Consider the following 113001-nt stretch of genomic DNA (forward strand, 5'->3'; position numbering starts at 1 on the left):
ACAGGACCGAGGGTTCGACCGCAAGCGCCCGTGCGATCGCGACGCGCTGGCGCTGGCCGCCCGAAAGCTCCGTCGGCTTCTTCTCGCCCTGGCCGGTCAGGGCGACGAGGTCGAGCAGTTCCTCGGCGCGCTTGCGCCGCTTCGCCTTGGACTCGCCCCGGGCTTCGAGCCCGAAGGCGATGTTCTCCCAGACCGACATCAGGGGAAACAGCGCGAGGTTCTGGAAGATCAGAGCGGTCGGGCGCTTGTTCGGGCCGATGCCGTTCATGACCGTGTCGCCGATCGAGATGGTGCCGCTCGACGGCTCCAGAAAGCCGGAGATCATGCGCAGGATCGTGGTCTTGCCGCAGCCGGACGGTCCCAGGATCGAGAAGAATTCCCCGGCCTTGATGGTCAGGTCGGTCGGATGAACGGCGGTGAAGCCGTTCGGATAGACCATCGAAACATTCTGCAGAACGACGTCCTGGCCCGCCATGACACCCTCACTTCACGATTGCCGCTCCTGAAATGGCGATGGGAAGGCGACGCCGGGCGCCGCCTTCCCCACCTTCGCGATGTCGCGGATCAGGCGTTGGTGATCCGGTCGACATATTCCTGGCGCAGCGGCGCGAACCAGGGGGTATCGGCCTGCCACCACCACAGATTGGCGAGGTTCTCGTTGTTGTAGACTTCGGCGAACTGCTTCTTGTAGTCGTCGCCGGCATGATCGGCGGCGCCCGAAACGGCCGAGTTGTAGCCGGTGTTGGCCGACATCATGCCCGCCATCACCGGGTCCAGCATGGCATTGATGAAGGCGTAGCCCTGTTCCTTGTTCTCGGAACCGGCCGGGGTGCCGACCGAGTCCATCCAGGTGATGCCGCCTTCCTTGGGCATGCGGTACTTGTAGGCCGCGTTCTCGCGGTTCAGCAGCAGGCCGGTGGTGTCCCAGGTCTGGGCGATCTTGGCGCCGGCCTGCTTGAAGGCGTTGGTCGCCTCGGTCGCGTTGTTCCAGAAGGCCGCGATATTGTCCTTGTGGGCGATGATGAACTTGGCGCAGGCGTCCCACACGCGGCGGGCGTCGTCCTCGGTCTTGTAGACGTCGAGCATGCGGTTGGTCTGGATCTCGCCCTTGGCCTCGAGATAGAGGCCGACGCCCATGATCACCGATTTCTGGCGGAAGGCGGCCTTGCCCTTGGCTTCCGGCGTCCACAGCGAACCATAGGAGACGTCGGCGTCCGCGATCGGCAGGGCTTCGGTGTCGATGGTGATCGCCTCGGTGCCCCAGTTGAAGGGCAGCAGCATGCGCTTGCCGCGATAGGTGCCGCCGAGCGCCACCGAGTCCCGCAGCATCGAAGGGATGACGTTGTCGAGCTTCAGCTTGGCTTCGTCGAGCGGCGCCAGAAGATCGTCGGGGTAATAGTTGTTGCCGTTGGTGATCGACGGGAAGATGACGTCGAAGCCCTTGCCGCCGGCGGCCTTCAGCTTCTGTTCGGCCTCGTCGTTCGAGCCGTAGGTGGTCAGATTGACCTTGATGCCCGTCTCTTTCTCGAACTTGTCGATCATGTTCTGCTGAACATAGTCGCCCCAGGCGAAGACGTTGACGGTGCCCGAGGAAGCGAGCGCATCGCGGGCCCGCAGGATGGCGGGCGCGGCGGCGACGGCGCCGGTCGCGGCGGCGGTCCTCAAGAGCGTGCGGCGAGAAATCATGTCCATCTCCTGTTCACGGTCGAGAGGGGGCCTGCCCATGCAGCCGCGCCTTCTCAAGCCCGCCCTATAGCGACAGAGCCTGACACTTCCTTGTCATTGTCGTGAACAATGGATGACGGGCGGACCGTCGCGACCGGCCCGCCGATGCTCGCGGCCCGAACCCGCCGCAAGGCCGCAAACGGCGCCGGATCAGCGCCGGGTATTGTTTTCGACGGAACCCAGCTTGTCGCGCGCGTCGAGCGTGTTCTGCTCTATGGAACCGAGCTTGTCACGGATTTCTATCTGCGCGATGAAGATTTCGGCGACTGCACGGATGGCGACGAAACCGATGATCAGGATTCCGGCGTTGAGCAGCAGTACGGAAGGAAGAACGGCCGGATCGAGGCTCGCGGCCGTCCAAATATCCTCCACGACATAGGTCGCGAGAACGATGACGGCGATGCCATACGCGAAGCGTACGATGCCCGAACCCATCGGACGGCTGAGAAAAAAGAGAGAGCCCATCATTACGTCCCCCGACAAATGATGCGGTTCAAAAAAATGGCGCTCTACCCTGAACGGGTATTGCGAACTCACATTTTTTTGTGCAGCGCGAAAAGACTGACGTCGACCGGTGGGGGAGTCAACCAATCACGTCCATGAGACGCGACATTTTCATACTCTCGGAGCGTGCGAAAATCGCGGCATTTCCTCGGGAGAGTTCAGCGGCGCCACAACAGGCGCTCACCGTGCACGACGGTCCTTTCGGCAGCTTCGGGATGGCGGAAAGGTCGCCGATCATCGCGCGGGCGGCGACGGCCCGCGCAAGGGCCGGGAACGCCTGCCGCTCGCGGCGGGCGAATTCCAGATTCCGGACGGAAGACTGGCTGGTATCGGCGATTGCCTGTGTCGGACGGGCCGCCGTTCGGCCCGCGACATGGCGTCTCCTACGGGATTCGAACCCGTGTCGCCGCCGTGAAAGGGCGGTGTCCTAGGCCTCTAGACGAAGGAGACGAAGAGGCGTCGCGTTTGCGAGGCGCCTCAAGTACAAAACCGCGAAGCGCCGGTCAACCAAAAAAGAAGAAAGCATGCCTAGGGCTCGCGATGGGCGTCCCAGAGCTTGAATTCATGGGCGATGAAACGCTCCATCATGTCGCGATAGATGGCCTCGATCAGGTCGGCGTTGGCGCCTTGGGCCTGAGATTCTCTGCGGACCTTGGTCACCACGTCCTCGATCCGGTCCTCGTCACGGACGATGCTGCGGGTCGGCTTGATTCGGCCGGCATCGGCGATCCGCTGTTCGCGTTCCGCCAAGAGGCGCACGATCTCGCGGTCCAGGCGGTCGACCTCGGCGCGGACTTCTTCCATGGTGTTGCAGCGTGTCATGAGCCCATCCTAGCGGCTGACGGCGGGTGCCGCATCCTCGATGAAGAGGCGAAGGCGGCTGCGCCCCTGCCAGACCTCGGCCCGGACATGGCCGACCAGATGGAGCGGCGTGCCCGCGCTTGCCGCCGCCGACAGGCCTTCGATCACCGCGCCGTCGCCATGACGGAACGCGACCGCCTCGGCATTGCGCCCGCCGCCGTCGGCGAGGCGAAGCCGCAGATGGCCCCGTCCCATGGGGGCGGCATGGGCGATGCGGATCTCGGGCAGGACGAAGCGCGGTTCCGGATTGCCCTGGCCGAAGGGGGCAACCTGGCCAAGGCGCGACACTAGATCATGATTGAGACCGGCGAGACCGATGGCGGCGTCGATCTTCAGGCCGTCGGCGGCAAGGGCCTGCTCGACCTGATCGGCCATGCGCCCGGCCCAGAAGCGTTCCAGATCGTCGAGGCGCGCGGCCTGGACGGTGATCCCCGCCGCCATGGCATGACCGCCCCCCTCCTCCACGAGGCCGGAGGCGCGGGCGGCGGCGACGGCGGCGCCGAGGTCGATGCCGACGATGGAGCGGCCGGAGCCCTTGGCGCGCCCGTCCGGCTGAATCGAGAGCACGAAACAGGGCCGGCGATAGCGTTCCTTGAGGCGCGAGGCGACGATGCCGATGACGCCGGGGTGCCAGCCTTCGCCCGCCGCCATCACGAGCGGGCCGACGCCGTTGGAGCCGGCAAGCCGCGCCTCCACCGCTTCGATCGCCGCCGCCTCCACTTCCTTTTCTATGGCTTGGCGTTCGCGGTTCAGACCGTCGAGGCGCAGGGCGACGGCACCGGCGAATTCCGGATCGTCGGTCGAGAGCAATTGCGCGCCGAGATCCGCCTGCCCGACCCGCCCGCCGGCATTGACCCGGGGCCCCAGCAGATAGCCAAGGTGATAGGCGCTCGGCGCCGTATCGACGCGGGCGACGTCCATCAGGGCCGAGATGCCGACATTGCCCCGCGTCGCCATCACCTTCAGGCCCTGGGTGACGAAGGTGCGGTTCAGGCCCTTCAGGGGCACCACGTCCGCCACCGTGCCCAGCGCCACGAGATCCAGGAGCCCCATCAGATCGGGCACCGGCCGGTCGCCGAAGAATGCGCGCAGGCGCAATTGCCGGTTCAGGGCAACGATCAGGAGGAACGTCACCCCCACCGCCGCCAGATGGCCGAGGCCGGAGGCATCGTCCAGCCGGTTGGGATTGACCAGGGCGCGCACCGGCGGCAGTGCCGGCTCCGCCTGATGATGGTCGGAGACGATGACGTCGAGCCCCGCTTCCCGTGCCGCCTCGAACGGCTGGAAGGCGAGCGTGCCGCAATCGACGGCGACGACCAGATTGATCCCTTCCGCCGCCAGTTGGCGCAGGGCCGGCGCATTGGGGCCATAGCCCTCGCGCTGGCGGTCGGGGACATAGAGGCGCAGATCCCGGCCGATCGCGTTGAAGTAACGCATGAGGATGGCGGCGGAAGTCGCGCCATCCACGTCATAATCGCCGAAGACGGCGATCCGCTCCCCGGCTTCGACGGCATCCGCCAGACGGGCGGCGGCGGCTTCCATGTCGGCGAGGGTCGCCGGGTCGGGCATGTCGGTGCGAAGGCTGGGGCCGAGGAAACGGTCGACACCGTCGAGGTCGATGCCGCGCCCGATCAGGATGCGGGCGGTCACCGGGTCGAGCCCGGTCGCCTGAGCGAGCGCCAGCGCCGCCCGCTCGTCCTGGACGCGGAAACGCCAGGGGCGCCCGGCGAAGGAACGGTCGACGCCGAGGACGAGATCCGAAGACGGGGCGAGCGGCGAATCGAGCGGCATGGCCGCCATTCTAGGCGCGGGAAATCGCGCTGTCGTCGTCGCGGAAGAAATGCAGGTCGCCGGGGTCGGCGCCGAGGCGGACGGCCTGCCGGGACCGCACGTCGGCGGCGCCCTGACCGCGCAGGACGATGTCGCCGCCAGCCTCGAGCGCGATGTGGAGGAGATGGCTGTCGCCGAGACTCTCCACCCGCTTCACGGTGCCGGCCAGCGGACCTTCGGGATCGAGGATCAGGTGTTCGGGCCGGACGCCCAGGGTGACCGCCCCGCCGCCCTTCCGCCAGGCCGGGGGCAGCTTCGCGACCGGCAGGAAGTTCATGGCCGGCGCGCCGATGAAACCGGCGACGAAACGGTTGGCCGGACGACGATAGAGATCGAGGGGCGCCCCCACCTGCTCCACCCGGCCGCCGTTCAGGACGACGATGCGGTCGGCCAGGGTCATGGCTTCGACCTGGTCGTGGGTCACATAGATCATGGTGGTACCGAGGCGCTGATGGAGGGCGGCGATCTCGCCCCGCATCTGGGTGCGCAGCGCCGCGTCGAGATTGGACAGCGGTTCGTCGAACAGGAAGACGCGGGGTTCGCGCACGATGGCCCGGCCGATGGCGACGCGCTGGCGCTGGCCGCCCGACAATTGCTTGGGCAGGCGGTCGAGCAGGTCGGAGAGTTCGAGGGTGGCGGCGACCGCCCTCACCTTCTCCGCGACCGCGGCCTTGTCGTGACGCCCGAGGGTCAGGCCGAAGGCGATGTTCTCGAACACGCTCATATGGGGATAGAGGGCATAGGACTGGAACACCATGGCGACGCCGCGCTTTGCCGGCGCCACGTCGTTCACGCGGGTATCGGCGATGAAGAGATCGCCGGCCGTGATCTCCTCCAGCCCCGCGATCAGGCGCAGCAGGGTGGATTTCCCACAGCCGGACGGGCCGACGAAGACGATGAATTCCCCCTCCTCGATGTCGAGGTCGACATCCCGGATCACGGTGGCGCGGCCGAATGTCTTGCGGATGCCGGACAGGCGGAGGGCGGCGGTCATGGCGGTCACCCCTTCACGGCGCCGGCGGTCAGGCCGGCGACGATGCGACGCTGGAAGACGAGGACGAGAAGAATGAGGGGCGCGGTCACGATCACCGAGGCGGCCATGATGTTGCCCCAGGGCAATTCATATTGGGTGGCCCCCGTGATCAGGGCGATGGCGACGGGCACGGTGCGCATGTCGTTGGTGAGCGTGAAGGTCAGCGCGAAGAGGAATTCGTTCCAGGCGACGATGAAGGCGAGCAGACCGGTCGCCGCCATGGCCGGCCCCATCAGCGGCAGGAACACGAGGCGCACCACCTGGAACGGCGTCGCGCCGTCGACGAATGCCGCTTCCTCCAGTTCGCGCGGCAGGTCGGCCATGAAGGTCGTCAGCACCCAGACCGTGAACGGCAGGGTCAACACCATGTTGGCGACGATCAGCCCCGGCAGCGAATTATAAAGGCCGAAGGCGCGGATCATCTCGAACATGCCGGTCAGCACCGCGACCTGGGGAAACATGGAGACCGACAGAATGGTCGCCAGCAGCAGCCCCCGCCCCCGGAACGAGACCCGCGCCAGGGCATAGGCGGCCAGCAGCCCGAGCAGCAGGGAGAGCACCACGACGGCGAGCGCGACCACCACCGAATTCAGGATGTTCCGGCCGAAGGGCTGTTCGGTGAAGACGGCGCGGTAGTTCGCAAGGTCGAACATCGGCAGATAGGTGACCTCGAACAGGTCGGAGCCCGATTTGAAGCTGGAGACCACGGCGTAATAGAAGGGAAAGCCGGCGAAGAGGACGATCAGCCCCACGCCCAGGAAAAAGAGGATGCCGGGCCGCCCGCTCATCGCGCCGCCCCCATGCGCACCCGGCCGAGGGTCAACACCACGGCAGTCATCACCGCCACGAGCACGAACAGCAGCGCGGCGGCGGCGGAGCCGTAGCCGACGTCCTGGAAATCGACCAGTTGCTGGCGCGCGAAGACCGAGACCGTCATGGTGTCGGCATTGTTCGCGGCCATGACATACATGAGGTCGAAGGCGCGCAGCGCGTCGAGGCCCCGGAAGATCACGGCGACCATCAGGGCCGGCCGGATCAGCGGCAGGGTGATGCGGAAGAAGACACGCAGCCGCGAGACGCCGTCGATGCGCGCCGCCTCGTAGATGTCGCCCGGCAGGGTCTGGAGCGCGGCGAGCACCAGCAGCGCCATGAAGGGTGTGGTCTTCCAGACGTCGACCGCGATCACGGCGCCGAGAGCCGTCGCCGAATTGGCCATCCAGGCGATCGGCGCCTCGATCAGGCCGAGGCCCAGCAGCATGTCGTTGATGACGCCGAACTGGTCGTGGAGCATCCAGCCCCACATCTTGGCCGAGACGATGGTCGGGATCGCCCAGGGGATCAGCACGGCGGCGCGCACCAGCCCCCGGCCCCGGAACGGCCGGTTGAGGACCAGCGCGATCAGAATGCCGAACACCGTCTCCAGCCCGACCGAGGCGCCGGTGAAGACCAGCGTATTGCCGACCGCACGCCACCATTTGGCATCGCCGAACAGTCCGCCCCATTCCGGGTTCCAGAAATTGTCGAAGCCGACGAAGCCATGGTCGGCCATGTCGCTGAGGGTGGCGTCGGTGAAGGCGTAATAGAGAGTCCGCCCCAGCGGCCAGCCGGCCGCGAGTGCCAGGGCCAGCACCATGGGGGCCAGGAACCAGAGCGCGGCGCGGACCTTCTGGCTCGCCAGACCTGATTTGGCCAATCCAGACTTCGCGAGGCCGATACGCGCCTGCACCACCCTGCCCTTACCAGCCGCGGCGCTTGAGTCCGGCGAGCGTATCCGCGAGTTCGGCCAGCGCCGGTGCCGCTTCGGCCTTGCCGTTCAGCACTTCATGGACGGTTTCGGCGAAGGCGGCGGAGACGCGGTTATATTTGGCCCCGGTCGCCCGCGACGGCCGCGCGACGGCATTGGTGAACGTGTCGTAGAGATCGCCGAAGAAGGGCACGGCCGCCAGAACCTCGGCGTCCTCGTAGAGGGCGGCGACGGTCGGGTTGTAGGAACCTTCGATGGCCCGGCGCTTCTGTTCCTCGGCCGAGGTCAGGAACATGACGAGATCGGCCGCGATCTCGGGATGGGCCGAATATTTCGAGACGGCGAGATTCCAGCCGCCGAGGGTGCCGGTGTGATGGCCCGCTTCGCCCCCCATGGGCAGGGCGACGACGCCGACCTTGTCCTTCACCGGGCTGTCGTCCGACTGCGCCAAGGCCCAGGCATAGGGCCAGTTGCGCATGAACACCGCATTGCCCGACTGGAACACGCCCCGCGCCTCTTCCTCCGTATAATTGAGGACGCCCTGGGGCGAGATCGTGCCGATCCAGCCGGCGGCCTCGGTCAGGGCTGCAACGGCGGCGGGATTGTCCACCGTCACCTCGCCCTCGGCATCGACGATGGTGCCGGCGCCATAGGAATCGAGCCATTCGAGGCCGTTGCAGGTCAGGCCCTCGTAGACCCGTCCCTGGAAGACATAACCCCAGAGACCGTCGCCGCCGGCGGCGCGTTCGCCGTCCTGCACGATGCGCGCGGTCTCCGCCATCTCCGCCCAGGTGCTCGGCGCCGCGCGGCCGTATTTCGCCAGCAGGTCCTTCCTGTAGAAAAGTACGCCGGCATCGGTGAACCAGGGCATGGCCTTCAATTCGCCATCGACCGTGTTGTTGTCGACGATCGCCTGGAAATGGGCCTTCGGCGCATCACCGGCATAGGGCGAGAGGTCGATCAGATGCTCGCCCAGGATGCCCGGCCAGATGACGTCGACCTGCAGCACGTCGATGTCGCCGGCGCCGGCCGCCAGGATCTGCTGATAGAGCGCCAGGCGTTCCGTCGCCGAATTGGGGGTGGAGACCACCTTCACCGTATGGCCCGTCTTCTCGGACCAGCGTGTCACGCCGTCCTGGCAGAGCTGAAGCTCGATGCCCAGCGCCCCGCAGGAAATAGAAATTTCCTCGGCCCGCGCCTGTGAAGCGAGAGATCCGGCCATCAGCACCGCGCCACCGAATAATAATGCTTTCGTCCTGAACATGATTATCCCCCCGGTGCAGGCACCGTGCGTTCGCGGTTTGTGAGATGGGGATGGATGGTAGGACAATGAGCCGGGGTGTCAAATCTGTGCGAAGCCTGGCGTCCCGATTTCGCCGTCTTGGCCAATTCGCAGGCGATGGGGGTCGTTTGCACTTCGGGGCGTTGCGGGATTTTCGCGGTACGGGAAGACCGCTTCGCCTGCTGGATTTTGTGTGAATCGGCGCCTGCGCCGGTGGCAAGCACAAAATCTTGTGTCGAAGGCAGATTTTTTCGTTCCGACTCGCACGCGCCGGGCCTACAGTTTGTGTCCAACCACGGCGCGTCACCCAACCTATGGGGTTTCCGGCGCGCAGAACAGTGGGCGGGGTGGCGGGCCGTCGGCCTGTCGGCAGGGCGAGCACATCAAATCCGGGGACCAGAAACAATGCGGATCGAGCGGCGATTCACGACCGAAGGCAATTCTCCCTATGCGGGGATCGAATTCACCAGCGTTTCGAGCGAGATCCGTAATCCGGACGGTTCGGTCGTCTTCAAGCTCGCGGACATGCAGGTCCCGGCCGACTGGAGCCAGGTCGCGACCGACATCCTGGCCCAGAAGTACTTCCGCAAGGCCGGCGTTCCGGCGCGCCTGAAGAAGGTGAAGGAAAAGGGCGTGCCGTCCTGGCTGTGGCGTTCCGTGGCCGACGACGCCGCCCTTGCCGCCCTGCCCGAGGACGAGCGTTTCGGCGACGAGCGCAACGCGACCCAGGTCTTCGACCGTCTCGCCGGCACCTGGACCTATTGGGGCTGGAAGTCGGGTATGTTCGACGCGGAAGCCGATGCGCTGGCGTTCCGCGACGAGCTCGCCCACATGCTGGCGACCCAGCGCTGCGCCCCCAATTCGCCGCAGTGGTTCAACACCGGCCTGCATTGGGCCTATGGCATCGACGGTCCGGCCCAGGGCCATTATTACGTCGACGAGAAGACCGGCAAGGTCACCCGCTCCACCTCCGCCTACGAACGCCCGCAGCCCCATGCCTGCTTCATCCAGGGCATCGAGGACGATCTGGTGAACGACGGCGGCATCATGGACCTGTGGATCCGCGAAGCGCGCCTGTTCAAATACGGTTCCGGCACCGGCACCAATTTCTCCAAGCTGCGCGCGGCGAACGAGCGCCTCGGCGGCGGCGGCAAGTCGTCGGGCCTGATGTCCTTCCTGAAGATCGGCGACCGGGCGGCCGGCGCCATCAAGTCGGGCGGCACCACCCGCCGCGCCGCCAAGATGGTGGTGGTCGACATCGACCATCCGGACATCGAGGAATTCATCGACTGGAAGGTGATCGAGGAGCAGAAGGTCGCGGCCCTGGTCGCCGGCTCGAAGCACGCCGAGTTCCACATGAACGCGATCCTGGCGGCCTGCCATGTCGATACGGTCGGCGGCGAAGCCCGCTTCGATCCGAAGCGGAACGACGGTCTGAAGGCCGCGGTCAAGGCGGCCCGCAAGGCGATGATCCCCGACAATTACATCCAGCGTGCGATCCAGTTCGCGAAGCAGGGATACCGCGATCTCGAATTCCGCGTCTATGACACCGATTGGGATTCGGACGCCTATCTGACCGTCTCCGGCCAGAACTCCAACAATTCCGTCCGCGTCACCGACGAATTCCTGGACGCCGTGCTGGCGGATGCCGACTGGAACCTGACCTATCGCACCACCGGCAAGGTCTCGAAGACCGTGAAGGCCAAGGACCTGTGGGAGAAGATCGGCACCGCCGCCTGGCAGTGCGCCGACCCGGGCATCCAGTACCACAGCACCATCAACGACTGGCACACCTGCTCGAATTCGGGCCCGATCCGCGCCTCCAACCCGTGCTCGGAATATATGTTCCTGGACGATACGGCGTGCAATCTGGCGTCCCTGAACCTGCTGACCTTCCGCAACGAGGACGGCACCTTCAACGTCGCCGATTTCGAGCATGGCGTGCGTCTGTGGACCCTGGTCCTCGAAATCTCGGTGACCATGGCGCAGTTCCCCTCGCCCAAGATCGCCGAGCTGTCCTATCGCTACCGCACCCTCGGCCTCGGCTTCGCCAACATCGGCGGCTATCTGATGGCCTCGGGCCTCTCCTATGACTCGGACGAGGGCCGCGCCCTCGGCGGTGCCATCTCGGCCATCATGACCGGCGTCGCCTATGCGACGTCCGCCGAGATGGCGCGCGAGCTGGGCGCCTTCCCGGGCTTTGCCGACAACCGCGAACCGATGCTGCGCGTCGTGCGCAACCATCGCCGCGCCGCACACGGTCTTGCCGCCGGCTACGAGGGGCTGCGCACCCTGCCGGTCGCCCTCGACCATGCCAATCTGCGCGAGATGAGCCTGTCCACCGCCGCCAAGGCGGCCTGGGACCGCGCCCTCGAACTCGGCGAGCAGCACGGCTATCGCAACGCCCAGGCGACGGTGATCGCGCCGACCGGCACCATCGGCCTCGTCATGGATTGCGACACCACCGGTATCGAGCCCGACTTCGCCCTGGTGAAGTTCAAGAAGCTGGCCGGCGGCGGCTATTTCAAGATCATCAACCGCATCGTGCCGGTGGCGCTCGCGACCCTCGGCTATGGCGAGGCGGAGATCCGTGACATCGTCGATTACGCGGTCGGCCACGGCACGCTGGATGGCGCCCCCGCCCTCTCCCACGCCGCGCTGAAGGCCAAGGGCTTCGGCCCGGCCCAGATCGAGGCGGTCGAGAAGAACCTGAAGTCCGCCTTCGACCTGAAGTTCGCCTTCAACAAATGGACCTTCGGCGAGGAATTCTGCATCGACACGCTGAAGCTGCCGGCCGAGAAGCTGGATGACCCGAGCTTCGATTTCCTCGGCGCGCTGGGCTTTTCCAAGGCCGACGTCGAACTGGCGAATGTCTACGTCTGCGGCGCCATGACCCTCGAGGGCGCGCCGCACCTGAAGGACGAGCATCTGCCGGTGTTCGACTGCGCCAATCCCTGCGGCCGGATCGGCAAGCGCTTCCTCTCGGTCGACAGCCACATCCGCATGATGGCGGCGGCCCAACCCTTCATCTCGGGTGCGATTTCCAAGACCATCAACATGCCGTCCTCGGCCACGGTCGAGGATTGCAAGGAAGCCTATCTGCTGTCCTGGCGTCTGGCGCTGAAGGCCAATGCGCTCTATCGCGACGGCTCGAAACTGTCGCAGCCCCTCGCCGCGCAGATCCTCGAGGATGTCGAGGACGAGGTGGGCGAGGATGCGACCCCCATGGTCAAGGGCCAGGTCATCGCCGAACGCATCGTCGAGCGCGTGGTCGAGAAGATCGTGCCCGGCGTCGGCGTCCGCGAGCGCCTGCCCCACCGCCGCAAGGGTTATACCCAGAAGGCGAATGTCGGCGGCCACAAGGTCTATCTGCGCACCGGCGAATACAACGACGGCAAGATCGGCGAACTCTTCATCGACATGCACAAGGAAGGCGCCGCCTTCCGCAGCCTGATGAACAATTTCGCCATCGCGGTCTCGATCGGCCTGCAGTACGGCGTGCCGCTGGAGGAATTCGTGGACGCCTTCACCTTCACCCGCTTCGAGCCGGCGGGCATGGTCGAAGGTAACGAGGTCATCAAGATGGCGACCTCGATCCTCGACTACGTCTTCCGCGAACTGGCCGTTTCCTACCTCGGCCGCAACGACCTCGCTCATGTCGAGCCGGCGGACCTGCGCTTCGACGCCATGGGCGACGGCGCCGACGAAGCCGCCCTCGACGGCGCGCCGGAACGCCGCGAGGCGGTCGACGCCAAGGCCGCCGCCTATCAGGCCGCGGTGACCGCGCCGGTCTCCAACGGCTATGTCCGCTCCAACCTCTATGTCCTCAATGCGGCGGCGCAGGGCCTGCGCCAGGCGGCCCAGGCCGGCAGCCACGCGGTAGAGGCCGAGACGGCGGAAGCGGTCGCCCTGGTCGGCGACCACGACGTCGCGGTCGCGGCCCATGCGGCAACCGGCACCGACGCGGTCAGCGCCGCCGGCGTCGCCGTCTCCGCCGCCGAAACCCGCCTCGCCCGTATCCGCGAGGCGCGCGTGAAGGGTTACGTCGGCGATGCCTGCGGCGATTGCGGCAACTTCACCCTGGTGCGCAACGGGACCTGCCTGAAGTGCGAGACCTGCGGTTCGACCAGCGGCTGCTCGTAAGGTCGGGATCGCGAGGATTGCCGGGGCGCCGTCGCGAAAGCGGCGGCGCCCTTGCTTTACGCGACGTCGGTTGACAGTTTCCGCCGCCCCCCGCACTCATGGGGTGGGCTTACACACAGGGGACGCGCCATGATTCGGCATCTGTTCCTGATCATCTTCGTACTCGCCGGCGGCATCGGGGCCAGCCAGGTGCCGAATTTCGTCCGTGCCTACGAGCAGCGGCTGGGCGGCGCTCTGGGCGAAGTGCAGAAGCTGGTGGATGCCTTCACCGTGCAGGCCGAGGCCGAGGGCCTGAGCTTCGATCAGCTCGCCGCCCGCCACCGGGACTCGGGCGACAGCGCCGTGCGCGGCACGGCCGACCGCATGGTGGCCCTGGAAATGCGCCGCGACCAGCTCGCGGCGGAGATGGCGGCGCTCTCCGCCGCCCCCGGCGGTATCGACAAACTGTGGGTGATGACCCAGGGCGCGGACAGCGAATTGCTGCGCGACACCCTGTCGGCTTATGAGGTCACGGCGACCCTGGATCCGATTTTCGGCGGTGCCGGCGTTCTCGGCGGCTGGGCCCTGTTCGGTGCTTTCGCCGCCCTCTTCCGCCCGCGCCGCAGGAAGCTCCGGATGCCCCCGAACGGCAGCAGCGCACGGCGCTGACCGCCCCTTCCCCAAAAGCCGTCGTCCCGGCGAAGGCCGGGACCTCCCTCCGATGAGGGCGCTCTTCCGTCGGAAGATCCCGGCCTTCGCCGGGATGACGCGCGTGGGGGGAAGCGCATCGTTCGCCCGCTCAGGCCGCGCGTGGCAGGCGGGCGGCGGTCCAGATGCGGTCGAGGGCGGCGACCAGCTTGTCCATCATGGGATCGTCGTGGAACGGCGACGGCGTGAAGCGCAGCCGTTCGGTGCCGCGCGGCACGGTCGGGAAATTGATCGGCTGGACGTAGATGCCGTCCACCGCCAGCAGTTCGTCAGAGATCGCCTTGCAGCGCACCGGATCGCCCACCATGACCGGCACGATGTGGGACGGCGACTGCATCACCGGCAGGCCGGCATCGGCCAGCTTGCGCTTCAGGGTGGCGGCGCGCTCCTGATGGCGTTCGCGGAGATCGTTGTGGCGGCGCAGATACTGGATCGAGGCGCAGGCCCCCGCCGCGATCACCGGCGCCAGCGAGGTGGTGAAGATGAAGCCCGGCGCATAGGAGCGCACGCAGTCGACCATCACCGAGGAGCCGGCGATATAGCCGCCCATGGCGCCGAAGGCTTTGCCCAGGGTGCCCTCGATCACATCGATGTCGCCCATGGTGCCCGTCGCCTCGGCGACGCCCGCGCCCTGCTCGCCGTAGAGGCCGACGGCATGGACTTCATCGAGATAGGTGAGCGCGTTGTATTTCTTCGCGACTTCGACGAAATCCGCCAGCGGGGCGATGTCGCCGTCCATCGAATAGACGCTTTCGAAGGCGATGATCTTGGGCGCGTTCGGGTCGCTCTCCTTCAGAAGCTCGACCAGATGCTTCACGTCGTTGTGGCGGAAGATGCGCTTGGGGGCGCCGCCGTGGCGGATACCCTCGATCATGGAGGCATGGTTCAACTCGTCCGAGAAGACGGTGACGCCCTTCAGCACCCGCGACAGGGCCGACAGCGCCGCTTCGTTCGAAACGAAGCCCGACGAGAAGATCAGCGCCGCTTCCTTCCGGTGCAGGCTGGCGAGTTCATCCTCGAGCAGGACATGGGCGCGGCTGGTGCCCGAAATATTGCGCGTGCCGCCGGCGCCGGCGCCGTAGACGTCCAGCGCCTCGTGCATGGCGGCGAGGACTTCGGAATTCTGGCCCTGGCCCAGATAATCGTTGGAACACCAGACGGTGATTTCCTTCGGGCCGTTCGGCCCCTGCCAGGTGGCGCGGGGAAAGGCCCCGCAATGGCGCTTGAGATCGGCGAAGATACGATAACGGCCTTCCCGCTTGAGGTCGGCAATGGCGTTCGAAAATTTCTCGTCGTAGTTCATTCGCCCCGTCCCGGAAACCATTCGCGAACGAGCATCGGTTCCTTACCGCAACATTCCGAACCCCATGGCCCTCGCCACGACGGCCAGGCCCGGAATGGTTCGGCGGCAACGCCCGCATACCCGATGAGACACCTCACAGCAGGCATCATCGTCAGCATTGGTTCACAAATCCTATAACGACGACTTGATCCAAGGCAAAGCTGATCGACAAATGCGAGGGCGCATGTTGACGCAGGCGGGCGCCGCCTGACCTCCCCCCGGAACGGGCGGGCGCCCGGCGCCGGCCTGAAACAGGCCAGCCTGTAACGCGGTCCAGTCGGATCCGAAAAAGCGGACGGCGGAATGCCCCCCGACATCCCGCCGCCCTGGTCGCCCGTCCCCCGACCGGCGACCGCCGGCGGCAGAGCCGCGCGGCACGGGGGGACGATGGCGGATTCGCGGGGCGTGCGCTGTGACGGCGGCCACATTACGGTGCGGTGGCGATCCCGCCGGGCTCAGCGGCCCCGGCGACGGCGTTCCTCGGCCAGTTCGGCGGCGGTGAGCTGCATGCCGCCGATGATTTCATAGGCGAAAGGCGATTTGCCCTGCAGTGGCACTGTGATGGTGACGTGCTCCACCACGCCGCCGGTAATCCTGTTCGATGCGATCGGGATGCTCGTGACATAGCTGGCGCGGCTGACGACCCTGGTGTTCGTCTCGGTCAGGGCGACGAAGAAGGGCACGTCGACACTTCTCAGTTCGCCACCCGCCGGGCCGCGCCGCAGGAACAGAGACATGGCGACGGTCGCGGTGACCTGGTCGGGCCCCGTCGCCTCGCATACGCCCTTGGCGTCGATCATCTCGACCTCGAAGGTGACGTCGTCGGGCGTGCGGCCGGCCCCTTCGGCGAAACGCGTCAGGGTCGTCGCATCGGAAAGCACCGAGACCGTGGGGCAGGGATTCGCGGGATCGGCGGCGGCCGTCGGCGCCTCGCCGCCGCCGCAGGCGGAAAGACCGGCCGCCAGGAGGAGGCCGAACAAGCCCCCGGCCAGGCGCCGCGCCCGCGCGGCGGAACCATGGGTCTTCGCGCTCCGAGCCAAGTCGGCCATCCTTTGCTTTCCTTTCGCTGGCGGTAAGGATTATGGTCGGCGCACTCTAGACAAGGCCCCTTCCCGGCACAAGCCGAGCCGCCCGCGCCGCTTCGGCCGGACGGCGAAGGCCCGCGAGAGACAGTACGGACCGATGACGAAACCCGCCCTGACCATCCTGCTCGCCGCGCCGCGCGGCTTCTGCGCCGGTGTAGACCGGGCGATCCAGATCGTCGAACTGGCGCTGGAGCGCTTCGGGCCGCCGATCTACGTCCGGCACGAGATCGTCCACAACCGCACCGTCGTCGAATCGCTGGAGGCCAAGGGCGCCATCTTCGTCGAGGAGCTGGACGAGGTGCCGGCCGACGCCCATGTCGTCTTCTCCGCCCATGGCGTGCCGAAATCGGTGCCGGCCGACGCGCGCCAGCGCGGCCTTTCCTATCTCGACGCCACCTGCCCCCTCGTCTCCAAGGTCCATGTCGAGGCGGAACGCCTGCATGCCCAGGGCCTGCATCTGCTGATGATCGGCCATGCCGGACACCCGGAAGTCGTCGGCACCATGGGACAATTGCCCGAAGGCGCCATCACCCTGGTCGAGACCGTCGAGGATGTCGCCGGCCTCGTGGTGCCCGAGGCGACGGGCCTCGCCTTCATCACCCAGACCACCCTGTCGGTGGACGATACGGCCGGCATCGTCGCTGCCCTGCAGGCGCGTTTCCCCTCGATCCAGGCGCCCCACAAGGAAGACATCTGCTACGCGACCACCAACCGCCAGGCGGCGGTCAAGGCGATCGCGGCACGCTGCGACGCGCTGATCGTCATCGGCGCGCCCAATTCGTCCAATTCCGTCCGCCTGGTCGAGGTCGGCGCCAGGGCCGGCGCCCGAACGGCGCTGCGCATCCAGCATGCCGGCGAATTGGACTGGTCGCGTCTCGACGGCGCCGCCACGGTCGGCATCACCGCCGGCGCCTCCGCCCCCGAAAGCCTGGTCGAGGCATTGATCGAGGCCTTCCGCCAGCGCTACGAGGTGACGGTCGAACAGGTGACCGTCACCGAGGAACGCATCCAGTTCAAGGTTCCCCGCGCGCTGATCGCCTGAAGTTCCGGAAATGGCCGTCTATACCGAAGTCGACGACGTGGCGCTTGCCGCGTTCCTCGCCGAATACGACCTCGGCGACATGCTCAGCCTCAAGGGCATCGCCGAAGGTGTCGAGAACACCAACTACCTGCTGGAGACGACGCGGGATCGCTTCATCCTGACCCTGTTCGAGAAGCGGGTGGCGGAAGCCGACCTGCCCTTCTTCGTCGGCCTGATGGATCATCTGGCGCAGGCGGGCCTGTCGTGCCCGACGCCGATCCACGGCCGCGACGGCCGCGCGCTCCGCCGGCTGGCCGGGCGGCCGGCGGTGATCGTCTCCTTCCTGTCGGGCATGTCGCCGAAACGCCCCAACGTCCGCCAATGCGCCAGCGTCGGCGGCGCCCTGGCCGGGCTGCACGCGGCGGGCGCCGATTTCGCCTTGGTGCGGGAGAATGCGCTGTCGCTGGCCGGCTGGCGCAGGCTGGCGCAGGATTGCGCCGGCAGCGCCGACATGGTCCGGCCGGGCCTCGGCGACACCATCGCGCGGGAGCTGGACTTCCTGGAGGCGAACTGGCCGGCGGACCTGCCGCGCGGCGTGATCCATGCCGATCTCTTCACCGACAACGTCTTCTTCGTCGGCGACGAGGTGTCGGGCCTGATCGACTTTTATTTCGCCTGCGTCGACTTCTATGCCTATGACCTCGCCATCTGCCTGAACGCCTGGTGTTTCGAGGCGGACGGCGCCTTCAACGCGACCAAGGCGATGGCCTTGTCGCGCGGCTATGTCGGGCGCCGGCGGCTTTCCGCCGCCGAACGCGCCGCCCTGCCCCTGCTGTGCCGGGGATCGGCACTGCGCTTCCTGCTGACCCGGCTCTACGACTGGCTGAATCAGGTCCAGGGCGCGCTGGTCCGGCCGAAGGACCCGATCGAATATCTGAACAAGCTGCGCTTCCATCAGGAAGCATCCGGCCCCGAGACTTATGGCCTGACGAATGACTGACGAGATCCTGGTCGAAATCCACACCGATGGCGCCTGTTCCGGCAATCCGGGGCCCGGCGGCTGGGGCGCCTTGCTGCGCTGGCGCGGGATGGAGAAGGAATTGTCGGGCGGGGAGCCCGAGACGACCAACAACCGCATGGAACTGATGGCGGCCATCGCCGCCCTCGAAGCCCTGAAGCGGCCGACCGAGGTCCGCCTCTTCACCGACAGCCGCTATGTGATGGACGGCATCACCAAATGGCTAGCCGGCTGGAAGCGCAACGGCTGGAAGACCGCCGCCAAGAAGCCGGTGAAGAACGAGGACCTGTGGCGCCGCCTGGACGCCGCGACGGCGCCGCACCGGATCGACTGGAACTGGGTCAAGGGCCACGCCGGCGATCCCCTGAACGAGCGCGTCGACCAGATCGCGCGGGACGCCATCAGATCCGCCAGGACAGGCTGACGGAACCGAAGACGTCGCCGCGGGCCTGACCGACGTATTCCTTGGTGCGGAACACCTGGGTGAAGGTCAGGCGCATGTCGCCCAGGGTGACGGCGGCGCCGACCTGGAGATCGGCGACAAGGTTCTTCTTGTCGACGCTGTGGCTGTCCTGAAAGCTGTTGCCGTCGAGGAAGATGTTGCGGGCGACGGCGCGGCCCTCGACCCCGGCGAAGACGTACCATTCGAAATCATGCACCGGGCGGAAGTAACCGGTGCCGGACAGTGCCGTCCGGATGCGCGGCGCGCCCCAGTCGCTGGAGACGTCGCTGCCGATCTTCACCGTGGCGCTGGCCGAGGCATAGGTGTGGACGTTGCCGAGGGTGGCGCCGACGCTCGGCTCGAACGCGATGCCGAGGCCGCCCGGATGGAATTCCGAGATCAGACGCCACTTGCGCTCGTAGGACAGCATGACGCCCAGTTCGTCGGAGAGCTGCGAATCCCAGCCGTCGAAGGGGCTGACGCCGATGGCGTCGTGGAACCAGTCCTGAACCTCGGCCGCGCCGGCGCTGGGCCCGACCACGCCGACCTGCAGTTCGTAGGAGTCGAGCTGGTCGCCGGTGTCGTTGGTGAGCTGGACGCCGCCATAGAGCCAGCCGGCGAAGGGACGCCCCTCGTTCGCGCCGGCGCTCATGTCCTTGCGGCCCGGCGTGAAGATGCTCTGGCCGACCGACAGGCCCAGACGAACCACGCCTTCGTCGGGAATGAAGGGCATGGCGCGGGCGATCTCGCCCGCCGTCAGCGGCGTGTCGTCGGAGCTGAACAGATAGGAGGCGCGCATGCCGTTGGTGTAATGCTGATCGGTGCCGCCGCCGAACTTGTCGTTCTCGATCTGGATCGACAGGGTACCCTTGTCGTCACGCGGATCCTCGCCGGCCGTGGCGGTCGGTCGGGGTTCCGCGTCGCCGCCCGTGTCGCCCGAGGCGGCACCGGCGGCGGCGCCCGGTATGCCGCCCGGCAGGGCCCTGCCGCCCCGGCCGTCGAACTTCAGGGTGAGCGAGGCGAGCAGTGCCGGAACGTCGAAATTGGAACCGGTGATCGAGATCGGACCGAGGTCGACGATCGAGCTCGAGGCGGCGGCGCTGAGCGCGGCCCCGGCGACGCCCCCGAGGGCGGCGGACAGCAGGGCGGCGGACATGATGGTCCTGTTCAGGACCGCTGGCTTGGCGATCATGGCGATTGAACCCTTGAGATTTCATGTTGTCGGCGTCACGCCGTTGTGGGTTCAACTTGCGCCAGATGCGGTGCACTCGCACCCGATAGACCAACCAATACCGGGAGCAATCGCCCCCAATTCATCCGATCCGGTCGCGGTACGGATAAAAATCCGTTAACGCGGCCCGAAGGCGGATAAATGGCGGAAAATAAGGAGTTTCAGCCCAATTCGGGCCGGCATTGGGAAGAGTTCGCCGACGCTGTGGCCGGTCGGACCATAGCCGATCAGCGGTGGTCTCCGCCGCCCTTGATGACCCCACGATCCATCCGATCCTGGAGTTTCCGCATATTGGCGGCGAAGACGTCGCCCAGGTCGAGACCGGCGGCGGAGCAGAGTTCCGCCAGATACCAACAGACATCGCCCATCTCGGCGGCGAGCCTGGCGCGAAGCTCGTCCTCGGACGTGCCGTCGCGGATCCATTTCTTGACGACGCCCGCCACCTCCCCCGCCTCGGACGCGAGGCCGAGGCCGAGATATTCGAGCCGGCGCTCGGCGGGATAGACCGCCGTGGTGCGGGCGAAGGCCTGATAGTCGGCCAGTGTCGTATCGCGTTTCATGGCTCAGAGGTTCCCGATCAATGTGTCCGCAGACGAGACTTCGACCAGGGAGGGATTGTCCTCGACGCCGAGCCAAGCGACGCGCCCGTCGCGCACGATCATGGCATAGCGCCTGGAGCGAAGCCCCATGCCGAAACCCGAAAGATCCAGTTCGAGACCGAGCGCGCGGGTGAAATCGCCATTGCCGTCCGCCAGCATCAGGACCCGGTCCTCCACCTTCTGGTCGCGGGCCCAGGCCCCCATGACGAAGGCGTCGTTGACCGAAAGACAGGCGATGGTATCGACGCCCCTGGCCTTCAGGTCGCCGGCCAGTGCCAGAAAACCCGGCATGTGCTTCGCCGAACAGGTCGGCGTATAAGCCCCCGGCAGGGCGAAGAGCGCCACCGTCCTGCCGCCGAAGATCTCATTCGTCGACAGCGGTGCCGGCCCCTTCTCGGTCGGCGTCATCAGTTTCGCCTCGGGCAGCATGTCGCCGATCCGAATCGTCGCGTTCTGGATCGTCATTCGAGTCCTCCTCCTGGGCCGGTGCCCCGGCGCCGCATTTAGCCCCAAGCCCCGGCCCACGCCAAGACCGTCCCTTGACCATGCTGTGGCCCTTGATCATGCGATGGCCCTTGACCATGCGATGGAAAGACATGCGCGGGCCTGCTATTCCAGAGCCGACGAGGAGAAGTTCAGATGTGCGACACCATCGTGGTGCCGCCGACCGTGCCCGACGGCCTGATGCTGTTCGCCAAGAACAGCGACCGCGAGGGTGACGAGGCGCAGGCGATCGAGATTCTGCCCCGGCGCACCCATGCGCCCGGCGCCACCGTCCACGCCACCTATCTCGATCTGCCCCAGGTCTACGAGACCGCCGCCCTGCTGATCTGCCGGCCCTATTGGATGTGGGGGGCGGAGATGGGGGTGAACGAATATGGCGTCGCCATCGGCAACGAAGCCGTCTTCTCCCGCGTCGGGCCGGAGGACGGACCGACCCTGACCGGCATGGATCTGGTCCGCCTGGGGCTGGAGCGCGCGGCCTCCGCCTCCGCCGCCGTCTCGACCATCACGCAGCTGGCGGAACGCCATGGCCAGGGCGGCAACGGCGGCCACCGCCATGCCTTCCACTACGACAGCGCCTTCATCGTCGCCGATCCCTTCGAAGCCTATGTCCTCGAATGCGCCGGGCGCCATTGGGCGGTGGAACGGGTGACGGGGCCGCGCGCCCTGTCCAACCGCTATTCGATTCGAACCGGCCACGAGCGGCTTTCGTCCGGCGCGCGCGATGCGGCCCGGGATGCCGGCTGGTGGGACGAGACCAAGCCCTTCGATTTCGCCGCCGCCTTCGCCGCGCCGAGGCTGCAATGGGCGGCCCATGGCGGGCCCCGCGCCCGAAGGGCCGAGGCGCTGGCCACAGCCCTCCAGGCCGAGGGCACGATCGACCTCGGCGACATGATGCATGTCCTGCGCGATCACGGGGCGGCGGGGGAACGGCCCGGCTGGCGACCCGGCGGCCTCTGGCCCGACACGATCTGCGCCCATGGCGGGCCCGGCCCGGCCCGGCGCGCGGCCCAGACGACCATGAGCCTGGTCGCCGGTCTCGACCGAGGGCTGCCCTCGATCTGGGCGACCGGCGGCGCGGCGCCCTGCACCGCCCTGTTCCGCCCCTTCTTCATCGAGACCGGCATGCCGGTGGACGAGCCCCTGCCCACGGACCGCTACAACCCCGATTGCCTGTGGTGGCGTCAGGAAGTGCTGCACCGGGCCGTCATCGGCGACCACGAGGCCCGCCTCGGCGCCTATGCCCCGGCGCGCGACGCCCTGGAAGACGCCCTGATCGCCGAGGTGGAGCGCGCCCGCCTGCAGGCGCGGGACCGTTCGGCGGTGGACCGCCGGCATCTGCTCGACGATGTCGCCAAGGCGGCCTGGAACGTCGCCGAGGATGCGCTGGCGCGCTGGACCCGGATCGCGGAGGCGACGCCGATCCAACGCCCGCCCGGCGCGTTTTTTCGCTATCATCGGCGCCGCCTGGCGCGCCGAGCGCCCATCCCGGAACGCTGACCCGATCGAGAGTCCCGAACGAATCCGATGACCCTGCCCGTTCAAGCCCTGCTCATCCTCTCCTACGCCCTGGTCGCTGCCGCCGCCGGATATGCGGCCGCCGACCTCTGGCCGGGCACGAACGGCCTGATCGTCGGCGTTGCGCTGTTCTTCGCGGCGCTGCAGGGGCATCTGATGTTCCTTCGGGCGGGCGACCGCGCCGAACTCCTCGCCGAACTCGACCTCCTGCGCCGCAGCCACGGCGAGACCCTGAAGGAACTGGCCGAGCTGAAACTGTCCCTGGCGCGCCGCGCCGCCCGCGAAGACGAGGCGAAGCGCCCCGCCGAATGAGTCCGAGTACCGCCGAAATGTCCTCTCCCGTCATGCTGTCCCACGCCGCCCCGCTGTTCGAGGGCGCCGCAGGCGCGATCGTCGATCTCTGGGGTGTCGTCCACAATGGCGTCGCCGCCTTTCCGGCGGCGCTCGACGCCCTCGACCGCTTCAAGCGCGGCGGCGGCCGTGTCGTCCTGCTGTCCAACGCGCCGCGCCCGTCCGACGTGGTGGTCGCCCAGCTCGACCGTCTCGGCGTCGACCGCGCGCTCTATGACGACATCGTCACCTCGGGCGATTCCGCACGGGCCGCCATCGCCGCCCGGTCCGGGGCGCGGCTCTATCATATCGGCCCGCCGCGCGACCTGCCCCTGTTCGAAGGCCTGGACGTCGAGCGCGTGGCTTCGGTGGCGAAAGCGGAAGCGATCGTGTGCAGCGGCCTTCTCGACGACGAGACGGAGACGGCGGCGGACTATCGTGCCGTGCTGGCCGAAGGGCTGGAGGCCGGCCTCACCCTCGTCTGCGCCAATCCCGACCGGATCGTCGCGCGCGGCGACCGGGTGATTCCCTGTGCCGGCGCCGTCGCCCGGCTCTATGCCGAGATGGGGGGCGCGGTCGAATGGCACGGCAAGCCCCACGCGCGGGTCTACGACCTGACCCTCGCGCGACTCGGCACCGCACCGGACCGCACGCTCGCCGTCGGCGACGGCATCGAGACCGATATTCCGGGCGCCAACGCCCAGGGCATCCCCGCCCTTCTCGTCACCGGCGGCGTCCATGCCGATCTCTGGGGCGACCCGGCCGATCCGATCCGCCTGGCGGAACGGCTCGACGCCCACGGCCTCCACGTCTCGGGCGCCATCGACCGGCTACGCTGGTAGCGGACCGTCGGCGGTTCAGGCGGCCGCCGGCTTTCGCCCCAGGCGTAGGGCGACGACGCGATAGGCGCCGCGCACCAGCGGATTGAGACGCCACAGCCAGCCGAACGGACCGTAGAGCGCGTTCAGATGGCGGGCGATCGGCTCGTCCCGGAGCAGGCGGATGCCCCTGCCCCAGGTCTGGCAGCTCTTCGGGCGGTCGAGCCCCCAGGTGAAGCGGGCCCCCGTCACCGTGATCGACGGATAGAAGGCGGAGCCCATGGCGACCCAGGACGCCATGGCGTCGAAGATGAAATGCGCGCCCGGAAAGCGCCGCGCGAGACCGGTGACGAGGGTCCGCATCTGCGCCTCGCTCAGATACATCGACACGCCTTCCATGACGATGATGGGCGCCGCCCCTTCCGCCAGGGGCAGACGGTCCAGGCAGGAGAGATCGTTGATGGAGCCGCGCACGAAGTGACGCCGGTTGCCCGGATGCGGAAAGGCGGCGCGCCAGAACGGCTCCACCTCGGCGAGGTCGATGTCGAACCATTCGGCGCCACCGTCGTCGAGCCGGGCGAATCGGGTGCAGAGCCCACAGCCGAGATTGATCACCACGGCATGACCGCGGTGGCGGCTCAGATGGGTCTTCACCATGCCGTCGATGATCTTCTTGCGCAGGATGACGATGATTCGATCGACCGTGCTCGGTACGAACTTGTCGAACGGCGGATCGAGCCGGGCGACGATGTCGTCGACGGAAGGATCTTTGATGAGCGGCCTGGACCGCCGGTTTTCCCGCCATTGCGCATAGAGCGGAATGAGCAGGGTTTCGGGTACTCCCGTCAGATCGATCGACACGCAATCCTCCCTCGGCGCGGGGAGAATAGTGTCACTCGAACAAGGCGTCGATGTCGGCCTGACTGACCTTGTCGCCGGGGGTCGGCGCCGGCGCCGGCGCGGGCCGGGATTTCGCGGGCCCGGCCGGCGCCTCGCCGTCGCCCATCAGCTTGTCGACCTCGTCCTGGGCGATGCCCTCGCCCTCGAGCGCGGGGCCGTTCAGCAGCACCTCGTCGCCCTTGCGCCGGTCCTCGTCGGGCGGTCCATCCTGCAGTTCGCTGCCGAGCGCATCCTTGAGGCGCCCGACCCGCTCCTCGATATAGGTCAGGGTCTCGACCACCTTGGAGATGCGCTGGCCCGTGATGTCCTGGAACGAACAGGCCTCGAAGATCTCCATGCAGCGGTCCGAGACGAGGGTACGGAAATCGTCGGCGGCGGGATCGGCGGCCATGACCGCCTCCGCCGCGGCCATGATCTTGTTGGTCGCCTCTTCCGTCGAACGCACGATGGCTTCGAGTTCCTTGCCGGCGCGCGGCAGGCGGTCGCGCTGGAGGTCGCTCGGCCGGAGCGACGCGATCTCGCCCCGCGCCTTGGCGATATAATCCGAGAGCTCGCGGAATTCGCGGTAGATCGACGTGTCGATGGAGCGGAAATAGGCCTGCATGGTCGCGATCAGCACCTCGGTGACCGAGGCCACCTCGACGAGGTTGGGCCCGGGGGCACCGCGCTTGCGCAGATGATCGACGAGAACGGCGATCTGGTCGTTGATGTCATCGCCGAACATGGGCCATCTCCTCAGAAATCGCCGAGGACGGCGCGCATCTTGGTCTTGAGCGTCTCGGCGTTGAAAGGCTTCACGATATAGTTGTTCACGCCCGCCTGCTTTGCGGCGATCACGTTCTCGGTCTTCGATTCGGCCGTGATCATGATGAAGGGGGTGCCCTTCAGGCCATCATCGGCGCGGACCTGCTTCAGCAGTTCGTAGCCGGTCATGGGTTCCATGTTCCAGTCCGAGATGATCAGGCCATAGGGCTTCGCCTTCAGACGGGTCAGCGCCTGCTCGCCGTCCGTCGCCTCGTCCACATTGTCGAATCCGAGCTGCTTCAGGAGATTGCGGATGATCCGAAGCATCGTCTTATAATCGTCGACGATCAGGATGGGCATTTGCAGATCGACTGCCATGGCGTTCAAGCCTCGTCACGTTTCTCTAAGCGGTTGTGCCACGCCCCGCCCGAAGGGAGAGGGGGCGAGTGGCCGGACGAGATTGTCCCGGCCCGCCGATCGTGGTCGATTTCGGCTAAGAAAGCGTAAATCGGCGCGGGCGCTTTCCGCGTCCCTTGCACCCGACCGGACGCGCCTTTAAGGTCCGCTGCCTCTACGCCGGCACGGCGAAACCACGGACAGGAACGAAAGATGTCGCAACAGGGCCTCTATTTCGAAGACCTCTCGGTCGGCCAATCCGCCACCTTCGCCAAGACCGTCTCCGAAGCCGACATCCTGATGTTCGCGGGCGTCTCGGGCGATACCAATCCGGTCCATCTGGACGCCGAATATGCCGCCACCACGCCCTTCAAGGAACGGATCGCCCACGGCATGCTGTCGGCCGGCCTGATCTCCGCCGTTCTCGGCACCAAGCTGCCGGGCCCGGGCGCGATCTACGTCGGCCAGACCCTGAAGTTCAAGGCGCCGGTGCGCATCGGCGACACCGTGACCGCGAAGGCCGAGGTGGTCGAGCTGGATCCGGGCAAGAAGCGCGTCGTCCTGCGCACGACCTGCCAGATCAAGGGCCGCGTCGTCGTCGACGGCGAGGCGACGGTCATGGTGCCGGGACGTCCCGTCGCCGTCTGACCGTCCGCCCCGTCCCGCGCCCCCTCCCCCCGCGCCCGCCATGCTGACCGTCGACCGGCTCGACGCGATACCGCCCGCCCTGCAGGGCGCGGTGCTGGCGGTCGGCAACTTCGACGGCGTCCATCGCGGCCATCAGAGCCTGATCGAGACGGCGGAAGCCATCGCCGGGGAAATGGGCGCCATCGCCGGGGTCCTGACCTTCGAGCCGCACCCCCGCGCCGTCTTCAACCCGGATACGCCCCCCTTCCGGCTGACGCCCGATGCCGACAAGCTGCGTGAATTGGACGCACTCGGCGTCGCCGGGACCGTGGTGCTGCCCTTCGACGCCGATCTCGCCGCCATGCGGGCCGAGGATTTCGTGATCGATCTGCTGGTCCGGCGCCTGCGCATGGTTCATATCGTCGTCGGCTTCGACTTCTGCTTCGGCAAGAGCCGCAGCGGCGACGTCGCCCTGCTGCGCTACATGGGCGAGATGGAGGGCTTCGGCGTCACCGTGCTCGATCCCGTCGGCGACAGCGACTGCGTCCCGGGCGAGAGTTTCTCGTCGAGCGCCATTCGAAAGGCGCTCCAGACCGGCGACGTCGCCCTGGCCAATGCGCAATTGGGGCGGCCCTGGTCGGTCACCGGCACCGTGCTGCGGGGCGACCAGCGCGGCCGCACCATCGGCTTTCCGACCGCCAACATCGCCCTCGGCGACTATCTGCGCCCCGCCCTCGGGGTCTATGCGGTGCGGGTGGTGCTGGACGACGGGCGCGTGGTGCCCGGCGTCGCCAACATCGGCCGCCGCCCCACCTTCGGCAAGCCGGACGAGAATCTGGAAGTCCATCTCTTCGACTTCGCGGAGGATCTCTACGGCCGCCGGATCGAAGTGCGCCTGCTCGCCTTCATCCGGCCCGAGCGGAAGTTCGACGGCCTCGAGGCGCTGAAGGCGCAGATCGCGGCCGACAGCGCCGAGGCGCGCCGAATTACCGCCGCGTCGGCCTGATCCGCCGACGCCGCCAGGGTGCCCGGCTGGACGGCCAAGGGCCCGCCTGTTAAAACCACGAACCATTTTCGGGGCCGCCCGACGGCCCGTCACCGTACAAGCATCGGCAACCCAAATGACAACCGATTACAAGGCAACCGTGTTCCTGCCCGAGACCCCGTTCGAGATGAAGGCGGGTCTCGTGAGGAAGGAACCGGCGCTGATCGACCGCTGGAACAAGCTGAACCTCTATGGCCGCCTGCGCGAAACCCGCAAGGGACGCGAGAAATTCGTCCTGCACGACGGCCCGCCCTATGCCAACGGCAACATCCACATCGGCACGGCGCTGAACAAGATCCTGAAGGACGTGATCAACCGCAGCCAGTCCATGATGGGCAAGGACGCGCCCTATGTGCCGGGCTGGGACTGCCACGGCCTGCCGATCGAATGGAAGATCGAGGAAAAATACCGCGCCGCCGGCAAGAGCAAGGATTCGGTCCCCGTCTCCGAGTTCCGCAAGGAATGTCGGGACTTCGCCGACCATTGGATCGAGGTCCAGAAGGCCGAGTTCCGCCGCCTGGGCGTCGAGGGCGACTGGGACGATCCCTATCTGACCATGGCCTTTCCGGCCGAGGCCAAGATCGTCGAGGAATGCCTGAAATTCCTCATGAACGGCGGTCTCTACCGGGGTGCCAAGCCGGTCATGTGGTCGGTCGTCGAGGAAACCGCCCTCGCCGAGGCGGAGGTCGAATATCACGACCATACCTCGACCACGATCCACGTCCGCTTCCCCGTCGTCTCGGGGCCCGAGGCGCTGACGGGCGCCGCCGTGGTGATCTGGACCACGACGCCCTGGACCATGCCCGCCAACCGCGGCATCGCCTGCGCGATCGAGGCGGAATATGTCCGCGTGAAGGTGACGGCCGTCGCCGAGGGCAGCAAGGCGCGCGTCGGCGAATCCATCGTCGTTGCCGAACCCTTGCTGGCCGAGGTGGTGAAGTCCGCCGGCATCGAGGCCTATGAGACCGAGGCCCATCTGGTCGGGTCCGACTTCGCCTTCAAGACCGTCTGCGCGCACCCGCTGCGCGGACAGGGTTACGACTTCGACGTGCCCGTGCTGGCCGGCGATTTCGTCACCATGGACACCGGTACGGGCTTCGTCCACATCGCGCCGTCCCATGGCGCGGACGACTTCGAGCTGGGCCGCAAGCACGGCCTGCCGGTGCCGGAACTGGTCGGCCCGAACGGCGCCTATCTCGACGACGTGCCGCTTTTCGCCGGCAAGAAGGTGCTGTGGCCGAACGGCAAGGAAGGCAACGCCAACAAGAGCGTCCTCGAGGCGATCGAGGCGGCGGGCGGCCTGCTGGCCCAGGGCTCCCTGGTCCACTCCTACCCGCACTCCTGGCGTTCCAAGGCGCCGCTGATCTTCCGCGCCACGCCGCAATGGTTCATCTCCATGGCGACCAACGATCTCCGCGACAAGGCGCTTTCGGCGATCGACCAGGTGCGCTGGGTGCCGGCGGTCGGCCGTAACCGCATCCATTCCATGATCGCCAACCGCCCGGACTGGGTGATCTCGCGCCAGCGCGCCTGGGGCGTGCCCATCACCCTCTTCGTCGACAAGAGGACGAACGAGCCGCTGCGCGATCCCGCCGTCAATGCCCGCATCGTCGAGGCGGTGAAGGCGGAAGGCGCCGATGCCTGGTTCACCTCGAAGCCCGAACGCTTTCTCGGCAATGAGCATGATCCCGAGCAATTCGAGCAGGTCATGGACATCCTGGACGTCTGGTTCGACTCCGGTTCCACCCATGCCTTCGTCCTCGAGGAACGCGCGGAACTGATGTGGCCGGCGTCGCTCTATCTCGAGGGTTCGGACCAGCATCGCGGCTGGTTCCATTCCTCCCTGCTGGAAGCCTGCGGCACCCGGGGCCGCGCCCCCTATGAAGGCGTGCTGACCCATGGCTTCGTCGTGGACGGCCAGGGTCGCAAGATGTCGAAGTCGCTGGGCAACACCATCGCGCCGCAGAATGTGATCGACCAGAACGGCGCCGACATCCTGCGCCTCTGGGTGGCGACGTCGGACTTCACCGAAGACCTGAAGATCGACAACGACATCCTGAAGGCCAAGGCGGAGATGTACCGCAAGCTCCGCAACACGCTGCGCTGGATCATGGGCAGCCTGAAGGGCTTCACCGACGCCGAGAAGCTGGCGCCGGCCGAGATGCCGGAGCTGGATCGCTGGGTCCTGCACCGGATCGCGGAACTGGACCGCGTGGTGCGTGCCGGTTACGGCGACTATGAATTCCACCGCGCCTTCATGGCGCTGACGGACTTCTGCATCTCCGATCTCTCGGCCTTCTATTTCGACGTCCGCAAGGATGCGATCTATTGCGACGGGCCGCGGTCGATCCGCCGCCGGGCCGCGCGCACGGTGCTCGACATCCTGTTCGAATGCCTGACCACCTGGGCCGCCCCGGTGCTCTGCTTCACCATGGAGGAAGCGTGGCTGACCCGCCATCCGGGCGACGAGGAAAGCGTGCATCTGCATGAATTCCCCGCCGTTCCCGCCGACTGGCTGGCCCCCGACCTGGCGGACAAATGGGAGCGCCTGCGCGATCTGCGCCGGGTCGTCACCGGCGCCCTGGAGATCGAGCGGCGCGAGAAGCGGATCGGCGCCAGCCTTCAGGCGAGCCCCGTGGTCCATGTCGCGGATGCCGCCCTGCTCGAGCTCGCGAAGAGTGTCGACATGGCGGAACTATCGATCACCTCGGGCATCGAACTGGCGGCGGGCGACGGCCCGGCGGACGCCTTCCGCCTCGAGGAGGTGCCGGGCGTCGCCGTCGTGCCGGCCCCGGCCAGCGGCGAAAAATGCGCGCGGTGCTGGATGGTCTTGCCCGAAGTGGGCAGTCACGGCGATCATCCCTCCCTGTGCCACCGCTGCCACGAGGTCGTCGCCCATGCCTGATCGGGCCATCAAGCGCTTTCGCTTGCTCGGCGTCGTCCTGTTCGTCGTGACGCTGGTGGCGGACCGCATCAGCAAGGAACGGCTGATCGCGCTGCTCGACGGCCAGGATCCGGTCCAGGTGACGGATTTCTTCAACCTCGTGATGGTCTGGAACCGGGGCGTCAGCTTCGGCCTGTTCCAGCAGGGCGACGACAGCGGGCGCTATCTGCTCACCGGCTTTGCCGTGCTCGTCGCCCTGATGCTGCTGGTGTGGATGTGGCGCTCGTCGTCCCGCCTCGCCGCCGCCGGTCTCGCCCTCGTCGCCGGCGGCGCCCTGGGTAACGCCTATGACCGCGTCGTTCTCGGCGCGGTCGCGGACTTTTTCGACTTCCACGTTTCGGGTTATCATTTCTGGGCGTTCAACATTGCTGACTCGGCCATCACCGTCGGTGTCGGCCTTCTCTTGCTGGACGCCATTCTGGGCCAGTCGACGAGCGCCGGGTCCAACGCCCGGCCGGCCCCCGAGGAGCGGTAAAAAGATGAGTGTCATCCGATCGGCCACCCGTTTCGCCGGCACCGCCCTTTCCGTGGCGGGCGCGGCGGTCCTGCTTGCGGCCTGCGACGGCGGCGCCGACATCCGGGAACAGCTCGGCGTCGCGCGCCGGGCGCCGGACGAATTCGCCGTGGTGACCAACGCACCGCTGGTGGTGCCGCCGGACTACGCGCTGCGGCCGCCGGAACCGGGCGCCCCGCCCGCGCAATTCAACAGCCCCGAACGCGTCGCGTCGGAGGCCGTCTTCGGCGGCACGCTGTCCGAAGGCCTTGCCGGCGGCGCCCCCGTCGGTGTCGGTACCGGCGGCCAGCCGAGTGACATCGAACGCCAGTTCCTGCGCGCCGCCGGGGCGGAGAATGCCGATCCGTCGATCCGCGCGACACTCAATCGCGAAAGCGGCGCCCTGACCGAGAAGAGCATCGATTTCGCGCGCGAGATCATGGGCGTGACCTATGATCCGACCGACATCGTCGTCGACGCGCCGGAAGAAGCGCGGCGCCTGCGGCAAAACGCCGCGCAGGGCCTGCCGCCGACCACCGGCGACACGCCGCAGATCAAACGTGGGGAACCGGGGCTGCTCGAAGGCGTTTTCTGATGGCGTGCACCATGCACGTGTCGAAAACCGAGCGTCGAGATGGCAACAGCCTTCGTCCTGCCGGGGTCCGCGCCGGGCCCCATCCCTGCGGTCCCCTATTTCTCCCCCGGTGTGCGCAGAAGGCGTGCACCGAAGAGAAAACATGAAGAGGTCATGCAGATTCTTCGAACCGATGCCAACGAGCAGAACGCCCTCCTGCCCTTCATCCAATCCATCGAGGATTGCAGCCGGGGCAAGCTGAACGGCGCCGTCATCGACCGCCGCCTGGCGGAGACCCGCGCCGTGCTCGCCCGCCTCGCCGATCAGAGCCGCTCGGGCAGCCTGCCCCATTTCACGGTCCCCTACCGTTCGGACGATCTCGGTCAGCAGATGGCGGTCGCCGACCGTATCGCGTCGGAATGCAATCAGGTGGTGCTGCTCGGCACCGGCGGTTCCTCCCTCGGCCCCCAGGCGATCGCGCAACTGGTGCAGACGCCCTTCGGCGGCCCGGCCGACCGTCCCCGCCTCGGCTTCCTCGACAATCTCGATTCCGTCAGCCTCGAAGCCTCCCTGGCGACCGGCGACGTCGCCAACACCCATTTCCTGGTCGCCTCCAAATCCGGCAGCACGGCCGAGACCATCGCCCAGCTCCTCGTCGTCATCGATGCGCTGGAACAGGCCGGCTTCCGCCGCGATTCGATCGGCCGGCGCTTCACCGTGATCACCGAGCCGCGCGACAACCTGCTGCGCAATCTGGCCCATCGCTTCGGCGCCACCGTGCTCGACCATGATCCCGATCTCGGCGGGCGCTTCGCCGTGCTTTCGGTCATTGGCACCATGCCGGCCCTGATCCTCGGCCTCGATCCCATGGCGCTGCGCCGGGGGGCCGCCCGCACTCTCGAACAGAATGTCTTCGCCGAGGATCCGGCGCTGGCGCCCGCCGCCGTCGGTGCCGCCGTCTCGGTCGCCGCCGCCGACTGCGGCCTGCCGCAGAGCGTCTTCTTCGGCTACAGCGACCGGCTGGAACGACTGGGCGCCTGGTGGCGCCAGCTCTGGGCGGAAAGCCTCGGCAAGCAGGGCAAGGGCACGACGCCGATCACCGCGATCGGCCCCGTCGATCAGCACAGCCAGCTCCAGCTCTATCTCGACGGGCCGGCGGACAAGCTGTTCACCGTGGTCGATCTCGCCACCAAGGGTCAGGGCGCGGTCATCCGTCAGGATCTGGCGGACGATCCCAGCCTCGCCTTCCTGTCGGGCCGGCCGATCGGCGACGTCGTCGCCGCCCAGGCCCGCGCCACCGCCGACACGCTGGTGAAATTCGACCGTCCGGTGCGGCGCCTGACCATTCCCCAACTCGACGTCGAGTCGCTGGGCAGCCTGTTCATGCATTTCATGCTGGAAACGATCATCGCCGCCGCTCTTCTCGAGGTCGATCCCTTCGACCAGCCGGCGGTCGAGGACGGGAAGATCCTGACCCGTCAATATCTGATGCAGGACGGCATCTGATCGGAAAAGGCCCTGAGCGCGCCGGCCTCGCCTGAGTAATAATGCCTCATGCGAATCCGGCGCCTCTCTGAATCGACCGTCAACCGTATCGCCGCCGGCGAGGTGGTTGAACGTCCGGCCAGTGCCGTCAAGGAACTGGTCGAAAACGCCATGGATGCCGGCGCCGGCCGCGTCGACGTGGTGGTCGAGGGCGGCGGGCGCCGCCTGATCCGCGTCGCAGACGACGGTTTCGGCATGTCCCCCGGCGAATTGGAACTGGCGGTCGAACGCCACGCCACCTCGAAACTGCCGGACGACGATCTCGACGACATCAAGAGCTTCGGCTTCAGGGGCGAGGCCCTGCCCTCCATCGGCGCCGTCGCCCGTCTGGAAATCACCAGCCGTGCCAAGGATGCGGGCGACGCCTGGGCGATCCGCGTCGACGGCGGCAATCGTCGGGCGATCGAACCGGCCGCGATCAATCAGGGCACCCGGGTCGAGGTGCGCGATCTCTTCTATGCCACGCCGGCCCGGCTGAAGTTCCTGAAGACCGAACAGGCGGAATATCAGGCGATCGCCGACGTCATCCGCCGCCTTGCGCTCGCCCATCCCGACGTCGGCTTCACCCTGTCGGGCGAAGGCCGCGGCGGCCTGCGCTTCCCGTCGGAAACCGCGCTCGATCCGGAAGACGCGCGCCGCAGCCGCATCGCCGCCGTCCTCGGCCGCGATTTCGCCGACAATGCCCTGACCATCGACGCGGAACGGGAAGGCCTGCATCTGACCGGCTTCGCCAGCCTGCCGACCTATGCCCGCGCCACCAGCACCCAGCAGTTCCTCTTCGTCAACGGCCGCCCGGTGAAGGACAAGCTGTTGAACGGCGCCGTGCGCGGCGCCTATGCCGATTTCCTGGCGCGCGACCGTCATCCGGCCGTGGTGCTGTTCCTGACCATCGATGGCCGCCACGTCGACGTGAACGTCCACCCCGCCAAGGCCGAGGTGCGCTTTCGCGATCCGGGGCTGGTGCGCGGCCTGATCGTCGGGGCGCTGCGCCACGCGCTGGGTGCCGCCGGCCACCGCGCCTCGACCACCGTCGCGGATGCGGCACTGGGCAGCTTCCGGCCGGCGGGCGCGCCGTCCCTGCCCCTTGCCCGTCCCGCCGGAGCCTGGAGTACGGCCCCCGCCCCCTATCGCCCGACTCTTTCCGAGCGGACCGCCGCCTACGCCTTCCAGGCGCCCATGGATGCGACGCCGGGGGTTGCCGCCGTGCCGAGTGCCGCGACGGAGGACCAGGGCCTGGACCTGCCGCTGGGCGTGCCGCGCGGGCAATTGCATCTGACCTATATCGTCGCCGAGACACGGAACGGCCTGATCCTTGTCGATCAGCACGCCGCCCACGAGCGCCTGGTCTACGAACGCATGAAGAAGGCGATCGCGGCGGAGGGCGGCGTGAAGCGCCAGGTCCTGCTGATCCCCGAAGTCGTCGATCTGGACGGTGACGGCGCGGCAAGGGTGGCGGAACGCGCCGCAGATCTCGAAGCCCTCGGCCTAGTGGTCGAACCCTTCGGCCAGGGCGCCGTCGTGGTACGCGAGGTGCCCGTGCTGCTCGGCAAGGTCGACGTGCCGGGCCTGATCCGCGACCTCTCCGACGAGATCGCGGAGATGGGCGACGGTTTCGCCCTCAAGGAACGCCTCGCCGATGTCTGCGGCACGCTCGCCTGCCATTCGGCGGTCCGCGCCGGGCGGCGCCTGACCTTCCCCGAGATGGACGCCCTGCTGCGCGAAATGGAGGCGACGCCCCATTCCGGCCAGTGCAACCATGGCCGTCCCACCTATGTCGAATTGAACCTGCCGGACATCGAGCGCCTGTTCGGCCGGCGCTGAAACCTCAGCCCCGGATCAGGAAACTGACCGCGCCCTTGCCGTAACGCCGCCGGTCCTGCTGGACGAAGCCCTGGGGCCAGACCGGCTCCTCCCGCCCGTCGTGCTCCGCGACGACGCGAACGCCGGGCGCCAGCCAGCCGCCGGCATCGAGGGCGGCGAGCGCCGCCTCGCACAAGCCCTTGCCATAGGGCGGATCGAGAAACAGGAGATCGGCGGCGAAACCCGCCGGCGGCCGCCCCGGCTTCGCGGCATCGAGCAACAGCGCCCGGCACGCCGTGTCGCCCCGGACCCGGCGGATGTTCTCGGCGACGAGGCGCAGCGCGCCCGCATCCTTGTCGATCAGGACGACACGGGCGGCGCCCCGGGAATAGGCTTCGAGCCCCATGGCCCCCGTACCGGCGAAGACGTCGAGCACGACGGCGTCCTGGGGCAACGGCGGATCGCCGGCACCGAGGATGCTGAATACGGCTTCGCGCAGGCGGTCGCTCGACGGGCGGATGGCGCGGTCGTCCGGTGTCGCCAAGACACGGCCCCGGTTACGGCCGGCGACGATGCGCATCGCGCCCTCCCTTCGGCCCGCCCGGCTTGGCGCCGGTCGTTTTCGGACGCGCGGGCCTCGACCCCACGGGTTTCGCGCCCGATGGTTTCGCACCCGGCGGTTTCGGGCCCGATGATTTCGCGCCCGCAGGTTTGCGGCCGGTCGGCTTCGGACCGTCTTCCCGCTGGCCGCCGGCTTTCGGGGCTGCCGATTTGCGGCTACCCGATTTCGCGCCGTCGGGCTTCTCCGGGGCCGCGCGGCCACGCGCCGATTCGGGCTTCGCCCGGCGCGGCTTTTCGGCGGCGGCGGGGTCGGGCTTCGGCTTCGGTGCCGGCTTGTCGTAACGGATCTCTTCCCCCTTCATGATCTTCTCGATCACGGCGGGGCCGATGGGGGCGATGTCGCCGGGGTCCAGGCGTTCGAGATCGAAGGGACCGTAGTTCACCCGCTGCAGACGGTTCACCGACAGGCCCAGATGATCCATGACCTTGCGGATCTCGCGATTCTTGCCTTCGGTCAGCGCGACCTCCAGCCAGGCGTTCAGGCCGCCGATCCGGTCCACCGAGACCTCGATCGAGCCGTAGCGGACACCGTCGATGGTGATGCCCTTCTTCAGGGCCTCCAGCCGCTCCGGCTTGATCTCGCCCGCGACGCGCACGCGATAGCGCCGCACCCAGGCGTTTTCCGGCAATTCCAGGCGGCGCGCCAGTTCGCCGTCGTTGGTGACGAGCAGGAGCCCTTCCGAATTGAGGTCGAGCCGGCCGATGGAGATGACGCGCGGCAGGCCGGCCGATTTCAGGAGATCGAACACCGTCGGCCGGCCCTGTTCGTCCTTGTGGCTGACGACGAGGCCGCGCGGCTTGTTGAAGCGCCACAGCCTCGTCTTCTGGGGCGAGCCGACCAGCCGGCCTTCGACCATGATGCGTTCGCTGCCCGTGACCTTGAAGGCGGGCGTCGTCAGCACGGTGCCGTCGACCGTGACCTTGCCGTCTTCGATCAGGCGCTCGGCGTCGCGGCGCGAACAGACGCCGGCCCGCGCCAGATATTTGGCGATCCGCTCACCCTCTGCCATGGGATTCTCGTTTGTCGACATGGGCGGATCATAGTCGTGTAATTTCGCTTTGCCATGACGAAGACGCCGATGGAAATCGCCCTTGCCGAAGCCGAAGCCGCCGCCCGCCGGGGCGAGGTGCCGGTGGGCGCCGTGATCGTCGATCCGGCGGACCGGCGCATCGTCGCCGCCGCCGGCAACCGCACCCGCGAATTGAACGATCCGACCGCCCATGCCGAGATCCTGGCGATCCGCGCCGCCTGTGCCGCCCTCGGCCAGGAGCGGCTGTCGGGCCTCGATCTCCATGTCACGCTGGAGCCCTGCGCCATGTGCGCGGGCGCCATTTCCTTCGCCCGCCTGCGCCGGCTCTATTTCGGGGCCGACGATCCGAAGGGCGGCGCCGTCCACCATGGCCCGCGCTTCTTCGCGCAAGCGACCTGCCATCACGCGCCCGAGGTCTACGACGGCTTCGCTGCGGACCAGTCGGCGGCGCTGCTGCGCGATTTCTTCCGGGATCGGCGCTGATCATGTGACGTCTGTCACCACCCTGGTCCGGCAAGACGGGAATGGCGGCGACTCGGGACCTATTCGTTTGCACAAGGGCCATGCTACCCGTAGTAGACTGCGATACCACCCGCCGAAGACCGGACGACGGAAGACGCGGAGAAACGCGCCGTGGAGAAACCCGTCGTAACGAGAAACCCGTCGTAACGAGGACGCCGCACTTTGGCCAATGCCCGCCCCATGAGCCTGCCCGGTCTGTTGCTGCGCCACGCCGGCCCCGCGACCCTCGCCATCGTGCTCGCCAGTTTCTTCGCCAATCTGCTGGTGCTGGCCAGTCCCCTGTTCATGCTCCAGGTCTATGACCGCGTATTGCTCAGCCGCAGCGTCGAGACCCTGATCCTGCTGACCGTGGCGGTCACCCTGCTGTTCATCATGATGTCGCTCCTCGAGCGCGGGCGTGCCGACCTGTTGAACCGGATCGCCGCCAAGGTGACCCTGGAACTGGCGGACAAGGCGTTCGACGCCACTTTCCGCAATCAGTTGCGCCAGCCCCAGGCCGCCGCCTGGAGCCGGGCCAATGCCGATGTCGACGTCATCCGGCAGTTCCTGACGGGGCCCGGCATTCCGGCTTTCGTCGACCTGCCCTGGGCGCCCCTGTTCATCATTGCCGCCTATCTGATCTCGCCCCTGATCGGCCATATGACGCTGGCGGCGGCGATCATCCTGTTCGGCCTGACCCTGGCGTCGGAACTCGCGGCAAGGCGGCCGACCCGGGCGGGCGCCGCCCGGGCCGCCAAGGCGGCGGGCTTCGCCGAAACCAGCCTGGAGAGCGCGCAGACCATCCGCGCCATGGGCATGATGCCCGGGATCCGCGACCGCTGGTCCGAGACCCAGCGCGCCGGCCTCGCCTTCCAGATGCAGGCCGCCCACCGCTCGTCCGCGCTGGCGACGGTGTCGCGCTTCATCCGCATCGCGGTGCAGAGCTTCGTGCTCGCCGCCGGCGCCTGGCTGGCGATCAAGCAGGAAATCACGCCGGGCATGATCGTCGCCGGCTCCATCATCCTCGGCCGCGGTCTCGGCCCGATCGAGCAGGTGGTCGGCGCCTGGCGCGGCTTCGCCGCCGCCCGCGGCGCGCTGGAACGGATCGACCGCCTGACCCGCGACAATCCGGAACCCCTGTCCCGTCACGTCGCCCTGCCCGCCCCGGCCGGCGCGGTCGCCGTCGAACAGGTGGTCGTGGTGCCGCCCGGCAGCGAAACGCCGATCCTGAAGGGCATCAGCTTCGCCGTGCCCGCCGGCCGCTCGGTCGGCATCGTCGGCGCCAGCGGTGCCGGCAAGAGCACGCTGGCCAAGGTCCTGGTCGGCGCCGTCGTGCCGGCGCGCGGCACGGTGCGCATCGACGGCGCCGCCATGGCCGACTGGCCGGCCGAGACCCTGGGCCCCCACGTCGGCTATCTGCCGCAGGAGATCGACCTTCTGGACGGCACGGTGGCGGAGAACATCGCCCGCTTCGGCCCGATCGATTCCGAAAAGGTGGTGGCGGCGGCCCAGGCGGCCGGCGTCCACGACCTCATCCTGCGCCTGCCCCATGGCTATGAGACCATGATCGGCGCCGCCGGCCGCGCCCTCTCGGGTGGCCAGCGCCAGCGTATCGGCCTTGCCCGCGCGCTCTATGGCGAGCCCGTCCTTCTGGTGCTGGACGAGCCGAACGCCAATCTCGACGCCGAAGGGGAGACCGCGCTCCAGCAGGCGATCGCGGCGGCGGCGCAGCGCGGCGCCACGATCTTCATGATCAGCCACCGCGTCGCCCTGATCGCGCCGCTCGACATGGTGATGGTGGTCGGCGACGGCACGGTGCAGGCCTTCGGCCCCTCGGCCGAGGTCATCGCCCGGCTGCAGGGCGGCGGCCAGAAGCCGCAGCCCCGCGCCGTCGCGCAGGAGGGCCGGCCGTGAGCCTGCAACAGGTGCCGCCGATCGCGGCCGAAACCGTGCCGTCGCTGCGCACCGGCCTGCGCGCGCCGGTGATCGCCATCTATCTGGTCATCCTCTGCGGCATCCTGGCGATCACGGTCTGGGCGGCGACGGCGCCCCTGTCGGAAGGTGCCGCCATGTCCGGCCGGGTCGCGGTCGAGAGCAACCGCCAGGTCGTGCAGCATCTCGAAGGCGGTATCGTCGAGGCGATCCTGGTCCGCGACGGCAGCGTCGTCGCGGCCGGCGACGTGCTGATCCGTCTCAGTGGTGTGCGTGCCCTCAGCCAGCTCCAGGGCTTGCAGGAGCGGCTCTATGCGGTCATGGCGCGGCGCGCCCGCCTCCTGGCGGAGCGTGACGAAGCCGCCGAGATCGATTTCCCCACCCGCCTTCTGGTCGCCGCCAAGGAACCGGTGATCGCCGATCAGGTGCGCACCCAGCAACTCTCCTTCGCCAGCCGGCGCGCCACGCGCGACGGCCAGGTCGCGATCCTGAACCAGCGCCTCGACCAGTTGAGCCGCCAGCGCGACGGCCTGAACGCCCAGCTTTCCTCGGCCGAGACCCAATTGGCCAAGATCGAGGAAGAACTGGCGGGGCTCCGACGGCTCTATGCCCAGGGCCTCGCGCCGAAGACCCGGCTGCTCGCCCTCGAACGGGCCGGCGCCGATCTGACCGGGCGGCGCGGCCAGCTCGTCGCCGAAATCGCCCGCAACGACGTCGCCGCCGGCGAGACCCGGCTGCAGATCGACCAGGTGATGAACACATTCGCCGCCGGCGTAATGAGCGACCTCGAACAGGTGGAACAGGACCTCGCCACCCTGGAGACCCAGATCACCGCGGCCCAGGACCAGATGACCCGGACCGAGATCCGCGCCCCGGTCGCGGGCGTCGTGACCAATCTGGCGATCCATACGGTCGACGCGGTCATCGCCCCCGGCGCCCCCCTGCTCGACATCGTGCCCCAGGACCAGCCCCTAGTGATCGAGGCCATGGTGCCGCCGGTCGATATCGACAAGGTCCGTCCGGGCGAGGAGACGGAAGTCCGCTTCTCCGCCTTCAGCCTGCGCAAGACGCCGTCGGTCTTCGGCACGGTCCAGCGGGTCTCGGCCGATCTGGTGAATGCCGGACCCGACGTGCCGGCCTATTACCTGGCGCGGGTCTCCGTTTCGTCCGAGGAGATGACGCGCCTCGGCGGTCTGGAGATCGTGCCCGGCATGCCGGTCGAGGTGATCGTGAACACCGGCGAGCGCACCGTGCTCGATTATTTCGTGCGGCCGCTGGTCGACATGTTCGCCCGCTCCCTCAAGGAAGAGTGACCGTGTCCCTTCGCCGCCCTCGCCACCCCCTGCGCGCCCTCGCCACCGTCGTCGCCCTGGTGATGACGTCCGCCGCCGTGCGCGCGGAGACCCTGACGGAGGCGCTGGTCTCCGCTTATCAGACCAATCCGACCCTGGCCGCCGCCCGCGCCAATCTCCGCGTGACCGACGAGACCCTGGCCCAGGCCTTGGCGCTCTTCCGTCCCTCCGTCCTGCTGACCGCGACCGGCGGCATCGCCACCCTGAACACCCAGAGCACGCCGGGCGCCGACACCACCCCGATCTCGTCCAACGCCCAGATCGTGCTGCCGCTGTTTCCCCTGAGCGGTTTCGCCGCCCTCGAGACAGCCGACGCCCGCATCGCCGAGAGCCGCGCCACCCTGGCGGCGACGGAACAGCAGGTCCTCCTCGCCGTGGTCGAAGTCTATCTGAACGTGCGGCGGGACATGGAACTGGTCGCGGTGACGGCGGCGATCGAATCCCTGCTGGCCAAGGAACTGACGGACAGCCGCATCCGGCTCCGCGAAGGCGACCTGTCGGAAACCGACATCGCCCTGGTCGAAGCCCGTCTCGCCCAGGTCCAGGCCGACGGGGTACTGGCGCGCCAGAACCTGCGCCGCTCCCACGCCGCCTATGTCGCGGTGGTCGGCCATCCCGCGATCGATCTCCAGCCGACCCCGGCCCCGCCGAGCCTGCCCCAGACCCTGGACGCGGCCGAGCGGGCGGCCATGGCGGCCAATCCCCAGGTCCTGCGCGCCAAATCCGCCGAAGCCGTCGCCAATGCCGCGATCGGCGATGCCGAGGCCGGTCTCTATCCGGCCCTCGACCTCGTGGCGGGCGGCCGGCGCGACGAGGACACCTCCTTCGAGGGCAGCGAGCTCGAGCAATATTCGCTTCAGCTCCAGCTTCGCGTGCCGCTCTACGAGGGGGGCGGCACGCGGTCGCGCATTCGCCAGGCGCGCGAGCTCCTGAACCAGCGCCGGGCCGAGACCATGATCGCGGAGCGCGACATCATGCGCCAGGTCGCGGAAGCCTTTGACGCCATGACCGCCACGCGCGACGCCGCGATCTATACGGCGGCCAGCGTCACGGCCGCGGACAAGGCCCTGAGCGGGGTGAAGCAGGAAGCCCTGCTCGGCTATCGCACCACTATCGACCTGTTGCAGGCGGAACAGAATTTTCTCGAGGCACAGCGCCGCTCCGTCGTCGCGGCGCGGGACGAGCGTTTCGCGGGCTGGCGCCTGCTCGCCACCGTCGGCGGTTTCACCCCCCGGGAGACGGCGCTGCCGGTCACGCCCTATGACGGCAAGGCCCATGCGGAGGCGGTGCGCGACGCCTATCTCTCGACCGACCCGATCCCGAGCCCCGAGGTGATGCCGGTCCCGACCTCGACCGCGCCGCCGCCCGTCCCGACGGTCCCCGACCCGGCGCCGGCCGATGCGCGCGCGGATGCCGACATCCTGGAAGACATATTCGACCTCGGTGGAGACGATCTCGATGTCGACTACGACTACCCCGACTGACGGAACGGCGCCGGCGACACGGCGCTACGTCCGCCTGCTGCCCGGCGATCCGGCGCCCTGGTTCCGTCAGGCGACGGCGGCCAATCCCCGCTTCTCCTTCGACACGGTGGCCGGGCGCTACATCGTGCTGCTGTTCCATCTGTCGGCCGGCGACGGCCTGTCGCGCGCGGCCCTCGACGCCGTCGCCGCCAACCGCCACCTGTTCGACGATGCCAAGGTCAGTTTCTTCGGCGTGACCCTGGACCGGGAGGACAGCCGCCAGGGCCGGGTGCCCGACATGATCCCCGGCATCCGCCATTTCCTCGATTTCGACGGCACCGTCGCCAGGGCCTATGGTGCCGTGCCCGAGACCGCGGAGACGGTAACGCCCGAGGATACACGGCGTTTCTGGCTCATCCTCGATCCCATGCTGCGGGTGCTCGACGTCGTCGCCATGCGGCCGGACGGTGCCGATCGGGATGCCGTGTTGAAGCGCATCGCCGACCTGCCCCCGGTGGCGCGTTTCGCCGGGCGGCCGATCCAGGCCCCCGTCCTGTTCCTGCCCCATGTCTTCGAGCCGGCGCTCTGCCGCCGCCTGATCGACCATTACGAGAGCGTCGGCGGCCGGGAGAGCGGCTTCATGCGCGACGTCGACGGCAAGACGACCCTGGTCCACGACCATTCCCACAAGCGCCGGCGCGACGTCGAAATCGCCGACGCCGCGCTGATCCGCGAAACCCAGGCCCGCATCCGGCGCCGCGTCGTCCCCGAAATTCGCAAGGTTCATCAGTTCGAAGTGACGCGGATGGAACGCTATCTGATCGGCTGCTACGAGGCGGCGGATCAGGGCCATTTCCGTCCCCATCGCGACAACACCACGCGGGGCACCGCGCACCGCCGCTTCGCCGTCTCGATCAATCTCAACGATGATTTCGAGGGTGGCGACGTCTTCTTTCCGGAATATGGCCCCGACGGCATGGTGCCGCCGCCGGGCGGTGCCGTGGTCTTCTCCTGCTCGCTGCTGCACAGCGTTCGCCCGGTGACGCGGGGCCGGCGCTTCGCCTTCCTGCCCTTCCTCTATGACGAGGCCGCCGCGCGCCTGCGCAGCGAGAACAACCAGTTCCTCGCCGACGGCATCGGCAGCTATCGCGACGGGCTGCCTCCCGAAGATCGTTCATCCGAAACCTGAGCGGATTTTTTCGGCCCCTCCCCCCGGACCACCCGATCGGGGGGAGGTATCGGGCGCGAATACATCCATAATGGGCACAACTAGTTCAGGAATCGTTCGGTCGCACTGAGGCTGCCGACGCCCGGACACCCAAGCGGTGTCCGAACGGCGGAGCTGTGTCGAACGGCCAAGAAAAAGAACGAATGGAATGGTCAGGGAGCGAAAGCAGATGAATCTCGCCGTCACCAAAGCCTTTGGCAATGCCTGCGGTCTGACCGCGCTGGGGACGGTTCTCACCGTCCTGGCACAGCCGGCCTTCGCGGTCGACATCACCTTTTCGGGCTTCGTCCGCCAGGAAGCCGCCCTCAAGCTGACCGACGACGAAAATCCCTTCAACACCCAGGGCAACATCTTCAACGGCAAGACCGTCGCGCTGAACCCGCTGGTCCCCGGCCTGCCCACGACGGCCACCCGCCCGGCCCGCAGCACGGACAACGACTTCAACTTGCTGGCGACGCGCTTCGAGCTGAACATGGACGCCACCTTCAGCCAAAGTCTGAAGGCCCATGTCACCACCCGCGCCTATCTCGACTGGGACGTCTACGACGACAACGGCGGCTCCACCCCGTTCGAGACCGATATCCGGGGCGGCGGCCGCGGATCGCTGCTCGAGGTGAACGGCAATTCCTACATGGTCGACCTGCCGGCCGCCTATCTCGACTTCGCCGACGGGCCTCTCTTCATCCGCGCCGGCAATCAGCAGATCGCCTGGGGCGAATCGCTGTTCTTCCGCGTGCTCGACCTGCCGAACGGGCTGGACCTTCGCCGTCACCTGATCCTCGATCCGGCGGCGGAGGAATTCTCGGACAAGCGCGTGCCGGCCCTCGGGCTCCGCGCCTCCTATCGCGTCGACGACGTCTGGGAGGCCGAGGGTTTCGTCCAGCAGTTCAACCCGTCGATCACCAACAATCCCTCGACCCCCTACAACGTCATCCCGGACCAGTTCACGGTCCACGACCGCTACGACTGGGTCGATGCCAGCGTGAACGTCGGCGGCCGCCTGCGCGCCCAGTTCGAGGACCTGGGCCTGCAGTTCGTCGCCATGTCCAGGCGCAACCCCGATGGCGTCTATCGCTGGACCCAGTCGGGCGTCGGGCCGCTGGCGGGAACGCCCTTCGAGATCGACCCGGTGAACGGTGTCACTTCCGCCACCGAATGGTTCTATTACGCGCATCAGGTCCGGCTCGACGGCACCGCCGGGCTCAATGCGGCGGTCGACGATTTCCAGCCGGCGACCGGCCTTCTCGGCGCCTTCAACGTCGGCAACGACATGGGCCTGGCGGGCGCGGAACTCGATACGTTCTTCGCCACCTTCGGCGGGCTGCGCGGCCATATCGAGCGCTACTATCCCTATGAGAACGTCTTCGGCATGGGCGCCAACTACATCTTCGAGGACGAGCCCGGCTCCCTGTTCGACCAGCTCATCGTCAGGGCCGAGGGATCCTTCACGCCCGACAAGAAATTCACCAGCCCGTCGCTGTCGCAGGAACCGATCACCGAGGACGAATGGACCTTCGCCCTCGTCTTCGAGAAATATCACCGCTTCTCGACCGAATTCCCCGCCACCTATATCGTCGCGCAATATCTCTACAAGTCGGAGAGCGACCTGTTCGGCCGGCATCTGAGCGGTTACGGCGGCAGCCTGGCCAACAACCCGACCGGGGTCGACGGCTATCACGCCGTGGCCCTGGCCCTTCAGCAGCCCTCGCCCAGCCTCGAATGGCGCTTCGATCTCTCGGTGCTCTACGACCTGCGGGGCGGCGCCATGATCCAGCCGGGCGCCAAGTGGAAGCCGAACGGCGACTGGCAGGTCGATCTCTACGCCACCATCTTCGCGGCGGAGGACGACAACAAGAACGCCCTCTCCACCCTCGACTTCGCCGACGAAGCCTTCCTCCGGATCACGCGGCAGTTCTGAGCCGCGCGGTCGCCCCCTCGCTCCGGCCTCTCTCCCTCCGGAACGCATTGCCGAACCGCCAAGCGGCAATTCGCTCCGACGCCCATGCCGGCACGGGTTCTTGCCGGAAACCGTGCCGGGAGCGAGGGGGCGTTTTCTTCAGATGTCGCGGTTGGCGTTCCGCAGGGTCTCGCAGGCGAGTTCGGCCAGGAATTTGGCGACGGCGCCATACATGGTCGCCTTCTCGGAACTGGCGTTGCCGTCGAGGCCGCGCTTGTAGACGCCCTGGGCGATCGACGAGAGACGGAACATGGAAAACGCCAGATAGAATTCCCAGTTGGGAATGCCGTCCCGCCCGGTCCGCCGGCAATAGGCGGCCAGATAATCCGCCTCGCTCGGCACGCCCGTCGCCGCGAAATCCACGCCCATCAGATTGCCCATGGTGGGATCGGCGATGTGATAGGGCATGCAATTGTAGGCGAGATCGGCCAGCGGGTGACCCAGGGTCGACAATTCCCAGTCGAGCAGCGCCAGCATGCGCGGCTCCGTCGGGTGAAAGATCGAATTCTCGAGCCGGTAGTCGCCATGCACCAGGGCGACGTCGTCCCCCGGCGGGATATTGGCCGGCAGCCAGGCCATGAGCTTGTCCATGGCCGGCGTCTCGTCGGTCTTGGCCAATTCGTACTGCTTCGACCAGCGCCCGATCTGGCGCTCGAAATAATTGCCCGGCTTGCCGAATTCGCCGAGGCCGACCGCATTGACGTCGACCTTGTGCAGGCGCGCCAGGACGTCGTTCATGGAATCATAGATCGCCGCGCGTTCCGCCCGGTCCATGCCGGGAAGCTGGGGATCGCGCAGCACGCGGCCCTCGACATGGCCCATGACGTAGAACGGCGTGCCGATCACCGCCGCGTCCTCGCAGAGGAGCAAGGCGGGCGCCACGGGCACGTCGGTCGCGGCCAGCGCCTCGATCACCTTGAATTCGCGTTCGATCATATGGGCGGAGGCCAGCAGCTTGCCCGGCGGCTTCTTGCGCAGCACATAGCGCCGCGCCGGCGTCTCCAGCAGATAGGTCGGATTGGACTGGCCGCCCTTGAACTGGCGGACCGTCATCGGGCCGGCGAAACCGGGAATCGCCTGGGTCAGATAGGCTTCCAGCTTCGCCTCGTCGAAGCGATGCGCGTCGCGCACCGCGCCGATGTCGCTGCCCTGTTCCGACGATGCCGTGACGACCATGCGTACTCTCCCCGAATTCGTTGGAGAGGGACGCTAGGCCGCTCGCAATTCCCGGTCAACCCGCCGCGGCGATCGCCTTCAGGGCGATGTCGGTGCGGTTGAAGCCGCCCTTCCAGTCGATCTTGCCAACCGCTTCATAGGCCTTGTCCCGGGCTTCCGCGATGGTCGCCCCGAGGGCCGTGACGTTCAGCACGCGCCCACCGGTCGGCACGAAATGATCGCCCGCCGCCCTGGTCGCGGCATGGAAGACCGTGACGTCCGGCAGGGCATCGGCGGCATCGATGCCGTGGATCTCGCCGCCCGGCTCCAGCGTGCCGGGATAGCCTTTGGTCGCCATCACCACGGTCACCGCCGGGCGCGGATCCCAATCGATGTCCAGCGTGTCGAGCACGCCGTCGGCGGCGGCGGTCAGCACCGGCAGCAGATCGGTCTTCATCCGGGCCAGCAGCACCTGGCATTCAGGATCGCCGAAGCGGACGTTGTATTCGATCAGCTGCGGGCCGCTCGCGGTCAGCATCAGCCCGGCGTAGAGCACGCCCTTGAACGGCATGCCTTCCGCCGCCATCGCTGCCACGGTCGGGCGGATGATGCGGTCCATCACCTCGTCGACCATGGCATCGGTCATCAGGGGCGACGGGGCGACGGCGCCCATGCCGCCGGTATTGGGGCCGGTGTCGCCGTCATGGGCGCGCTTGTGGTCCTGGGCACTGCCCAGCGCCACGACATGGCGGCCGTCGGCGATGGCGAAAAAGCTCGCCTCCTCGCCCACCAGACATTCCTCGATCACGATTTCGGAACCGGCGGAGCCGAAGCGCCCGGCGAAACAATCCTCGACGGCGGCCTCCGCTTCCTCGCGCGTGGTCGCGATGACGACGCCCTTGCCGGCGGCGAGCCCGTCCGCCTTCACGACGATCGGCACCGGCCGGGTCTTCAGATAGGCGAGCGCCGAGTCCTTGTCGTGGAAGCGGCCATAGGCGGCGGTCGGAATGCCGTGGCGGGCGCAGAGATCCTTGGTGAAGCCCTTGGAGCCTTCGAGTTGGGCGGCGGCGGCACTCGGCCCGAAGACCTTGACGCCCTTCTCCGCCAGCTTGTCGGCAAGGCCGAAGACCAGCGGCGCCTCCGGCCCGATGACGACGAAATCGATCTTCTCCGACCGGATCAGGGCGAAGACGCGGTCGATGTCCTTGAAATCGAGGTCGATGCAGGTCGCGACCCGGGCGATGCCGCCGTTGCCCGGCGCACAGAACAGCCGTCCCAGGTCGGGCGACTTCGCCAGCGCCCAGCACAGGGCATGTTCGCGTCCGCCGCCGCCGATCACCAATACGTTCATGGGCCTCTACCTCGGGTCCTGAATTCAAACTCGACCGTTTTTCGGCCCTGCTTGTATCATGTTCGCATGAGCATGGAAGACACCGCCGCCCCGAATCCGCAGCCGAATCCGGCCGCCAATATGGCCGAGGTTTCGGTTTCGGAACTCTCCGCCCAGTTGAAGCGCACGGTGGAAGACCGTTTCGGCCTCGTCCGCGTGCGGGGCGAGCTGTCGGGGGTGAAGCGCCATTCCTCCGGCCATCTCTATTACGCCCTGAAGGATGCCGATGCCGTGCTCGACGGGGTCGCCTGGCGGAATGTCGCCGGACGCCTGAAGTTCCGGCCGGAAGACGGGCTGGAGGTCGTGGTCACCGGCCGCCTGACCACCTATCCCGGCCGTTCGAAATATCAGATCGTGGCCGAAAGCATCGAACCGGCGGGCGCCGGCGCCCTGATGGCGCTGCTCGAGGAGCGCAAGCGCAAGCTCGCGGCCGAGGGTCTGTTCGCGCAGGAGCGAAAGCGGCCCCTGCCTTTCCTACCCGCGGTCATCGGCGTCGTCACCTCGCCCACCGGCGCCGTCATCCGCGACATCCTGCATCGCCTGAACGACCGTTTTCCGCGCCATGTCCTGGTCTGGCCCGTCGCGGTCCAGGGCGATGGCGCCGCCGAACAGGTGGCCCGCGCCATCAGGGGCTTCAATGCGATCCAGGACGGCGGCGTCCTGCCCCGGCCCGATCTGCTGATCGTGGCGCGGGGCGGCGGCAGCCTCGAGGATCTCTGGGCCTTCAACGAGGAAGTGGTGGTGCGCGCCGCCGCCGAAAGCGCGATCCCCCTGATTTCCGCCGTCGGCCATGAGACCGACACCACGCTGATCGATTTCGCCTCGGACCGCCGCGCCCCGACGCCGACCGCCGCCGCCGAAATGGCGGTGCCCGTGCGCGCCGAACTGCTGGACCGGGTGGAGGACTTGGGCAAGCGCGGCCGGATCGCCGAACGCCGCCTGCTGTCGGAACAGGAGACGCGGCTCGAAGGCCTGACGCGTGGCCTCCGCCATCCCCGCAGCCTGATCGAGACGGCGGAACAACGCCTCGATGATCTGGGGGAGCGGCTGCCGCGCGCCCTGCTCGGCCTGATCGCCGATCGTCGCGGCCGCCTGGCGGAGGTTTCGGGCGGGCTCCGGCCCCAGGTTCTGTTGGGGGAGATCGGGCAGAAGGCGGCGATCCTCGATCAATGGGCGTCGCGCCTCGCCCCTGCCGCCCGCCGCAAGGTCGAGGACGGTGCCCGGGCTCTGGCCGGCACCGCCCAATTGCTGGAAAGCCTGTCCTATCAGCGGGTGCTGGCGCGCGGCTATGCCGTGGTCCGTCACGAGGGCCGCCTGACGTCGAGCGCCAAGGCCATCCGTCCCGGCGACGGGCTGGAAGTCGAATTCGCCGACGGCAAGATCGATGCGCTCGTGGCTGGCGATCCCCCCGCCAGAAGGCGTAAGAAGAGCGACACGACCCCGCCCGAGCAGGGCACCCTGATCTGAACGAGTGCATCCATGGATTCCGCCGCCCCCGCCAAGCTTCTCTACGACCACGGCCAGTTCAAGGTGCTGTGGCCCGGCTCCTATGTCATCTGCGCCGCGACCGGCCAGCGCATCGCGCTAGAGGACCTGCGCTATTGGTCGGTCGATCGCCAGGAACCCTATGTCTCGCCCGAGGCCGCCCTGAAGCGCGCGGCCGAAGTCGCCGGGGCATGATGCGCGGCGCCCTTCTTGCCCTCTTCCTGCTCGCCGCCGGCGCGGCGGAGGCCGCCACGGTCGACGGCGAGGTCCGACAGGGCCTGTTGATCACCGGCCATGCCGAACCGGGCGAGACGGTGCGCTTCGGCGACCGCAAGCTGAACATCGCGCCGGACGGGCGTTTCGTCCTCGGCCTCGGCCGCGACGCCGAGGGGGAGATGGTGCTGGACGTCACCAGCGCCGACGGCGGCCACAGCCAGATCCGCCGGCCGATCGCCAAGGGCGACTGGAAGATCCAGCGCATCGACGGCCTGCCGCCGGCCAAGGTGAACCCGAACGCCCAGGCGATGGAACGGATCAAGGCCGAGCGCCGGGTGATCGCCAATGCCCGCGCCGTCGACAGTACGCGCACCGACTGGCAGGCCGGCCTGGTCTGGCCGGCCAAGGGGCCGATTTCAGGCGTCTACGGCAGCCAGCGCATCCTGAACGGCCAGCCGCGCAACCCCCATCTGGGCCTCGACGTCGCGGTGCCGACCGGCACCCCGATCGCGGCGGCGATGGGCGGTGTCGTCACCCTGGCGGAGCCGGACCTCTATTTCACCGGCGGCACCGTCATCATCGATCATGGCTACGGTGTGCAGACGCTCTATGCCCATCTCTCCCGCGTCGACGTGAAGGTCGGCCAGACCGTCGCCGCCGGCGACACCATCGCGCTTTCAGGCGCCACCGGCCGCGTCACCGGCCCGCATCTGCATTTCGGCCTGGCGTGGTACGGCCTCCAGCTCGACCCGGCGCCCTATCTGCCGGCGTCCTGAGCCATCTCGCGGATGTAGTAGAGCAGGTCCAACGGCGGTGGATCGCGTTTCAGCAGGGACAGGAGGCCGTGGGTCTGGCCCCTGTGATGGGTCTGATGGTTGAACAGGTGTTGGAGCATGTCGGCCTGGCGATTGGTGAAGCGCCCGGCGGTCATGGTCGAATAGGTGAATTCGCGCTCCAGCGCCGCGTCGTCCAGCCCCGCCACGAAGTCGATGATCCAGGCGTCCATGTCGGCGCGTGCCGACGCCAGATCGTCCAACGCTTCGAACGGTATGAAATCGAGGCCCTTCACCTCGATGAAACGCTCGCCCGTGAAGCGTTCCATCCAGATGCTGTCGGCGACGATCAGATGGTTCAGAGTGCCCCGGACGGAACCGAAGAAGGCACCGAGATCGCGGGTGAATTCATCCGGCGCCAGATCGGCCACGGCGGCATAGAGCCGCCGGTTGGCCCAGCGGTTATAGGCCGCCATCTGGACGAAGAGGCGTTTCATGCATCCCGCCCCAGGGTCGCCATCACTTCCTTCCATTCGCGGATCGAAAGCCCGCTTTCCTCCCGGCTCATGGGTGCACCGTCGAGCATGGATTTCACGACGGCCAGCGCCTTGGCGGACAGCAGGACACCGCCCTGGCGGTAATTGACGAAGGCGTCATGGGTGGCCGGCACCCAGCGCTGCAGCACCTCCGCCATCGCCTCGGCATAGACCCGAATCTCGTATTGAGCATGGGGATCGGCGCGCAGGCTGAGAAAATGCATGAAGTTGTGAAGGTCTGTTTTCCAATACCATTGGGTATAGAAGTTCAGAGACAGGTTCATCCGCGCGAGTTCCCGCGCGAGGCCGGTGACGGCCACCGTCTCGGCCGACGCGGCAAGCCCCCGGTCTTCCTCCGGCTCCTGTTCCGAGGTGCCGAGCATCTCGAGGTAATGGTCGTAGCTGCGCTCCGCATCGGCGCGCAGCAGTGCCATCACCTTTTCCGCCTGATCGGGCGGCAGGACGTCACCCCGGCCCTGGCGGTTGGAAGATGATTGCGCCGCCATATGCTCCGCCTTCGGGATGTAGAACTCCCGATCCAACAGGGAATAGCGTGCCGAATACTCGTTTACATTGGCGGTCCGGTGGCGGATCCATTGCCGTGCGACGAAGATCGGCAGTTTGACGTGGAATTTTATTTCGCACATCTCGAATGGCGTGGAATGCCGGTGGCGCATCAGATAGGCGATCAGGCCCGCGTCCTCCCGCACCTTCTTGGTGCCCTTGCCGTAGGAGACGCGCGCCGCCTGCACCACCGCCGCATCGTCGCCCATATAGTCGACGACGCGGATGAAGCCGTGGTCGAGCACCGGAATGGCGTCGTAGAGGATCTCTTCGAGCGCGGGCACTGTGGCGCGCCGCGTGGTGAAGCTCTGTCCGCGCAGCGCGTCGATTTCGGCCTGTTGCTCGGGGGTCATGCTCATGTCTTGGTCTTTCAGACGCTTCCGTGCCGGTGGTTCAGCAGCGTGCCGCAATGCTTGCAGTGGATCGCGTCGCGATCGTGCCGGATCAGGCCGCAGCCGGTGCATTTCAGATAGATGCCCGCCGGCCGAAGCACCGCCCGGACGAGATTGAGGAACAGGGAGACGCCGACGATCATCACGATGACCGACAGCAGCCGCCCCCAGGTGCCGGTCAGGACGACATCGCCATAACCCGTCGTGGTCAGCGTGGTGACCGTGTAATAGACCGCGTCGGCATAGGTGTGCAGCCCGGGATTGCCCCGGTGCTGGAACACGAAGATGATGCCGGACATCACGAAGACGAAGACGAAGAGATTGAGCCCGGCGCGCACCGCCAGCTCCTTCTCCTCCAGCCAGGGCGAAAGATGCTTCAGATGGCCGAGCACCTGGTAGGAGACGGCGATCCGCTGGGCCCGCAGGATGCGCAGGAAGGCCAGACTCTCGAACGCCGGCATGAGCAGCGAGGCGACGACGATCAGGTCGAACAGGGTCGACGGCCGCACGACGTGGCGCCAGAAGCGCGGCGCGATCCAGGTCCGCGCGCCGACGTCCAGCGCCATCAGAACACCGATGGCGACGTCGATCTCCCAGATCGTCGAATCGAAGAAGAAGGAGACGGTGACGAAATAGGCGACCGTGACGAGGTCGAAACCCAGGAGGAAATAGCGGAAGCCGACCGTGACCGGGTCGGTGCCGCGATAGAGATCCGCGACCAGCAGGCGCAGGCTCGGCCGCTGCTTGCGCACGCGGGCCCGGTGCGCCGTCTTGCCGTCCTGTTCCGTCATTCCCCCGCCCGATTCCGCCGTCGCCCGATTCCACCGCCTGTGGGCCCCGCAGTATACGTCTTCAATTCCGGGGGGCGATGCCCTATATCTTGCGTGTCGGGCAACCGACTATGGCGATAAACGAAGTTCGGAATAGACGTTGCGGACCCGGGGGCGGTACCCGGCGCCTCCACCATGAATCCATCGGGAAAGAATGCCGGTGGGTTGATGCTGGGGGCGAAACAGGATCGACGTGCGTAGTAAAGGGACGTTCTTTCGCTCGGCATGATACCGCCGTTATCGGGTCAAACCTACAAGTGCCAACGACAACGAAATGGCGCTCGCTGCCTAAATTTTAGGTAAGCGCGGTACGGGGGGCACCGGGCAACAGAAGCCCCCCACTTCTCCCTCTTTCTCTTTCAGTCTCGCGGCTTCAGCCAGCGAAAGGCCCGTGCCAGGAAGGCCTGCCCATCCTGCGTCACCGGGGTGCCATGGGCCATCAGTACCCGTTCCGCCGGCCAGGCCAGGATATGGTCGAGTGCTACACGGGCCGCCCGCCGGTCGGTGAAGGCCAGACGGAACTTGCGCGGCACCATGGGCTCCGCCTCCATCATCAGGTCCAGCCGGGCGATCACGGCGCGCCAGCCGGAAAACCAGCCCGGCGGCAATTGCTGGATGAGGTCGGTGAAGATCGCGGTGCGGCTCGGCCCATGGAAGAACACGACTTCGGTCGTGATCCGATTGCCGCGCATCGCCACCAGGTCGACGGCGCCGCCCCAGGCCGGATCCGGCGCATCGCCGAGATCGGCATCGAAGGCGATATCCGGGCGCTTCACCCGAAGACCGGGTGCGGCGTGGACCTTCGCCGATGGGAAAGCTTCGATCCAGGCGGCCAGATGCAGGTGATGCAGCGCATTGGGCGCAACGATGTGGCGCACCGGTCCCAGCGCCTCGACCGCCGTCCGCAGATCCCCGTTCAGATCGACGGGCGACCAGACGAAGAGTCCACCGTCGGGCAGGCGCAGGATCGTCATGCGCGTCGGGTAGTGGAAGCCGGCGGCCGCCACCACCGGGGCACCTTCGGCGATCCAGATCTCCGGTCCGAATGGTGTCGGCATCCGTGCTCCCCTCTCGCGGCCAGCATGGCACAGGAAAACGCCCGGCGCGAAGGCCGGGCGTTCGATCGACAGGGTTGCGTCAGGCGCCCAAATTCAGGCGCCCATATTCAGGCACCTTGGGCCACGCGGCCGGCGGGCGACGTCCGGCGGTTGCGCAGCAGGGCGTCGAGGCTGAGGCTGCCGGCCCCGAAGGCGACGACCTGCAGCAGCCCGCCGGCGATGGCGAGATTCTTCAGGAAATGAATTTCCTGATTCTGATCGCCCGAGGCGCCGTGGAAGACGAAGGCGGTCACCAGCGAGAAGAGCGCGAGGCCGAGCGCGACCAGCCGGGTCTGATAGCCGACGATCAGCAGAATGCCGCCGCCGATTTCGGCCGCGACGGCGCCGATGAAGGCGAGCTCCGGCAGCGGCAGGCCCGATGCGGCGATATAGCCGATGGTGCCTTCGGCCGCCGACAGTTTGGCGATGCCGGAAAGCAGGAAGATGGTGGCGAGCAGCACACGGCCGCCGAGGGGCAGGAAGCGGGTTTCATTGGTCATGGCGTTGGTCCTTTCGATGTCCGGGGATGCGCCGCGGCATCCATGGCCCGAAAGATGGCCTCTATGATCATTCCATAAAATCTGGATAATATCGTATGAAACATTCTAGATATTGGAACGATGGACCCGCGCAGCCCCACTCTCGACCAGATGCAGGTTCTCCTGGCCGTTGTGGACCAGGGCGGCTTCGCCGCCGCCGCCCGGCATCTGGGACGGGCGACCTCCGTCGTCTCCTATCAGATCGCCAACCTCGAAGCGCAACTGGGCCTTGCCCTGTTCGAACGGGCAGGCACGCGCAAACCGCGCCTGACCGAGGCAGGCGCCGCCATGGTGGCCGAAAGCCGGGGCGTCGCCTCCCGCCTCGACCGTATGCTGGCCCGCGCCCGGGGCCTGCGTGCCGGCCTGGAGACAGAAGTCGCGCTGGTGGTCGATGCCATGCTGCCGATGGCTGTCCTGGCCGGTGTCTTCGAACGGTTCCGGATCGAATTCCCGACCGTCACCCTTCGTCTCCAGGTCGAGGCCCTGGGCGGCGTCGTCCAGATGGTGCTGGAAGGGCGCGCCGATCTCGGCGTCACCGGGCCCCTGCCCCAGGTCCACGACAATCTGCAGGGTGTCGCCGCCGGCGCGCTCCGCCTCGTGCCCGTCGCCGCCCCCGATCATCCCCTGGCCCGCGCCGAGGGACCAATAACGGCCGAGACGGCACGAGAGCACCTGCAACTCGTGCTGTCCGACCGCTCGCCCCTGACGGCGGGGCGGGATTTCGTCGTCCTTGCCGCGCGCAATTGGCGGCTGGCGGATCTCGGCGCCAAGCACGCCCTGCTGCTGGCCGGCATCGGCTGGGGCAGCATGCCAGCCCCCCTCGTCCGCGACGATCTCGCGGCCGGGCGCCTGCGTCGCCTCGCGATCGACGATTGGGAGAACATGCTCTATCCGCTGCGCGTGGTTCACCGCGCCGGGCAGGCGCCGGGCCCCGCCGGCCTTTGGCTGGCCGAAGCTCTTCGCGTACAGGACTGGACTTGAAACGAAAAAGGGCCCGGCAGTCGCCTGCCGGGCCCGATTTCCTCGCGAAGAGCGATCAGCGCTTCGAGAACTGGAAGCTGCGGCGGGCCTTCGCCTTGCCGTACTTCTTGCGCTCGACCACGCGGCTGTCGCGGGTCAGGAAGCCGCCGGCCTTCAGCACGGGGCGCAGTTCCGGCTCCTGATAGGTCAGGGCCTTGGAAATGCCGTGGCGGACGGCGCCCGCCTGGCCCGACAGGCCGCCGCCGGAGACGGTGGCGATCACGTCGTACTGGCCGTCGCGGTTGGCGACCTGGAACGGCTGGTTCAGCATCATGCGCAGAACCGAACGCGCGAAATAGGTCTGGATGTCACGGCCGTTGATGGTGACCTGGCCGGTGCCGCGCTTCACCCAGACGCGGGCGACCGCGTCCTTGCGCTTGCCGGTCGCGTAGGTGCGGCCCTTGGCATCGATCGCCTTCTTGGCGTCGGGGGTGTTGCTGGCGGTCGGGGCGGTCCCTTCGCCGGCGGTCAGCGAGCGGAGGTCCTGCAGGGTGCGGGGCTGGGTCTGGGGAGCCTGGTTCTCGGCCATGGCTTACCTCTTGTTCTTCGGGTTCATGGCCGCGACGTCCAGGACTTCGGGCTGGGAACCGGCATGCGGATGTTCGGAACCGGCATAGACACGCAGATTCGACATCTGCTGACGGCCGAGGGGGCCACGGGGCACCATGCGCTCGACGGCCTTGATCAGGACGCGCTCGGGATGGCGGCCATCCAGGATCTGGGCCATGGTGCGCGACTTGATGCCGCCCGGGTGGCCGGTGTGCCAGTGGAACTTGCGGGTCTCACGCTTGCGGCCCGTGAACTGCACCTTGTCGGCGTTGATCACGATGACGTTGTCGCCCATGTCGACATGGGGCGTGAAGGTGGCCAGATGCTTGCCACGCAGACGGTTGGCGACGATCGATGCGAGACGGCCAACGACCAGCCCTTCGGCGTCGATCACCACCCACTTCTTTGTCACTTCCGCCGGCTTCGCGGAATAGGTCTTCATTGCTCGAACCTCGTTGAGCCGGGCGGCGGGCCCGGCGGAGGCCGGCATATAGGCAGAGCAGCGGAGCGAAATCAAGCCTCTTCAGCGCAATGAAATCAGCATCTTATCGATACGGTATTATTTTACCGTTTCCTAACCCGCTGATTTTTGGTGAGCCCGTCAGGCGGGCACGTCGATACCGCGCTGGACCGCCGGGCGGCCGCCCACGCGCTCCAGCCAGGCGGTGACGCCGGGCAGGCCCTCGACATCGACGCCCAGGAAGCCGCCCAGCTTCACCCAGGGGTAGGAGGCGATGTCTGCGACCGAATAGTCCGCGCCGCCGAGATAGGGGGCGGCGGCGAGCCTTGTCTCCAGGACGTTGTAGATGCGTTCCACCTCGCCCGAGAATCGCGAAAGCGGGTAGGTCTGGGGCTCGCCCTGATAATTCCGGAAGTGGAAGAGCTGGCCCATCATGGGCCCGATGGAGGCCATCTGGAAGAAGAGCCATTCGAGCTGTTCCGCGCGGGCCGCCTCGCCCACCGGCGCCAGCAGGCGCCCGGCCTTTTCGGCCAGATAGATCAGGATGGCGCCCGACTCGAAGACCACCTGTCCGGTGTCGGTGTCGCGGATCACCGGGATCTTGTTGTTCGGATTGAGGGCCAGGAATTCCGGCGAGAACTGCTCCCGCTTGCCGAGGTCGATCGCATGGACGCTGTAGTCCATGCCCAATTCCTCGAGCATGACGGAGACCTTGCGGCCATTGGGCGTCTTCGCGGTGTAGAGTTCGATCATGGTCTAATTCCGGCGCTGCAGCACGAGACGATAGGCTTGCCGCAAGCGGCCGCCATGGCCAAACGAATAATTCGGCCGGAAAACAATTCGGCCGGAACGTGATCCGCCAGGGAGATTTCGATGAACGCAATGAATGGCGCGCCCCCGGTGCTGCGCGAGGATCGCGACGGCATCGCCACCCTCACCCTGAATCGCCCGGCGGCGCGGAACGCCCTGTCGATGGACATGATGGCGGCGCTGATCGACGCCTTCGACGCCATCGATGCCGATCATTCGGTCAAGGTCGCCGTCCTGGCGGCCGAAGGTCCCGCCTTCTGCGCCGGCCACGACCTGAAGGAATTGCGCGCCATCGGCGAGGACGGAGAGCGTCTGGGCGCCATCTTCGCGCGCTGCAGCCACCTGATGCTGCGCATGCAGTCGCTGCGCCAGCCCGTGATCGCCCGGGTTCACGCCATGGCGACGGCCGCCGGCTGCCAACTCGTCGCGACCGCCGACCTCGCCGTCGCGGCGGAGGGCGCGCGTTTCGCGACGCCCGGCGTCAACATCGGTCTGTTCTGCTCCACCCCCATGGTGGCGCTGACCCGCAACGTGCCGCGCAAGCAGGCGATGGAAATGCTGCTGACCGGCGAAGCCATGGACGCCGCGACGGCCGAACGCTATGGCCTGATCAACCGGGCCGTGCCGGCGGATGCCCTCGATGCGACGGTCCACGAGATGGCGGCGCGCATCGCCTCGAAATCGCCCCTCACCCTGTCGATCGGCAAGGAAGCCTTCTATGCCCAGGTCGAGAAGACGACCCAGGAGGCTTACAACTACGCCTCCGCCGTCATGACCCGGAACATGCTGGCCAAGGATGCCCAGGAAGGCGTCGGCGCCTTCATCGAGAAGCGCCACCCGGTCTGGTGCGGCTGCTGAAGTCGGGGCCAGCGCGGCAGGCCCGAAGGGCATCGCCCTCGGGCCGGCTCACCGGCTCATGCAGCGTTCGACCGAGGCCCGAAAACGGGCATCCACCTCCGTCGGCACCGACTGCCCGTTGACCATCGCCTCCATATCGGCGAGCGAGAACTGTCCGTTCCGCAGTTCGCTTTCCAGCCAGTCGACCTGACAGTCGCACAGATTGTCGATCGTCGCCCGATCCAATGCCTGGCCCAGCGGGCCCCGGCCGATCGACGACCGGCAATCCCGGGTCATATTGCCACGGACTTCGGCAAGCATTCTCCCGTCGTCCCCGAAGAACATCGCGGCGTCCGGCGATATCGACGTCGAGGACGGCCTCGAAGCGGGCGCGGGCGTTCCGCGCGTTTCCACCGCCACACGGCCGGGCGGTGACGCGCCGTCGCGGGGCATTCGCCGCTCGATCCATTCGGCGCCGAAATAGACGCCGGCCGCGACGAGCAGGAAGAGGAGCGTCAAGAGCACATAGTCGCGAAACGTCAGCATCACCGGTGACTCCCGTACGGCAGGCCATGCCATTTTGCCGGAAAGACCGCGATGATGATCCCGCAAAGATCGTTAAGCGGGAATGAAGATTCGCGCCTAGATAAGCCCCGCCAGCGGCGAACTCGGATCGGCATAGAGTTTGCGCGGCATGCGGCCGGCGCGATAGGCGAGACGGCCGGCCTCGATCGCCGCCTTCATGGCGCGCGCCATCAGGATCGGCTCCTTCGCCTCGGCGATCGCCGTATTCATGAGAACCGCGTCGCAGCCGAGTTCCATGGCGACGGCGGCATCGGACGCGGTGCCGACCCCGGCGTCGACCAGAACCGGCACCTTCGCTTCCTCGATGATCAGGCGGATATTGACGGCATTCTGGATGCCGAGGCCGGAGCCGATGGGCGCGCCGAGGGGCATGATGGCACAGCAGCCGATCTCCTCGAGGCGCTTCGCCGCGATCGGATCGTCGGCGCAATAGACCATGACCTCGAAGCCTTCCTTCACCAGAACCTCGGCCGCCTTCAGGGTCTCGGGCATGTTGGGATAGAGGGTCTTCACATTGCCGAGCACCTCGAGCTTCACGAGGTTCCAGCCCCCCGCCTCCCGCGCCAGGCGCAGCGTGCGGACCGCGTCGTCGGCCGTATAGCAGCCGGCGGTATTGGGCAGGAAGGTATAGTGCCTGGGATCGAGATAGTCGACCAGCATGGGCGCGCCCGGCGTCGCCAGATTCACCCGGCGCACGGCGACGGTGACGATCTCGGCGCCCGAGGCGGCAATGGCGTCGCGGGTCTCCTCGAAATCCCTGTACTTGCCTGTTCCGACCAGAAGGCGCGAGGTGAAGCGGCGCCCGGCGACGGTCCAGTGATCGTCGTCGGCGCCGGCATGGTCGCCGCCGCCGATGAAATGCACGATCTCGATCCGGTCGCCGTCGGCGAGCGAAACGGCGTCATAGGTGGAACGCGGCACGATCTCCAGATTGCGCTCGACCGCCACCTTGCCCTGGTCGAGACCCAGCTGCGAGATCAGGGACGCCACGGTCGCCGGGCCGTGAAACTCCATGGCGTCGCCGTTGACGGTGATGTTCATATCCATTCTCGTCCGCTGATTCCTGCTTTCCGGGGTTCGCCCGTCACATATAGGGGATCGCCGGGCCCGAGTTAACCTTTTGGTTAGCGAGTTTTGCCATCTTGCAGGCCATCCCGGCTCCATTCATGGTCTGGCGCCGAAGGGCGACTTTCGGGAAACCACGCGGGGTATGAAACGTGGAAAGCAGCGCCATCCAGCTGAAGGCCGTGATCGACACGGCGGTCGACGGCATCATCATCATCGACCGCAACGGCAGCGTCAAAATGTACAATGCCGCCTGCGAGGAACTGTTCGGCTATGCCGCGCCCGAGGTTCTGGGCCAGAACGTGCGCATGCTGATGCCCCCGCCCTATCGCGACGAGCATGATTCGTATCTCGACAATTACCGCAACACGGGCATCCGCAAGATCATCGGCATCGGCCGCGAGGTCGTCGGCCAACGGAAGGACGGCAGCACCTTCCCCATGGAACTCTCGGTCGGCGAGACATCCGCCGACGGCGAGAACTTCTATGTCGGCATCATTCGCGACATTTCCGAGCGCAAGCGCGCGGAAGAAGCCATCCGCGCCTCCGAGGCGACCATGCGCGCCGTCATCGAGACGGCGGTCGACGGCGTGATCATCATCGACGACGCCGGCAAGGTGCAGATCTACAATCCCGCCTGCCAGAAGCTGTTCGGCTATCCGGCGTCGGAAGTGATCGGCCGCAACGTGCGCATGCTGATGCCGCTGCCCTACCGCGAGGAACACGACGGCTATATCTCCAACTACCAGCGCACCGGGGTCCGCAAGATCATCGGCATCGGCCGCGAAGTCGTCGGCCAGCGGAAGGATGGGTCGACCTTTCCCATGGAACTTTCCGTCGGCGAGGCGATGGCGGACGGCAAGAAGGTCTATGTCGGCATCATCCGGGATCTTTCGGAGCGGATCGAGGCGATGGAGGCGGTGACCACCGCCAAGCAGGCCGATGCCGCCAACCGGGCCAAATCCGAATTCCTGGCGACCATGAGCCACGAGCTGCGCACCCCCATGAACGGCATCCTGGGCATGACCGGGCTCCTCATGGACACGCCGCTGACCACCGAGCAGCGCGAATATGCCGAGGCGGTGCAGAAATCGGGCGAGACCCTGCTCACCCTCCTCAACAACATCCTCGACCTCTCCAAGATCGAGGCCGGCCGCTTCGAACTCTACGACCGGCCGTTCGATCCGAACGAGGTGCTGGACGGCATCGCCGCCGTCTGGGAAAGCCAGGCCAACCGCAAGGGCCTGGAATTCTTCGTCACCAATGATCTGCGCGGCGTTTCTGCCCTCATCGGCGATCCCGACCGCCTGCGCCAGATCCTGGTCAACCTGGTCTCCAACGCCGTCAAATTCACCTCGTCCGGCTTCATCGCGCTGCGCGTGAAACGCGAGGCCTCCATGGGCGAGAAGGTCGTGCTGCGCTTCGAGGTGAAGGATTCCGGCATCGGCATCGCCGAGGACGTGCAGAACCGCCTGTTCCGCAAGTTCGAGCAGGCGGATGCCGATACCGCGCGCACCTATGGCGGCTCCGGCCTCGGCCTCGCCATCTGCCGGCAGCTGACCGAGATGATGGGCGGCCATATCGGCCTGGTCAGCGCGCCGGGACGCGGCTCCACCTTCTGGGTCACGCTGCCCTTCGACGTGGTCGAAGCCGAAGGTTACGAGGACGGCGCCCGGATCGAGAAGGCCGCAGCCGAGAAAAGATCTGAAAATACGGTTCCCAACTCCCTGAAAATACTGGTTGCCGAGGATCATCCATACAATCAGAAACTGATGCTGGCGCGGCTGGGCGCGGCCGGTCATTCGGTCACCCTCGCCAATGACGGGGTCGAAGCCCTGGCCAAGGCCACGGAGCAGGAATTCGATCTCGTGCTGATGGACGTGCGCATGCCGGAGATGGACGGCATCCAGGCGACGGCGGAGATCCGCAAATTGCCCCCGCCCCACGGCACGGTTCCCATCATCGCGGTGACGGCGCATGCCATGCGCGGCGACCGCGAGCGCTATCTCGAGGCCGGCATGGACGATTACGTCTCCAAACCGGTCGATTTCGGCGCCCTGTTCCAGGTCGTCCAGAAAGTTCTCGACCGGCACCACAAGGGGTGACGGGCACCCGCGCGGGACCATGCCTGGCCATTTGCGCCCGCACCGCCGCCACTGTAATGTTCGCCAGCCCATAGCGGCAGCGATTCATCCGGTGCCGGGGCGGCCAGCCGGCGTCACTTTCCGCCAGTGTCACTTTCCGCCAGCGTCACTTTCCGAGGGAACAACATGCGGCCGATCGTTCTGGTGCTCAACGGACCGAACCTGAATCTCCTTGGCCTGCGCGAACCCCATATCTACGGACACGACACGCTGGCCGGCATCAAGGCCATGGTGGAGGCCTGGGGCGAGAGCTTCGGACTTGAGGTGGAATTCCACCAGAGCAACCACGAAGGCGAATTGATCGACCTGATCCATGGCGCACGGGGCCGCGCCGCCGGGATCATCATCAATGCAGGGGCATTGACCCATACCTCGATCGCGATCATGGACGCGCTGCTCGCGGTCGACGTGCCGGCGATCGAGGTTCATCTGTCCAACATTTTCAAGCGTGAAGCCTTCCGCCATCACTCTTATGTCGCGTTCGCGGCACGGGGCGTGATATGTGGCCTCGGCGTTCAGGGCTATCTGCTGGCGCTCGAGGCGGTGAAGGGCTTGGTTTCGCCCGATACGCCGCCCCGGAACTGATCCGATGGATCGGATCCCGTCCGGGCATTCGGGGCCGGTGCCCTTCTTGAGATCGGAGAAATGAGTTGATGGCCAAAATGTCGCTCGACAAGACGCTGATCCGCGAGCTGTCCGAGCTGCTTATCGAAGCCGACCTGACGGAGATCGAGGTCAGCGAAGGCGGCCGTTCCATTCGTGTCGCCCGTCAGGTCACCGTCCTGGCCGGTCCCTCGGTCGCGGCGGCGCCGGCCCCCGTGGTCGCGGCCCCGGCGGTTGCGGCCGCCGCGCCTGCCGCGGCGGCACCGGCCGCCGTCGACGGGACGCCCGTGACCTCCCCCATGGTCGGCACCGCCTATCTCTCGCCGGAGCCCGGCGCCGCCGCCTTCGTCCGCCCGGGCGACCGCGTCTCCAAGGGCCAGACCCTTCTGATCGTCGAAGCGATGAAGACCATGAACCCGATTCCCGCGCCCCGCGACGGCACGGTGAGCAAGGTGGCCGTCGAGAACGGCCAGCCGGTCGAATTTGGCGAGATCCTGGTCGTCCTCGAATAAGGACGGATGCATCCCATGTTCGAAAAGCTCATGATCGCCAACCGCGGCGAGATCGCGCTGCGCATTCACCGCGCCTGCAAGGAAATGGGCATCGCCACCGTGGCGGTGCATTCGACGGCGGATGCCGACGCCATGCACGTCCGCCTCGCGGACGAGAGCGTCTGCATCGGCCCGCCGCCCTCGAACAAGAGCTATCTCTACATCCCGTCGCTGATCTCGGCCGCCGAGATCACCAATACCGACGCCATCCATCCCGGCTATGGCTTCCTGTCGGAGAATGCCAATTTCGCCCAGATCGTCGGCGAGCACGGCATCACCTTCGTCGGCCCGAAGCCAGAGCACATCCGTATGATGGGCGACAAGATCGTCGCCAAGAAGACGGCCAAGGAACTCGGCATCCCGGTGGTCCCCGGCTCGGAAGGCGGCGTCTCGACGGAAGCGGAGGCGATCGCCATCGCCGAGGAGATCGGCTTTCCGGTCCTGATCAAGGCGGCGTCGGGCGGCGGCGGGCGCGGCATGAAGGTGGCGCGCAGCCTCGACGAGCTGGCCGTCGCGCTGTCGACCGCCCGCTCCGAGGCCAAGGCCGCCTTCGGCGACGACGCGGTCTATATCGAGAAATATCTCGGCCAGCCGCGCCACATCGAGATCCAGGTGATCGCCGACAGTTTCGGCAATGTGGTGCATCTGGGCGAGCGCGACTGTTCCCTGCAGCGCCGCCACCAGAAGGTGCTGGAGGAAGCCCCCTCGCCCATCCTCGACGTCGATGCCCGCAACAAGATCGGCAACATCGTCGCCGACGCCATGCGCAAGCTCGGCTATCTCGGCGTCGGCACGGTGGAATTCCTCTATGAGGACGGCGAATTCTACTTCATCGAGATGAACACCCGCCTGCAGGTCGAACATCCGATCACCGAAGCGATCACCGGCATCGACATCGTGCGCGAGCAGATCCGGATCGCCGCCGGCGCGCCGCTCTCCTTCTCGCAGGACGACGTCCAGTTCTCGGGCCATGCCGTCGAATGCCGCATCAATGCGGAGAACCCGGAGACCTTCACGCCGTCGCCGGGGCTGATCCTCGACTACCATCCGCCCGGCGGTCCCGGGGTGCGGATCGATTCGGCGGCCTATGCCGGCTATCGCATCCCGCCCTATTACGACAGCCTGATCGGCAAGCTGATCGTCCACGGCAAGAGCCGCGGCGAATGCCTGATGCGCCTGCGCCGGGCCCTCGACGAATATGTCGTCGGCGGCATCGAGACGACGATCCCGCTGCATCAGCGCCTGATCGGCGAAGCGGATTTCGCCGCCGGCGACTATCACATCCACTGGCTCGAGAAGTTCATCGAACGGACCCGCAGCCAGGACGATTGATCCCTTCGCCGGGGCCGTGGTCCCCGGCGGTGACAGCATGGGCCGTGGGGGGCTATCCTCCCACGGAATCATGACCGAGCTGACCCCTGCCCTGTTGCTTCGCGCCTATGCCGCCGGGATTTTCCCGATGGCCGATCATGTGGGCGACGAGGACCTGTTCTGGGTCGATCCCGACTGGCGCGGCATCCTGCCGCTCGACCAGTTCCACGTGCCGAAGAGCTTGGCCAAGGTGGTGCGCCGCGACCGTTTCCAGGTGACCGTCGACCGCGACTTCGAAACCGTCATCGCCGGCTGCGCGGCGTCCGCGCCCGGCCGGCGCAGCACCTGGATCAGCCACCGCATCCGCGGCCTCTATGCGGATCTGTTCCGCCTGGGTCACGCCCATTCGATCGAGACGCGGCTGGATGGCCGCCTGGTCGGCGGGCTCTATGGCGTGCGGCTCGGCGCCGCCTTCTTCGGTGAGAGCATGTTCAGCCGCGAGACCGATGCCTCGAAAGTGGCGCTGGTGCATCTGGTGGCGCGGCTGCGGGCCGGCGGCTTTCGCCTGCTCGACACCCAATTCGTCACCGGGCACCTGATGCGCTTCGGCGCCCTGGAAATCCCGCGCGAGAATTATCGGCGATTGCTGGACGCGGCCCTGGCGCCGCCGTCAGGGGATTTCGACGCCCTGCCTCAGGGCTTGCCGGGGGACGCCGTCATGCAGGCGGTGACCCAGACGTCGTAGACCGGGTGTTCCAGCGCCGACAGCGCCGGGCTCGACGCGAACATCCAGCCGGAGAAGACGGGCAAGGCGCCCTCGCGGCCCGGCGGCTCGTCGGTGATCTCGAGAAAGGCCGAGCTTTCGGGCGTCTCGTCCGGCGGTGCCGTGATGCATTGGCGGACGCGGATGGTCAGGGTGCCGAATTTCGCCGCCTCGCCCATGGCGACGCGGATTTCGGTGGTCCGCCCCGTGATCTTGTCGAGACCGCCGAGGACGACACCCGGCATGTCGCCCGAGGGAGCGGCTTCCTCCGCCGGGGCGGCGGGTTCCGTCGGCTCGGCCGGCGGCACGTCGATTTCGGGGATTTCCTCGATCGGCGGGGCGGCGTCCTCGCCGGGCACGGTCTCTTCCGGCGGGGCCGAATCCTCGGCCGGAGCCTGTGCCCGGGCAGCGCCCGGGAGTGCATGACCCGAGAGCGCGAGGCCGAGCCCGATCAGGACGGCACCGGCGACGACACGAAGACGATGGCGGCCGATGGGGCTCAAGGTCCCGTCCCGGCGGGGGCCGTGCCGTCGGCGGAACCGAAGACGGCCTTCGAGATCAGCCCCATCAGGTCGACGGCGCCCTGGGTGTATTTGATCTCCCCGCCGTCGGCGAGCATCGCGTCCGAACCGCCGGGCTCGATCGCGACATAGCTGCCGCCCAGCAGGCCTTCGGACGCGACCTTGGCCGAACTGTCCTCGGGCAGTTCGATGCCGTTGGCGATGGTCAGATGGACGCTGGCGCGAAACGTCACCGGGTCCAGGGACTGGCCGGTCACGCTGCCCACCTTGATCCCGCTGATGCGCACGTCGGCGCCGGTCGGCAGGCCGTCGACACGGTTGAACTGCGCGGTGAGCTGATAGCTGCCCCCCGTGCTGGGGCCGACGTTGGAATAGGCGAACGCCAGAAAGACCCCCGCCACGGCAATGACGATGGCACCGATCAGGGTTTCGACCAGATTGGAACTCATGGCCCCTTGTTTCCCCCGGGAAAGCGGCAAAATCGGGGCGGGCGTGCCCCCCGCCCGCGGTTACTCGGGGCCGTCAGGCCCCCGAAACGGTCAGGCCGGCGTCCAGGGCTCGTAGTCGCCGACGGCGCGGGACCGGCTGCCTTCGGACAGCAGGCTGCCCGGCGGGTGATAGGCGGCGGCGGTACCGGTCAGGTTCGGATGATGCGGCTTCTCCCAGGTCTGGGTGGGCAGCGGCTTTTCCGAGGGCGGCGCATCGGTCAGGCCGTGAAGCCAGGCGTGCCATTCCGGCGGAATGCGCGTCGCCTCGATCTCGCCGTTGTAGATGACCCAGCGGCGATCCCCGCCGCGCTCCCGGTAGTAGACGTTGCCCTGCTCGTCCTCGCCCACCTTCTCGCCCTTGCGGGAGGTGAAGAGAGCAGTGCCGAGCGTGGAATCGTGCCACCAGGTCAGGGCGCGCAAAAGGAAGTTCATGGCCGGTCCGAACTGAAAATCCGTCTCCCGACCTTCTACCGCGCCTTGGCCGTCCAACGCAAATGCGAAACCCGGCGGGGCCTTAGGCAATTGGCCCGGCCGCGCCCTTCACCACCACGGGAATCCCGGCGACGACGAAGAACACCCGCCCCGCGCGCGCCGCGAGACGCTGATTGAGGCGCCCCGCCTCGTCCCGGAAACGCCGGGCCAGCGCATTGTCGGGCACGATGCCGAGGCCGACCTCATTGGCGACCAGCACCGTCGGTCCGCGCCGCCGCGCCAGCGCCGCCTCCAGCGCGGCGAAAGCCCCCGGCAGATCGTGCTCCGCCAGAATCAGGTTGGTGAGCCAGAGGGTGAGGCAGTCGACCAGGACCGCCGCATCGCCCGGCAGGCCGTCCAGCGCCGCGGCCAGTTCCACCGGGGCCTCCACCGTGCGCCAGGCCCCCGCCCCCGCCCGTTCCTCCCGGTGGCGGGCAATCCGTGCCCGCATCTCGTCGTCGAGGGCCTGCGCGGTCGCGACGTAATGCCAGGGCCCAGGGCCGCCGCCGGTGACCAGCGCCTCGGCGCAGCGGCTCTTGCCCGAACGCGCGCCGCCCAGCACCAGGGTCAGGGCGGGCAGTGTGGCGGGTGCGTCAATTGGGCTCATGCGTCGGACATCCGCTTTCCCGAGGTGAGGCCGCCCGCTGCAATCATAGTGCAGCACTGCGCCATTAGAGTTCCGCCTTCAGCGATATTCGTCAGGGGCGAGTCAGTACCATGCGTAAGACGTCGGCTGCCATCATCACCTTGCTCTGCCTGCACGGCGTCGACGCCCAGGCGGCCAGCGCCATCAGCCTGCTGGTCCAATTCGACAAGCTCCGCGAGGAATACCCCGAGCTGATCGAGCGCAATCTCCAGATCGTCATCGACACGACGAAGAACCGCACGGCGGCCGAGGAAGCCCGCGCGGTCCAGGACGACAACGAGCAGAACGTGATGCAGATGGCCGATGCCCTCGGCCCCGTGCTCGGCCCGCTCTTCGCCGAGGCGTTTCTGGACGATATCGGCCTCACCAGCCTGCGCCTGCCGCTGACCGCCACGGCCCTCGACATCGCCTATATCACGGTGCTCGACGCCGTCATCGCCAAGGAATATTTCAAGAATCCGCGCCCGTTCCAGGTCAGCGACGAGGTCGAGCGCGCGGAGGGCAGCAGTGGCGGCGGCTATTCCTATCCGAGTGGCCACACCACCTTCGGCTACACGATGATGCTGTCGCTCGCCTATCTGTTTCCCGAGCGCTATCAGGAAATCGTGACCCGGGCTTCGGAATACGGCAACAACCGCATCGTCGTCGGCGTGCATTATCCGATGGACGTGATCGGCGGGCGCATCATCTCGGAATCGAATGTCGCGGAACTGCTGGCCAATCCGGTCACGCGCCTCGAGTTCAACCTCGCCTCGGCCGAGCTTCACGCCTATTTCGAGCGCAATTGCGGGGCGACGGCGGCGGAATGCGCCAGGGCCCGGAGCGAGGACGACATCTTCGCCAATTACGAACAGAACAAGGCCGATTACACCTATCGACTGACCTATGGCTTCACCGGCACGTTCGACACCGACGTGCCCATGGACGTGCCGGCCGGCGCCGAATGGCTGATCGCCAGCCGTTTTCCCTATCTCGATGCCGAACAGCGCCGCGAGGTTCTGCGCACCACGGCGCTGCCGTCGGGCGACGCCATGCTCGACATCGAGAATTGGGAGCGCCTGAACCTCTTCGCCGCCGCCGACGGCTATGGCGCCATCGAGTCGGACACCCGCGTCTCCATGCACGGCCAGTCGGGCGGCTTCGAACTCTACGACCGCTGGCGCAACGACATCACCGGCAACGGCATCCTGACCAAGGACGGCACCGGCTGGCTGGACCTGACCGGCGACAACAGTTTCGGCGGCATCGTCGTCGAGGGCGGCACGATCCGCCTTCTGGGCGACAACGACTTCTCCGGCACCTCGGCGGTTGCCGGCGGCACCCTGATCGTCGACGGCCGCCTGGCGACGCCCTTCGCCGTCGCCGTCACCGAGGGCGGCCTTCTCGCCGGCAGCGGCGTGATCGACAGTATCGTCACCATCGCCGACGGCATCCTCGCCCCCGGCACCGACGGCCCCGGCACCCTGACCATCGGCGAACTGCATCTCGGTGACGAGAGCATGGTCGTCTTCCAGCTCGGCGAGCCGGGCGTGATCGGCGGCGCTCTCAACGATTACGTGGCGGTCGACGGCGCGCTCGGCCTCGACGGCACCTTCCACATCGCCAATGCCGACGACTATCTGGCGCCCGGCGTCTATCGCCTGTTCACCTATGGCGGCGCGCTCGACGATGCCGGTCTCGACCTCGGCACCTTCCCCGGCAATGCGACGGCCGCCGCCCTGACGGTCGATACGTCGAATGCCCATCAGGTCAATCTGGTGGTCGGCGATGCCGATGGCGAGCTCAGCTTCTGGAATGGCGGCCAGACCACGCCGGACGGCACGGTTCATGGCGGCACCGGCATCTGGACGGCGACGACGCCCAATTGGACCGATCTCGCGGGCGACATCACCTTCGCCTGGAACGGCATGCGTGCCGTCTTCCAGGGTGCCGCCGGCACCGTTTCCGTCGCGGGCGGGCAGAGCATCGAAGGTCTCGTCTTCGTCACCGACGGCTATCGCCTGACGGACGGTGGCGACGGCGCCCTGATCACCATGAACACCGCCGAAATCCAGGTGAACAGCGGCGTGATCGCCTATGTCGACGTGCCCGTCATGGGCCCCGGCGGCATCGACAAGACCGACGGCGGCACCCTGGTGCTGAGCGCCGTCAACGGCTATCAGGGCGGCACCCGGCTTTCGGGCGGCGTGCTCTCCGTCGGCGCGGACGGCAATCTGGGCGCGGCGGAAGGCGCACTTCACTTCGACGGCGGCGTGCTGCGCATCACCGGCACCGGCTTCACCGAAACGGCACGCTCGATCCTGTGGGGCGACGGCGGCGGCGGTTTCGACATCGCGGACGCCGCCAACGGCTTCACCGTGGCCCAGGACCTGAGCGGCACCGGCGGCCTGCTGAAGACCGGGGCCGGCACCCTCTTCCTGACCGGCACCAACAGCATCATCGGCACCATCGAGGTCGCGGACGGCACCCTGGCCGGCGACAGCGACAGCCTGAATACCGACATCCTCGACGATGCCGAAGTGACCTTCTACCAGGCGGCGGACGGTATCTTCGCCGCCCGGATCGGCGGCACCGGCCATGTCACCAAGGATGGCGACGGCACGCTGACGGTGACCGGCACGATGGCCCAGACCGGCGGCACCACGATCGCCGGCGGCACCTTGCAGATCGGCGACGGCGGCACCGCCGGCACGCTCTACAATGCGGTGGTCAATCTCGGCACGCTGGTCTTCGACCGCGCCGACGACACGACCTTCAGCGGCAGCATCGCCGGCACCGGCATGGTGGTGAAGCGCGGCGCCGGCACCCTGAACCTGACCGGCGACAGCACGCTGACCGGCGATACGCTGGTCGAGGGCGGCACGCTGGCGGTCAACGGCGCTCTGCCCGATTCCGACGTCACCCTGAACCCCGGGACCGCGATCACGGGCATCGGCCGCATCGGCAGCCTGACCGCCCTGATGAACAGCGTGGTGGCACCCGGCGACGAGGTCGGCGTCGGCCTGATCGAGATCAACGGCGACCTGAGCCTGATGGCCGGCAGCCGTTTCGAGGTCGAGGTCGACGGGGACGGCGACAACGACCATCTGACCGTCACCGGCGCGACCACGATCGGCGACGGCGCGGAACTGGCCCTCGCCGGCATGCGCCCGGGCGAGCGCTATACGGTGATCTCCTCCGCCGGCGGCGTCAGCGGCCGCTTCATGGACCTCGAGGACGATTTCGCCTTCCTCGATCCGACCGTCACCTATGACGCGGACAGTGTCACGGCCGCGCTCGAACGGAACGGCACCGCCTTCGCCGAGAGGGCCGACAGCGAGAACGGGCGCCAGGCCGCGGCGGCGGTCGAGGCGCTCGGCACCGGCAATGCCCTGTTCGACGACATCCTGACCGCGACTCCCGATCAGGCGGCGGCCGCCTTTGCCACCCTGACCGGCGAAATCTATCCGGGTGCCGTCGCCGTCCTGATGCAGGAGGCACGGCACGTCCAGAACGCCATCGTCGGCCGTCTGCTGCGCAGTCTCCGGGGCCCCGGTACGGCCGTCGCCACCGCCCTTCCCGGCGCCGCATCCGGCGACACCGGCGGCGAAGGCCCGCGCAACCGTGCCTTCTGGACCAGTGCCTATGGTGCCTTCGGCACCTATGAGGGCGAGGCCGGCGCCGGCGTGGACAGCACCACCACCGGCTTCCTGATCGGCGCCGACGCCGAGACCGAGGGCGGCTGGCGTCTCGGCATCGCGGGCGGCATCGCCCAGGTCTCGCTGGACGGCGACAGCATCCTGTCCTCCGCCGATCTGACCAATTACGGCGTCGCCCTCTATGGCGGCAAGCAGTTCCGCCGGGTCGGCCTGCGCCTCGGCGCGTCCTACGCCTATACCAGTGGCGATGGCGAACGCACCGTGGTCCTGCCCGCCGGCAACCAGCATCTGACCGCCGACTATACCGCCTCCACCTATCAGGTCTTCGCCGATGCCGGCTATGACCTGCGGCTGCGCGGCCGGCTCGCCGTCGAGCCCTTCGTCGGCGTCAGCCTCGGCCGCGTCTCGGGCGACGAGGTTGAGGAGACGGGCGGCAGCGCGGCCCTCACCGCCGACGACATGGACGCCACCACCAGTCATTCGACCGTCGGGGTGCGCTTCGGCAGCGAACGCGAGCGCGGCGACCAGGCGTTCGGCTTCGACGGTGCCGTCGGCTGGCGCCATGCCTTCGGCGATACCGAGCCGACCGCGGACATGAGCTTCAACAGCGACCCGGCGGGCGGCTTCAGCGTCTCCGGCACACCGCTCGCGCGCGATGCCCTGGCGCTGGAGGCGGGCGTCGACTACAGCGTGAGCCAGAGCCTGGAGCTGGGCGTGCGCTACAATGGCCAGATGGCGTCCGAGGCGGACGAGCACGGCCTCTCGATCAACCTGCGGGTCAAGTTCTAGGACGGATCCGCGCCGTCGCCTCGATCTCGATCCTCATCCGGGGATCGGCGAGGCCGGTGACGAGCATCGTCGCGGCCGGCCGGATCTCGCCGAAGGCCCGGCGCAGCGCCGGCCAGCAGGCGGGAAAATCATCCGCGTCTGGCAGGTAATATCGAAGGCGGACGATATCCGCCATGGCGGCGCCGGCCTCGGCCAGCGCCGCCTCGATGTTGCGGAGCGCCTGTTCGCATTGGCCGGCGACATCCTCGACGATGGTCATCGCGGCATAATCGAAACCGGTGGTGCCGGAGACGAAGACCCAGTCGCCGTCGACCACGGCGCGGGAATAGCCGATCTCCGCCTCGAAGCTGGACCCGGATGAAATCAGCCGGCGCATCGTCTCAGATCCCCTTTCGCCTCAGCCTGTTGATCGCCTCGTCGAGGGCCGACAGGAAGCTGGAACGGTCGCGCGGCGAAAACGGCCGCGGGCCGCTGGTCACCTCCCCCGCCGCGCGCAATTCGGTCATCAGGTTGCGGGTGGCGAGCGCGAGGCCGATCGAATCCGGGGTGAAGGGCTTGCCGTTCGGCGCCAGCGCGATCGCCCCCGCCTTCACCGCCCGCGAGGCCAGGGGCACGTCGGCGGTCACGACGATGCTGGCGGGATTTGCGCGCTCGGCGATCCAGTCGTCCGCCGCGTCGAAACCGTCACCGACGATCACACGCTCGAGCAGGGGGTTGCGCGGCAGGTTGAAGAAGGCGTTGGCCACCACCGTCACCGGCACGCCGTAACGTTCCGCGACCTTGAACACCTCCGGTTTCACCGGACAGGCGTCGCCGTCGACCAATATGGTGATCGTCCCGCTCACCGGAACGGCGGCTCGTCGAAGGAGCGGAGTTTCCGCGAATGCAGCATATCCTGGCGCCGCTTGAGCAGATCCAGCGCGCCGAGACCGATCAGAAGGTGCTGCGCCACCGCGCGCTCGTAGAAGGCGTTGGCCGCGCCGGGCAGCTTGATCTCGCTGTGCAGCGGCTTGTCGGACACGCAGAGCAAGGTGCCATAGGGCACCCGCAGGCGATAACCGTTGGCGGCGATCGTGCCGCTCTCCATGTCCAGCGCCACGGCGCGGGAGAGATTGATGCGGCGGCTTTCCTGGGTATAGCGCAGTTCCCAGTTGCGATCGGCATTGGTGACCACGGTGCCGGTGCGCAACCGCTCCTTCAGCGCGTCCTCCGCCTCGCCGGTGACGGCGGCGGCGGCATCCTGAAGGGCGACCTGGACTTCCGCAAGGGCGGGGATGGGCACTTCCGGCGGCACCAGATCGTCGAGAATGCCGTCCTGGCGCAGATAGGCATGGGCCAGCACATAGTCGCCGATCTGCTGCGATTGGCGCAGCCCGGCGCAATGCCCGACCATGAGCCAGCAATTGGGCCGCAGCACCGCCAGATGATCGGTGATGTTCTTGGCGTTGGAGGGGCCGACGCCGATGTTGATCAGGGTCACCCCCTGCCCGTCCCGCGCCGCCAGGTGATAGGCCGGCATCTGGTAGCGGTGCCACGGGCTTTCGGCGACGATGCGGTCGGCTTCCTGTTCCGGCGTGTCGCGGTCGATACGGCCGCCGCCGGGCATTTCGAGGTGGGAATAAGCGTCGCCGTCGCGCAGCCGGGCCCGGGCCCAGCGCACGAATTCGTCGACATAGCGGTGGTAGTTGGTCAGCAGGATCCATTTCTGCACCTGCCGCCAGTCACCGCCGGTGTAATGCACCAGGCGGCGCAGCGAATAATCGACACGGATGCCGTCGAACAGCGCCAGCGGCAGGGTGCCGCCCGGCCCCGCCACCCATTGCCCGTCCGCCACCTCGTCGCCGACGCGGCTGAGATCCGGCTTCGGGAACAGGGTGCCCATTTCCGCCGCCGTCACCCCGGCACGGGCGATCTCGTCGATCCGCTCGATGACATAGGGATAGGGGATTTCCTGTTCGCTGGTGACGACCTCGATGGCGGCACCATATTCGGCCACCAGGGGCCGCAATTGTTCCAGCAGATAGGCGCGGAAATGGCGCGGCTGAGTCACCGTGGTCTCATAGACGCCGGGATGCTGGAACTTGGCATAGGCCCGGCGGTTGCGGGTCTCGGGCCCGACCTCGTTGCAGGTAACGCGAAGCCGCGGATAGCAGAAGCCGGCACGGTCGCCCGGTCCCGGCGCCACCCGGTCCCGCAGATAGCGGTCGACCGCCTCGGTCAGGGCGCCGACGGCGCGGTCGTAGAGAAGTTCGAGCCGATCGACGGCGGCCTCAGGTGTCAACACGATCCCCCTCGTCCCCGCCGGATGCCGGCAGGTCATGCAGCGCCGGGATCCGTCCCCGGCCGGGCCGGCGCACGGTCCAGCGCATGGGCACCGCCGCCGCGCAGGAAGAAATGCACGAGTGCCGCGAGAATGGCCACATTCTTCAGCAGGGGTCCGGTATGTCCTGGCGCGATATGGATCGACAGGGTGATGGGCACCAGGGTGACGAAGAGCACCAGCGCGCTCAGCCGCGTCATCAGGCCGAGGGCCAGCAGGATACCGAAGACGACGAAGACGATGCCGGAGAGATGCAGCAGCAGGCCGGGATCGGCAATCGCGCGGACTAAGCCCAACCAGGGCGAACCTTCGATCCGCGCCAGCATCTGTTCGTGTTCGACGAAATGGCCGAGACCGCCGACGATGAAGATCGGCGCGGTCAGCACCCGGAACACCAGATCGCCGATGCCGGCGAAGCGTTCGAGCCCGACGATCCGGGCGAGCCCCGCGTCGAGGCCCGTCAATCGGGACCACATTCTCCATATCCTCCCTGTGCTATAGGGTGGATGTGGGCGCTTCCGCCGGCCCGTGCAAGCGCCGGCCGGCGGAAGCGAGGAACCGGCGGCCCCTGCTCGTTTCCGTTACTTCTGCGACCAGCGGCCGTCCTTCGCCAGCATCCAGGTGCCCTTCGGCAGGGAGGCGGCGATCTGCGCGGCATAGATTTCGGCGACCGCCTCGACCGGCACGTTCTGGCTCTTCGCGCGCTGGGTATAGAGGGCGCGGCGCTCGACATTGACGCGGTCGATCAGGGCGACCACGTCGGCGGGCGCGCCGGGCCGCGCGACGGCATAACCGGTCCAGGCCTCGCCGGCCTGGCCGGCGGCGCGCGGCGCGTCCAGCGGCTTCGCCTCGGCGGGGGATGCGGGCAGCGTCGCCACCGCGACGGCCCCGAGCACCAGGGCACCCGACAGGCGCAGCAGGGCGCGACGGTCGACCGGCTCAGAAGATCGCATTGTTTTCCACATCTTCCTTGGCCTTTTCCTCGATATGCAGACGAACATCGGCGTCGAGCTTGATGTTCAGATTGATGGTGATGGGCTCGCGCGGCGCGGCCACCTCCACGCGCGGCGTGCAGGCGGCCAGCGCCGCCAGGGCCAGAAGGCCCGCCGTGGCACGACGCCACGACGTTCCGGGTGTTTCGGTCACGGTCTGACACTCCCTGCGGCACGGCCGAGCAGATCCTGGGTCGAGCGAAGCCCGAGCAGCACCAGTTCGGCCAGACGAGCGAAATTGCTCTCGAGCCTGATGTTGAGGTTGAAGGGCTGATTGTTCATCACCGACGGATTGGCCCCCGACAGGGCGAGCAGGACGAAGCCCTCGCCCCCCGCCGCCTTCTCGAAGTCGATGGCGAGCGACTGATAGCGGAAATCGGTCAGGGCGCGCATCACCAGGTCCATCTCTTCCCCCGCCTGGGCGATCTGCGGCGGCAGGTCGTCGGGCCGGTAGTATATCGTGCCGGGCCCGGCGGCGGCCAGACGGCTGGCGCCGATCGTGACCTCGTCCCCCCGGACCGTCAGCGGCACCCGCCCGGCAAGGGTCCCGGAACCGCCGAGGCCGGAGACGCCGAGGATGCGGGTCACCTCGCCCAGGTCGACGTCGGCGACATCGACCGTCGCCGCCATGGCCGGGGTGGCCAGATCGACCTCGAAGGACAAGGCCGTCAGGCTGCCGCCGGCGACGCCGATCTTCAGCCGGTCGACGCCGAGATGGGTCGGATCCCGCACCCGGCCCTGGAATTCGACACGGGCGCTTTCGCCCGCGCTGGCGACGGTCGCGGAAATCCGCTGGCGCGCGGCGGTGGCGAGCGGCCAGGGCCGGGTGATGCGCAGCACCATGTCGAGATCGGAAACCGCCGCGACATCCATGGCGAAACCGACGTCGGCAAGCGAAAGGTCGAGCGACGAGGTCAGCTTGCCGCCCGTCATGGCGACGTCGCCGTTCAGGGAAACCGTGCCCGTCACCGCCTTCAGGGGCAGGTCCAGGCTCGGCGCGATGTCCTTCGGTTGCAGGCCCTTGGCCGCGAATTTCAGCGGCAGGGTGGCGATGCGGACCGTGCCCTCGGCCTTGGCGAGGTCATAGCGCCCGCCGAGATCGGCACCGACCCCGTCGATCGCGATAGCCCTGGCCTGCGCCTCGAATGCCAATGTCTCGTCCTTCATCACCGCCGAAGCGGAAAGCCTCACAGGTACCAAGCGTTCGGGGACCTGAAGGTTCCGCAGCCGGCCGCCGGCGAGTTGGACCGTGATCGTGCCGCCCTCGGCGCCGAGGTCGAGATCGGCGCCGTCGAGCGCCCAGGGCAGGCCGGCGACCGTCACCGCCGCCGCCGTCAGCCCCAGTTTGGCGCCGCCGCCCGGCTGAAGGTCCAGCGTCATCCCGCCGGCGGTCAGATCGAGGCTGCGCGCGGCCCCCACGATCATGCCCGAAACCTCGGCCTTCACGGCACCGCCGACCACACGGTCGTCGCCGATCGCGGCGCTGGTCGAGAGCCTGGCGGTGATGTCGCCTTCCGCCCGGTGCAGGACCACGGTGACGTCGTCGAGCGTGAGGGCGCCGATGGCAAGCCCGCCGAGCACGGGACCGCCCGCCTCCGCCGCCGGGTCCGACGCCGCTTCCTCGATCAGGGGACGGCCGCCGACCATGAGCCCCTTCTCCCCCTGTTCGATCGCGAGGCGAAGGCCACGCAGGGCAACGCTGTCGACGCTCGCGGTCATCACGTCGGCGACGTCGAAGGTCACCTCCAGGGTGTCCAGCCGCAGCGCGCCGCCGCGCAGGCGAACGTCGCGGGCGACGACGAGGCCGGGTTCGACCACGTCGAGGCGAAGGCCGACCGGACCGAGACCCTGATCGGCCAGAACGCGCTGCAGGGCGACCCGGGCGACCTCGGCCCGCCAATACCAGAGCGCGGCCAGCGCGACACCCAGCACGAGCACGAGACTGAGCAGCACGATGAGCGCGTGGGCCAGCAGGGACCTTCGTTTTCTCGGCGGCCGGGTCGTCATGCCCCGAGACTATCACGCCCCGGGCGAAGCTTCGGGGGATTTCCCGAAGCCGTGCCGGGGATCGCGCGCCCCTGCCCCCGCATCCGACCGCCCCTCGACGGCCGTGGCCGACGCCCGTTCAGCAGGCGGCGCGGCGATGCGTGTGACGGTCGAGGAAACGGCGGCCGGCCCGGATCAGCCGGGCGGCGGCGTCATGCGGGCCGTCGCCATCCTCCTGCTCCTCCTCGCCGAGCTGCATGATGGCGATTCCCATCTGCACGCTGCCGAAGGTCAGGCCCGTGGCGAAGGTGAGCGCGAAGACGGCGATCACCCCGTCGGGCGAGCGGACGACCAGCGTGCCCAGCCCGCCGACATCGGCCAGCAGCATCGCAGCGACGAAGACGATGGCGACGCAAAAGCCCAATGCCGCGTTGCGGATCAGCAGGGCGACGAGGGGCGGCACGCGCCCCTCGGATCGTCTACGATTCGGATCGGACATGGCATGGCCCTTTCGGTCGCTGTGCCGTCCGCCCCCGTCTCACGCGGACAGGTCTCGCGCGGACTGGTCTCACGCCAGTTTGGCGTGCCGCAACACCCGGGCATAGAGGTGCCATGTCGCATGGCCCAGCACCGGCAGCACGATGGTCAGGCCGATGAAGCCCGCCATGATGCCGAGCGCGGTGAGCCCGGCGACCACCAGGCCCCAGACCGCCATGACACGGAAATTGTCGCGCACCGCCATCAGGCTGGCGACGACGGCGGTCACCACGTCGACGTCGCGGTCCAGCAGCATGGGCACGGCGAAGACCGAGGCGGCGAAGATCGTGCCGGCGATGACCGCCCCGGCGATCACGCCGGTCAGGGCGAAGCGAAAACCCTCGCCGGTGGTCAGCACGTTGACGATCAGGCTGTCGAAGGCGACCGGCGCCAGACCGAAGAACAGCGCGTAGATCAGGGTCGCGACCTTCAGCCAGGCCAGCGTGGCGATCACCAGGAACAGGCCGAACAGGGCGATCTGCGTCCCGCCATGGCGGCGGAAGGCGAGGATGGCGGCCTTCACCGTCTCGCTTTCGCCGTCCTGGCGGCGCCGGCTGATCTCATAGAGGCCGAGGGCGGCGAAGGGCCCGAACAGCAGGAAGCCCGACAGCGCCGGGAAGATCAGGTGCCCCCAGTCGTAGGCGAGGCAGGTCGCGACCACGGCGGCGCCGAAGACGACATAGAACAGACCGAAGCCCAGGCCATAGGCCATGTGCTTGTTGTAGTCCGCGAGACCCGCACGGATGCTGGCCCAGAGATCGTCCATGGTCACCCGTCGGGCGACGGGCATGGGCGCGAATTCCTCGGGCACGGGAAGCCAGCGGGTTTCGGAAGCATCGACCATCTGAACGTCCTCCCTGTCGGACGGTGCCGTCCCGGACGGCAATTGCACGCAAGCGGGCTTTTTGTCGCACCCGTCTTTCGGTCGATCCTGCCCGATTCCGGACCGCCGTCAACGGTCCTTCACCCCCTGCCCACCCATTTTCCGACCATCCATTGTGAAAGACGGGGCGATTTCTCCCGTTCGGGGACCCGGCCCATGGCCATGCCCGTCATGCCGCTGATCCCGATGGACGTCTCGGACGGCGGCCACGGACCGAAGGGTCGGTGGCCGCCCATCTCAAGCGCGGGGCGAGGATCAGCCCGCGAAGATCTCGTCCAGAACCGCGGCGGGATCGGCGATCCCGTCCCGGCCGACTTCCATGCGGCCGGCGAAGCGGCGGCTGAAGCCGTCCAGTTCCGCCACCGTCACCGTGTAATCGTACCAATTGCCCTGATCGCCGAGCGAGAGCCGCAGAACCTCGCTGGCCCCGGCGCCGACGCGCACAGTCCGCGACAGGGCTTCATAGGCGTTGGCCTCGACCTTGAACTGACAGGAACGCGCGCCGTCGTTGCTCAGGCGCAGGTTCAGGCATTGGTGCGCCTTGTCGTAGACCACCGCGATCTCGGGTCCCGCGCCCCCGGTCGCCGCGACGCTGCCGGTGAAATGCCGGTGGTAGGCGTTCGGGCCGAGAACCCAGAGGTCATAGGCGCCGCCATCCGTGCCGAGATCCCAGGTCGCGCCCAGCCGCTTGCCCGCCTCGACCATGTAGCGCCGGGGAATGCGGTCGAGATGCAGCCGGTCGTAGACGTGGAACACCGCGCCGGCGGTGCCTGTGTTGCGGAAACGCAGGGCGATGCCATCCGTCTTTTCCGTCGCATCGACATAGAGTTCATACGGCAGGGCGCGGGAGCGGCGCAGGGCGACGGCCGGTTTCGGCATGCGCTGGCTCGCCTCGTCCGGGATTTCGATCTGCGAACGGAAATCCTGGGACAGGCGCAGGGCATCCGCCGACGCCTTGCTGCGGGTCGGCAGCGACGGCACGCTCGTGTTCGGGCTGACGAAATCGAAGCACGACGTGAGATCGCCGCAGATCGCCCGGCGATAGGGGCTGATGTTGCTCTCGATGACGCCGAAACGGGTCTCGAGGAAACGCAGCACCGAGGAATGATCGAAGGTCTCGGAGGCGACCCAGCCGCCGCGGCTCCACGGCGAGATCACGAAGCAGGGCACGCGCGGCCCGGGGCCATAGGGACGGCCGTCCGGTTCCGGCTGGTTGTCCGTATGCTCGGGCGCCGGATGGGTGAAATATTCGCTGCCCAGCAGGCCCTCGTCCATGGTGGTGCCGCCGGCGGCGGAACCGTCGGCATTGCGCGAGAACACGGCCGGCGGCGGCACATGGTCGAAGAAGCCGTCGTTCTCGTCGTAATTGACGATGAACACCGTCTTCGACCAGGTCTCCTCGTCGCTGGTCAGGATCTCGAGGATACGCTGGACGTACCAGGCGCCCTGCACCGGGCTCGACACCGAGGGATGCTCGCAGTAGATCGAGGGCGGCACGATCCAGGAGACCTGGGGCAGCTTGCCGCGCCGGACGTCGAGGTCCAGCGTGCCGAGCAGGCCGCGCACCGGCATGGTGTTGCCAGCGCCCTTGTAGAGGGGTTGATGCGCGTCCATCGCCTCGACATAGGGCCACCACGGCAGGCCGTCGATCGGCGAATTGCCGACACCCGCGCTGGCCGCGCGATAGTTGCGGAAGCCGACCAGCGGGTTGCAGCCCGAATTGTCCGGCATGTTCTGATAGAGCTTCCAGCTCACGCCCGCGTCCTGCAGGCGCTCGGGATAGGTCATCCAGTCATAGCCCCGGAACGACGGGCCGATGAGGGCGAAACGGTTCTCGTTCATCACCACGGCTTCGCCGCTGCCGGTCGGGCCGTTGGTGCCGGTCCAGTGGTAGATGCGGTTCGGATGGGTGCCGGTCTGGGTCGCGCAGTGATAATTGTCGCAGAGCGTGAAGGCGTCGGCGAGCGCGCGCTGGAACGGGATCTCGGTCTCGGTGTAATAGCCCATCGACTGGTTCTCCTTGTGGAGAGGCCATTCGGTGATGCGGCCGTGATCCCAGGCGGCGTGGCAGTTGGACCAGGAATGGGGCGTGCCGGTGACACGCTGGGCGTTCCCTTTGTTCTGGTCGAGGTGATAGGGCAGGATGATGCGCTCGCCGTTCGACTGGCTGAACACGTCGCGCCCGCCGGGCAACGGGATCGGAAAACGGTCGCCATAGCCCCTGACCCCGGCCATCGTGCCGAAGTAATGGTCGAAGGCCCGGTTCTCCTGCATCAGGATGACGACGTGCTCGACGTCCATGATGGATTTGGTCGCATTGTTGGCTTCGATCGCCAGCGCCTTGCGGATCGCATCCGGGAACACGGTCGCGGCGGCGGCGGCACCGCCGAGGGCGGCGGAGGATTTCAGGAAATCGCGTCTGCTCTTGTCGGTCACATGCCTCTCCATTCGTTTGCGGTCCCCTGCCCGGTCGCCGCGTCTCGCGCCGGCCGGCATCGGGGAAACCCTGTTCGGGATCGGGGCGGCGGGGCCGGCGTTCAGCCGGCCACCTGTGCCATGAGACGGGCCGGATCGGTTATGCCGTCCCTGCCCGTCTCCATGCGGCCGGCGACGCGGCGCAGGAAGGCCGCGTCGCCGTCGACGGTCATGGTGTAGTCGTACCAATTGCCCTGGTTCTCGAGACCGCGGGAGATCACGATGCGGCCGCCGGCCGGCACGGACCGGCGCTCGGAATGGTTCTCATAGGCATTGGACGCGATGACCACCGTCCGGCTGCGCGTGCCGCCGTTGACGACGACGAGGCCGAGACGGCGGGTGCCGGTGCCATAGACCACCCGCAATTCGACGTCGTGATCCGCGACGAAAGCATCGCCCGTGAAATGCCGGTGATAGCCGTTGGGCCCGAGAACCCAGAGATCGTAGCGCCCGTCCCGCCCGTCGAGATCCCATGTCCCGGTCAGCGACTTGCCGGCCTCGACCGAATAGCGACGCGGCACGGCTTCGAGATCGAGCCTGTCGTAGACATGGAAGACGGCACCCGCCGTGCCCGCGTTCTTGAACGTCAGCACGATCCGGTCGGCGCGGGCGTTCGCATTGGTGTGGAGTTCATAGGGCAGCGCCCGCGACGGCCGCACGTCGACCGGCTGGCGCGGCACCGCCTGCGTCTCCTCGTCCGGCACCTTGATCGGCAGGCTGAGTTGCTGGGCGGCGGCCCAGCCGTCGGCCGAGATCTTGCTGCGGTTCGGCAGGTCCGGCACGTCGGTATTGGGATTGACGAAATCGAAGCAACTCGTCAGGTCGCCGCACATGGCGCGGCGATAGGGCGTGATGTTCTCCTCAGCGACGCCGAAGCGGGCCTCGAGGAAGCGCAGCACCGACGTATGGTCGAAGACCTGGGAATTCACCCAGCCGCCCTTGCTCCACGGCGAGACGACGAAACAGGGCACGCGCGGCCCCGGGCCATAGACCTGGCCGTCCGGCGGCACCTGCTGGGTCGTGTCCGCCGGATTGGGATGGGTGTAACGCTCCCATTGAAGGGCGTCCGCGCCGAGGGTCGAGGCGCCGGCGGGCGAGCCGTCCGGGTTCAGCGAGAACGGCGACGGCGGCGGCAGATGGTCGAAGAAGCCGTCGTTCTCGTCGTAATTGACGATGAACACGGTCTTCGACCAGACCTCCGGCACGGCGGTCAGGGCGTTCAGGGCTTCCTGCACGTACCAGCCGCCCTGCACCGGGCTGCAGATCTCGGGATGTTCGCTGAGGAAGGTCGGCGCGACGATCCAGGAGACCTGGGGCAGCTTGCCGTTCTCGACGTCGTCCGCGAATTCCTTGAGCAGGCCGAACTTCGGCATGGTGTTGGAGCAGCCCTTGTAGAGCGGCGCCTTCTCGTCGTGCTCGGGCCTGTAGTGGATGAAGGGAAGTCCGCTCGGCAGATTGCCGATGTCGCGGCTGGCCTGGCGGAACTGCCTGAAGCCGACCAGCGGATTGCAGGCGAAATTGTCCGGCATGTTCTGATAGATCTTCCACTTGACGCCCGCTTCCTCGAGGCGCTCGGGATAGGTCTTCCAGGTGTAGCCGCGGCTGGGCGGCCCCATGAAATGGAATTCGTTCTGGACCACCGCCTCGCCGCTGCCGGTCGGGCCGTTGGTGCCGGTCCAGTGGAACAGCCGGTTCGGATTGGTGCCGGTGTGGATCGCGCAGTGATAGTGGTCGCAGATGGTGAAGGCCTTCGCCAGCGCCCATTGGAATTCCACCTCGGCCTCGGTGAAATAGCCCATGGACCGGTCTTCCTTGAACTCCGGCCAATTCGACATGCGCCCGTCGGCCCAGGCCTGATGGGCATCGATCCAGCGGTGCGGCGTACTGTCGATGCGCTGGGCGTTGCCCTTGGTCTGGTCGAGGTGATAGGGCGTGATGATGCGCTCGCCGTTCGACTGGTGGAACACGTCGCGACCACCGGCCAGCGGGATCGGGAAGCGGTCGCTGAAGCCGCGCACCCCCGGAAAGGTTCCGAAATAATGGTCGAACGAACGGTTCTCCATCATCAGAACGACGACATGCTCGACGTCCATGATGGATTTCGTGGCATTGTTGGCCTGGATCGCCAGCGCCTTCTGGATGGCGCCGGGAAACACCGTCGCGGCCGTGGCCGCGCTGGTCAGCGCCGCCACGGACTTCAGGAAACCGCGTCTCGTATCATCGGTCATGACGACCCCCTGCGAGGTAAGCAGCAACAGGGAAAGCTGAGATGAGGAACAAGGTCGCCGGCGGTCAGCCGGCGACCTGGGCCACCGCCGCCGGCAATCAGCCGGTGATCTGGGCCATGAGACGGGCCGGATCGCTGATGCCGTCCTTGCCCGTTTCCATGCGGCCCGCGACGCGGCGCTGGAACGCCGCATTGCCGTCGACCGTGACCGTGTAGTCGTACCAGTTGCCCTGGTTCGCCAAGGACCGGGAGACCACGACGCGGCCACCGGCCGGAACCGCCCGGCGTTCGCTGTACGCCTCATAGGCGTTGGCCGTGATGTCGACCGTGCAACTTCGGGTGCCGCCGTTGTCGATCACGATGCTGACCTGGCGGTTGCCGGTGGCATAGACGACGCGGACTTCAGGATCTTCCTGGGCCACCGTGGTATCACCGATGAAATGCCGGTGATAGCCGTTCGGGCCGAGCACCCAGAGGTCGTATTTGCCCGCCTGGCCCGAGATGTCCCAGGTGCCGTTCAGCGTCTTGCCCGCCTCGACCGAATAGCGGCGCGGCACCGCGTCGAGGTTCAGCCGGTCGTAGACGTGGAACACCGCGCCCACGGTGCCGGTGTTCTTGAACATCAGCGTGACCTTGTCCTCGCGGACGTTGGCGTTGGTGTAGAGCACATAGGGCAGCGCCCGCGACGGACGGACGTCGACCGGCTGTTCCGGCAGGCTCTGCTCGTCCTCGCTCGGCACGAAGATCGGCAGGCTGAGCGCCTGGGCGGCGGTGAAGGCGTCCACCTTGATCCTGGTGCTGTTCGGCAGGTCCGGCACTTCCGCGTTCGGGTTGACGAAGTCGAAGCAGCTCGTCAGATCGCCGCAGATGGCGCGGCGATAGGGCGTGATGTTCTCTTCGGCGACACCGAAGCGGGCCTCGATGAAGCGCAGCACCGACGTATGGTCGAAGACCTGGGAATTGACCCAGCCGCCCTTGCTCCACGGCGAGACGACGAAGCAGGGCACGCGCGGACCGGGACCGTAGACGCGGCCGTCCGGATCGGGCTGGCTGCGGGTGCCGGTCGGCGCCGGATGGTTGAAGCGTTCCCACTGGAGATCGTCGTCGCTGATCGTCGAGGCGCCGGCCGGGCTGCCGTCCGGATTCAGCGAGAAGGGCGACGGCGGCGGCAGATGGTCGAAGAAGCCGTCGTTCTCGTCGAAATTGACGATGAAGACGGTCTTGGACCAGACCTCCGGCACGGCGGTCAGGGCGTTCAGGGCTTCCTGCACGTACCATGCGCCCTGCACCGGGCTGCCGACCGAGGGATGCTCGCTGTAGAAGGTCGGCGCCACGATCCAGGAGACCTGGGGCAGCTTGCCGTCCGCGACGTCCTCGGCGAATTCGTGGAGCATGCCGCCGAGTTTCCGCATGGTGTTGGAGCAGCCCTTGTAGAGCGGATCCTTCGCCTCGTGCTTGTTCTCGTTGTAGGGAATGAAGGGGAAGCCGCTCGGCAGGTTGCCCATGGTCATGCTGGCCGCGCGATAGGTGCGGAAGCCATGGAGCGGGTTGTCGCTGAAATTGTCCGGCAGGTTCTGATAGACCTTCCACTTCACGCCCGCCTTCTGCAGGCGTTCGGGATAGGTCGTCCACTTGTAACCCTTGTAGGCCGGCCCCAGGCTGTCCATCTCGTTGATCACCACCGCTTCGCCGGTGCCGGTCGGACCATTGGTGCCGGTCCAGTGGAACAGGCGGTTCGGGAAGGTGCCGGTGTGGCTGGAACAATGGTAGTGGTCGCACAGCGTGAAGGCATTCGCGAGGGCGAACTGGAACGGCAGCTCGGCCTCCTTGAAATAGCCCATCGACCGGTTTTCCTTGTGTTCCGGCCAATTGGTCATGCGCCCATTGTCCCAGGCGTCCTGGGCGTCGGGCCAGGTGTGATGCGTGCTCAGCACGCGCTGCGCGTTGCCCTTCTCCTGGTCGAGGTGATAGGGCATCACGATGCGCTCGCCGTTCGACTGCTGGAACACGTTGCGCCCGCCCGGCAGCGGGATCGGGAACCGATCGCCGAAGCCGCGCACGCCCGGCAGCGTGCCGAAATAATGGTCGAACGCCCGGTTCTCCTGCATCAGGACGACGATGTGCTCGACGTCCTCGATCGACTTGGTGGCGTTGTTGGCCTGGATCGCCAGTGCCTTGCGGATGGCGCTCGGGAACATCGCGGCGGCGGCGGTGGCGCCGGTCAGCGCCGCGGCCGACTTCAGGAAGCCGCGCCTGGTTTCGTTGGTCATGGGTCTACCCTGTCGAATGTCGGTAATGGCCCCGGTCTCAGCCGGCGGCAATGACGGAGGCGAGGACCTCGGCGGGATCGGACACGCTGTCGCGCCCGGTCTCGATGCGGCCGGCCACCCGGCGCAGGAAGCCGTCCTCGTCGGCGAGCCTGACCGTGTAGTCGTACCAATTGCCGAAAGCCTTCACCGATCGGGAGAACTGCAGGCGGCCGCCGGCGGCGACGAGTTCCGTGCGCGAGAAATTCTCGTAGGCATTGGCCTCGATCGTCAGGCGGCAGCTGCGCGTGCCGGTGTTGGTGATGATGAACACCAGGGCGCCCATCTCCTCGTTGTAGCTGACGAAGAGGTCCGGGTTGGCCATCTTCGCGCCGCCCGCGACCTTGGTGTCGCCCTGGATGTGCCGGTGGAAGCCGTTCGGGCCCAGCACCCAGAGATCGTAGAGGCCGTCGTCGCCGGCGATCGACCAGTCTGCCGCCAGATGCTTGCCCGCCTCGACCATGTAGCGATGGGGCACGCGGTCGAGATGCAGCTTGTCGTAGACGTGGAAGGTGGCGCCCTGGGTCCCGGTGTTGCGGAAGATGAGCGAGACCTCGTCGGCCGAGACCTTGTTGCTCACATTGAGGACATAGGGCAGCGCGCGCGACGGCTTGAGCCCCACCGCCTGCTTCGGCATTGCCTGGGCGTCGACCCCCGGCAGCGGCACCTGGTCCTTCAGTTCCTGCGAGATGCGCAGGGAGTCGGCGGAGATCCGGCTGCGGCTCGGCAGGTCGGGCAGCTCCGCGTTCGGATTGACGAAGTCGAAGCAACTCGTCAGGTCGCCGCAGATGGCGCGGCGATAGGGGCTGATGTTCGGCTCCATCACGCCGAAGCGGGTCTCGAGGAAGCGGATGATCGAGGTATGGTCGAAGACCTGGGAATTGACCCAGCCGCCCTTGCTCCACGGCGAGACGACGTAGCACGGCACGCGCGGGCCGGGGCCATAGACGCGGCCGTCCGGCGCCGACTGGCCGGTCGCGCCCTCGGGCGCCGGATAATTGTGCCGCTCGACCTCGAGCAGCGAGGCCGCCATGGTGCTGCCGCCGGCCGGGGTGCCGTCCGCCTGGATGGAATAGGCGGCGGGCGACGGCACATGGTCGAAGAAGCCGTCGTTTTCGTCGAAGTTCACGATGAAGGCCGTCCTGGACCAGATTTCCTCGTCCGCCGTCAGGGCTTCGAGGGCCTTCTGGATGTACCAGGCGCCCTGGACCGGGCTCGACGGGCCGGGATGCTCGCTGTAGTTCGACGGCGCCACGATCCACGACACCGACGGCAGCTTGCCGAGGCTGATGTCGCGGCGGAAATCCTCGAGGAGGCCGAACAGCGGCATGGTGTTGGAGCAACCCTTGTAGAGCGGCTCGCGCTTGTCGTATGGCGAGATATAGGCCCAATAGGGAAAACCGCTGGAGGTATTGCCGATGCTCTCGCTGGCGGCGCGATACTGGCGGAAGCCGTGCAGCGGGTTGTCGCTGAAATTGTCCGGCAGGAACTGATAGACCTTCCAGTCGACGCCGGCTTCCTGCAGGCGCTCGGGATAGGTCGTCCAGGTGTAACCTTCCTCGGACGGGCCGAGGGTGTCCCATTCATTGTCGACGGCGGCGACGGCGGCCCCCGTCGGGCCATTGGTGCCGGTCCAGTGGAACAGACGGTTCGGGTTGGTGCCGGCGTGGATCGCGCAATGATAGGCGTCGCAGAGCGTGAAGGCATTGGCGAGCGCGTATTGGAACTCCAGCTCCTGCTCGGTGTAGAAGCCCATCGAATGGTCCTGTTTGTGGACAGGCCAATTCTGCATGCGGCCATGGTCCCAGGCATTCTGGGCATTGCCCCAGCTGTGGGGCGTGCCGTCGACGCGCTGGGCGTTGCCGATCGTCTGATCCAGATGGTAGGGCAGGATGACACGCGAGCCATTCCACTGCTCGAACACCGTGCGGCCGTCCGGCAGCGGAATGGTGAAGCGGTCGCCGAAGCCGCGAACGCCCGCCATCTTGCCGAAGTAATGATCGAAGGCCCGGTTTTCCTGCATCAGGATGACGACATGCTCGACGTCCATGATGGATTTGGTGGCGTTGTTCGCCTCGATCGCCAGCGCGCGGCCGATCGAGGGCGGAAAAGCGGCGGCGGCGACACCGGCGCCGGTGAAGGCGGCGGCTGTCTTGAGGAAATCGCGCCTGCTCTTGTCGGTCGTCATTCTCTGCCCCTATGTACGCAACGGATGCCGGAGAATTGCGGTTTTCCGTGACGACACGGTTTCAGTTACGTGGCAAAGACAGGAGAATTGCCCCCACTACTGACACCATTGTGGGTAGAATGACGTTTCCCGTGGGGAGAAACATACCTGATTACCTGAGCGGGCGATTTCAGTCGTAGCCGAACAGGAACGCCGGCGTCAGATCGGCGGCGATGACCACCAGCGCCGCCAGCGCGATTCCCGGCCCGAAGGGGATGCCCCTGCGCTCGCCGTCCGGTGCGACGGCGAACCGCCCGACCAGGGGGGCCAGCGCCAGGGCGGCCAGCGCCCCGAACAGGGCGGTCAGGACGACGGCCGGCACGCCGCCCCAGGCCCCGACCGCGGCCATCAGCTTCCAGTCCCCCGGCGCCAGCGCCTCCTGGCCGGCCAGACGCCGCCCGACGGCGGCGACCGCGGCCATCGCGCCCCAGCCGGTGGCGGCACCGATCACGGCATCGCCGGCCCCGATGGCATCGAGCCCGCAGGCCGACAGCGCCGCCGCGACCAGCCCGGTCCAGAGTGCCCCGAGGGTCAGACCGTCCGGCAGATAGGCGCTGCGGCCGTCGACCAGGGCCGCGACATAGAGAAAGCCCGCCAGAAGCTGGAGCAGCAGCGCCCGTTCGGCCGGGACATGACCGGGCGTCAGGGCGAGGGTCGCCACCATCACGAGCACCCCGCCCCCCTCCATCGCCGGCCAGAGCCACGACAGGCGATCGCGTCCGCAGGCACAGCGCCCGCGCAGAACCAGCCGGCCGACCAGGGGCGTCGCCTGCAGCCAGGACAGCGGCCGGTCGCAGGCAAGACAGCGCGAGCCCGGACGCAACAGCGCATCGGGCGGCAGGCGTCCCTCGATCATGGCCGGCCAGCGTTCCACGGCGACGGTCGCGAAACTGCCGACCAGAAGGCCCCAGACGGCCGCGAGCGCGAAGCCCGCGCCGGGTGGCAACAGATCCGCGATGGCGCGGATCGTCATCAGAATGTCACCGACCGGCGTGCACATTCCGCTCATGTCCGTCTCGTCCCTGCTTCTCGCCTGCGTCCTCAACGCGTCCCAACTCTACGGCGTGCCGCCTGCCGGCATCATGGCCGTGATGCGGGCCGAAGGCGGCACCACGGGCGCCGTCAGCGAGAACGGCAACGGCAGCCGCGACATCGGGCCGATGCAGGTGAACAGCCTCTGGCTGCCGGTCCTGGCCGAGGGCTGGGGCGTCGACGAGGCGGCGGCGGAGGCCGCGCTGCGCGACCGGCCCTGCACCAATGTCGCCGTCGGCACCTGGATCCTGGCCGACTGCATCCGCCGCCGGGGCGGCGATTTCTGGGCGGGGGTCGGCTGCTATCATGCACCAAGCAACGACGATCGCGCCCGCGCCTATGCCGGCCGCGTCGCCGACCGCGCCACGGAACTCTTCGGATCCCGGGTGTTTCGAAAGCCCCCGCCCCTTCATCGGAACGACCTGACCCAATAGGGCCGCGCCGGATCGCCGGTGAATTCGATCACGGCACGGCGCCGCGCGACCGCGTCCGGGCCCAGCCGCGCCTCGACCGTGATCCGGATCATCACCAGGTCCAGGGGCTCGCGCTCGCCGGGCGTATCGGCCTCGGGCGCGGGATCGGCCTTGCGGGCACGGATCATGGCCTCCAGGTCCTCGGGCCCGGCGCCCGCCATGATCGCCATGATCGCCATGATCTCCGGTTTCGCCCAGCGGCCGTCGACCATGGCCTGATCGGCCCGGGGCACCAGGCTGATCAGCGGCAGCAGGCGATCGAGCAGGGCCCGGTCCATGCCCTTCAGGACCGCCAGTTCGCCCGCCTCGCGGATCGGGCCGTTGCGCGGCGCGAGGCCGGCGGCGGCATAGGCCGCCCGCTCCGCTCCGCCGGGACGCGTCTCGTCGTCCGCGTCGATCCAGTCGCCCAGCGCCGCCGCCAACCCGTCGAGCCGCGCCCCGCCCGCCCCGACATAGGCGAGCAGCGCACGGAGAACAGGACCGGAAATGGCGTTCAGGGGCACGAAGGCGCGCTCGTCCTCGATCACCACGGTGACGGCGATCCCGTCGAACGTGAGGGCGCGAGGTTTGCCGTCGCGCGCCCAGCGCCGGCGCGGATCCCGGAGGGCGGCACCGTGGATCGCGAGCGCGAGGCCCGAATCCGCCGCCGCCGAAAGCCGGGCGGCGGTGACGCGAGCCTGCAACAGGGCGCCGACGCCCCGCCCCCAGTCGACCATGGCGAGGGCGACGAGGGCGAAGGCGGCGACGCCGACGATCGCCGCCGGCAGGGCGAAGCCGCGTCCGCGCTCGCCCCCGCGCCTCATGGCGCCGCTTTGTCCGCCGCGACGGGCAAGGGTTCGATGCTCCGGATCGTGTCGCGCAATTCATCGGTGACGCGGCGGGCATCGACAGCGTTGCGGATGACCCGGGGCGTCAGAAGGATCAGCAGTTCCGTCCGCTCCCGCGTCCGCGACTTGGCGCCGAACAGCGCGCCCAGCACCGGGATCTTGCGCAGCACCGGAATGCCGGAGCCGCCCTCCTGCCGGTCCTCGGTGATCAGGCCGCCGAGCGCCACGGTCTGCCCGTCCTGAACCGCTATGGAGCTGGCGATGCGGCGCTGCTGGATGGTCGGTGAATCGAGGTCGGAAGTGCTGGTCTTCACCACATTGCTGACCTCCTGCGCGATGTCGAGGAGGACGAGACCATTGTCGTTCACCCGCGGCGTGATGCGCAGGATGATGCCGGTGTCGCGATATTCGATGGAATTCACCACCCGCGAGTCCGACGTATCGACGCTCTGCGCCGACTGGGTCGCGATCGGCACCTGATCGCCGACCTGAAGGGTGGCGGTCTGATTGTTGAGGACGAGGAGCTTCGGCGCCGAGACGACGTCGATGTTCGTCACCTCGGACAATGCGTTCAGGACGCCGGTGATGCTGTCGCCGTTCGAGACCAGATAGGAAAAGCCCGGGAAGATCTGGCCGATGGCGCCGCTGGCGAATTCGCTGAGGGTGAAGCTGCTGTTGCCGGTCTGGAAGAACCATTGCACGCCGTAGCGCAGTTCCTCGTTCAGGGTGACTTCGGTCACGGCGGATTCGATCATCACCTGCAGGGGCAATACGTCGAGCCGGCGCAGCGCATCCTCGACGATCTCATATTGCGCGGGCCGGGCGTGGACGACGATCGAATTTGTGGTCTCGTCGGCGCTGATGGTCACCGCGCCCTCGTTCTCGCCCAGATCGAAGGACAGGGGCGCCGTGGTCGCTGTGCCGTCCATGGTGGGCATGGGCAGGCTGTCGTCGGTCTCGAAGCCGGGCATGGTGGTGCCGCCGGCGCCGGCGAGGCTGGCCGTGCCCGACGCGGCGGGCGACGGCGACGGCGAAGCCGCCGTGGTCGTGGCGGCGGCGGACGCCCCCTCGCCCCCGAAGGCATTGGCCAGCACCTTGGCCAGATCGGCGGCGCGGCCGTTCTGTACCCGATAGACGAAGAGCCGACGGCGCGTGCCCTGGGCTTCCTGGTCCAGCATGTCGACGAGGCCGCGCACCCGCTCCAGATAATCCGCCCGGGTCGAGATGACGAGGACGCCGTTCACCTGGCGGATCGGCACGAAGCGAAGCGTGCCGGCGGTCGGAACACCTTCGGCGTTCAGCAATTGGGTCAATTGCTCGACGAGGCCGGTGACCTCGGTCCAGCGCGGCACGATCAGGCCGAAGGAGACGCCCCGCAGCCAGTCGACGTCGAACTGCCCGATCAGGTCGCGCAGGCTGCGCCGGCTCTCGGTATTGCCGGTGACGAGGATCTGGGCATGGGCCTCGTCCGCCGCGATCTTGGCGTCGGGCGGCACCAGGGGCTGCAACAGGGCGCGCAATTCCTCGGCCCCGACGAAGCGGAGCGGAATCGCCTCGGTGCCATAGCCGGGCTCCCCCGCGCCGACCATGGCGCCCCGGCGCTGGGCATCGCGCAACGGCAGCACGGTGTAGAGATCGCCTTCCCTGAGAATGCCGAGCTCGGCCGCGCGCAGGCTGACCTCGAAGGTGCGCAGCACGTCCTGGCGCCGGATCGGGCGGCCGGTCTGGATCGTCAACTGGCCCTCGGCCTCCGGCGCCACGGCATAGGTCAGGCCCAGAATGTCGCCCAGCACCGCCTTGGCGACATCGCGCACGTCGGCATTGGTGAAGTTCAGATTGACGTCGCCATCCGCCGTCTCGCGTATCGCCGTCGGGGCCGGCCCCACCAATTGGCCGGTGCCCCGGATGATGCGGCTGCGGCCGCGCGGCGCGGTGATGCGGGGCGGCCCGTCGTCGAGACCGATCGGTGTCGCCAGCGGCGCCGGTGCCGGCGCGGGCGGCGGGGCGGTGACGGCGGTGGCCGTGGTGCCGACCACCGTTGCGCCGTCGACCGTGGTCGGCGCTTCCGACGTGCGGCTGCGGCAACCCGCGACGGCAAGGCCGAGCAGGAGGAGGAGAACGAAGGGGGTTGCGCGCTTCATGGCGTGCCTTTCGGAACTTCGAGCACGAGACGTCTGTCGCCGCGCGTCAGGGTGACGGCGCCGGGCGCGATCGCCTCGACGCGCCAGCCGGCGACGCTCTGCCCCGGCAGGACGCGGAGCGCCGCGCCCCCCGGGCCGCGCAGCAGGGCGGTGGCGGCATCGGCGGCGGTGCCGATGCCGATGACCTGGAACATGTCGGCATCGGCCGCCGGGCCGTCGTCCGCCGGTGGCCGGCGGTCGGGGGCGAACAGCGGCCGGGCCAGGATCGCCGCGCGCTCGCCGGCGGCCGGCATGAAGTCGGCCGCCGCCGCTTCGGGCAGCGGTGCCGCGCCGCCCGCCGGGGCCTCGGTGCCGGGCGGGATCAGGATCTGCGCCCCAGCCAGGGCGATCAGCGCGAGACTAGCCACCGCCAGCCCCCGATGGGCCGAGAGCCCCTTCAGCGCGGACGAGAGCGCCGAGTTCGAGGCGGACGGATAGGCGGCCGTCGCCGTCCGCGCGGCGGCGAAGGGCCAGCGTTTCGACAAGGGCATAGGGGGCCTCCCCTTCCAGCCTGGACAGGCAATCGTTCAATTGTTCGTAGGTCGCCTCGGCCTCGATCGCGAGACGGAGCCGGCCGTCGGCAGCCGGCAATTCCTCGATCCCGGTCAGCAGCGCCCCCGCTTCGCCGAAGAGGCCGGCGACCTGGGCCTGGAACATGCCGAGGGCGGCGACGCCGTCTTCCGCCGGCAGGCCGAAGGCTGCGGCATTCGCCGTCTGCGCTTCCGACCGCGTCCGCCAGGCGGCGGCCTGGGACAGCAGGCGTGTCGCCGCCGTCGCTTCCCGTTCGAGGGCGGCGCGTTCCGCCGCGCGTGCCCGGAAGCCATCGACCAGCGGCACCACCACCAGCCCGGCGACGAGGATCAAGGCGCCCGCCAGCAGGCCGAGGGCGAGGATGCGGCGCTCACGCGGGGTCATGGGTTTCATGGCGTCCCCTCCGGCAGGCGGGCGGTGAGATCGAAACGCTCGCCATCCCATGCGGCCGGCGCCGCGACCTCGAGGCCGGCGGCGGCGACCAGGGCGGCGACGTCGGTCCCGGCCGGCGCATGGCCGGCGATGCGGATGTCCCTGCCCTGCCAGTCGAGGCTTTCGAGCCAGACCCCGTCCGGCAGGGCCACGGTCAGGCGTTGCAGGAGGTCGAGCGCCCCCGGCCCCTGTTTCAGCGCGACGAAAGCGGCGCGGCGCTCGTCCTCCGCCGTCACGCCGCGGCGGAGCGCCGCGATCCGCTGCGCCAGCGGGCGCTGACCCTCCACCTGATCGCGCAGGCGATCCAGTGCCGTCCGGTCGCGCACCACCGCGATCCCGATGTTGAGCGCGACCAGCAGCCCGACCAGCAGCCATAGCCGGGTCCGCCAGCGCCCGGTGGCTGAGGTGCCGCCCGCCGCCTTCTGGAAATCGAAGCGCGCCCTGCCCTCCGCCGAAACGAGGGCGATCGCGGCCGGCGCCACGCGGTGGGTGGCCAATTGGGCCTTCAGGGCATCGAGATCGTCGCGCCGCATCAGGGCCAGGGTGATCCGCCGCATCACGCCGCGCGCCAGCCCGCCCCCGCCCGTGTCGACCATGACGTCGAAGACGACATCGGCGGGGCGGAACGGCGTCAGGCGGTCGAGATCGAGTTCGATCATGCGCGCCAGATCGGCGGGCGACGGCACGGGGTAGTCGAATTCGCCGACCAGCACGCTTTCCGGCGGCACGGCGAAGACGGCACCGGCGGCGGCCTTCCGCGTCGGCGCCTCGATCCGCGTCCAGCCCGCGGGCGACGGCCGGTGCAGCACCAGGCGCCCCGCTTCGAGCGTCAGGAAGGCGCGCGGCCCCGACGGCCCGCGCCAGCGCGCCGGCAGCATGCCGCGCAATTCCCCGATCCACCAGGAAAGCCCGCGCGAAAGCTGCCGCCCCAGGGTGGCCATGTCCATCTGCATGAGGTCGCGGAATTTCATGGTCATCGCCCCGCGCAGCGCCCGGCGATCTCGCCCTGGACGCAGTCGACGTCGACGGTTGTCACGGGATGGACCAGCAGCGCCGGCCACCAGCGCCCGTCGCCCGCCGGAAACTCGACCTCGATCCGGACCAGACGGGGCGGCCGCGCCTGCCCTGCCCAGTCGCGCCGCCATTCGCCCGCATCGTCGAGATAGGCGATGGCGAGACGGCGCACGCCGCGCAGCAGAACCTCCGGCGTCGCATCCCGGCGGGCAAGGCCGGGGCGGCCGGACAGCACCAGATCGCCGCCCGCGATTTCGAGATGATAGCGCCGCATCGGGCCCGGCCCCCCGGCCTCGGGCGGCGGCGCCCAGAAGGTCAGATTGCGGTCGTCGCCGCCGAAATCGGCCACGGGCGGGCCCTGGTCGTAGCGGGTGGCGGGCCAGGCCCGGGTGATCCGCTGGCGCAGCAGGGCCTGCGCGCCCTCGATCGTCTCGGCGGTCGCGGTCCGGCGCATCGCCCCGCCGACCAGCAGGGAACCGGAAGCCACCCCCTGCAGCATCAGGAGGGAGAGAAAGGCCAGCAGCGCCAGCGCCACCAGGCTCTCGACCAGGGAGACGCCGCGCTGGCGGGATGCGCGGTCACGGGTCAAGGCGGATACTCCCCAACACGACGAGGGGGGTCGTGACGCCATCGCGGCGGACGGAGACGGTGACGAACCAGAGATCGCCGGCCAGGCTCTGCCCCTTCGCGCCATAGGGCCGGCTCTCGATCCGATAGACCAGCGGCCCGGCGCGGCCGGTCACCGGCGCCCCGCCCAGGGGATAGGCGCGGCCCGCCGCCTCGATCTGCGATTGCGCGACCACCAGGGCGGCCTGGCGGTCTCCCTGCTCCCGCGCGCGAAGACTGCCGTCGCCGACCACGGCGAAGAGCGTGCCGAGGCCGAGCGCCACGATGGCCAGCGCCACCAGCACTTCGATCAGGGCGGCGCCGCGCTGCCGGGCCCCGCTCACCGCGACACCCCGCGTGTGACGGCACCGGTCGCCGGGTCGACGGCGACGGCGATCCGCCGACCCTCCGCCGATACGGTCAGGCCGGCGCCGGCGACGGAACCGTCGGGAAAGAAGGTGACGGCACCATCGAGCCGCAGCCCGTCGGGCAGCGCGCGGCGGCGATCCGGCGGAAAACGATAGGCAGTGCCGCCGTCGACGGCGGTTAGCGCCCGCCCGCCGGTCCCGGTCAGGGCGGCGCCCCGCGTCAGGCGCAGATCGGCCATCAGGCGTTCCACCGCACGGCCGGTCTCGTGATGCGAGCGCAGCCGTTCGAAGGATGGAAACACGACGAGCGCGCCGAGGCTCATGATCGCCAGGACGACCATGGTCTCGATTAGCGTGGCGCCGCGTTCACCAGTTGCCGACATCCTGGTCCTCGCCGCTGCCGCCCTCGGCCCCGTCGGCGCCGAGACTGTAGACGTCCACTTCGCCGTGCTCGCCCGGGTTCCTGTAGAGATAGGGCCGGCCCCAGGGATCGCGCAGCCCCTCGGCCCGGCGCAGATAGGGCCCGTTCCAGCCGGGCGCGGCCTTGGGCGCCTCGATCAGGGCGGCGAGACCGTCCGCCTCGCTCGGATAGCGGCCGGTGTCGAGACGATAGAGTTCCAGGCTGGCGGTGACGTTCTGCACCTGGACCTTGGCGGTCTGGCTGCGTGACGAGCCGAGGTAGCGCAGCACCTGCGGCCCGACCACGGCGGCCAGCAGCCCCAGGATGGCCAGCACCACCAGAAGCTCGATCAGGGTGAAGCCGCGCTGGCGGCGGCGCTTGATGGGATTGGTCATTTCAGGGGTCATTGCAGGGCCAGATCGTTGATGCCGAGCAGGGCCGACATGATGGCGGCGATGATGCCGGCGACCAGAAGGCCGAGGACGATGGTGATCACCGGCGTCATCAGGCCGACCAGCCGCGCGGTCGTGGCGCGCACCTCGCGGTCCAGAACATCGGCGAGGCGGGCGAGCATGGGCGCCAGTTGCGCCGTTTCCTCGCCGGTACGGAGAAAACCGATGGCGAGGCGCGGAAACACCCCGGCGGCGGCGAGCGGCCCGGCCAGCCCCCCGCCCTCGCCGAGGCGCTGGGCGACCGGCGCGACCGCCGCCGCCATATGGCGGTTGCCGAGGGTGCGGCCGGCGATGGCCAGCGCCGTGGGCAGGGCGACGCCGCCGTCGACCAGGGCCGACAGGGTGCGGGCGAAACGCGCCGTCCCCGCCTCCGCCACCAGCCGGCCGAGAACCGGCAGACGCAGGATCCGCCGGTCGAGCGCCAGACGGACGGCGGGCAGCGCCAGCAGCCGGCTGGCGGCGAAGCCGGCGAGGACGAGGCCGATCAGCAGCCACAGGCCCTGCTCCCGGATGAAGCGGCTGACCCCGACCACGAGGGCGGTCACCGGCGGCAGATCGCCGCCGAGATCGGCGAACAGGGTCTCGAACTGGGGAATGACCACCAGCATCATCAGGAGGATGACGCCCAGCGCCACCACCAGCAGCATGGCCGGATAGAACAGGGCGGCATTGAGGGTGCGGCGCAATTCGGCCTGGCGCTCCAGGGTCTCGGCCAGGCTGGCCAGGGCGCCGGCCAGATCGCCGCCCGCCTCCCCCGCCTCGGCCAGGGCGATGGCGGTCGGATCGAACAGGCCGTCGGCTTCCGCCATGGCGCGGGCCAGCGGCAGGCCGGATTTCACGCGCTCGCGAAGGCCGGCGATGGCGCGCGCCAGGGCGGGGTCGCGCTGGTTCTCGACGGTCAGGGCCAACGCCCGTTCCAGGGTCAGACCGGCGCGCAGCAGCACGGCCAATTGCCCGACCGCATCCGGCAGCGCCTTTACCGCCGCGCCCCTGCGCCGCGACCGCCCGGGTTCCGCCGCGCGCAATTCCTCGACCTCGATCACGGCGAGACCGTCGACGCGCAGGCGTTCGACCAGGGCGTCGCGGTCGGCGGCGCTGGCGCTGCCCTGACGGATCTCGCCGCTGGCGGGGACCACGGCGCGATAGCGATAGGCCGCCATCTCAGCCGTCCCTCGTCACGCGCAGGACTTCGTCGACGGTGGTCAGGCCGGCGGCGACCTTGTCGATGCCATCCTGGAGCATGGGGCGCAGCCCCTCGGCCGTGGCGGTGCGGGCGATGTCCCGCGCTTCCGCCCGGGCCAGCACCAGACGGGCCAGGGCATCGCTCATGACCAGAAGCTCGGTGACGGCGACCCGCCCGCGATAGCCGCTGCCGCCGCAGGCGGAACAGCCCACGGCGCGATGGAAGCGCAGGTCTTCCCGGGGCGGCAGGCCGAGCGCCGCCAATGCCTCCGCCGTCGGGACATAGGCTTCGCGGCAGGCCGGGCACAGGCGGCGGACGAGACGCTGGGCCAGCACCGCGCTCAGGGTGGAGGTCACCAGATAGGGTTCGGCGCCCATGTCCAGCAGGCGGGTGACCGCGCTCGCGGCGTCGTTGGTGTGCAGGGTCGAGAGGATGGTATGGCCGGTCAGCGATGCCTGGATCGCCACCTGCACGGTTTCGAGATCGCGGATCTCGCCCACCATCATCACGTCCGGATCCTGGCGCAGGAAGGAGCGCAGCGCCGACGCGAAGTCGAGACCGATGCGCGGCCGGACCTGGGTCTGGCTGATGCCGTCCAGGCGGTATTCGATCGGATCCTCCACCGTCAGGATCTTGCGCTCGGCGGTGTTGAGTTCGGTCAGGGAGGCATAGAGCGTGGTCGTCTTGCCGCTGCCGGTCGGCCCGGTGACGAGGACGATGCCATGGGGCCGGTGCAGCGCCCGCCGCCATGCCGCCGTCAGATCCGGCGAAAAGCCGAGGGCGGCGAAATCGAGCGCCAGATGGGAACGGTCGAGCACGCGCAGCACCACCGCCTCGCCATGAATGACCGGCGCGGTGGCGACGCGGAAATCGATGTCGTGGCCGCGCACGGCGAAACGCAGGCGCCCGTCCTGGGGCAGGCGCCGCTCGGCGATGTCGAGGCCGGCCATGACCTTGATGCGGGAGACCACGGCGGCGCGTAGGGCCGGTGCCAGCACTTCCTGATCGATCAGGGCGCCGTCGATCCTGAAGCGCACCTTCAACCCGTCCTCCGCCGGCTCCAGATGGATGTCGGAAGCCTGAAGGTCGACCGCCCGCGTGATCAGGCCGTTGACCAGCCGCACCACCGGGGCGTCGGAGGAGAGATCGCGCATGCGTTCGAGATCGGCATCGTCCGCCGCCGCCGTGCCCTCGTCCGCCGGACCGGCATGGCCGGCATAGAGCCGGTCCAGCGCCTCCTCGACGTCGCGGCCCTCGGCGACGAAGGCACGGACGGGGCGGCCCAGGGCGAAGGCGATGGCGCGGGCGGCGAAGCCGTCGAAGGGATCGACCAGGGCGACGTCCACCGCTTCCGCCGTCTCGCGGAGCGGCACGGCGCGGGCCCGGCGCAGGAAGCGGGGCGACAGTCGGCCGGGCGCCACCACCTCCCCCGGGAAATCGGCGGCGGCGGCGATGGGCAGCGCGAGCGCGCCGGCACAGGCTTCCGCCAGGGCGCGTTCCGAGACCATGCCGAGGCGCGTCAGCACGCGGTCCAGCGCCTCCCCGGTCTCGGCCTGGACCAGGCGGGCGCGGGCCAGGGTCTCCGGCGCGAGCACGGCCCGGTCGAGGAGCAGCGCGGCCATGTCGGCCGGCCCCGACGGCGGTGCCCTGTCCCCGCGTGCTGTCTCCACCGGCGCCACTCCGAACCCTTAAGCAAACAAGCCTGTCAGTGAAGGCGCGACACTAGCGCCGCACTATGACGGGTTTGTTTCAATTCCCCCCATCGCCCCCCGAAACCTCGGAATAGAGGGACCGAAGCCGCGCCTTTCACGCACCGGCACGGGTAACGGCGCGGTGATAACCAATCTCAATTAGAAGCGCCGCAGCTTCCCGGCATGATGACGCGATGCACATCGGACCGAATCCGTCATGACCGGGATCACCATCGTTCTCGGCGGCCTGCTGACCGTTCTGGGCGCGCTGTGCCTCTATGCGGCCGCGCCCGCGCAGAAGATGCTGCCGGCGCCTGCCGGGTGGCGCGGCGCCGTGCTGGGCGGTACCGGACTTGGGGCCGCGCTCGGCGTCCTGATGGCCGCGATGGGGCCGGCCGGGGCCATCTATACCGCCGTCACCGTGGCCATGACCGTCTGGTCCCTCGCCCCCCTGGCGCTCGCCTTCCGCCGCCGGAAGGAAGCCGCGCGATGAGCACCCGGGCGATGTCTGGCCGCCTCTCCAGCCGCAACTGGTTCGGCAAATCCGCGGCGGGGCTGGTGCTCGGCTATGGCATCGCCATCGCCTGTTCGGGGCTGATCGCCCTCGCCGGCCCCATGGCCGACAACGGCAAGATGCAGTTCGTCATGTGGATGGTGCCGCCGGTCTGGTGCGGTGTCCTCGGTTTCTGTTTCCTGTTCCGCGACGGCTGGCGGGCCTGGGGTTGGCTGGGTCTCGCCAATATCCTGCTCTTCGGCGCCTTTTTCGCCGGGCGGGCGCTGTTGCATTAGGACGTTTCGATGCGTACCGACGTCGTCACCATGTACCGCGACATCCATTCCTGGGTGGGTATCGCCTGCGGCCTGTTCCTGTTCACCGCCTTCTATGCCGGCGCCTTCACCATGTTCGAGGGCGCGATCGGGCAATGGACGGCGCCGCCCGCCGGCCTGTCGCCGCCGCCCGCCCTGAGCGAGACGCCGCGCCTGATCGCGGAAACATTGGCGGCCCGGCCCGACGCGGCGGGCGAATTCCGCATCATCGTCACCCCGCGCGCCGATCTGCCGGCGCGTCTGGTCTGGCCCGACCACGGCGAGGCGGCGGCGGGCGATGAGGACGAGCACGGCCGGGAACGGCTGCTGGGCGCCAGTTTCGCCGCCGACGGCAGCCTCGAGGTCGCGCCGATCGCGGCCAGCGGCGCCGCCGGCTTCATCGACATGCTGCACCAGCAGGTGGGCGTGCCCCTGGAACGGGACACCGCCCTGATCATCACCGGGATCGTCTCCCTGCTCTATGCCGTTGCGCTGATCTCCGGCGTGATCGTGCTGTTGCCGAGCCTGGTGAAGGATCTGTTCAAATTCCGCTTCGGGCGGAACTTCAAGCGCATGTGGCTGGACATCCACAACGGCCTCGGCCTGTTCAGCCTGCCGTTCCATATCGTCATGGCCGTGACCTCGGTCGTCTTCGCCTTCCACGACCAGATCTACGACACCCAGGACGTCGTCTTCTACGACGGCAAGATCCAGACGATGTGGAGCCGGCCCGCCGTCTCGCCCCATCCGCCGGAAACGCCGCTGCTGGCGGGCGATGAAATCGTCGCCCGCGTCGGCGAACAGGCGCCGGGTTTCGAGGTCCATACGCTCGCCTATCGCCGCGCGCCCGACGGCCGCCTCGTCCTGATGGTCTGGGGCGAGGATCCGCGCTATGCCAGCCGCGCGCCGGAAGGCGGGCTGATCAACGTCGATCCCCATGACGGCGGCATCCTGGACCGGAGTTACCTGCCCGGTGCCACGGACGGCTGGCAGCCGTCGGTCAACACCTTCTTCGCCCTGCATTTCGGCACTTTCGGCGGCGACGTGATCCGCTGGAACTATTTCGTTCTCGGGCTGGCCGGCGCCTTCCTGATCTATTCGGGCAATATCCTGTGGGTCGATGCCCGGCGCCGGCGGGAGACGCGCGGCGGTGGGCGCGAGGGGCGGACGACCCAGGCGCTCGACCGTCTCACCGTCGGCTGGATGCTGGGCACCATGGCCGGCATCTCCCTGATCGTGGCGGTCGCGAAATGGCTGCCGGGCCTCGGCATCGATGCCGCGCCCTGGATCGAACCCACCTTCTTCGCCTGCTTCCTCGGCGCCATCGCCTGGGCCTTCGTCCGGCCCCGCGCGCGGATCGGTTTCGAACTCTTCGGCCTTGCCGCCATTGCCACCGCACTCGTGCCCCTCGGCAGCCTGCTCGGCCTGTTCGGTGCGGCCTGGAACCACCCCTGGCCGCTCTGGGCCGTCGATGCCGTCGCCGTCGCGGGCGTGTTGTTCTTCGCCGTTCACGCCGCTCGGATGAAGCGCGTCGCCGTTGCCGCCTGATCCCGGGAACAGGTTACCGGTGATTGGTTTTTAATAATGAGAATCGCTCTCATCACTCCCTAGGATGCGCCGACTCGCTGCCCGCGGCCCCGCCGCAGGCGTTCATTCGTTGCTGGGGAAATGCCATGCGTTCAAACCGTCTCACCACCGATGCCCAGACATCCCGGGCCCTGCGCCGCCTGGCCGCCGCCGCGAGCCCGCTGATCCTCGCGCTCGCCGCCGGTCCCGCCCTGGCGCAGACCGAGGCGGAGACGGAAAGCACCGTCCTGCCGACGGTCGTGGTGACGGCGTCGGGCGGGGCGGTCGAACTGGAGGACGCGCCGGCGACCATCACCGTCGTCACCGCCGAAGAGATCGCCAAGATGGGCGCCAGCGACGTGCGCCAGGTGCTGTCGCGTATCGAGGGCATCACCCTCGGGCGCAGCGGCAATCAGACCACGGTGCAGATCCGCGGCATGAGCGAGCGCTATACCCTGTTCCTGGTCGACGGCAAGCGCGTCTCTTCCGCCCCCAACCTGTTCCGGGGCAACGACTATGATTCCGGCTGGGTCCCGGTCGACGCCATCGAGCGGATCGAGGTGATCCACGGTCCGATGTCCACCCTCTACGGCTCGGACGCCATGGGCGGCGTCGTCAACATCATCACCAAGAAGGCGACGGGCAAATGGTCCGGCTCCTTCACCGCCGACTATACCGCGCAGGAAAACCGCGACGCCGGCGACGAGGCGAGCGCCGGCTTCTTCATCTCCGGCCCATTGATCGAGGACAAGCTGAGCCTCAAGATCTTCGGCGGCTGGGACCGGCGCAACGCCGACGATCCCACCCTGAACCCGACGCCGACCCTGGCCGGCTTCGGCGAGGACGACGACCGCTACGCGGATGCGACGCTGACCTGGTTCGCCGATGCCGACAATGAATTCAGCCTGAACTACGGCTTCTCGCGACGCGATCACAGCGATTTCCCGCTGGAGCGTCACGCCCTGTCCCTCGGCCATCGCGGCACCTACGATTTCGGCGAGACCGACCTCCAGCTCTGGGGCGACCGCATCCACAACGAATACGGCCACGGCAATGTCGCCGGTGTCGACCAGCCGAACACCGCCTATAACGCCGGCGTCGACGGCAAACTGGTGATGCCCGTCACCCTTGGCCTCGACCAGACCGTGACGCTCGGCGCGTCGCACCGCTATCAGCGGATCGAGGACGAATTCGTCCTGACCGGCGGCGGCGACACCACGTCTTCCGTCAGCCAGAGCGCGATCTTCGTCGAGGACGAGATCGCGGTGACCGAGGATTTCCTCGTCACCCTGGGCGGGCGCGGCGATTTCCACGAGAATTTCGGCAGCCATTTCAGCCCGCGCATCTACGGCGTCTTCCATGTCACCGACAACGTCACGCTGAGGGGCGGCTGGTCTACCGCCTTCAAGGCCCCGACCCTGCTGGAGAACAGCCCCAACTGGCTGCAGATCTCCTGCGGCGGCGGCTGTTTCCTGGTCGGCAGCGATGATCTCGATCCCGAGACCAGCCAGACCGTGGAAATCGGCGTCTCCTATGCCGATGCGCTGTGGTCGGGCGCCGTCACCCTGTTCCGCAACGACATCGAGGACATGATCCCCTTCCCGCCCGCGCGGACGGGCGATCCCGTCCTGGCCACGACCTTCAGCAATTTCGTCGGCCTCGACTCTCTCGGCCGGCCGATCTTCAGCTACGAGAACATCGACGAGGCCCGCACCCAGGGCATCGAGGCGAATGTCTCCGTCAGACCGACCGAGACTCTGACGATCAGCGCCAATTACACCTATCTCGATGCCGAGGCCCAGAGCGGCGTGAAGCGCCCCCTGATCTACCAGCCGGAGCATTCGGCCAATCTGGCGCTCGACTGGCAGGCGACCGAAGCCCTAGACCTTTCCGTCGCCGTCAACTATGTGGGCGAGCAATATACGTCGGTGCCGACCAACGGCAATCTGGCCAATGCGACGACCGTCGATTCCTTCGTCACCAGCGACGTCATCGCCAGCTACGACGTGAACGACCACCTGACCGTGCGCGCCGGCGTCCTGAACATCGCCGACAAGACGGTGACGCGGACCATCGGCAATGATTTCAACGTCGACGGCCGGCGCTTCTTCTTGTCGACCACCGCCAGCTTCTGAACGAGAAGGGGCGCCACCCGGCCGTGGCGCCCCGTCCCCGTCGCCCTGTCGGGCGGCGGATCAGAAGATCGCGCGCAAGAGCAGGAAGGCGCCGGCGCTGAGGATGCCGGCGGCCGGCAGGGTGATGACCCAGGCGAGCGCGATCGGCTTCATCAGATCCCAATTGGTCTGCTTGTTGACGAGACCGATGCCAAGCACGGCGCCGATCAGAATATGGGTGCTCGACACCGGCAGGCCGAAGGTCGAGGCCAGCATGACGACACCCGCCGCCGCCAGTTCCGCCGAGAAGCCCGAGGCCGGGTGGATCTCGGTCAGATTGTGACCGACGGTGGCGATCACTTCCTTGCCGATGAACCAGAGGCCGACGATCAGGGCGACGCCGAAGGTGACCATGGCGATGGTCGGCACCGCGACATTCGCCTCCATGCCGCCGCTGCGCAGCACGTCGAGGATGGCCGCGAAGGGACCGATCGCATTGGCGATGTCGTTGGAGCCGTGGCTGAAGGCGAAGCCCGACGCCGTGAAGACCTGCATCCAGGAGAAGATCAGGAAGGTCGCCCGATCCAGGGTCTCGCCCTTCAGGGTCTTGGCGAAGATCAGCGTGCCCATCCACACGGCCGCGCCGATCATGCCCATGATCAGATAGTTGTGCAGCGTGGTCAGGCCGAGATCGATGTGCTTCAGGCCCTTGAACAGCACCATGGACGAAATGATCATGGCGCCGATGGCGGCGACCATGGGCACCCAGCTTTCCAGCGCCTTGTGGGCGTTGATCTGGCCGCGCTTCTCGTCGATCGCGTGCAGCTCGCGGTAATATTCGGATTCGAGTTCGTTCGGATCGAAATCATCGTCGCTGGCCAGCGAGACGTCGCGCGCCAGCGCATGGGTATAGGAGATCTGCTGGATTTCCGACAGGCGCTCGAAGGCTTCCTTGTGCTTGCGGTTGTGCTCGCGCTTTTCCGCCCTGATCTGCGCCAGCTTGGCGCTGGCCGCGTCGTTGAAGGCCAGGATGTGCTTCTTGATCTGGAAATAGAGCACATAGGCGACCACGCCGCCGAGCACCGGCGACAGCACCCAGGAGACGGCGATCAGGCCGATCTTGTCCCATTTGACGAGGCCGAAGGCATCGTCCGTGCCGCTCATCAGGATGCCGAGGGTGATCGACGAACCGACGATGGCGCCGACGATCGAATGGGTGGTCGAGACCGGATAGCCCTTCTTGGTCGCATAGAGCAGCCAGAAGGCAGCGGCGACCAGGGCCGACATCATGATGTAGACGAAGTCGAGGGGCTGGACCGTCATGCCGCCCAGATCGACGATGCCGCCACGGATGGTGCTGGTCACCTCGCCGCCGGCGATGACCGCGCCGCTGACCTCGAAGATCGCGGCGATGGCCAGCGCCTGCTTGATGGTCAGGGTGCCGGCGCCGACGCTGGTGCCGAAGGAATTGGCGACGTCGTTGCCGCCGATGTTGAAGGCCATGAACACGCCGAACAGCGTGGCGAGCAGCAGCAGCACCCAGTTGTTGCCGTTGGTGTAGCCGATGGCCCAATAGTAGAAATAGCCCGTCGCGATGATGAAGATCGCGCCGAAGAACAGGCTGAGCGGGGAAATCCCCGTCCCGCCGCTCATCCCGCCCGTCGCGGGATTGGTGTCCGTGGTCATGTCTGCCCCTTTCAAAGCCCCTCCGGACCGCGGTGCCGCAGTGCGGAAATACCCGATTCCTACTATGGGGAGATGTGTGACATCGTGATGATGATCGGCTGACGCTCGCGCGCAAAACTTGTTGCAATTCGGCGTAGATCGGACCGGATGTTCGCCGATCCGGTGATAATGCGGCGCAGCGAAAATCCGCCGATTTGAGCAAGATCAATTCGGCACCGCAAAAATCCGTTCACTATTCCTGATCACCGCTCGGTCGTCGCTTCTCAGTCAACCAAGGGGGGATCCATGTTCGGTCCAACGTCCGTTTCCCCGAACCCTCATCCTCTGGCCGGTACCGTGCCGCTGCCGCACCGCGGGTCGAGCCGCGCGCCTGGCGCCGACCGGACGGAAATGGCGCTCTATGGCATCTACGAGATTTCCAAGCTGCTGGCCATGCCGGCCCGGATGGAGATCAACCTGGCGGGCGTGCTGTCCCTGCTGTCCTCTTTCCTGGACATGCGGAACGGCTTAATCGCGCTGCTCGACGGCACGGGCGCGCCCGAGATCGTCGTCGGCTCCGGCTGGTCGGAAGCGACGGCGAAGCGCTATTTCCGGCGCCTGCCCGAACGCGCGATCGGCCGCATCGTCGTCACCCAGACCCCGCTGGTGGTCGAGAATGTCGCCCATGACCCCCTCTTCGCCGGGGTCGATTTCTCCACCTGGGGGCCGAAAGGCGTGTCCTATTCCTTCATCGGCGTGCCGATCAAGGTCGAGGACAGGGTGATCGGCACCCTGACCATCGACCGGAACTGGAACGAACAGCCCCATTTCCACTACGACCGCGATGTCCGCTTCCTGACCATGGTGGCCAATCTGGTCGGCCAGTCGGTGCGCCTGCAGCGTCTGATCGCCCAGGACCGCCAGCGCCTGATCGCCGAACAGCACCGCCTGGCGAAGGCCATGGCGGATTCCGTGCGCTCCCAGCGCGGCCTGACCGCCCAGAGCGGCGAGCGCCACGGCGTCGTCGGCGACAGCCCGGCGATCCGCGCCGTGCTCGACAAGGTCCGCATCGTTGCCCGTTCCCACACCACGGTGCTGCTGCGCGGGGAGTCCGGCACCGGCAAGGAATTGTTCGCCCAGGCCCTGCACGAGATGTCGCCCCGCAACAAGGCCGCCTTCGTGAAGCTGAACTGCGCCGCTCTCCCCGAAAGCGTGCTCGAGAGCGAACTCTTCGGCCATGAGAAGGGCGCCTTCACCGGCGCCCATGCGCTGCGCAAGGGCCGCTTCGAGATGGCCGATGGCGGTACCCTCTTCCTCGACGAGATCGGCGAGATTTCGGCCATGTTCCAGGCCAAGCTGCTGCGCGTCATCCAGGAAGGCGAATTCGAGCGGGTCGGCGGTTCGAAGACGATCAAGACCGACGTCCGCCTGATCGCGGCCACCAACCGCAATCTCGAGGAAGCGGTCGCCAAGGGCGATTTCAGGGCCGATCTCTATTACCGGATCAGCGTCGTGCCCCTGTTCCTGCCGCCGCTGCGCGACCGGCCGAGCGACATCCCGAAACTGGCCCGCGAATTCCTGCGCCGCTTCAACGAGGAGAACGGCACCCATCTGACGCTGACCGAGAATGCGGTTCAGGTCCTCTCGGGTTGCTATTTCCCGGGCAACGTCCGCGAACTCGAGAATTGCGTGCGCCGAACCGCGACCCTTGCCCATGGTCCCTCCCTGACCGGCCCGGATTTCGCCTGCCGCAACGACGGCTGCCTGTCCGCCATGCTGTGGAAGGGCCCGGCGCGGGATGCGGTACCGGCCGGTTTCCAGCCCCTGCCCATCGCCCCGCGCAATGGCGCACCGGCGGCGGCTTTGCCGCCGGCCCCCGCGACCAGCGCCGATGAGCCCCCGGAGGCCGGCGGCGAATGGCCGGCAGGCTGCCCCGCCCCCGGCCATTGCCCCGCGACCGGCGACGGCAAGTCGGAGAAGGAACGCCTGGTCGAAGCCATGGAGACCGCCGGCTGGGTCCAGGCCAAGGCCGCCCGCCTGCTGGGCCTGACGCCGCGCCAGATGGGCTACGCGCTGCGCAAGCACGACATCCCGATCAAGAAGTTCTGATCAGGGCTTTCCGACCGACACTCCTCGTCTTCAAAAACCCGTCGTCCCGGCGTAAGCCGGGACCTCCATCCGGATTGAGCTCTTTCCTGCGAAAGGTCCCGGCCTACGCCGGGAGGACGGTGTGGGATGGACAACGCTCGTCCGACGTTTTGTCGGGGGTGCGACAAACGTCCGACAAAACGTCGGACCTCTGCCCGGGCCGTTTTCCGCGCGCCCAGTGATAACCCCGTCAAATCAATGATTTGCCGCTTTGGCACGGCGCTTGAAAAGGAATCCCCCGGGAACCCTTGCGACGGAGGATGAGCGTGGCACAGTTGATTTCGCTCGGCAGCCTCACGGCACCGACTTCGACCGAAACCATGCGCGAGGCGCTTTCGAGCGGCGGCTGCGCCTCTTCTTCCTGCGGCTCGTCCGAAGGCGCGGGCGATCTGCCGCCCGAGGTCTGGGAGCGCATCAAGGATCACCCCTGCTATTCGGAAGAGGCGCATCATTATTTCGCCCGGATGCATGTCGCGGTGGCACCCGCCTGCAACATCCAGTGCAACTACTGCAATCGCAAATACGACTGCGCCAACGAGAGCCGGCCCGGCGTCGTCTCCGAAAAGCTGACGCCCGAACAGGCGCTGCGCAAGGTCGTCGCGGTCGCCAACGAGGTACCGCAATTCTCCGTCCTCGGCATCGCCGGGCCGGGCGATTCCGCCTACGACTGGCGAAAGACCAAGGCGACCTTCGAGCTGGTCTCGGGTGTGATCCCGGACGTCAAGCTGTGCCTGTCGTCGAACGGTCTGGCGCTGCCCGATCACGTCGACGAGATCGCGGCCATGAACATCGACCATGTGACCCTGACCATCAACATGGTCGATCCCGAGATCGGCACCCGGATCTACCCCTGGATCTTCTATCGCAACAAGCGCTGGACCGGTCTCGACGCCGCGCGGATCCTCCACGAACGCCAGATGGAGAGCCTCGACCTGCTGCGCGCCCGCGACATCCTGATCAAGGTGAATTCGGTCATGATCCCCGGGATCAACGACGAACACCTGGTGGAAGTGAACAAGGTGGTGAAGGGCAAGGGCGCCTTCCTCCACAACATCATGCCGCTGATCTCCGACCCCGCCCATGGCACCCATTTCGGCCTGACCGGCCAGCGCGGTCCGACGCCGGCGGAACTGAAGGCGTTGCAGGACAAGCTGGAGGACGGCACCAAGCTGATGCGCCACTGCCGCCAGTGCCGGGCCGATGCCGTCGGCCTTCTGGGCGAGGACCGGGGCCAGGAATTCACCCTGGACCAGATCCCCGACGACGTGACCTACGACCCCGCCCAGCGCGAGACCTATCGCGAGGTCGTCGCCGTCGAACGGGGCGAGCACGTCGCGGTCAGGAAGGCCGCCAGCGCCGAAATCGCCGCGACCGCCGAGGGCGGCTCGATGCTGATCGCCGTCGCCACCAAGGGCGGCGGGCGGATCAACCAGCACTTCGGCCATGCCACGGAATTCCAGGTCTATGAGGCTTCCGCCAAGGGCGTCAGCTTCATCGGCCACCGCAAGGTCGAGCAATATTGCGAGGGCGGCTGGGGCGAGGATGCGACCCTCGACGGCGTCATCGCCGCGCTCGAGGGCGTCGACGTCGTGCTCTGCGCCAAGATCGGCGACTGCCCCAAGGAAAGTCTCACGACCGCAGGCATCGAGGCGACCGACGCCCATGCCTACGACTGGATCGAGGCCGGCATCGCCGCCTGCTACGCGGCGCGTCACGGCGACGCCGAACAGCTTCTCACCGCCTGAACCCGAAACCCGAACCCCGAACCGAAAGGACGGAACCATGGCCTACAAGATCATCGCCTCCCAGTGCACCGGCTGCTCGGCCTGCGAATTCGAATGCCCCAATGCCGCCATCTCCATGAAGGGCGACATCTTCGTCATCGATCCGAAGAAATGCACCGAATGCGAAGGCCAGTTCGATGCCCCGCAATGCGCGGCCGTCTGTCCGGTGCCGAAGACCTGCGTCCCGGCCTGACGCCCATCGCCGGACCTGGGCGATGGCGGCGACGGAGACGATAGAGGTCACGGGCGACGCGCTCGACTGGCTGGGCAAGCCGGTGTCGTGCCGGTCGTGCCCGCACGAGGCGATGCACCGCGACGGGCGCTGCCGCAAGGGCCGGACCTGCGTGCGCGACCGCCGCGCCCGCCGGGTCGAGCGCTTCTTCGTCGAGCATCCGGAACTGGCGGGCGACTATCTGAGCCACCCCTATTTCGAGGTGCGCGCCATCGCCGCCAAATTCGCCGATCTGTTCAGCCTGCCCCCGCTGCTGAACGATCCGGAGCCCGAGGTCAGGGCGATGGCGGCACTGCGCCTGCCGGCGTCCCGCGTCGCCCCCCTCGCCCATGACCCGGACCGTCGCGTGCGCATCGCCGTCGCCAGCCGGCTCACGGGCCGTGCCCTCTTCGACATGCTGGCGGACGCGGATTACTACGTGCGCCTGATCACGGTGCGCCGCCTGGCGCCGGATCTGCTGCCCGCCGCCATCCATGACGAGGAGCCGGAGGTGCGGCGCTGGGTCGCCCGGCGCCTGCCCGAAGCCCGGCTGATCGACATGGCCTGCGATCCCGATCCCATGGTGAGGAACGAAGTGGCCGAACGGCTGGAGCCCCGGCGCCTCGGCATCTTCGCGGGTGACGCGGATCTGCGGGTGCGCTTCACCGCCGCCGAGCGCATCGCCATCGAGGGCCTGATCGATTTCGTCGACGATGCCGATCCCCTGATCCGCGAGACCGTCACCCGACGCCTCGCCGCACGAGAGGAATGAACCATGGGCCTTGGACGCGAAGAAGAGATCGAAACCAAAACCACGCCCGTGTTCCGCCCCGGCACCAAGGTGCGGGCGACGAAATACGTGAAGAACGACGGCACCTTCGCCGGGCGCGACGTGGGCGAGATCCTGGTGCGCAAGGGCGACGAGGGCTACGTCCGCGACATCGGTACCTTCCTGCAGCGCTACTACATCTATGCGGTCGAATTCATCGACCGCGGCATCGTCGTCGGCATGCGCCGGCGCGAATTGGTCTCCCTCGACGATCTGCCCAAGGAGGGCCGCGCACGATGAAAATCATGATCCGCAAGGCCGCCTCGGGCCTCTCCGTCTATGTCCCCAAGAAGGATCTGGAGGAAGCCGTCGCCGAGACCGAGCGCGATACGCTCTGGGGCGGCTGGGTCCGCCTGAGCAACGGCTGGGTGCTGGACCTGCCCGAGATGGCGGCCGACACCCGCCTGCCGATCACGGTGAACGCCCGGAAGCGCGGCGAGGAGGGTTGAGCGATGAATGCCGTGACCCCCACCCTCGACCGGGTCGATCCGGCCGCCGTGCTGCCGGTCATCCGCCGCCACCTGGCGCAGGACATGCTGGTGCCCTATCTGGGCCCCGGCGTCGCCGCCCTGTCGTCGCCGGCGATCCCGACCGACTATGCGGCACTCGCCGCCGAACTGGGCCGCCGCGTCGCCCTGCCCAGGCGCGCCCGGGGCAATGCCTGGGCCGGCGCCCAATATATCGAGAGCCAGCGCCACCGACAGACCCTGGACACCCTGCTGCGCGAAATCTTCGCCAGCCCGGTCGCCCCCACCGCCCTGCACCGCTTCCTGGCCGGCCTGAAACTGCCGCTGATCGTCGACACCTGGTATGACGGCGCCATGCGCGCGGCGCTGGGGGCCGAACTCGACTGGGGCGAGATCCAGGGCATCACCCGGGCCGGCATCGGCGAATTCCGCTGGTATCGCGCCTATGACCGGAAGGGCGTGGAAACGCCGGTCACCAATGCCGGCGGCTGGGGCACGCTTCTATACAAGCCCCATGGCGCCGCGGTCCCGGCCGGCAATTTCCTGCTGGCCGACAGCGACTATGTCGAGGTCCTGACCGAGATCGACATCCAGACCCCGATCCCCGATGCCGTCCGCCTGCGTCGCCAGACCAGGGGCTTCCTCTTCCTCGGTTGCCGCTTCGACGACCAGATGCTGCGCACCTACGCCCGCCAGATCATGAAGCGCAGCCGTGGCCCCCATTTCGCGGTGGTCGGCGACGGCGAACTGACGCGGAATGAAGTGCGTTTCCTGAAGGGCATGAACATCACCCCCATCGCCGGCCCCCTCGCCGCCTTCGCCGAAGCTTTGGCGACGGTTTGATTGAAGGGCGTCATCCCGGCGAGGGCCGGGATCTTGTGCGGGAAATGGTGCCCCTTCCGGATGAAGGTCCCGGCCTGCGCCGGGACGACACGAAGCAAAAACCGAAGCCCCGGCCATCGCGCCGGGGCTTTGTATTTCGGCCGGTTACAGGGCTGCGTTCAGGGCACCGACGGCGGTGTCGGATTTTGTCGGGCTTGCAACATGCGTGTCGTACCCCGCAAAGACCCGTCAAATCCAAATAACTTATTGAAATAAAGCAATTATTCGACACGCCGCGACTTTGGCACGCCCCTTGCGAAGGAAGGGATGCGAGGCGTGATGCCCGCGTGACATCTCCCGAACGAGACAGGAAACGAACATGAGCGGACTTCGTCAGATCGCGTTCTACGGGAAGGGGGGCATCGGCAAGTCCACCACTTCCCAGAACACTCTCGCTGCCCTCGTCGAAATGGGTCAGAAGATCCTGATCGTCGGCTGCGACCCCAAGGCGGACTCGACCCGCCTGATCCTCAACTCCAAGGCCCAGGACACGGTGCTGTCCCTGGCCGCCGAAGCGGGTTCGGTCGAAGACCTCGAACTCGAGGACGTGCTGAAGCTCGGCTACAAGGGCATCAAATGCGTCGAGTCCGGCGGTCCGGAACCGGGCGTCGGCTGTGCCGGCCGCGGCGTCATCACCTCGATCAACTTCCTCGAGGAGAACGGCGCCTATGACGACGTCGACTACGTCTCCTACGACGTGCTCGGCGACGTGGTCTGCGGCGGCTTCGCCATGCCGATCCGCGAGAACAAGGCCCAGGAAATCTACATCGTCATGTCCGGCGAGATGATGGCGCTCTATGCCGCCAACAACATCGCCAAGGGCATCCTGAAATACGCCCATTCGGGCGGCGTGCGCCTGGGCGGGCTGATCTGCAACGAGCGTCAGACCGACCGCGAGCTGGACCTCGCCGAAGCCCTGGCCAAGCGCCTGAATTCCAAGCTGGTTCACTTCGTGCCGCGCGACAACATCGTCCAGCACGCCGAACTGCGCCGCCAGACGGTGATCCAATATGCGCCGGACAGCCAGCAGGCGGCGGAATACCGCGCGCTGGCCGAGAAGGTCCATGCCAATTCGGGCCAGGGCACGATCCCGACCCCGATCACCATGGAAGAGCTGGAAGACATGCTCCTCGACTTCGGCATCATGAAGACCGAGGAACAGCAGCTCGCCGAACTCGCGGCCAAGGAAGCGGCCAAGGCCGCCGCCGCGCAGTAATCCGAAACGTTCCCGGCCGCCCACCGGCGGCCGGGATGATCCGGCACCAAGGAGGGCATCATGAGCCTCGATTATGAAAACGATTCGGAATTCCATGCCCGCCTCATCGAAGAGGTGCTGGAAGCCTATCCCGACAAGTCGCGCAAGCGCCGCGCCAAGCACCTCTCCGTCGCCAAGGACGCCGAGGGCGAGGAGAGCGCCGAGCCGCTGACCGAATGCGACGTGAAGTCGAACATCAAGTCCATCCCCGGCGTCATGACCATCCGCGGCTGCGCCTATGCGGGCTCGAAGGGCGTGGTCTGGGGCCCGGTGAAGGACATGGTCCATATCTCCCACGGCCCTGTCGGCTGCGGCCAGTATTCCTGGTCCCAGCGCCGCAACTACTACATCGGCAAGACCGGCGTGGACACTTTCGTGACCATGCAGTTCACCTCCGACTTCCAGGAGAAGGACATCGTCTTCGGCGGCGACAAGAAGCTCGACAAGATCATCGACGAGATCAACGAGCTGTTCCCGCTGGCCAAGGGTATCTCGATCCAGTCGGAATGCCCGATCGGCCTGATCGGCGACGACATCGAGGCGGTCGCGCGCAAGAAGAACAAGGAGACGGGCAAGACCGTCGTCCCGGTTCGCTGCGAGGGCTTCCGCGGCGTCTCCCAGTCCCTGGGCCACCATATCGCCAATGACGCCATCCGCGACTGGGTCTTCGACAAGAAGGAGATCGAGTTCGAGGCCGGCCCCTATGACGTCAACGTCATCGGCGACTACAACATCGGCGGCGACGCCTGGGCGTCCCGCATCCTCCTCGAGGAAATGGGCCTTCGCGTGGTCGGCAACTGGTCGGGCGACGCGACCCTCGCCGAGATGGAGCGGGCGCCCAAGGCCAAGCTCAACCTCATCCACTGCTATCGGTCGATGAACTACATCTGCCGTCACATGGAAGAGAAATACGGCACCCCCTGGGTCGAATACAATTTCTTCGGCCCGTCGCAGATCGCCGCCTCGCTGCGCAACATCGCCGCGCAGTTCGACGACACGATCAAGGAAAACGCCGAGAAGGTGATCGCCAAGT

Annotated in this window: 107 protein-coding genes, 1 tRNA gene and 1 other RNA gene (2 of these 109 only partly in view); 47 read left to right on the forward strand and 62 right to left on the reverse strand. The window is 67.8% G+C overall.

What is annotated here, in order from left to right:
• From L2U69_RS03475 to L2U69_RS03520, 10 genes are all read right to left on the reverse strand, one after another.
• Nucleotides 1–475: the beginning of an ABC transporter ATP-binding protein gene (locus L2U69_RS03475; RefSeq protein WP_236104957.1), read on the reverse strand. 638 nt of this gene lie to the left of the window's left edge; the window shows 475 of its 1113 coding nt (coding positions 1–475); it begins with the start codon at nt 473–475; the stop codon falls past the left edge of the window.
• 89 nt (nt 476–564) lie between these two features.
• Entirely contained in the window at nt 565–1686 is a 1122-nt protein-coding gene (locus L2U69_RS03480) for an extracellular solute-binding protein (protein WP_236104958.1), read from the reverse strand.
• Between the two features lie 189 nt (nt 1687–1875).
• A complete protein-coding gene (locus L2U69_RS03485; protein WP_236104961.1) occupies nt 1876–2193 on the reverse strand; it encodes a hypothetical protein in 318 nt (105 codons plus the stop codon).
• A 410-nt stretch (nt 2194–2603) separates the two neighbouring features.
• A tRNA-Glu gene (locus tag L2U69_RS03490) sits at nt 2604–2679 on the reverse strand.
• A 78-nt stretch (nt 2680–2757) separates the two neighbouring features.
• Nucleotides 2758–3051 carry a chorismate mutase gene (locus tag L2U69_RS03495; protein ID WP_236104966.1) on the reverse strand — a complete coding sequence of 98 codons (294 nt, stop codon included), beginning with the start codon at nt 3049–3051 and terminating at the stop codon, nt 2758–2760.
• 9 nt (nt 3052–3060) lie between these two features.
• Nucleotides 3061–4881, reverse strand: a complete 1821-nt coding sequence (gene recJ / locus L2U69_RS03500; protein WP_236104967.1) for a single-stranded-DNA-specific exonuclease RecJ — start codon at nt 4879–4881, stop codon at nt 3061–3063.
• Between the two features lie 10 nt (nt 4882–4891).
• The gene (locus L2U69_RS03505) at nt 4892–5914 is read right to left on the reverse strand and encodes an ABC transporter ATP-binding protein (RefSeq protein WP_236104969.1); all 1023 of its coding nucleotides are present in this window, start codon (nt 5912–5914) and stop codon (nt 4892–4894) included.
• 5 nt (nt 5915–5919) lie between these two features.
• Nucleotides 5920–6741 (reverse strand): carbohydrate ABC transporter permease, encoded by an 822-nt coding sequence (locus L2U69_RS03510; RefSeq protein WP_236104971.1) that lies wholly within the window; start codon nt 6739–6741, stop codon nt 5920–5922.
• Complete coding sequence (locus L2U69_RS03515) at nt 6738–7646, reverse strand: carbohydrate ABC transporter permease (protein ID WP_236104973.1); 909 nt, start codon at nt 7644–7646, stop codon at nt 6738–6740. The genes L2U69_RS03510 and L2U69_RS03515 overlap by 4 nt, the downstream gene beginning before the upstream one ends.
• A gap of 43 nt (nt 7647–7689) precedes the next feature.
• The gene (locus tag L2U69_RS03520; protein WP_236104975.1) at nt 7690–8961 is read right to left on the reverse strand and encodes an ABC transporter substrate-binding protein; all 1272 of its coding nucleotides are present in this window, start codon (nt 8959–8961) and stop codon (nt 7690–7692) included.
• Nucleotides 8962–9384: 423 nt separating this feature from the next.
• On the opposite strand from L2U69_RS03520, the gene L2U69_RS03525 reads away from it, so the two are divergent.
• Nucleotides 9385–13122, forward strand: a complete 3738-nt coding sequence (locus L2U69_RS03525) for a vitamin B12-dependent ribonucleotide reductase (RefSeq protein ID WP_236104978.1) — start codon at nt 9385–9387, stop codon at nt 13120–13122.
• Nucleotides 13123–13251: 129 nt separating this feature from the next.
• Nucleotides 13252–13770: a DUF2937 family protein gene (locus tag L2U69_RS03530; protein ID WP_236104980.1), complete on the forward strand. Its 519-nt coding sequence runs from the start codon at nt 13252–13254 to the stop codon at nt 13768–13770.
• Nucleotides 13771–13900: 130 nt separating this feature from the next.
• On the opposite strand, the gene hemA is transcribed toward L2U69_RS03530, so the two are convergent.
• Both hemA and L2U69_RS03540 read right to left on the reverse strand, forming a co-directional pair.
• Nucleotides 13901–15112, reverse strand: coding sequence for a 5-aminolevulinate synthase (hemA, locus tag L2U69_RS03535; RefSeq protein ID WP_236104982.1), 1212 nt, complete (start codon nt 15110–15112; stop codon nt 13901–13903).
• A gap of 494 nt (nt 15113–15606) precedes the next feature.
• Complete coding sequence (locus L2U69_RS03540; protein ID WP_236104983.1) at nt 15607–16191, reverse strand: hypothetical protein; 585 nt, start codon at nt 16189–16191, stop codon at nt 15607–15609.
• 142 nt (nt 16192–16333) lie between these two features.
• Here L2U69_RS03540 and ispH point away from each other — a divergent pair, with 142 nt between their 5' ends.
• From ispH to rnhA, 3 genes are read left to right on the forward strand one after another with little or no spacing between them, the layout of a single operon-like run.
• Nucleotides 16334–17278, forward strand: a complete 945-nt coding sequence (gene ispH / locus L2U69_RS03545) for a 4-hydroxy-3-methylbut-2-enyl diphosphate reductase (protein WP_236104985.1) — start codon at nt 16334–16336, stop codon at nt 17276–17278.
• A gap of 10 nt (nt 17279–17288) precedes the next feature.
• Entirely contained in the window at nt 17289–18257 is a 969-nt protein-coding gene (locus L2U69_RS03550) for a homoserine kinase (RefSeq protein ID WP_236104987.1), read from the forward strand.
• Nucleotides 18250–18699, forward strand: a complete 450-nt coding sequence (rnhA, locus tag L2U69_RS03555; RefSeq protein ID WP_236104994.1) for a ribonuclease HI — start codon at nt 18250–18252, stop codon at nt 18697–18699. The genes L2U69_RS03550 and rnhA overlap by 8 nt, the downstream gene beginning before the upstream one ends.
• Here the strand turns inward: rnhA and L2U69_RS03560 are convergent.
• From L2U69_RS03560 to L2U69_RS03570, 3 genes are all read right to left on the reverse strand, one after another.
• Nucleotides 18677–19909, reverse strand: coding sequence for a lipid A deacylase LpxR family protein (locus L2U69_RS03560; protein ID WP_236104996.1), 1233 nt, complete (start codon nt 19907–19909; stop codon nt 18677–18679). The genes rnhA and L2U69_RS03560 overlap by 23 nt on opposite strands.
• Before the next feature lie 266 nt (nt 19910–20175).
• A complete protein-coding gene (locus L2U69_RS03565; RefSeq protein ID WP_236104997.1) occupies nt 20176–20508 on the reverse strand; it encodes a nucleoside triphosphate pyrophosphohydrolase family protein in 333 nt (110 codons plus the stop codon).
• A gap of 3 nt (nt 20509–20511) precedes the next feature.
• On the reverse strand, nt 20512–21012 hold the full coding sequence (locus L2U69_RS03570; protein WP_236104998.1) for a peroxiredoxin: 501 nt from the start codon (nt 21010–21012) through the stop codon (nt 20512–20514).
• Nucleotides 21013–21186: 174 nt separating this feature from the next.
• Here L2U69_RS03570 and L2U69_RS03575 point away from each other — a divergent pair, with 174 nt between their 5' ends.
• The 3 genes from L2U69_RS03575 to L2U69_RS03585 are packed head-to-tail and all read left to right on the forward strand — an operon-like array spanning nt 21187 to nt 23741.
• Complete coding sequence (locus L2U69_RS03575; protein WP_236105000.1) at nt 21187–22551, forward strand: peptidase C69 family protein; 1365 nt, start codon at nt 21187–21189, stop codon at nt 22549–22551.
• Nucleotides 22552–22578: 27 nt separating this feature from the next.
• The gene (locus L2U69_RS03580) at nt 22579–22881 is read left to right on the forward strand and encodes a hypothetical protein (protein ID WP_236105002.1); all 303 of its coding nucleotides are present in this window, start codon (nt 22579–22581) and stop codon (nt 22879–22881) included.
• Nucleotides 22882–22898: 17 nt separating this feature from the next.
• Complete coding sequence (locus tag L2U69_RS03585; protein WP_236105003.1) at nt 22899–23741, forward strand: TIGR01459 family HAD-type hydrolase; 843 nt, start codon at nt 22899–22901, stop codon at nt 23739–23741.
• A gap of 15 nt (nt 23742–23756) precedes the next feature.
• Here the strand turns inward: L2U69_RS03585 and L2U69_RS03590 are convergent, their stop codons facing one another.
• Genes L2U69_RS03590 through L2U69_RS03600 form a run of 3 tightly spaced genes read right to left on the reverse strand, consistent with a single transcriptional unit; the run spans nt 23757 to nt 25739 of the window.
• A complete protein-coding gene (locus tag L2U69_RS03590) occupies nt 23757–24578 on the reverse strand; it encodes a class I SAM-dependent methyltransferase (protein WP_236105005.1) in 822 nt (273 codons plus the stop codon).
• Nucleotides 24579–24609: 31 nt separating this feature from the next.
• A complete protein-coding gene (locus L2U69_RS03595; protein ID WP_236105007.1) occupies nt 24610–25341 on the reverse strand; it encodes a protein phosphatase CheZ in 732 nt (243 codons plus the stop codon).
• Nucleotides 25342–25352: 11 nt separating this feature from the next.
• Nucleotides 25353–25739 carry a response regulator gene (locus L2U69_RS03600; RefSeq protein WP_236105008.1) on the reverse strand — a complete coding sequence of 129 codons (387 nt, stop codon included), beginning with the start codon at nt 25737–25739 and terminating at the stop codon, nt 25353–25355.
• A 231-nt stretch (nt 25740–25970) separates the two neighbouring features.
• Between L2U69_RS03600 and L2U69_RS03605 the strand changes: the two genes are divergently transcribed.
• The 7 genes from L2U69_RS03605 (at nt 25971) to mutL (ending at nt 34806) form a co-directional block, all read left to right on the forward strand.
• On the forward strand, nt 25971–26405 hold the full coding sequence (locus L2U69_RS03605; protein ID WP_236105010.1) for a MaoC family dehydratase: 435 nt from the start codon (nt 25971–25973) through the stop codon (nt 26403–26405).
• 40 nt (nt 26406–26445) lie between these two features.
• On the forward strand, nt 26446–27390 hold the full coding sequence (locus L2U69_RS03610; RefSeq protein WP_236105012.1) for a bifunctional riboflavin kinase/FAD synthetase: 945 nt from the start codon (nt 26446–26448) through the stop codon (nt 27388–27390).
• A 115-nt stretch (nt 27391–27505) separates the two neighbouring features.
• A complete protein-coding gene (ileS, locus tag L2U69_RS03615; RefSeq protein ID WP_236105014.1) occupies nt 27506–30334 on the forward strand; it encodes an isoleucine--tRNA ligase in 2829 nt (942 codons plus the stop codon).
• Nucleotides 30327–30848: a signal peptidase II gene (gene lspA, locus L2U69_RS03620; protein WP_236105016.1), complete on the forward strand. Its 522-nt coding sequence runs from the start codon at nt 30327–30329 to the stop codon at nt 30846–30848. Before ileS ends, lspA begins: the two co-directional genes overlap by 8 nt.
• 4 nt (nt 30849–30852) lie before the next feature.
• The gene (locus tag L2U69_RS03625) at nt 30853–31461 is read left to right on the forward strand and encodes a DUF3035 domain-containing protein (protein ID WP_236105019.1); all 609 of its coding nucleotides are present in this window, start codon (nt 30853–30855) and stop codon (nt 31459–31461) included.
• A gap of 153 nt (nt 31462–31614) precedes the next feature.
• On the forward strand, nt 31615–32946 hold the full coding sequence (locus tag L2U69_RS03630) for a glucose-6-phosphate isomerase (RefSeq protein ID WP_236105022.1): 1332 nt from the start codon (nt 31615–31617) through the stop codon (nt 32944–32946).
• Between the two features lie 48 nt (nt 32947–32994).
• Nucleotides 32995–34806, forward strand: coding sequence for a DNA mismatch repair endonuclease MutL (gene mutL / locus L2U69_RS03635; protein WP_236105024.1), 1812 nt, complete (start codon nt 32995–32997; stop codon nt 34804–34806).
• Nucleotides 34807–34810: 4 nt separating this feature from the next.
• Here the strand turns inward: mutL and rsmD are convergent, their stop codons facing one another.
• Nucleotides 34811–35365, reverse strand: coding sequence for a 16S rRNA (guanine(966)-N(2))-methyltransferase RsmD (rsmD, locus tag L2U69_RS03640; protein ID WP_236105030.1), 555 nt, complete (start codon nt 35363–35365; stop codon nt 34811–34813).
• Nucleotides 35343–36416: a pseudouridine synthase gene (locus L2U69_RS03645; protein ID WP_236105032.1), complete on the reverse strand. Its 1074-nt coding sequence runs from the start codon at nt 36414–36416 to the stop codon at nt 35343–35345. The genes rsmD and L2U69_RS03645 overlap by 23 nt, the downstream gene beginning before the upstream one ends.
• Before the next feature lie 54 nt (nt 36417–36470).
• Here L2U69_RS03645 and L2U69_RS03650 point away from each other — a divergent pair, with 54 nt between their 5' ends.
• The 6 genes from L2U69_RS03650 (at nt 36471) to L2U69_RS03675 (ending at nt 44831) form a co-directional block, all read left to right on the forward strand.
• Nucleotides 36471–36920: a nucleoside deaminase gene (locus tag L2U69_RS03650; protein WP_329605360.1), complete on the forward strand. Its 450-nt coding sequence runs from the start codon at nt 36471–36473 to the stop codon at nt 36918–36920.
• Nucleotides 36921–37139: 219 nt separating this feature from the next.
• A complete protein-coding gene (locus tag L2U69_RS03655; RefSeq protein WP_236105033.1) occupies nt 37140–38852 on the forward strand; it encodes a type I secretion system permease/ATPase in 1713 nt (570 codons plus the stop codon).
• Nucleotides 38849–40183, forward strand: coding sequence for an HlyD family type I secretion periplasmic adaptor subunit (locus L2U69_RS03660; RefSeq protein WP_236105034.1), 1335 nt, complete (start codon nt 38849–38851; stop codon nt 40181–40183). Before L2U69_RS03655 ends, L2U69_RS03660 begins: the two co-directional genes overlap by 4 nt.
• A gap of 2 nt (nt 40184–40185) precedes the next feature.
• Nucleotides 40186–41706 carry a TolC family outer membrane protein gene (locus L2U69_RS03665; RefSeq protein ID WP_236105035.1) on the forward strand — a complete coding sequence of 507 codons (1521 nt, stop codon included), beginning with the start codon at nt 40186–40188 and terminating at the stop codon, nt 41704–41706.
• On the forward strand, nt 41681–42874 hold the full coding sequence (locus tag L2U69_RS03670) for a 2OG-Fe(II) oxygenase (protein WP_236105036.1): 1194 nt from the start codon (nt 41681–41683) through the stop codon (nt 42872–42874). The genes L2U69_RS03665 and L2U69_RS03670 overlap by 26 nt, the downstream gene beginning before the upstream one ends.
• 208 nt (nt 42875–43082) lie before the next feature.
• On the forward strand, nt 43083–44831 hold the full coding sequence (locus L2U69_RS03675; RefSeq protein ID WP_236105037.1) for a DUF1302 family protein: 1749 nt from the start codon (nt 43083–43085) through the stop codon (nt 44829–44831).
• Nucleotides 44832–44969: 138 nt separating this feature from the next.
• Here the strand turns inward: L2U69_RS03675 and L2U69_RS03680 are convergent, their stop codons facing one another.
• Nucleotides 44970–46046: a phosphotransferase gene (locus tag L2U69_RS03680; protein ID WP_236105041.1), complete on the reverse strand. Its 1077-nt coding sequence runs from the start codon at nt 46044–46046 to the stop codon at nt 44970–44972.
• Between the two features lie 55 nt (nt 46047–46101).
• The gene (gene purD / locus L2U69_RS03685) at nt 46102–47376 is read right to left on the reverse strand and encodes a phosphoribosylamine--glycine ligase (protein ID WP_236105045.1); all 1275 of its coding nucleotides are present in this window, start codon (nt 47374–47376) and stop codon (nt 46102–46104) included.
• A 66-nt stretch (nt 47377–47442) separates the two neighbouring features.
• Here purD and xseA point away from each other — a divergent pair, with 66 nt between their 5' ends.
• From xseA to L2U69_RS03700, 3 genes are read left to right on the forward strand one after another with little or no spacing between them, the layout of a single operon-like run.
• A complete protein-coding gene (gene xseA, locus L2U69_RS03690) occupies nt 47443–48882 on the forward strand; it encodes an exodeoxyribonuclease VII large subunit (RefSeq protein WP_329605361.1) in 1440 nt (479 codons plus the stop codon).
• A gap of 12 nt (nt 48883–48894) precedes the next feature.
• A complete protein-coding gene (locus L2U69_RS03695; RefSeq protein ID WP_236105046.1) occupies nt 48895–49095 on the forward strand; it encodes a DUF2093 domain-containing protein in 201 nt (66 codons plus the stop codon).
• Nucleotides 49092–49892: a M23 family metallopeptidase gene (locus L2U69_RS03700; protein ID WP_236105048.1), complete on the forward strand. Its 801-nt coding sequence runs from the start codon at nt 49092–49094 to the stop codon at nt 49890–49892. Before L2U69_RS03695 ends, L2U69_RS03700 begins: the two co-directional genes overlap by 4 nt.
• Here L2U69_RS03700 and L2U69_RS03705 read toward each other — a convergent pair.
• From L2U69_RS03705 to L2U69_RS03715, 3 genes are read right to left on the reverse strand one after another with little or no spacing between them, the layout of a single operon-like run.
• A complete protein-coding gene (locus tag L2U69_RS03705; RefSeq protein ID WP_236105049.1) occupies nt 49874–50386 on the reverse strand; it encodes a DinB family protein in 513 nt (170 codons plus the stop codon). The genes L2U69_RS03700 and L2U69_RS03705 overlap by 19 nt on opposite strands.
• Complete coding sequence (thyX, locus tag L2U69_RS03710; RefSeq protein ID WP_236105054.1) at nt 50383–51348, reverse strand: FAD-dependent thymidylate synthase; 966 nt, start codon at nt 51346–51348, stop codon at nt 50383–50385. Before thyX ends, L2U69_RS03705 begins: the two co-directional genes overlap by 4 nt.
• Before the next feature lie 11 nt (nt 51349–51359).
• Entirely contained in the window at nt 51360–52172 is an 813-nt protein-coding gene (locus tag L2U69_RS03715) for an ion channel (RefSeq protein ID WP_236105056.1), read from the reverse strand.
• 56 nt (nt 52173–52228) lie between these two features.
• Here L2U69_RS03715 and ssrA point away from each other — a divergent pair.
• Nucleotides 52229–52554: a transfer-messenger RNA gene (gene ssrA / locus L2U69_RS03720) on the forward strand.
• Nucleotides 52555–52570: 16 nt separating this feature from the next.
• Here the strand turns inward: ssrA and L2U69_RS03725 are convergent.
• On the reverse strand, nt 52571–53269 hold the full coding sequence (locus L2U69_RS03725) for a DUF4336 domain-containing protein (protein ID WP_236105058.1): 699 nt from the start codon (nt 53267–53269) through the stop codon (nt 52571–52573).
• 107 nt (nt 53270–53376) lie between these two features.
• On the reverse strand, nt 53377–53808 hold the full coding sequence (locus L2U69_RS03730) for a DoxX family protein (RefSeq protein ID WP_236105059.1): 432 nt from the start codon (nt 53806–53808) through the stop codon (nt 53377–53379).
• A gap of 120 nt (nt 53809–53928) precedes the next feature.
• Between L2U69_RS03730 and L2U69_RS03735 the strand changes: the two genes are divergently transcribed.
• Nucleotides 53929–54828, forward strand: a complete 900-nt coding sequence (locus L2U69_RS03735) for a LysR family transcriptional regulator (protein WP_236105061.1) — start codon at nt 53929–53931, stop codon at nt 54826–54828.
• Between the two features lie 55 nt (nt 54829–54883).
• On the opposite strand, the gene rpsI is transcribed toward L2U69_RS03735, so the two are convergent.
• The 3 genes from rpsI to L2U69_RS03750 form a co-directional block, all read right to left on the reverse strand.
• Nucleotides 54884–55396, reverse strand: coding sequence for a 30S ribosomal protein S9 (gene rpsI / locus L2U69_RS03740; RefSeq protein WP_236105063.1), 513 nt, complete (start codon nt 55394–55396; stop codon nt 54884–54886).
• A gap of 3 nt (nt 55397–55399) precedes the next feature.
• The gene (gene rplM / locus L2U69_RS03745) at nt 55400–55858 is read right to left on the reverse strand and encodes a 50S ribosomal protein L13 (protein WP_236105065.1); all 459 of its coding nucleotides are present in this window, start codon (nt 55856–55858) and stop codon (nt 55400–55402) included.
• Nucleotides 55859–56017: 159 nt separating this feature from the next.
• Entirely contained in the window at nt 56018–56629 is a 612-nt protein-coding gene (locus tag L2U69_RS03750) for a glutathione S-transferase family protein (protein WP_236105071.1), read from the reverse strand.
• 120 nt (nt 56630–56749) lie between these two features.
• Between L2U69_RS03750 and L2U69_RS03755 the strand changes: the two genes are divergently transcribed.
• The gene (locus L2U69_RS03755; protein WP_236105077.1) at nt 56750–57544 is read left to right on the forward strand and encodes an enoyl-CoA hydratase; all 795 of its coding nucleotides are present in this window, start codon (nt 56750–56752) and stop codon (nt 57542–57544) included.
• A gap of 48 nt (nt 57545–57592) precedes the next feature.
• Here L2U69_RS03755 and L2U69_RS03760 read toward each other — a convergent pair whose 3' ends face one another.
• Nucleotides 57593–58069 (reverse strand): hypothetical protein, encoded by a 477-nt coding sequence (locus tag L2U69_RS03760; RefSeq protein ID WP_236105091.1) that lies wholly within the window; start codon nt 58067–58069, stop codon nt 57593–57595.
• A 96-nt stretch (nt 58070–58165) separates the two neighbouring features.
• Nucleotides 58166–59149, reverse strand: coding sequence for a sulfur carrier protein ThiS (gene thiS / locus L2U69_RS03765; protein WP_268967213.1), 984 nt, complete (start codon nt 59147–59149; stop codon nt 58166–58168).
• A 176-nt stretch (nt 59150–59325) separates the two neighbouring features.
• Between thiS and L2U69_RS03775 the strand changes: the two genes are divergently transcribed.
• From L2U69_RS03775 to aat, 5 genes are all read left to right on the forward strand, one after another.
• On the forward strand, nt 59326–61278 hold the full coding sequence (locus tag L2U69_RS03775; protein ID WP_236105126.1) for a PAS domain-containing hybrid sensor histidine kinase/response regulator: 1953 nt from the start codon (nt 59326–59328) through the stop codon (nt 61276–61278).
• A 165-nt stretch (nt 61279–61443) separates the two neighbouring features.
• Entirely contained in the window at nt 61444–61902 is a 459-nt protein-coding gene (gene aroQ, locus L2U69_RS03780) for a type II 3-dehydroquinate dehydratase (protein ID WP_236105127.1), read from the forward strand.
• Nucleotides 61903–61970: 68 nt separating this feature from the next.
• A complete protein-coding gene (gene accB / locus L2U69_RS03785) occupies nt 61971–62432 on the forward strand; it encodes an acetyl-CoA carboxylase biotin carboxyl carrier protein (protein WP_236105184.1) in 462 nt (153 codons plus the stop codon).
• A gap of 15 nt (nt 62433–62447) precedes the next feature.
• Nucleotides 62448–63803, forward strand: a complete 1356-nt coding sequence (accC, locus tag L2U69_RS03790) for an acetyl-CoA carboxylase biotin carboxylase subunit (protein WP_236105222.1) — start codon at nt 62448–62450, stop codon at nt 63801–63803.
• A gap of 70 nt (nt 63804–63873) precedes the next feature.
• Nucleotides 63874–64527 carry a leucyl/phenylalanyl-tRNA--protein transferase gene (gene aat, locus L2U69_RS03795; RefSeq protein ID WP_236105223.1) on the forward strand — a complete coding sequence of 218 codons (654 nt, stop codon included), beginning with the start codon at nt 63874–63876 and terminating at the stop codon, nt 64525–64527.
• Here the strand turns inward: aat and L2U69_RS03800 are convergent.
• The 4 genes from L2U69_RS03800 to cobU all read right to left on the reverse strand — a co-directional run bounded on the left by L2U69_RS03800 (nt 64476) and on the right by cobU (nt 66632).
• Nucleotides 64476–65048: a DUF2155 domain-containing protein gene (locus L2U69_RS03800; protein WP_236105224.1), complete on the reverse strand. Its 573-nt coding sequence runs from the start codon at nt 65046–65048 to the stop codon at nt 64476–64478. The genes aat and L2U69_RS03800 overlap by 52 nt on opposite strands.
• A complete protein-coding gene (gene mlaD, locus L2U69_RS03805; protein WP_236105225.1) occupies nt 65045–65515 on the reverse strand; it encodes an outer membrane lipid asymmetry maintenance protein MlaD in 471 nt (156 codons plus the stop codon). Before mlaD ends, L2U69_RS03800 begins: the two co-directional genes overlap by 4 nt.
• A 90-nt stretch (nt 65516–65605) precedes the next feature.
• Nucleotides 65606–65986, reverse strand: coding sequence for an NADH:ubiquinone oxidoreductase subunit NDUFA12 (locus L2U69_RS03810; protein ID WP_236105226.1), 381 nt, complete (start codon nt 65984–65986; stop codon nt 65606–65608).
• A gap of 82 nt (nt 65987–66068) precedes the next feature.
• Nucleotides 66069–66632 (reverse strand): bifunctional adenosylcobinamide kinase/adenosylcobinamide-phosphate guanylyltransferase, encoded by a 564-nt coding sequence (cobU, locus tag L2U69_RS03815; RefSeq protein ID WP_236105227.1) that lies wholly within the window; start codon nt 66630–66632, stop codon nt 66069–66071.
• A gap of 110 nt (nt 66633–66742) precedes the next feature.
• Between cobU and L2U69_RS03820 the strand changes: the two genes are divergently transcribed.
• Nucleotides 66743–71098: an autotransporter domain-containing protein gene (locus L2U69_RS03820; RefSeq protein ID WP_236105228.1), complete on the forward strand. Its 4356-nt coding sequence runs from the start codon at nt 66743–66745 to the stop codon at nt 71096–71098.
• On the opposite strand, the gene L2U69_RS03825 is transcribed toward L2U69_RS03820, so the two are convergent.
• The 14 genes from L2U69_RS03825 to L2U69_RS03890 form a co-directional block, all read right to left on the reverse strand.
• Entirely contained in the window at nt 71088–71474 is a 387-nt protein-coding gene (locus tag L2U69_RS03825; protein WP_236105229.1) for a RidA family protein, read from the reverse strand. The two genes, L2U69_RS03820 and L2U69_RS03825, sit on opposite strands and share 11 nt — an antisense overlap.
• Nucleotides 71475–71478: 4 nt before the next feature.
• Entirely contained in the window at nt 71479–71943 is a 465-nt protein-coding gene (locus tag L2U69_RS03830; protein ID WP_236105230.1) for a YaiI/YqxD family protein, read from the reverse strand.
• On the reverse strand, nt 71940–73382 hold the full coding sequence (locus tag L2U69_RS03835; protein ID WP_408065797.1) for an AMP nucleosidase: 1443 nt from the start codon (nt 73380–73382) through the stop codon (nt 71940–71942). The genes L2U69_RS03830 and L2U69_RS03835 overlap by 4 nt, the downstream gene beginning before the upstream one ends.
• A gap of 32 nt (nt 73383–73414) precedes the next feature.
• Nucleotides 73415–73894 (reverse strand): DoxX family protein, encoded by a 480-nt coding sequence (locus tag L2U69_RS03840; RefSeq protein ID WP_236105232.1) that lies wholly within the window; start codon nt 73892–73894, stop codon nt 73415–73417.
• A 105-nt stretch (nt 73895–73999) separates the two neighbouring features.
• Nucleotides 74000–74371: a YdbL family protein gene (locus L2U69_RS03845; RefSeq protein ID WP_236105233.1), complete on the reverse strand. Its 372-nt coding sequence runs from the start codon at nt 74369–74371 to the stop codon at nt 74000–74002.
• On the reverse strand, nt 74358–74564 hold the full coding sequence (locus L2U69_RS03850; protein WP_236105234.1) for a YnbE family lipoprotein: 207 nt from the start codon (nt 74562–74564) through the stop codon (nt 74358–74360). The genes L2U69_RS03845 and L2U69_RS03850 overlap by 14 nt, the downstream gene beginning before the upstream one ends.
• The gene (locus tag L2U69_RS03855; protein WP_236105235.1) at nt 74561–76363 is read right to left on the reverse strand and encodes an intermembrane phospholipid transport protein YdbH family protein; all 1803 of its coding nucleotides are present in this window, start codon (nt 76361–76363) and stop codon (nt 74561–74563) included. Before L2U69_RS03855 ends, L2U69_RS03850 begins: the two co-directional genes overlap by 4 nt.
• A gap of 172 nt (nt 76364–76535) precedes the next feature.
• On the reverse strand, nt 76536–76895 hold the full coding sequence (locus tag L2U69_RS03860) for a hypothetical protein (RefSeq protein WP_236105236.1): 360 nt from the start codon (nt 76893–76895) through the stop codon (nt 76536–76538).
• A 69-nt stretch (nt 76896–76964) separates the two neighbouring features.
• Entirely contained in the window at nt 76965–77777 is an 813-nt protein-coding gene (locus L2U69_RS03865) for a DUF2189 domain-containing protein (protein WP_236105237.1), read from the reverse strand.
• 294 nt (nt 77778–78071) lie between these two features.
• On the reverse strand, nt 78072–80252 hold the full coding sequence (locus L2U69_RS03870; protein ID WP_236105238.1) for a phosphocholine-specific phospholipase C: 2181 nt from the start codon (nt 80250–80252) through the stop codon (nt 78072–78074).
• Nucleotides 80253–80353: 101 nt separating this feature from the next.
• Nucleotides 80354–82519: a phosphocholine-specific phospholipase C gene (locus L2U69_RS03875; protein WP_236105239.1), complete on the reverse strand. Its 2166-nt coding sequence runs from the start codon at nt 82517–82519 to the stop codon at nt 80354–80356.
• A gap of 97 nt (nt 82520–82616) precedes the next feature.
• A complete protein-coding gene (locus L2U69_RS03880) occupies nt 82617–84788 on the reverse strand; it encodes a phosphocholine-specific phospholipase C (RefSeq protein ID WP_236105240.1) in 2172 nt (723 codons plus the stop codon).
• A gap of 37 nt (nt 84789–84825) precedes the next feature.
• Nucleotides 84826–87012: a phosphocholine-specific phospholipase C gene (locus L2U69_RS03885; RefSeq protein ID WP_236105241.1), complete on the reverse strand. Its 2187-nt coding sequence runs from the start codon at nt 87010–87012 to the stop codon at nt 84826–84828.
• Between the two features lie 169 nt (nt 87013–87181).
• Nucleotides 87182–88060 (reverse strand): prepilin peptidase, encoded by an 879-nt coding sequence (locus L2U69_RS03890; protein WP_236105242.1) that lies wholly within the window; start codon nt 88058–88060, stop codon nt 87182–87184.
• Here L2U69_RS03890 and L2U69_RS03895 point away from each other — a divergent pair.
• Complete coding sequence (locus L2U69_RS03895) at nt 88059–88517, forward strand: lytic transglycosylase domain-containing protein (RefSeq protein WP_236105243.1); 459 nt, start codon at nt 88059–88061, stop codon at nt 88515–88517. The two genes, L2U69_RS03890 and L2U69_RS03895, sit on opposite strands and share 2 nt — an antisense overlap.
• Here L2U69_RS03895 and L2U69_RS03900 read toward each other — a convergent pair.
• The 11 genes from L2U69_RS03900 to L2U69_RS03950 are packed head-to-tail and all read right to left on the reverse strand — an operon-like array spanning nt 88493 to nt 98171.
• Nucleotides 88493–89359, reverse strand: a complete 867-nt coding sequence (locus L2U69_RS03900) for a type II secretion system minor pseudopilin (protein ID WP_236105244.1) — start codon at nt 89357–89359, stop codon at nt 88493–88495. The two genes, L2U69_RS03895 and L2U69_RS03900, sit on opposite strands and share 25 nt — an antisense overlap.
• Nucleotides 89356–91524 carry a type II secretion system secretin GspD gene (gene gspD, locus L2U69_RS03905; RefSeq protein ID WP_236105245.1) on the reverse strand — a complete coding sequence of 723 codons (2169 nt, stop codon included), beginning with the start codon at nt 91522–91524 and terminating at the stop codon, nt 89356–89358. The genes L2U69_RS03900 and gspD overlap by 4 nt, the downstream gene beginning before the upstream one ends.
• Nucleotides 91521–91931, reverse strand: a complete 411-nt coding sequence (locus tag L2U69_RS03910) for a hypothetical protein (RefSeq protein ID WP_236105246.1) — start codon at nt 91929–91931, stop codon at nt 91521–91523. Before L2U69_RS03910 ends, gspD begins: the two co-directional genes overlap by 4 nt.
• The gene (gspM, locus tag L2U69_RS03915) at nt 91924–92487 is read right to left on the reverse strand and encodes a type II secretion system protein GspM (RefSeq protein WP_236105247.1); all 564 of its coding nucleotides are present in this window, start codon (nt 92485–92487) and stop codon (nt 91924–91926) included. Before gspM ends, L2U69_RS03910 begins: the two co-directional genes overlap by 8 nt.
• Nucleotides 92484–93497 (reverse strand): PilN domain-containing protein, encoded by a 1014-nt coding sequence (locus L2U69_RS03920; protein WP_236105248.1) that lies wholly within the window; start codon nt 93495–93497, stop codon nt 92484–92486. The genes gspM and L2U69_RS03920 overlap by 4 nt, the downstream gene beginning before the upstream one ends.
• Before the next feature lie 2 nt (nt 93498–93499).
• Nucleotides 93500–94129 (reverse strand): prepilin-type N-terminal cleavage/methylation domain-containing protein, encoded by a 630-nt coding sequence (locus tag L2U69_RS03925; protein ID WP_236105249.1) that lies wholly within the window; start codon nt 94127–94129, stop codon nt 93500–93502.
• Complete coding sequence (locus L2U69_RS03930; protein WP_236105250.1) at nt 94119–94490, reverse strand: type IV pilus modification PilV family protein; 372 nt, start codon at nt 94488–94490, stop codon at nt 94119–94121. The genes L2U69_RS03925 and L2U69_RS03930 overlap by 11 nt, the downstream gene beginning before the upstream one ends.
• On the reverse strand, nt 94487–94897 hold the full coding sequence (locus tag L2U69_RS03935) for a prepilin-type N-terminal cleavage/methylation domain-containing protein (RefSeq protein ID WP_236105251.1): 411 nt from the start codon (nt 94895–94897) through the stop codon (nt 94487–94489). Before L2U69_RS03935 ends, L2U69_RS03930 begins: the two co-directional genes overlap by 4 nt.
• The gene (gene gspG, locus L2U69_RS03940) at nt 94881–95309 is read right to left on the reverse strand and encodes a type II secretion system major pseudopilin GspG (protein ID WP_236105252.1); all 429 of its coding nucleotides are present in this window, start codon (nt 95307–95309) and stop codon (nt 94881–94883) included. Before gspG ends, L2U69_RS03935 begins: the two co-directional genes overlap by 17 nt.
• Before the next feature lie 8 nt (nt 95310–95317).
• A complete protein-coding gene (locus L2U69_RS03945) occupies nt 95318–96526 on the reverse strand; it encodes a type II secretion system F family protein (protein ID WP_236105253.1) in 1209 nt (402 codons plus the stop codon).
• 1 nt (nt 96527) lies between these two features.
• Entirely contained in the window at nt 96528–98171 is a 1644-nt protein-coding gene (locus L2U69_RS03950; protein WP_236105254.1) for a GspE/PulE family protein, read from the reverse strand.
• Between the two features lie 286 nt (nt 98172–98457).
• Between L2U69_RS03950 and L2U69_RS03955 the strand changes: the two genes are divergently transcribed.
• The 4 genes from L2U69_RS03955 to L2U69_RS03970 all read left to right on the forward strand — a co-directional run bounded on the left by L2U69_RS03955 (nt 98458) and on the right by L2U69_RS03970 (nt 102748).
• Nucleotides 98458–98733 (forward strand): hypothetical protein, encoded by a 276-nt coding sequence (locus tag L2U69_RS03955; protein WP_236105255.1) that lies wholly within the window; start codon nt 98458–98460, stop codon nt 98731–98733.
• Nucleotides 98730–99029, forward strand: a complete 300-nt coding sequence (locus L2U69_RS03960) for a hypothetical protein (protein WP_236105256.1) — start codon at nt 98730–98732, stop codon at nt 99027–99029. Before L2U69_RS03955 ends, L2U69_RS03960 begins: the two co-directional genes overlap by 4 nt.
• A 9-nt stretch (nt 99030–99038) precedes the next feature.
• Nucleotides 99039–100595, forward strand: coding sequence for a PepSY-associated TM helix domain-containing protein (locus L2U69_RS03965; RefSeq protein ID WP_236105257.1), 1557 nt, complete (start codon nt 99039–99041; stop codon nt 100593–100595).
• Nucleotides 100596–100720: 125 nt separating this feature from the next.
• Nucleotides 100721–102748 carry a TonB-dependent receptor domain-containing protein gene (locus L2U69_RS03970; protein WP_236105258.1) on the forward strand — a complete coding sequence of 676 codons (2028 nt, stop codon included), beginning with the start codon at nt 100721–100723 and terminating at the stop codon, nt 102746–102748.
• 60 nt (nt 102749–102808) lie between these two features.
• Here the strand turns inward: L2U69_RS03970 and L2U69_RS03975 are convergent, their stop codons facing one another.
• Nucleotides 102809–104413: an inorganic phosphate transporter gene (locus L2U69_RS03975; protein WP_236105259.1), complete on the reverse strand. Its 1605-nt coding sequence runs from the start codon at nt 104411–104413 to the stop codon at nt 102809–102811.
• A gap of 285 nt (nt 104414–104698) precedes the next feature.
• Between L2U69_RS03975 and nifA the strand changes: the two genes are divergently transcribed.
• From nifA to nifD, 9 genes are all read left to right on the forward strand, one after another.
• Nucleotides 104699–106501 (forward strand): nif-specific transcriptional activator NifA, encoded by a 1803-nt coding sequence (gene nifA / locus L2U69_RS03980; RefSeq protein WP_236105260.1) that lies wholly within the window; start codon nt 104699–104701, stop codon nt 106499–106501.
• 299 nt (nt 106502–106800) lie between these two features.
• A complete protein-coding gene (gene nifB, locus L2U69_RS03985) occupies nt 106801–108285 on the forward strand; it encodes a nitrogenase cofactor biosynthesis protein NifB (protein ID WP_236105261.1) in 1485 nt (494 codons plus the stop codon).
• 37 nt (nt 108286–108322) lie between these two features.
• Nucleotides 108323–108517 carry a 4Fe-4S dicluster domain-containing protein gene (locus tag L2U69_RS03990; protein ID WP_236105262.1) on the forward strand — a complete coding sequence of 65 codons (195 nt, stop codon included), beginning with the start codon at nt 108323–108325 and terminating at the stop codon, nt 108515–108517.
• Nucleotides 108518–108539: 22 nt separating this feature from the next.
• Nucleotides 108540–109307 carry a 4Fe4S-binding leucine-rich repeat protein gene (locus L2U69_RS03995; RefSeq protein ID WP_236105263.1) on the forward strand — a complete coding sequence of 256 codons (768 nt, stop codon included), beginning with the start codon at nt 108540–108542 and terminating at the stop codon, nt 109305–109307.
• A 3-nt stretch (nt 109308–109310) separates the two neighbouring features.
• The gene (locus L2U69_RS04000) at nt 109311–109604 is read left to right on the forward strand and encodes a nitrogen fixation protein NifZ (RefSeq protein ID WP_236105264.1); all 294 of its coding nucleotides are present in this window, start codon (nt 109311–109313) and stop codon (nt 109602–109604) included.
• Complete coding sequence (gene nifT / locus L2U69_RS04005) at nt 109601–109813, forward strand: putative nitrogen fixation protein NifT (RefSeq protein WP_236105265.1); 213 nt, start codon at nt 109601–109603, stop codon at nt 109811–109813. The genes L2U69_RS04000 and nifT overlap by 4 nt, the downstream gene beginning before the upstream one ends.
• Before the next feature lie 3 nt (nt 109814–109816).
• Entirely contained in the window at nt 109817–110674 is an 858-nt protein-coding gene (locus L2U69_RS04010) for an SIR2 family NAD-dependent protein deacylase (RefSeq protein ID WP_236105266.1), read from the forward strand.
• A gap of 358 nt (nt 110675–111032) precedes the next feature.
• Nucleotides 111033–111929, forward strand: coding sequence for a nitrogenase iron protein (nifH, locus tag L2U69_RS04015; RefSeq protein ID WP_236105267.1), 897 nt, complete (start codon nt 111033–111035; stop codon nt 111927–111929).
• A gap of 60 nt (nt 111930–111989) precedes the next feature.
• A protein-coding gene (gene nifD, locus L2U69_RS04020) for a nitrogenase molybdenum-iron protein alpha chain (protein ID WP_236105268.1) crosses the window boundary here: on the forward strand, nt 111990–113001 show its 5' portion. The gene runs 461 nt beyond the window's last position; the window shows 1012 of its 1473 coding nt (coding positions 1–1012); the start codon lies at nt 111990–111992; its stop codon lies off the right edge, out of view.

Origin of the sequence: Zavarzinia marina (assembly GCF_021568905.1) — a bacterium.
In the GTDB taxonomy this organism is placed as follows: domain Bacteria; phylum Pseudomonadota; class Alphaproteobacteria; order Zavarziniales; family Zavarziniaceae; genus Zavarzinia; species Zavarzinia marina.

Coding starts and splice junctions, on each gene's coding strand:
- L2U69_RS03480 (WP_236104958.1), bottom strand. CDS start 1,686: ATGATTTCTCGCCGCACGCTCTTGAGGACCGCCGCCGCGACCGGCGCC.
- L2U69_RS03485 (WP_236104961.1), bottom strand. CDS start 2,193: ATGATGGGCTCTCTCTTTTTTCTCAGCCGTCCGATGGGTTCGGGCATC.
- L2U69_RS03495 (WP_236104966.1), bottom strand. CDS start 3,051: ATGACACGCTGCAACACCATGGAAGAAGTCCGCGCCGAGGTCGACCGC.
- recJ (WP_236104967.1), bottom strand. CDS start 4,881: ATGCCGCTCGATTCGCCGCTCGCCCCGTCTTCGGATCTCGTCCTCGGC.
- L2U69_RS03505 (WP_236104969.1), bottom strand. CDS start 5,914: ATGACCGCCGCCCTCCGCCTGTCCGGCATCCGCAAGACATTCGGCCGC.
- L2U69_RS03510 (WP_236104971.1), bottom strand. CDS start 6,741: ATGAGCGGGCGGCCCGGCATCCTCTTTTTCCTGGGCGTGGGGCTGATC.
- L2U69_RS03520 (WP_236104975.1), bottom strand. CDS start 8,961: ATGTTCAGGACGAAAGCATTATTATTCGGTGGCGCGGTGCTGATGGCC.
- L2U69_RS03525 (WP_236104978.1), top strand. CDS start 9,385: ATGCGGATCGAGCGGCGATTCACGACCGAAGGCAATTCTCCCTATGCG.
- L2U69_RS03530 (WP_236104980.1), top strand. CDS start 13,252: ATGATTCGGCATCTGTTCCTGATCATCTTCGTACTCGCCGGCGGCATC.
- hemA (WP_236104982.1), bottom strand. CDS start 15,112: ATGAACTACGACGAGAAATTTTCGAACGCCATTGCCGACCTCAAGCGG.
- ispH (WP_236104985.1), top strand. CDS start 16,334: ATGACGAAACCCGCCCTGACCATCCTGCTCGCCGCGCCGCGCGGCTTC.
- L2U69_RS03550 (WP_236104987.1), top strand. CDS start 17,289: ATGGCCGTCTATACCGAAGTCGACGACGTGGCGCTTGCCGCGTTCCTC.
- rnhA (WP_236104994.1), top strand. CDS start 18,250: ATGACTGACGAGATCCTGGTCGAAATCCACACCGATGGCGCCTGTTCC.
- L2U69_RS03560 (WP_236104996.1), bottom strand. CDS start 19,909: ATGATCGCCAAGCCAGCGGTCCTGAACAGGACCATCATGTCCGCCGCC.
- L2U69_RS03565 (WP_236104997.1), bottom strand. CDS start 20,508: ATGAAACGCGATACGACACTGGCCGACTATCAGGCCTTCGCCCGCACC.
- L2U69_RS03570 (WP_236104998.1), bottom strand. CDS start 21,012: ATGACGATCCAGAACGCGACGATTCGGATCGGCGACATGCTGCCCGAG.
- L2U69_RS03575 (WP_236105000.1), top strand. CDS start 21,187: ATGTGCGACACCATCGTGGTGCCGCCGACCGTGCCCGACGGCCTGATG.
- L2U69_RS03580 (WP_236105002.1), top strand. CDS start 22,579: ATGACCCTGCCCGTTCAAGCCCTGCTCATCCTCTCCTACGCCCTGGTC.
- L2U69_RS03585 (WP_236105003.1), top strand. CDS start 22,899: ATGTCCTCTCCCGTCATGCTGTCCCACGCCGCCCCGCTGTTCGAGGGC.
- L2U69_RS03595 (WP_236105007.1), bottom strand. CDS start 25,341: ATGTTCGGCGATGACATCAACGACCAGATCGCCGTTCTCGTCGATCAT.
- L2U69_RS03600 (WP_236105008.1), bottom strand. CDS start 25,739: ATGGCAGTCGATCTGCAAATGCCCATCCTGATCGTCGACGATTATAAG.
- L2U69_RS03605 (WP_236105010.1), top strand. CDS start 25,971: ATGTCGCAACAGGGCCTCTATTTCGAAGACCTCTCGGTCGGCCAATCC.
- L2U69_RS03610 (WP_236105012.1), top strand. CDS start 26,446: ATGCTGACCGTCGACCGGCTCGACGCGATACCGCCCGCCCTGCAGGGC.
- ileS (WP_236105014.1), top strand. CDS start 27,506: ATGACAACCGATTACAAGGCAACCGTGTTCCTGCCCGAGACCCCGTTC.
- lspA (WP_236105016.1), top strand. CDS start 30,327: ATGCCTGATCGGGCCATCAAGCGCTTTCGCTTGCTCGGCGTCGTCCTG.
- L2U69_RS03625 (WP_236105019.1), top strand. CDS start 30,853: ATGAGTGTCATCCGATCGGCCACCCGTTTCGCCGGCACCGCCCTTTCC.
- L2U69_RS03630 (WP_236105022.1), top strand. CDS start 31,615: ATGCAGATTCTTCGAACCGATGCCAACGAGCAGAACGCCCTCCTGCCC.
- mutL (WP_236105024.1), top strand. CDS start 32,995: ATGCGAATCCGGCGCCTCTCTGAATCGACCGTCAACCGTATCGCCGCC.
- rsmD (WP_236105030.1), bottom strand. CDS start 35,365: ATGCGCATCGTCGCCGGCCGTAACCGGGGCCGTGTCTTGGCGACACCG.
- L2U69_RS03645 (WP_236105032.1), bottom strand. CDS start 36,416: ATGGCAGAGGGTGAGCGGATCGCCAAATATCTGGCGCGGGCCGGCGTC.
- L2U69_RS03650 (WP_329605360.1), top strand. CDS start 36,471: ATGACGAAGACGCCGATGGAAATCGCCCTTGCCGAAGCCGAAGCCGCC.
- L2U69_RS03655 (WP_236105033.1), top strand. CDS start 37,140: ATGAGCCTGCCCGGTCTGTTGCTGCGCCACGCCGGCCCCGCGACCCTC.
- L2U69_RS03670 (WP_236105036.1), top strand. CDS start 41,681: ATGTCGACTACGACTACCCCGACTGACGGAACGGCGCCGGCGACACGG.
- L2U69_RS03675 (WP_236105037.1), top strand. CDS start 43,083: ATGAATCTCGCCGTCACCAAAGCCTTTGGCAATGCCTGCGGTCTGACC.
- L2U69_RS03680 (WP_236105041.1), bottom strand. CDS start 46,046: ATGGTCGTCACGGCATCGTCGGAACAGGGCAGCGACATCGGCGCGGTG.
- purD (WP_236105045.1), bottom strand. CDS start 47,376: ATGAACGTATTGGTGATCGGCGGCGGCGGACGCGAACATGCCCTGTGC.
- xseA (WP_329605361.1), top strand. CDS start 47,443: ATGAGCATGGAAGACACCGCCGCCCCGAATCCGCAGCCGAATCCGGCC.
- L2U69_RS03695 (WP_236105046.1), top strand. CDS start 48,895: ATGGATTCCGCCGCCCCCGCCAAGCTTCTCTACGACCACGGCCAGTTC.
- L2U69_RS03700 (WP_236105048.1), top strand. CDS start 49,092: ATGATGCGCGGCGCCCTTCTTGCCCTCTTCCTGCTCGCCGCCGGCGCG.
- L2U69_RS03705 (WP_236105049.1), bottom strand. CDS start 50,386: ATGAAACGCCTCTTCGTCCAGATGGCGGCCTATAACCGCTGGGCCAAC.
- thyX (WP_236105054.1), bottom strand. CDS start 51,348: ATGAGCATGACCCCCGAGCAACAGGCCGAAATCGACGCGCTGCGCGGA.
- L2U69_RS03715 (WP_236105056.1), bottom strand. CDS start 52,172: ATGACGGAACAGGACGGCAAGACGGCGCACCGGGCCCGCGTGCGCAAG.
- L2U69_RS03725 (WP_236105058.1), bottom strand. CDS start 53,269: ATGCCGACACCATTCGGACCGGAGATCTGGATCGCCGAAGGTGCCCCG.
- L2U69_RS03730 (WP_236105059.1), bottom strand. CDS start 53,808: ATGACCAATGAAACCCGCTTCCTGCCCCTCGGCGGCCGTGTGCTGCTC.
- L2U69_RS03735 (WP_236105061.1), top strand. CDS start 53,929: ATGGACCCGCGCAGCCCCACTCTCGACCAGATGCAGGTTCTCCTGGCC.
- rpsI (WP_236105063.1), bottom strand. CDS start 55,396: ATGGCCGAGAACCAGGCTCCCCAGACCCAGCCCCGCACCCTGCAGGAC.
- rplM (WP_236105065.1), bottom strand. CDS start 55,858: ATGAAGACCTATTCCGCGAAGCCGGCGGAAGTGACAAAGAAGTGGGTG.
- L2U69_RS03750 (WP_236105071.1), bottom strand. CDS start 56,629: ATGATCGAACTCTACACCGCGAAGACGCCCAATGGCCGCAAGGTCTCC.
- L2U69_RS03755 (WP_236105077.1), top strand. CDS start 56,750: ATGAACGCAATGAATGGCGCGCCCCCGGTGCTGCGCGAGGATCGCGAC.
- L2U69_RS03760 (WP_236105091.1), bottom strand. CDS start 58,069: ATGCTGACGTTTCGCGACTATGTGCTCTTGACGCTCCTCTTCCTGCTC.
- thiS (WP_268967213.1), bottom strand. CDS start 59,149: ATGAACATCACCGTCAACGGCGACGCCATGGAGTTTCACGGCCCGGCG.
- aroQ (WP_236105127.1), top strand. CDS start 61,444: ATGCGGCCGATCGTTCTGGTGCTCAACGGACCGAACCTGAATCTCCTT.
- accB (WP_236105184.1), top strand. CDS start 61,971: ATGGCCAAAATGTCGCTCGACAAGACGCTGATCCGCGAGCTGTCCGAG.
- accC (WP_236105222.1), top strand. CDS start 62,448: ATGTTCGAAAAGCTCATGATCGCCAACCGCGGCGAGATCGCGCTGCGC.
- aat (WP_236105223.1), top strand. CDS start 63,874: ATGACCGAGCTGACCCCTGCCCTGTTGCTTCGCGCCTATGCCGCCGGG.
- mlaD (WP_236105225.1), bottom strand. CDS start 65,515: ATGAGTTCCAATCTGGTCGAAACCCTGATCGGTGCCATCGTCATTGCC.
- L2U69_RS03810 (WP_236105226.1), bottom strand. CDS start 65,986: ATGAACTTCCTTTTGCGCGCCCTGACCTGGTGGCACGATTCCACGCTC.
- cobU (WP_236105227.1), bottom strand. CDS start 66,632: ATGAGCCCAATTGACGCACCCGCCACACTGCCCGCCCTGACCCTGGTG.
- L2U69_RS03820 (WP_236105228.1), top strand. CDS start 66,743: ATGCGTAAGACGTCGGCTGCCATCATCACCTTGCTCTGCCTGCACGGC.
- L2U69_RS03825 (WP_236105229.1), bottom strand. CDS start 71,474: ATGCGCCGGCTGATTTCATCCGGGTCCAGCTTCGAGGCGGAGATCGGC.
- L2U69_RS03840 (WP_236105232.1), bottom strand. CDS start 73,894: ATGTGGTCCCGATTGACGGGCCTCGACGCGGGGCTCGCCCGGATCGTC.
- L2U69_RS03845 (WP_236105233.1), bottom strand. CDS start 74,371: ATGCGATCTTCTGAGCCGGTCGACCGTCGCGCCCTGCTGCGCCTGTCG.
- L2U69_RS03860 (WP_236105236.1), bottom strand. CDS start 76,895: ATGTCCGATCCGAATCGTAGACGATCCGAGGGGCGCGTGCCGCCCCTC.
- L2U69_RS03865 (WP_236105237.1), bottom strand. CDS start 77,777: ATGGTCGATGCTTCCGAAACCCGCTGGCTTCCCGTGCCCGAGGAATTC.
- L2U69_RS03875 (WP_236105239.1), bottom strand. CDS start 82,519: ATGACCGATGATACGAGACGCGGTTTCCTGAAGTCCGTGGCGGCGCTG.
- L2U69_RS03880 (WP_236105240.1), bottom strand. CDS start 84,788: ATGACCAACGAAACCAGGCGCGGCTTCCTGAAGTCGGCCGCGGCGCTG.
- L2U69_RS03885 (WP_236105241.1), bottom strand. CDS start 87,012: ATGACGACCGACAAGAGCAGGCGCGATTTCCTCAAGACAGCCGCCGCC.
- L2U69_RS03895 (WP_236105243.1), top strand. CDS start 88,059: ATGTCCGTCTCGTCCCTGCTTCTCGCCTGCGTCCTCAACGCGTCCCAA.
- L2U69_RS03890 (WP_236105242.1), bottom strand. CDS start 88,060: ATGAGCGGAATGTGCACGCCGGTCGGTGACATTCTGATGACGATCCGC.
- L2U69_RS03900 (WP_236105244.1), bottom strand. CDS start 89,359: ATGAGGCGCGGGGGCGAGCGCGGACGCGGCTTCGCCCTGCCGGCGGCG.
- gspD (WP_236105245.1), bottom strand. CDS start 91,524: ATGAAGCGCGCAACCCCCTTCGTTCTCCTCCTCCTGCTCGGCCTTGCC.
- gspM (WP_236105247.1), bottom strand. CDS start 92,487: ATGAAACCCATGACCCCGCGTGAGCGCCGCATCCTCGCCCTCGGCCTG.
- L2U69_RS03920 (WP_236105248.1), bottom strand. CDS start 93,497: ATGAAATTCCGCGACCTCATGCAGATGGACATGGCCACCCTGGGGCGG.
- L2U69_RS03935 (WP_236105251.1), bottom strand. CDS start 94,897: ATGTCGGCAACTGGTGAACGCGGCGCCACGCTAATCGAGACCATGGTC.
- gspG (WP_236105252.1), bottom strand. CDS start 95,309: ATGACCAATCCCATCAAGCGCCGCCGCCAGCGCGGCTTCACCCTGATC.
- L2U69_RS03945 (WP_236105253.1), bottom strand. CDS start 96,526: ATGGCGGCCTATCGCTATCGCGCCGTGGTCCCCGCCAGCGGCGAGATC.
- L2U69_RS03950 (WP_236105254.1), bottom strand. CDS start 98,171: ATGGCCGCGCTGCTCCTCGACCGGGCCGTGCTCGCGCCGGAGACCCTG.
- L2U69_RS03955 (WP_236105255.1), top strand. CDS start 98,458: ATGACCGGGATCACCATCGTTCTCGGCGGCCTGCTGACCGTTCTGGGC.
- L2U69_RS03960 (WP_236105256.1), top strand. CDS start 98,730: ATGAGCACCCGGGCGATGTCTGGCCGCCTCTCCAGCCGCAACTGGTTC.
- L2U69_RS03965 (WP_236105257.1), top strand. CDS start 99,039: ATGCGTACCGACGTCGTCACCATGTACCGCGACATCCATTCCTGGGTG.
- L2U69_RS03970 (WP_236105258.1), top strand. CDS start 100,721: ATGCGTTCAAACCGTCTCACCACCGATGCCCAGACATCCCGGGCCCTG.
- L2U69_RS03975 (WP_236105259.1), bottom strand. CDS start 104,413: ATGACCACGGACACCAATCCCGCGACGGGCGGGATGAGCGGCGGGACG.
- nifA (WP_236105260.1), top strand. CDS start 104,699: ATGTTCGGTCCAACGTCCGTTTCCCCGAACCCTCATCCTCTGGCCGGT.
- nifB (WP_236105261.1), top strand. CDS start 106,801: ATGAGCGTGGCACAGTTGATTTCGCTCGGCAGCCTCACGGCACCGACT.
- L2U69_RS03990 (WP_236105262.1), top strand. CDS start 108,323: ATGGCCTACAAGATCATCGCCTCCCAGTGCACCGGCTGCTCGGCCTGC.
- L2U69_RS03995 (WP_236105263.1), top strand. CDS start 108,540: ATGGCGGCGACGGAGACGATAGAGGTCACGGGCGACGCGCTCGACTGG.
- L2U69_RS04000 (WP_236105264.1), top strand. CDS start 109,311: ATGGGCCTTGGACGCGAAGAAGAGATCGAAACCAAAACCACGCCCGTG.
- nifT (WP_236105265.1), top strand. CDS start 109,601: ATGAAAATCATGATCCGCAAGGCCGCCTCGGGCCTCTCCGTCTATGTC.
- L2U69_RS04010 (WP_236105266.1), top strand. CDS start 109,817: ATGAATGCCGTGACCCCCACCCTCGACCGGGTCGATCCGGCCGCCGTG.
- nifH (WP_236105267.1), top strand. CDS start 111,033: ATGAGCGGACTTCGTCAGATCGCGTTCTACGGGAAGGGGGGCATCGGC.